We start from the raw sequence: 114856 nt of genomic DNA on the forward strand, positions 1-114856 counted from the left end.
GGGGATGCAGCTGTTCGCTCGCGGCACGGGCGTGCAGGCGGTGGCCGGCGAAGGACCAGTGCTGCTGCAGGCGCAATCCGACACGTTGACGGCGAACGCGCAGAAGGGCGTCAAGATCACGACGAACGAGAACGAGGTGTTCGTGAGCGCGCCGAAGATTCGGCTCGTTGCCGAGGACGGCAGCTACATCGAGATCGGCGGCGGCATCACGCTCGGCACGAACGGCGACATCAAGCTGCTATCGGCGTCGCACCAGTGGGGCGGGCCGTCGACGGCGCAGGCGACGAAGACCGCGTTCAGCAATCAGCCGACGGATCAGCGTTTCAAGCTGCACTACCCGGGCGAGGACGGCGATTTGCCGGCGGCGGCGAACAAGCCATTCCGGATCACGCTGGACGACGGGCGCGTCATCGAGGGCAAGACCGATGCGAGCGGCCTGACGGATCTGGTCAAGGACGACGCGATGCGTATCGCGAAGATCGACTATCTGAAGCCGAAGCTTTGAACCCGAGCGAACGATGAACGGTATCAACGATCAGTGTTTCACCGCCGCCCACGGGGCGGGCGTTACGATGGCGAATCGGCCGGGCGATCGGCCCGTTCAGGTTCCGGCCGATCTTCCGGGCGTGGTGATCTTCATTCATGGCGTCAACGATCCGGGTGCGGCCTATGCGACCGTTGAGCGCGGGCTCTGCCAAGGGCTCAATGAGCGCCTGTCGCGAAGCGATCTGCGGCCGGGTGAATACGGTCAGCGGTATGCGAGTGCGTCGGCGGCGCAACAGAAAGGGGAAAAGCTAAAGTACGCAAAAATACTGCGTGATCCGGACATGTACCTTTACGAACGCTCAGAAACTAGCGGCACCCACAGCATGTTTCTCCCGTTTTACTGGGGCTATCGGGCGGCGGACAACGAGATCGCGAAGGTGAACAGGCCGGGCGAGGTCAAGAGCCGCGTGGCGGACAGCGACGGCAATCTGCTGACGCGCGGCCAGTATCAGGACATCCACGCGAACCGGCTCGATGCCCATTTCGGCAAGGGGGGCGGGTTCTTCGCCAACGCGACCAACAACATCCCTCAGATGTACAGCCGCGGCTTCGAACCGGACAAGCTCGAGCGCGTGGTGATGCAAAATGCGCTTGCCGGCAACACGATATTCGCCGGCAACTCGCCTGACCGCCGTTACTTCGTGCTTGCCGCGGCTCGCCTGGCGAACCTCATCAAGACAATGCGCGCCATCCAGCCCTCCGCGCTCGCGCTGGAGCACGGAATCGATCCGAAGCACGAAACGATCACGGTGATGGGGCACAGCCAAGGCACGATCATCACGCTGCTCGCGCAGGCGATGCTCAAGCAGCAAGGACAACGCTGCGTCGACTGCATCGTCATGGTCGACACGCCGTACAGCCTGCAGTTCACGAAGGACGGCAGCCAGCAAACCGGGCACGCGAAACTCAAGACGCTGGTCGACATCGTCAACGCGGTGACGAGCGAGCCGCATACGCTTCCGGACTTGGCTGACCTGATGATCGATTCGGTTTGCTCGGGCGGACGAGCTGGACGGAACTGGAGCCAGACGCAGGGAAAGCGCCTGGACAAGCGTGGCAAGAACTGGATCACGTTCGACGAGCGCGATAACCGGGGCAAGGTCTATCTTTACTTCTGCCCCGAAGACACCGTGGTCGGCCTCGATAAGGTACGCGGGATCGGGACGTTCGGCGTGCCCGACGACGTTCCGGCCGATGGCGCGGCAGCCAAGCAGGGCAAAACGATGCCGGCAATGACGACGCTCGCGCCGAAACGCTTTTTCCAGCGCATGTGGACGCGACTGGAACGCGACCAGGACGGCAGAGGGAAGCGGTCGAAGGTCGCTGTCGGTACGCCCCCCGCGCGCGTACCGGTCCGGGACCAGGTTCAGCGATTGACCCCGGGGCCCGACACGGACGGCACGATGTTGGGCTCAGTGGTCGAGTCCAGCAAGAACATGGCGCTACAGGCGTCGTTCAAGCGCAACGACATTCGCTTCATCAACGGCGAGCAACTAAACCCGCCGTACGAGCCTGACCTGTACGGTGGCGAGGTCAAGAAAGGCGGGCAGCGACCCGGGCACGCCGATGTCGCCGGGCTGATGCGCCCGGATGACGTGACGAAAAACGTCGCGCTCGGCAACCAGTACGCGAAGTTCCAATGGAAGGACGTCGCGACGACGGATGACCCGGGCGCCAGCATCGAGCCGCACAGGCAGACGTTCAATCGAGGCCGTCCGATCGACGAGCAGTCGCATAACTGGCGCATCGTGCCGAGTCAGTCGCTCGGCTCGATTCTCTCGGCGGCCGCCACGGGCGGACGGTATCAGACGTACGTGATCCAACGCGAGGAAACGCCGGACGAAGTCCGCAAGCGGATGGGCACGGATGCCGATCAATTGGAAGCGAACAACTATCATTCGGGGGTTCTGCTCAGCTCCGAGAACCATCGCTGGGTCACGGCGATGGATGTCGCGATCGGCCAGGCAGTGACGTTGGATGATCCGGACTGGCGGCAGTTGTTGCTTTTAATGGCGGATTGGAAGATGACGTCGAGCGCACAGAAGCAGATCACAGATTGCAAATGCTTTTCACGGCTAGACGGTCATACGCGGGACTTTATTGACGCCTGCGCAAAGTACTATCAGAAGGGCTTATTCCCGTCTGAGAAGTTTGTGTTGCTCACTCTACCGCCGCTGGTCGCTAGCGAAGTGAAATTTGAGAAGAAAACGTGAGATTGACGAAGAGGTGTTATGAAACCTCGTATCTGGCCGTACATACTTGGGTTTATCTTGATCGCGCTGGGTTGGACAATCATCGTGATGACGCGGCATTATCACTATTGGCAAGCAACGGGACAGGAGATGCCAGGCATGGTGGGTAGCATTCGAAACGGTGTATTGGTTGCACTCGGTGTCGTTGCGGCGATCTTCGCCGTGAGCTACGTCTGGCTGCATATTGGCTCCGCTGAACCCGCATCGGCGGTCACAAGCACGGCATCGACTGCGCCGACAATGTCGGCTATGGTCCTACCTGGGAACAACGGTGCCCCGGAACTGCTCGCTCAGTCAGGCGGAAAATTCGTGTTGGAAGTGCGTGGCCTGGGGCTCGTCACGGGAAATGAGACAAATGAAGAGATTTGGAAGGCTATTGAAGCCAAGGCAGACAATCACTCCACATACATGTCGCAAAATTCCGCCGACTATCCTGCCAATGAAGATGAGCGTATGACTGATCTAGGCGTCGGGACAGGCCTGAGCTTCCAACTGGCGGCCCATCATTCCGTTGACTATTGGCCGGTCCCGGTGTTCATTTGGGAGCCGCCGAAAGCACCGCACGTTAGTCGGCCAGCTAATGAGCTTTCTGGTATTCGACAGGAGGCAAGCCTAGGCGTCACGCTCTTGCTGTGGCAAGAAGACGCGAACACGGACGACGGTGCAACCATCATCGAGAAGCTGTTCGCATTCTTCGACGCACATCCGGACGTGCCCGAGGCGGTTATCGTCACGTTTGATGGAGCGGCGACCCGCAAACTCAATCAGACACCCGGCTACGTGGACACGTTCAAGCAGTCCAACCTTCCTACGATGCCGGACAGCATGGTCGCGATGCTCGTGTCCCGCTCGGATCGCGTCGACCAACTGATTCGTCCCTACGCCGTCGAGCAGACGGAAAACGTCGACAAGAACACGACCGAATACGATATTACCAAGCTGTGGAATTTCTTCTGGGAGAGGAACAACGGAGAAGGGCCGGGCAGCTTTGAAGCGTACTATCAAGAGCAGCAGAAGGCGGCGGGCATCCATCCGCGCGCTTTTCTCGGCTTCATGTCGGCGCAATGGTGGCAGACACAACTCCCCGATTTCTGGAAAACGATCAGCAACAAAGGCCCGGGCGAGTTCAATCCGACGCCGTACATCCCGGTGCGCTGGACGACTTGGCAGGTGAAGCAATTCGACAACGCGCCGCTGCTCGGCTACCTGCATCGGCCCATCGACGTGAAGCTCGCCGATGCGCACGGCAAGCCGCTGAAGACCGCGCAGCAGGCGCAAGCGCTCAAGGCGGGGTGGCAGCAAGCCGTCGATACGCTGCCCACCGGCGAAACGCCGAAGCGGATCTTCTATGATACGACGGGCGATCGCGCGTGGGTCGCGCCGATCAACCAGGCGCTCGCGCAAAGCGGGCCGTCCGCGCCGAGTCTCGATGACGTGAAGGAAGGCTACGACATCGGCCGCCGGATCGGGAACACGGGCATTAGCTCGCCGTTGGTGCAGATCGGACTCGGCCTGATCGCCGGTTACAACGAAGGCGGAGCCAGCGCCACGATCAATCGGCGGCCGAACGGTACGGCGACGATCGTGATGGTGAGCCCGCCGACGCAGAAGCAACCGGACGTGAATCCTTTCCGATAAGGAGCCGGTATGCGCGGCGTGATTCGCATCGGTGATTCGACCTCGCACGGCGGTCGCGTCGAAACGGGCCGCGAAGGCTCGACAGTGATGGGGCGGGCGGTGGCCTGCGTCGGCGACCGCTGTATCTGCCCGATGGAAGGTGCCGATCATTGCGTGATCATCGAAGGGGACGAGAGCGTTCGCATCGATGGTCGCGCCGTTGCATGCGACGGGCACAAAACATCGTGCGGAGCCGCGCTCATCTCGTCGATTTCAACATCGGGGCGCGTGTGATGGAACGTGTCGGCTGGGATGGGGTAATTGTCCGATTCGTGCAAAATCTGCGACTACATTCGTGGCGCAGCTGTGCGTACAGTCGGAGCTGATCGCAACGCGGTTCGCGACTGCATTGGTGTGGAGTTCCGACAATCGCTGTTTGTCGCCAATCTTTTCCGCGAGTGGGCCGCATGGCGTCGAGCGTCACTGCGAGATGGTCTCAACCGTCCAACAGTCCCGTGCTTGCCGCACCCATTGCCTGAGCGAAGGGCCAGCGGCGCGCGATCATGCAGTCGGTCGTCAGCAGCAACGAGGCGATGGAGATCGCATTCTGCAGCGCCGAGCGCGCAACTTTGACAGGATCGACGATGCCGGCCGCAATCATGTCGCCATATACGGCATTGGCGGCGTCATAGCCGAACGCCCCGGACGCTGCGTCTACCGTATGCACGACAGCCTGCGCATCGGCGCCGGCGTTCTCGGCGATTTGGCGCAGCGGCGAAGCAAGGGCATCGTGGACGATGCGAGCGCCCGTGCGCTGCGCGTCCGTGAAGCCAGCACCGCCTTGCTCGAGCGTGCGGCGTGCGCGTAGCAATGCGACGCCGCCGCCCGGCACGATGCCTTCCTCCATCGCGGCGCGTGTCGCATGCAGCGCGTCCTCGAAGCGATTCTTGCGTTCACGCAGCGCGGTTTCCGTCGCAGCTCCAACCCGAATCACCGCGACGCCGCCCGCGAGCTTAGTCAGGCGGCGGGCCACCGCGTCGCGTTCGTAGCCCGGCGGCATCGCATCGAGCCGAGTACGCAGCACGCGAATTCTATCGTCGATGTGCTTGCGCTCACCCCGTCCGGCGATGATCGTCGTCGTATCACGGGAGATTTCGACACGGCGTGCGGCACCGAGCTCGTCGAGCGTCGTGCGCTCGAGCGTGCGTCCTGTCTGAGGGGAAATGACTGTCGCGCCCGTGAGCGCCGCGAGATCGGCTAACTGCTCGGTGCGCGCCTCGCCGAATCCGGGGGAGCGAATCGCGCAGGATTTCAGAGTGCCGCGGAGATGATTGACGACGAGGGTGGCCAGCGCTTCGCCTTCCACTTCGTTCGCGACGACGAGTAGCGGCTTGCCGGTGCTACTGAGGGCGTCGAGCAGCGGCAACAACTGCCCGATCCCGCTGACGTTCATGTCGCAAAGTAGAATGCGTGGTTCTTCGAGCACGACGTGGTGGCTGTCCGGTTCGACGAACAGCGGCGACAGATAGCCGCGTTCGACTAGCGAGCCATCCACGGTTTCGAGTTCGTCATCGAGCGTCGTGCCGTCTTCTATGCTGATCGCGCCCTCCTTCCCAACGCGCTCCACGGCTTGCGCGACGATGGCACCGATCGTGATGTCACCACTCGCGGATATCGTCGCTATCTGGCGCATTTCGTCGGCGCTCGCGCACGGACGGGCGATGCGGTGCAATTCGGCGATCACATTTTTCCCGGCCGCCTCGATCGCACGCTTGAGCGCCATGGGATCGTGCCCGGCCGTCACGCATTTGATGCCCTCGACCACGATCGCCTGGGCGAGCGTCGTAGCTGTGGTCGTTCCGTCTCCCGCCACTTCGCTTGTGCGTGTCGCGACTTCGCGCAGCAAGCGCGCGCCCATTGCTTCGAACGGATCGGGCAAATCAATGGAAGTCGCGACGACGGCACCTGAATTGGCGACGAGCGGCGGCGCTGTGCCGGGCAGCTCGACGATCACATTGCGCCCGCCCGGTCCGAGCGTAACCCTGACTGCTTCGGCCATGGCGTTAACGCCCTTTAGCAGCCGCTGACGCGCAGCCTGATGAAAAACCAGTGATTTGGCAAGCACGATACGCCTCCCATTCGAAGATGCGGGAAACAACGGGGTCGGGATTTCGGCTGCGTCGAAGTGCGGACGGGAAGACGACCGACCACGGATGCTGATATTTGATCGAACGGCTGCTCATGTGAGTTGACCTGAATCAACGGGCGCAAAGTGCATCGGGCGACCGATATCGCGCAACATTGCAGTTGCGCGGAAATTCATGCTGATCCTGTCGACGGCGCATCAGATTGAAGCGTCGCGCGACGAGTCGGCGCCCGGCCATCCTCGATCTCCACGCCCGATTCGCGGCGATTATTCGATGAAAGCCGAGTGATGCGGCAGCCGAGTGGCGCGGCTTTCACGAAAGTGAGATAGGGCGGACGTGTCCGCAAGCAACACGCCTTTCTCAAGCAAGTCGGCATGACCGTACCGGGGTGACCGGTCGTCGATTCGACCGCGCGACTGTATGCGTACTCGGCCGGGCAACGGGCGGGCTGGTTGCCGACGCGCCCGCGCCGGTACGCCGCCTCTGCGACGGATCGCATTCGATGCGGGGAGAGGTTAACTCGCACCGTTGCGCCCGCGAGAGCCGCGTACGACGAAGAAACCGGTACCAGCAAGTCCTCGCAGATATGGACATGGATCGCCGCGATCGGTTGGGCGGGGTACCTTGACCGGCAGACGGCTGCGGCAAGGAATGCCGGCCAGGGTCGGCAAATCAACCGGCTCCTATGCCAGGGCGCTTCCGGACGCTAATTGCCGCGTCTCGCAGAGCGCCAGGTAGTTGGGCAGATAGGTCTTGAGCACAAATGGGCGGGTGCCGTTAGGGCGATTCCGGCTGTCACGTCGTGTGCTCGCCTATGCGTCGGGGCAAGCGGCGATTGCGATACGCCCGCGACCGGGCTGGCGGACGCCCGCTGGCGCGCATGCACCTGTCGTTCCGGCGTGCGCGGAGCCGTGCGCGGGCGGTTCCCATTGCGAATCTAGGACCGTGGCCGCGACGATGCGTTGACGGACATCAATTCCGCGCGGAAGGGGCACGCAGCATGGCGGCTCGGTCCGGCTAGCAGTCGGCGAAAACGATACCGACGCACGAGACCGACGGCGTGCTTGACGCACGTCAAGCGCCACGGCCCGGCGCTCCGCGAAGATGAATCGCCGTAACCGGCAGGAGACGCGGCGTGGAGCATCATGCGGAAGTGTTGCGGGGCGGGCGATGGACGCTGTCGGCGCCAGGCTGGCGGGATGTCGTCGCGACGCTGCTCGTGTTCGGCTTCCTGATGCTGCTCGGCGCGGCCGCGCGCCAGATGACCGGCCCGCTGACGATCGAGCACCAGCCTGCGATCTCGCTGTCGCCCGCAGCGCTGCCCGGCTATACGCTGCGCACCGTGGCGCGGATGTTCGCGGCGCTCGTCGCGTCGTTCGCGTTCACGTTCACCTACGCGACGGCCGCAGCCAAGAGCCGCCGTGCGGAAATGGTGCTGATCCCGTTGCTCGACGTGCTGCAATCGGTGCCGATCCTCGGCTACCTGTCGTTTACCGTCGTGTTCTTCCTGTCGCTGTTTCCGGGCAACATGCTCGGCGCGGAATGCGCGGCGATCTTCGCGATTTTCACGAGCCAGGCGTGGAACATGGCGTTCAGCTTCTACCAGGCGCTGCGCACGGTCCCGCTTGACCTGGACGAGGCGAGCCGCAGCTTCCGGCTGTCCGCATGGCAGCGCTTTTGGCGACTCGAGGTGCCGTTCGCGATGCCCGGGCTCATCTGGAACACGATGATGTCGATGTCGGGCGGATGGTTCTTCGTGGTCGCGTCTGAAGCGATCGCGGTCGGCAGCTTGCAGGTGAACCTACCGGGGGTGGGCTCCTATGTCGCGCAATCGATCGCGCATCGCGACCTGGTCGCGGTGGGTTGGGCGATCGTCGCGATGAGCGTCGCGATTGTGCTGTACGATCAATTGCTGTTCCGGCCAATGGTGGCTTGGGCGGACAGGTTCCGCTACGGCGACACGGCCGTCCAGGTCGCGCCCCGTAGTTGGGTGCTCGAACTGTTCCAGCGTTCGCCGTGGGTCGGGCGCGTGCGTGCGCCGATCGGCGCCGTGCTGCACCGGGCGGCGCGCGCGCGGCTGACGCCCGGCGGGTTCCCATGGCGGCCCCGCATCGCGATGCCGCGGCGCGCGGGCGACTTGCTTCGGCTCGCGCTATGCGGCGCGGCAATGGCCTATGCGGCGATCTCGCTCGTCCGGTTCGGCCGCGCGACGCTGTCATGGACGGACCTGGCCGTCGTCGCGCACGCAGGATTGCTCACGCTGGCACGCGTGACGGTGCTGATCGTGCTGGCGTCGCTGATCTGGGTGCCGATCGGCATCGCGGTCGGCCTGCGCCCGACGCTGACCGAGCGCGTGCAGCCCGTCACGCAGTTCCTGGCTGCGTTCCCGGCTAACCTGCTGTTTCCGGTCGCGGTGTTCTGCATCGTGCGCTTCGGGCTCGATCCGCGTATTTGGCTGTGTCCGCTGATGATTCTCGGCACGCAGTGGTACATCCTGTTCAACGTGATTGCCGGCGCGAGTGTGTTTCCGGCCGACATGCGCGAAGCGGCGGAAAGCTTCCGGGTCCGGCCGCGCGCATGGTGGCGTCAGGTGATGCTGCCTGGCGTCTTTCCGTATTTCGTGACGGGTGCGATCACGGCGTCCGGCGGCGCATGGAACGCGAGCATCGTCGCGGAGGCGGTCAGTTGGGGGGGCACGCGCCTCACTGCCGGCGGCCTCGGCGCGTACATCGCGCGGATGACCGATGCCGGTGACTATCCGCGCATCGCGCTCGGCGTCGCGGTCATGTCGATGCTCGTGATCGCGATGAACCGGCTGGTGTGGCGCCCGATGTATGCGTTCGCGGAACGCCGCACGCGGCTGGATTGACGACCGACTACCGGAGGCATTCATGTCGAACCTTGCCGGGCATGAAGCATCGACCGAGGCCGCGCCCGCCGTGGACGTGGGCGCGACCGTGCTCGAACTGGAGGCCGTGTGCAAATCCTTCGCGAAGCCGTCCGGAGAGCCGCTGCGCGTGCTTGCGGACATCGACCTGACGCTGCGCGAGGGCGAGATTCTCGGCCTGCTCGGCCGCTCGGGGTCAGGCAAGTCCACGTTGCTGCGCATCGCCGCAGGCCTCGTCAAGCCGACGTCGGGTACGGTGCGGTATCGGGGCCGGCCGCTCGCCGGCCCGACGGACGGCATCGCCGTCGTCTTCCAGACGTTTGCGCTGTACCCGTGGCTCACCGTGCTCGAGAACGTCGAGCTCGGCCTCGATGCGTTGAGCGTCGCGCCGGACACGGCGCGTGAGCGCGCGATCGCCGCGATCGAGCTGATCGGCCTCGACGGTTTCGAGTCGGCGTTTCCGCGCGAGCTGTCGGGCGGCATGCGCCAGCGGGTCGGCTTCGCGCGCGCGCTCGTCAGCGAACCGACGCTGCTGCTGATGGACGAGCCGTTTTCGGCGCTCGACGTGCTGACGGCGGAGACGCTGCGCACCGATTTCCTCGATCTGTGGGGCGCGCGCCAGCTGCCGATCAAGGCTGTGATGATGGTCACGCACAACATCGAGGAAGCCGTCCTGATGTGCGACCGCATCCAGGTGCTGGGCACCGGTCCGGGGCATGTCGAGGCGACGCTGCGGGTCGGCCTGCCGCATCCGCGCAACCGGCGCGACCCGGCCTTTCAGGCGATCGTCGGTGACATCTACGCGGCGCTGACCGCGCGCATCGCCGACGCGCACGACGGCCAGGGCGCAACCCGCGGCGGCCTGGCGATGCACCTTCCCGACGTGTCGAGCCACCATCTCGTGGGCTTCATCGAAGCGCTTGCCGCCGGGCCGCACGACGGTCACGCGGAACTCGGCAAACTGGCGTCGACGCTCGCGCTGCGGATCGACGCGCTGTTTCCGCTTGCGGCGGCGCTGCACATCCTGGAATTCGCCGAATGGCGCGAGCGCACGATCCGGCTGACTGCAGCGGGCCACGTGTTCGCGCGCAGCGGCGACGACGAACGCCGGCGTCTGTTTCGCGAGCATCTCGTCCAGTTCGTGCCGCTTGCCGCGCATGTCGGCGAAGTGCTGGACGAGCGCGAGGGCCACCGCGCGCCGCGCGAGCGCTTCGAGCTGGAACTGGAGGACCATCTCGATCAGCGCAACGCGGACCAGGCGCTGCGCGTCGTGATCGACTGGGGACGCTATGCGGGGCTGTTCGACTACGACGACCACACGCGGACCTTCGGCCGCTGACCGCAGTGAGGCAAGGACATGACCTCACATACGCATCGCACGCATCGCTCGGGATGGTTGAGGGCGGCCGTGCTCGGCGCGAACGACGGCCTGCTGTCGATGTCGAGCCTGATGGTCGGCGTCGCCGCGGCCCGATCGCATCCGCGCGAGATCGTCACCGCAGGCGTGGCCGGGCTCGTGGCCGGCGCGTTGTCGATGGGTGCCGGCGAATACGTGTCGGTGAGCGCGCAGGCGGACATCGAGCGTGCCGACATCGATGTCGAACGTCGCGCGCTGCGGGAAGACTATGAAGAAGAGCTCGCCGAACTCGCGCGTATCTACGCGCAGCGCGGGCTGGAACCCGCGCTCGCCCGGCAGGTGGCTCGGCAGTTGATGGATCACGATGCGCTCGCCGCGCATCTGCGCGATGACGTCGGCATTTCGGACGCGTTGTCCGCGCGCCCCGTCAGGGCGGCGCTGACGTCATGCGCGAGCTTTGCGGCGGGCGCGGCCGGCCCGCTCGCCGCCGGCTTTGTCGCGCCGCAGCCGCGAGTCATCGAGAGCGTTGCGGGCGTCGCGCTGATCGCGCTCGCGGTGGTCGGCGCCGTGTCCGCCAGACTGGGCGGTGCGCCGGCGTGGCGCGGTGCGCTGCGCGTCGTCGCGTGGGGCGTGCTCGCGATGGCGGGCACGGGCCTGGTCGGCGCGCTCTTCGGGGCCGTTGTGTGACCACGGCGCCGCGCGCCTCGGGATCGAATGATCTGACTCAACGCGCGTCCGGCGCACTCTGCAAGGATGATCAAGTAGTATTGCGTGAGGTGCATCGTGACCGTCCGGTCGATCGTCTGCCAGTTCCTGCTATCGTTTGTGCCGTCGCCTGTGCTCGGCGGTGACGTCACGCCGCTGCCGCGGCGCGTGCTGATCCTCGTTTATCACCGGTTCGCGAGCGAACGGGCAGATTCGATGACGGTGCGTACGAGCACGTTCCGCGATCAGCTGCAAGCAATCGACGCGGCCGGCTACCGCATCGCGCTGCTCGCCGACGTCGTGCGCTGGCATGCGGGCGAAGCTGGCGCGGTTCCGGCACGCGCTGCCGCGATCACGGTCGACGACGGCCATCGCTCCGTCCATGACGTGCTGCGCCCGAACCTCGCGCGACATCCGGTGTCCGTCACGCACTTCATCTATCCGACGGCGATTTCCAACGCAAGCTGCGCGATGGCGTGGGCTCGACTGCGCAAGCTCGCCGGATCGGGCGAATTCGACATCGAGTCCCATACGTACCGGCATCCGAATCTTGCGACCGAGCGCGCTCGGTGCATGCCGGACGATTTCCGGCGCTTCGTGTCCTGGCAATTGAGCTGCTCCCGCGATCGGCTCGAGACCGAAACCGGCAAGCCGGTCCGGCTGCTGGCCTGGCCGTTCGGCATCCACGACGTGGAAACGGAGCAGCTTGCCGCTCGCGAAGGCTGCGCCGCCGCGTTCATGGTCGATGCGTGGCCGGTGCGCGAGACCAACCCGCCGATGGCGTTGCCGCGCGTCCTGATGACCGATGCATGGGGCGCGCGTTGCATGGACGGCCTGCTGCGCACCGCCGGAGGCGCGCATGGCTAATCGCGCGATCGTGTGGCTCGTGCTGCTTTTCGCTGGGCTGACCGGGCTGACCGGGCTCGCCGCGCATGCGGCGACGGTGACGATCACGGTCGTCGACGCCGCGAGCGGCCGCCCGCTGGCCGGCGCGATCGGCTACGCGGCGGGCGAGGGCCGGATCGCCGACGCCGCCGGCAAGTTCACGGTGTCGGCGGACGGCAGCGGGGCGAACGTCAGCGTGCGGACGCCGGGCTACGCGCGCGCGGAGATCACGCTGGACGGACACGACGTCGCGCGCACGGTCCGCATGACGGCGCTGCGCCCGAAGGCCGTCTATCTGTCTGCTTACGGCGTAAACGACCGCGCGCTGCGCGATGCGGCGCTGGCGCTGCGGGGCAAGACGGCCATCAACGCGCTCGTGATCGACGTGAAGGACGACAGCGGGATGACGCCTTACCGCAGCCTCGCGCGTCAAATCGCCGGCGCGGCCGACCCGGTTCCCGGCGGCGAGCGGCGCCCGGCAGCCGACCTGCCGGCATTGCTCAAGACCTTTCATGCGCGCGGCCTCTACCTGATCGCGCGCATCGTCGTGTTCAAGGACGACTCGCTCGCTCGCGCGCATCCCCAATGGGCCGTGCACGATGCCGCCGGCGAGGTCTGGCGCGACCGCGAACAGCAGCGCTGGATCAATCCGACCGAGCGCGCCGCATGGGAACACATCTACGACGTCGCGGAAGAGGCCGCCCGAATGGGTTTCGACGAGATCCAGTTCGACTACCTGCGGTTTCCGGACGCCAACGGCCTGCGGTTCGGCGAGGCCAACACCGAAGCCAACCGCGTGGCGGCAATCACGGGTTTCCTGGCGGGGGCGCGCGAGCGCCTGCAGCCCTACAACCTCTACGTGTCGGCGGACATCTTCGGCTACGTCTGCTGGAATTTCAACGACACCGCGATCGGGCAGCGGCTCCAGACGTTCGGGCAGGTCGTCGACTACATTTCGCCGATGCTGTATCCGTCCGGGTTCACGTGGGGATTGCCGGGCTGCCGAAAGCCCACCGACCATCCCGGCGAGATCATTTCTCGGTCGCTGGAGGAGGCGAAGCGTCGCACTGGCCCCGATGGCGTGCGTTTTCGGCCATGGCTGCAGGCGTTTCGCGACTATGCGTTCGATCATCGGGTGTTCGATGCCGACGAAATCCGTGCGCAAGCGGATGCGGCCGACGCCGCGGGCACAGACGGGTGGATGCTATGGAATCCGCGCAATCGCTACGAGCCGGACGCGCTGCCGCGCTGACCGGAATGCTGCTGGCGCTCGTGCTGGCGTCGCCGGCCGCCGATGCCGGTGCGGCCGAACACGCGGCGGCGCTTCGCGACGCGGACCGGCAGGCGGCGGTCACGGTCGCCGCCGCGATGGCGTCGGAGATCGCGGATCGCCATGTCGCCGGCGTGGTGGTCCTCGTCGGCGACGCCGAAGGCGTCCGCTATCGGCTCGTAAGCGGCATGCGTACGACAGCGCCCGTGCCGGAAGCGATGACGGCCGACACGATCTTCGATCTCGCGTCGCTGACGAAGGCCGTCGCCACCGCGACGGCGATCCTTCAGCTCGCCGAGCGCGGCAGGCTGGCGCTCGACGCGCCTGCCGCCCGCTACTGGCCGGCATTCGCCGCGCACGGCAAGGACGGCATCACGGTCCGGCAGCTGCTCGCGCATACGTCGGGCCTGCCGGCCGGCGTGTCGTCGGCGCGGGCGCTGCGCTCCCGCGCGGCGGTCCTGGCCGACGTCGAGGCGATGTCGCCGATCACGCCGCCGGGCGCGCGCGTGGTCTACAGCGACATCAATTACGTCGCGCTCGGCGAAATCGTCGCGCGCACAAGCGGCGAGCCGCTGGACGCATGGTGCATGGCCCACGTCTTCGCACCGCTCGACATGCACGATACGCGGTTCAGGCCCGGTATCCTTGCACGCCCGCGCATCGCGCCCACGAGCGCGCGGCAGGAGGGTAGCGCGCACGCGCGCGTGAACGACCCGATCGCGGCGGCAATGGGCGGCGTGTCGGGCAACGCGGGGCTGTTCTCCACCGCGGACGATCTCGCGCGCTTCGCGCGCATGCTGCTGCATGACGGCGCACTCGACGGCCGGCGCATCCTACGGCGCGACAGCGTCTCCGTGCTGCAAACGCCGGCGACGCTCGATGCCGAAGGCGACGCGCGCACCGCGGGCTGGGCGCTGCAGCCGCCGCTCGTCGCCAACCGCTACCGGTTGCCAGCGGCGGGCGCGATCGCTCATCTCGGCTATACGGGCACCGGTCTGTGGATCGACTTCGTCACCCGCCGCTTCGTCATCGTGCTGACGAGCCGCCTGTATCCGGACGCGACGGGCGATGCGCAGCCGTTGCGCGCACAGGTGCTGGGCATCGTGTCGAGCCGCACACCGCCGGTATCGGGCGCGCAGATCGCCATGCGCGTGCCCGCGATGGCGGCGGCCGTCGCGCAGGCGGCGCGCCTGCCGGCGTCGACGGGCAAGGTGCTGGTCGGCATCGACGTGCTCGCGGCGACCGGATTCGCGGCCGTGGCCGGCAAACGCATCGGCGTCGTCACGAACCGCAGCGGCTTCGATCGCGAAGGCCGACGGACGATCGACCTGCTTGCGCAGGCGCCCGGGGCACGGCTCACGGCGATCTTCGCGCCGGAGCACGGCATCGATACCGATGTCGACACGACGTTCGGCGATACCGTTGACGCGCGCACGAACGTGGCGGTCCGCAGTCTTTACGGCGAACGCCGGAGGATTGCGCCGGCGGCGTTGAAGGACGTGGACGTGCTCGTCTTCGACCTCCAGGATGCCGGCGTGCGATTCTTTACCTACATCGCGACACTCGGCTACGCCCTCGAAGCCGCCGCGGCCGCGCACATCCCGGTCGTGGTGCTTGACCGACCGAATCCGCTTGGCGCGGACCTTGCCGGCGGACCGGTATCGGACCCCGATGCCGAAACCTTCACGAACTATTATTCGCTGCCGCTGGTGCACGGCATGACAGTCGGCGAACTGGCGCAACTGTTCAATGAGCGGCGCCGGATCGGCGCGAAACTCGTCGTCGTGCCTATGCAGAACTACCGGCGCGCGATGCGCTTCGACGACACCGGGCTCGGTTGGGTGCCGCCATCGCCGAACCTGCGCGATCTTGACGCGCTGTCGCTGTATCCGGACGTCGGCCTAGTCGAAGGCGCGGACGTCAGCGTCGGGCGCGGCACCGCGACCCCGTTCGGCGTGGTCGGCGCGCCTTGGATCGACGGCCGCGCGCTTGCCGATGACCTCAGCACGATGCACTTGAATGCGACTTTCGCGCCGGCCCGGTTCGTGCCGACGGAGGTCCCCCATCGCGGCGCGCTGTGCGAGGGTGTTCGGATCGCGCGAACGCCGGGGCGCTCGCAGCCAGGGGCGCTTGGGCTCGCGCTGGCGTTCGCGCTGCATCGACGCTATCCGGACCACTTCCGGATCGACGCGATTCGCGCGTCGGTCGGTTCGCGCGTCATCGCCGAGATGCTGAACGACGGGCATCCGCTCGAGGAGATCGAGAAGGCCGTGGGTACGCAGAACGCCGCATTCGCGCGCGAGCGTGCAACGTATCTGCGGTATTGATGCATCGCGGATGCCATCGTCGCCCCTTGCCGCAACGCATGCGCATGCAGCCGCCAGGCCAGGCCATCGCTTGGGCGGCCGTACGGCCGCCCGGAATCCATCGAACGTCGCTAGGTCAGATCGAAGCTGCGGAGGGCGTGCTTTCATGTGATCCGCATCCGACTTTTGCGGATCGCGTCGCGACGAGAAACTTCCCGGTCAGCATGTATGCGGCCAGCATCACGCTCACAGCCGCCGCGTGGGCGGATTGTGCAAACAAGCCTCGACCCGTTCGCTTCTTCCCGCCCACCCATGATTGATCTTCATCAATTCGCCGCAGTATGGCGATGTCACGCTTGCCTTCATCGAGGACTATCCGTGCCGCACGATGAACGCGCTGCTTCAGCGTGCGGTGCAACGCCCTCGTCGTGAGACAGTTCGACAGGGGATTGGCCATGAACTGGCGGCCTGAATTTGCGCAATGCACGCGTCCCCTATCGCTCTCGCGTCGGGCGTGTCCATCGTTCGTGCTCGGCCCGGAAGGCCCAATCGCCATGTCGGCCTATTGGCCGCCATCTCCGGGTGTCAGCGCGATCTACACGCCAGCCGAACGAATCACGCGCGGCGAGCGAACCGGTGACTTGCCGGCCCGCTCCGACACGGCAGGCCCGCTCGAGACGCACACTGGCGGGCCTGGGGTGAGCGGCGAGGCTGCGGCGTTTTTCCGTGGAATCGCGAGCTACGCACCGTCGTCCTTCAATCCCGATTTCCTCGTGGCGATTGGCGGCGATATACCTCTCCTGCCGGTGTCTTCGCCGCACGGCGTGCCTGGGTTTTCGGCCCGCGTACCTGAAGCTGCCGAAAGATCCGGCCGCTGGGGACCGCATGGCCTACCGTGGGTATTCCAAGTCCATCTCAGCATTTAACGCCGCGTAGCCGTTTCCATTTCCGTCAACGCGCCAGGGAGAAGCGTGATGACTGACGAGATCAAGCATATTGTCTGGTTCGATGACCTGCGGCGTGGGGACGTCCCGCGTGTCGGCGGCAAGAACGCGTCCTTGGGCGAGATGGTCGGCAACCTGTCCGCGCAAGGCGTGAGGGTGCCACCCGGATTCGCGACGACGGCCGATGCGTATCGGCGCTTCATCGACGCGAACGGATTGCTGCAGATCATTCGGGGTGCACTCGACGAATTCGACGCGCACAAGGTATCTCTGGCGGAAGCGGGCGCGTCCATCCGTCGTGCAATCCTGCGCGGCGAATGGCCGGCGGACATCGCCGACGCGATTCGAAGCGCGTATGGCGCACTGTGCCGGCTTGCCGCGCAAGAGAACGTGGATGTAGCCGTACGCTCGAGCGCCACGGCCGAGGATCTCGCGGATGCCAGCTTCGCGGGCCAGCAGGAAACCTATCTCAACGTGCGCGGCGAGCGCGCGTTGCTCGATGCCTGTCGTCGTTGCTACGCGTCGCTCTTTACCGACCGGGCAATCAGCTATCGGGCGGAGAAGGGCTTCGATCATCTGCAAGTCGCGCTGTCGATCGGCGTGCAGCGCATGGTGCGATCCGATCTCGGCGGCGCGGGCGTGATGTTTTCGCTGGACACCGAGACCGGCTTCGACAAGGTGGTGCTGATCAGTGCGGCGTGGGGCCTTGGTGAGAATGTCGTGCAAGGCACAGTCGACTCCGACGAGTACGAGGTGTTCAAGCCGCTGCTCGGCGAGCCGTCGTTGACACCGATCATCGGCAAGACCCTCGGCGAGAAGGCGTACAAGATGATCTATGCACGCGATGGCGACGCGCCGACCCGTAACGTACCGACGTCGAAGGCCGAGCGCGTCGCCTTCGTGCTGTCGGACCCCGAGATTCTGACGCTCGCGCGCTGGGCCTGCGTGATCGAGGCGCACTACGGCCAGCCGATGGATATCGAGTGGGCAAAGGACGGCGCGAGCGGCGAGCTGTTCGTCGTGCAGGCGCGCCCCGAGACGGTACAGTCGCGGCGTGAGGCGAGCGCCGTGAAGACCTATCGCATCGGCAAGACCGGCCGCAGGCTGCTGTCGGGCACGAGCGTCGGCGAGGCCGTCGCGACCGGCAGCGTGTGCGTGATCGACAGTGCGCGCGACATCGCGCGTTTCGTCGACGGCGCGATTCTCGTCACGCAGACGACCGACCCCGACTGGGTGCCGATCATGCGTCGCGCCGCGGCCATCATCACCGATCACGGCGGCCGTACTTCGCATGCGGCGATCGTGAGCCGCGAGCTCGGGTTGCCGGCCATCGTGGGCACAGGAAACGCGAGTCACGTGCTTCACGACCAGCAGGAGGTGACGGTGTCGTGTGCGGAAGGCGGGGAGGGATTCGTCTACGAAGGTATCGCGGAATACGAAATCGAGGAGATCGATTTCAACGGCATTCCCGCCACGCGCACTCAGGTGATGCTGAATCTGGCGAACCCCGCTGCGGCATTCCGCTGGTGGCGAATTCCCGCTGACGGCATCGGGCTGGCGCGGATGGAATTCGTCATCAGCAACCACATCAAGGTCCACCCGATGGCGCTCGCGCGCTATGAAGGACTGAAGGACGAGGAAGCCAGGCAGGCGATCGCGGCGTTGACGGCAGGCTACGAAGACAAGACCGCGTACTTCGTCGACCGGCTCGCGCGCGGCTTGGCGCGCATCGCGGCGGCGTGTCATCCCGATCCGGTCATCGTGCGCATGAGCGACTTCAAGACCAGTGAGTATGCGCACCTGATCGGCGGCGCCCAGTTCGAGCCGCAAGAGGAAAACCCGATGCTTGGGTTCCGGGGCGCGTCGCGCTATTACTCGCCGCGCTACCGGGACGGTTTCGCGCTCGAATGCCGCGCGATCGTGCGTCTGCGCAACGAAATGGGTTTCGGGAACGTGATCGTGATGATTCCGTTTTGCCGCTCCACTAAGGAGGCCGATCGCGTGCTGGAGGCGTTGAGCGAGAACGGACTGAAACGCGGCGACGCAGGTCTGGAGGTTTACGTGATGTGCGAGATCCCGTCGAACGTGATTCTCGCGAAGGCATTCGCGAAGCGCTTCGATGGGTTTTCGATCGGCAGCAACGACCTGACGCAGCTCACGCTCGGCGTCGATCGCGATTCGGCGGAGCTTGCGGAGCTCTTCGACGAGCAGGATGACGCCGTGAAATGGATGATCGCCAGTGTGATCGAGGCGGCACACGAGGCGGGCGCCAAAGTCGGCCTGTGCGGACAGGCGCCGAGCGATCATCCCGAGTTCGCGGCGTTTCTCGTTGCATGCGGGATCGACTCGATCTCGGTGAGCCCCGACAGCTTCATCGCGGTCAAGCGGCGTGTGGCTGCCGCGGAACGAGACGTAGAGGACGAACAGGCTGGGCACGCGCCCGAAGCCGGCGCGGCCCGTGTCGGTCCCGCGCGAACCGGTAAATAGGCCGGGCCGCGGCGCTTGTCGGCGGCGGCGCGCCCTGAATCGCGAGGCGAGTCTTGAGCCGAGCGACGTTGTCCTCATGCACGACGTCCGGGCACGTGACGGGGAGCCGGGTTTCGCATTCGATATCGACGATCGCGTCGCGCCCGAGTTTTTCTCCACGCGGATGGTCGAGCGCCAACTTTCCCTGTGCCTTCGGCGTGTCGCGTCACGCGAGATCGATGCCGCTGGCGTCCGCCAGCGTGCCGGCCGAATCGGCCGCGCCGACGACGGTCGCTCCTCTCCGTGCGAGGAAGCGCGCCGCGTGGCGGCCTACTGCGCCGTATCCATGGATCGCGACGCGGGCGCCGGCGAACTCGAACCCGCAGTGCGGCGCAGCGCTTTCCGCCACATGCGCGATGTCCCGGCCGGCGGCGCCGATCCGGGACGGTGGGATATCGATTCGACGCCATGACGAGTACGGTTGCTTGTCAAATGCCGGGAATACACGATAGAGCCGCCCGGATCTCGCAGGGTTGCGGTAGAGAAACGAAAAGCGCGCGATGGCGTCCGGCGCGTTGAGAACGGATGCAGGCTCGGGGCCGGGAACCGCGTTTGTCGGTTTTTCATGCCGGGATCAACCTTGCGGGCTTCCTCAATGAGGGAAGTACCCCGGCCGTACATCGTCGGAAAGTCGACCTGCATCCGACCGGGAGCGACCGGCCGCACCATGCGTGCCAGCCATCCCGACGGGGTCTGGCGAGGTGAGGCCGGCCGGATTCCGTCCCGGTTTCGGTTGGGAAATCGCGATGGTCGACGAGGCTGGCCTGCTCCACGTGGAGTGGTTGATGCAGGTCAAAAAGTTCAGGCACTTTCTACTTAGCCTTGATACGAGAAAGGTGTTCGGCACCTTCTTGTTGGAACTCGCGAGTTCAAGGATGAAGGCCACTCCCGGCAGATGGCTGGAACCGGGTGCCGCCGCGAGCCACTCGGTTACCCGCACCGCTTCATTCTCGGCGTGCCACAATGAAAGCGCATTCGTCTACGCAAGTGCATCCGGTTGCGGTCGACCGGGCAGGGGTTCAGACGCTGATTGACGTGCTCGCCGGAACCGGCTACCGGATAATGGGGCCGACCGTTCGTGACGGGGCGATCATTTATGACGACGTGGCTTCCGTCGACGATTTTCCCGTTGGCTGGACCGACCGACAGGATGCGGGGCACTATCGCATCGAGCGGCGCGATGACGAAGCCCTGTTCGGATTCGCGGTCGGGCCGCATTCGTGGAAGCGCTTTCTGCATCCTCCGATCGAGCGCCTGTTTGCGGCCGTCGATACCGATATCGGCGTCAGCATCGTGCCCGGCGCGGACGAATCGCGCAAGCTCGCGTTCATCGGCGTACGAGCGTGCGAATTGCACGCCATCGCCATTCAGGATCGCGTTTTTTGTGAAGGCCGCTACATCGATCGGCGCTACGCTCAGCGCCGGCGTGATGTGTTCATCGTCGCGGTCAACTGCAGCCAGGCGGGCGGGACGTGCTTTTGCGCGTCCATGGGAACCGGACCGGCGGTCGATTCCGGTTTTGACCTGGCGTTGACGGAGTTGCCGCCCGCCGCCGGCGAGGACTTTGTCGTCGAGGTCGGCAGCGACGCGGGGGCAGCGCTTGTCGAGGGCATTCCGCACCGCCCCGCGACCGCCGCGCACCTCGACGCGGCGCGGGCGGTGGTCGAGCAAGCGTCCGGCCAGATGGGACGCGCGATGCAAACCGACGGTATCAAGTCGCTTCTTCAGGACAACCCGAATCATCCGCGTTGGGATGACGTCGCGGATCGATGCCTGAGCTGCGGCAATTGCACGATGGTATGCCCGACCTGCTTCTGCACGACCGTCGAGGACCATGGCGATCTCGCGGGAACGCAGGCCGAGCGCGTGCGCAAATGGGACTCGTGCTTCACGCTGGATTTCTCTCATCTGCACGGCGGCAGCGTGCGTCACACGGCGGCGGCCCGCTACCGCCAATGGCTGACGCACAAGCTTGCGAGCTGGATCGACCAGTTCGGCACGTCGGGTTGTGTCGGTTGCGGACGTTGCATCACCTGGTGTCCGGTCGGTATCGATATCACGGAAGAGGTTGCGGCAATCCGGGGCTCATCCAGGGCCGCGCGGGAGGAGCCGGATGGAAGGGCTTGAGCACATTCTTGCAGAGCATCCGTTCTTTGCCGGCTTCGACGCGCGGCATCTTGAAATCGTTCAGGGCTGCGCGCGCAATCGCCGTTTCGAAGCAGGCCAGTATGTCTTTCGCGAGGGCGAGCCCGCGGACGAGTTCTTCCTGATCCGTCACGGCCGCATTGCACTGGAGATTTCCTCTCCCGGACGCAAGCCTGTCATAGTCGAGACCATCGGCGTAGGCGAGATCGTGGGCGCCTCCTGGCTCATTCCTCCCTATCGATGGATGTTCGATGCGCGGGCATTGGACTTGACCCGGTTGATCGGCATCGACGCCGCATGCCTGCGCGAAAAGTGCGAGCGCGATCACGATTTCGGCTATCAGATGATGAAGCGCTTCTTGCCGATCCTCGCGCAGCGATTACATGCCACCCGTATGCAGATCCTGGACGTCTATGGAAAGCACTGATGCAGCCGGCGCGCCGCCCGACGATCCGCTCGTGCCAAGTATTTACCGTGTCGCGCGGCGGCATCGGGAGCTTCGGGATACCGCCACGCTCGAGATCGTGCCGTTGTCGGGCACGCGGGCGCCGATCGCATCCGGGCAGTTCAACATGCTGTACGTGTTCGGAATTGGCGAGGTGCCGATCAGCACGAGTGGCGACCCGGCGAACGATGCAACGTTCATGCACACGATCCGCGAGGTCGGCGCGGTCAGCCGCGCACTCGCCGGGCTCTCGCCGGGCGCAACCCTCGGCGTGCGCGGGCCGTTCGGCGTCGGCTGGCCGATCGACGCCGCAGCCGGCACGGACGTCGTGATCGTGGCGGGCGGGCTCGGACTCGCCCCGCTGCGGCCGGCGATTTACGAAATCATGGCGAGCCGCAGGCGGTTCGGCCGGGTCGCGATTCTGTTCGGTTGCCGCCATCCTCGCGAAATCCTCTATCGTCGCGAGCTCGAACGATGGAGCCGGTATCTGGACATCGAAGTCGACGTGACCGTGGATCATGCGGATGCCGGCTGGCGCGGCAACGTCGGCGTCGTGCCCGCCTTGATCGCGCGCGCGGCGTTCGATCCGCGCGAGGCAACGGCATTGGTCTGCGGACCGGAGGTGATGATGCGCTTTGCAGTCGCCGCGCTGAAGGAAAGAGGCGTGTCCGACGATCGCATCTACCTGTCGATGGAGCGCAACATGAAGTGCGCGGTCGGCCACTGCGGCCACTGCCAGTTCGGCCCGACGTTCGTCTGCAAGGATGGCCCGGTCATGCGGTACGACGCGATTGCCCGCATCTTCGCGGTTCGGGAGATCTGACGTGGGTGAGCGACGTCGTCCGCGGCTTGCTGTCTGGAAATTCGCGTCATGCGACGGCTGTCAGCTGTCGCTGCTCGACTGCGAGGACGAGCTTCTGGCTCTGGCTGATTCCGTCGATATCGCGAGCTTCCTCGAGGCATCGAGTACCGTTGCCGGCGGCCCCTATGACCTTTCGCTCGTCGAGGGTTCGATCACGACCGCGCACGACGCGAAACGCATTCGGCAGGTGCGTCGGCAATCGAGGTATCTCGTCACGATCGGCGCGTGCGCCACGGCGGGCGGGATTCAGGCTTTGCGCAATTTCGCCGACGTGAACGAGTTCGTCTCCATGGTCTATGCGTCGCCGCAATACATCGAGACGCTGGCGACATCCACGCCGATTTCCGAACACGTTCCGGTTGATTACGAACTGCAAGGCTGCCCGATCGACAAGGGACAACTTCTCGACGTGATTGCCGCGTTCATCGTGGGCCGCAAGCCCGCGATCCCCGCTCACAGCGTCTGCATCGAATGCAAGACGCGCGGCGCCGTCTGCGTTCTGGTGCAGGGCACCCCTTGCCTCGGCCCCGTCACGCACGCCGGCTGCGGCGCGCTTTGTCCGTCGTTCCGGCGGGGCTGCTATGGCTGCTACGGCCCGATGGAGACGCCCAACACGCCCGCGCTGGCGAACGAATGGCAGGCGCGCGGCGCTGCGCCGCGCGACATTCGCCGGGCGTTTCGAACATTCTATGCGGCGGTGGAGCCGTTCACGAGCGAGAGCGAGCGTCATGCCGAATAAGACGCGGACGATACACGTCGATTATCTCGCGCGCGTCGAAGGGGAAGGCGCGCTCGACCTGCGCATTCGCGGCGATCGCGTCACGTCAGCCCGGTTGCGAATCTTCGAGCCGCCCCGTCTGTTCGAGGCGCTGCTCAGAGGGCGCGGCTATGCCGAAGTGCCCGATATCGTCGCGCGAATTTGCGGAATCTGTCCGATTGCGTATCAGATGAGCGCCGTTCACGCGATCGAGCGCGCATTCGGCGTCGAGGTCGGCGGGCAGTTGCGCGCGCTGCGACGGCTGATCTATTGCGGCGAGTGGATCGAGAGCCATGCACTGCATGTCGTCATGCTGCACGCGCCGGATTTTCTCGGCTTCCCGGACGCGATTACGATGGCCCGCGCACACGGCGACGCGGTGCGGCGCGGCCTCGCGTTGAAAAAGGCCGGCAATGCAATGTTGCGCGTGCTGGGCGGCCGCGAGATTCATCCCGTCAACGTCAGGGTCGGCGGTTTTCACTGGGTGCCCGGGCGCTCCGACCTCGCGCCGCTCGCGGCGACCCTCGAGGAGGCACGCGAAACGGCCGTCGAGCTCGTTCGGTGGGTCGCGACGTTCCCGTTCCCCGATTTCGAGCGCGACTACGAGTTTGTCGCGCTGCGCCACCCGGACGAATACCCGCTCAATGAAGGCCGTCTGATGTCGAGCCGCGACATCGACATCGACGCCAGCGCGTTCGAAACCGAATTCGAGGAACGGCACGTCGCCCATTCGACGGCACTGCACGCGCACGTCAAGCGACGCGGCGCATATCTGGTCGGGCCGCTCGCGCGCTACGCGCTGAACTTCAACCGTCTGCCCGATTGGGTGCGCGAGCTCGCGCGCGACGCCGGGCTCGGCCCGGTGTGTCGCAATCCATTCCGCAGCATCGTCGTGCGGGCGCTCGAAATCGTCTTTGCGTGCGAGGAGGCGCTCAGGCTGATCGCCGCATACGAGCCGCCCGAGCAAGCCGCGCTGCCTGTCGGGCCGGTCGCAGGCGTCGGTTGCGGGTGCACCGAGGCGCCACGCGGCATCTGCTGGCACCGGTATGCGTTCGACGCTGACGGCACGATTCGCGAAGCACGCATCGTCCCGCCGACGTCGCAAAACCAGCCTAGCATCGAAGCGGATCTCGCCGCGCTGGCGGCGCCGCTCGTCGACGCGCCCGACGACGTCATCCGCGATCGGTGCGAGCGCGGGATTCGAAATCACGATCCGTGCATCTCGTGTTCCGCCCATTTCCTCAACTTCACGGTGAAGCGAACATGACGGGCACGATCGAACGGCAGGTCGGGCGACCCGCGATCCGCAGCGTGCGGGTCATCGGGGTTGGCAATCCGGACCGCGGCGACGACGGCATCGGTTGTCTCGTCGTGAAGCGGCTCGCCGGCCGCTTGCCGGCCGACGTCTCGCTGCTGACGCGCGGCGGCGACGTGATGGATATCGGCGACGACATGGCCGATATCGACGCATTGGTCTGCATCGACGCTGCCGCGCCGGCGGGCTCGCCAGGCCGGGTCAGCCGGATCGATCTGGCAGAGCAGGCGCTCGAGCAGGACGCGTCGTTCTCGTCCAGTCACGGGCTTGGCCTTGCGGAGGCGATCGCGCTGGCCGAAGCGTTGGGTACCGCGTCGCGGGACATCGTGATCTATGCGATCGAAGGTGCATCGTTCGTGCACGGCGCGGCAATCACGCCTGAAGTCGCCGCCGCTGCGGACGATGTGGCTGATCGGGTCGTCGCAGAGGTGGACAGGCTCAGGCGACGCATGAAGGAGGGCTCGAGCGATGCATGAAACAGGATTGGTTCGCGATCTCGTGCGAAGAATCGCCCACGCGGCCCACGAAGCGGGCGCGGACGGCGTGAGCGACGTCCATGTGTGGATAGGCGCACTGGTGCCGTTTTCCCAGGAGCATTTCCGCGAGCATTTCGAAGAGGAAGTACGCGGGACGCCCGTCGAGGGTGCCGCGCTCCATATCGAATCGTCCGATGATGTCGGAGACGCGAATGCTCAGCACGTGATGCTGAAGCGGGTCGGTCTGCGCGTACCGTCTGACGGACAAGACGCGCCATGATGGCGGACTTCCTGCGCGCGGCCGGTGAGGCCGGCGTTCCCCGGCGTTTGCGCATAATGGCCACCGGTGAGGTGCAGGGCGTCGGATTCCGGCCGTTTGTCTATCGGCTCGCAACAGGCGAAGGGCTCGCGGGCTTCGTGCGCAATACCTGCGACGGCGTGTTGCTCGAGGTCGAAGGCTCGCGGCCCGCGCTCGCGCGCTTCGTCGAGCGACTCGATTCGGAAGCCGCGGCCCCCATGCACATTCGCGACCGGCAGATCCGCGAGATTGCATCGCAAGGCGGAGACGTCTTCGAAATCGCACCCAGTACGCGAGAGGCCGGACGTCTGCCGGTCATCCTGCCTGACCTTGCCGTCTGCGCGGATTGTCTTGCCGAGATGGCCAATCCGGACGACCGTCGTTACCGCTATGCGTTCACGACCTGCATGCACTGCGGCCCGCGCTTTTCGATCATCGAAGGGGTTCCGTACGATCGGGGACGCACCACGATGCGGCAATACGCGATGTGCGACGCGTGCCGGGCCGAGTACGACGATCCCCGCTCGCGGCGCTTTCATGCCGAGACCAATGCGTGCCCGCGATGCGGTCCCGGGCTGACGCTGTGGGACGCCGACGGGCGGCAGAGGGCGACCGGGCAACAGGCGCTGCACGAAGCGGCAAACGCGCTGCGTAAAGGTGAAATCGTCGCGATGAAAGGCCTCGGTGGCTTTCAGTTGCTTGTCGACGCGCGCGGCGAACCGGCGGTGCGCCGTCTGCGCATGCGCAAAAACCGGCCGACGAAGCCGTTCGCGATCATGGCGCCGTCGTGCGACGCAGTCATGGCACTCGCCGACATGGACGCCGTGGAGCAACGGTTGCTGTCCTGCGCCGCTGCTCCGATCGTTCTGCTGCGCTCGCATGCGCACGCCGGACTGGTCGCGCCAAGCGTCGCGCCCGGCAACGCGTGGCTCGGCGTCATGCTGCCTTACACACCTTTGCATCATCTTCTGATGGGCGAACTGGGCTTTCCGATCGTTGCGACGAGCGGCAACCGCGGCGGCGAACCGATCGTCGCTGGCGAGCACGAAGCACTCGAACGCCTCGGCGGCCTGGCTGACTGCTTTCTCGTGCATGACCGGCCGATCGCGCACCCCGTGGACGATTCGGTCGTCCGCGTGATCGCAGGCGAGCCGGTTGTGTTGCGGCATGCACGAGGCTATGCGCCGCTCGACCTTGCATCGGGCGATCCGGAAGGAAGCGACGCCGCCGCTTGCATCGCGCTCGGCGGACACGGGAAGAGTGCCGTCGCTGTCTCGTCGGCGGGCCAGGTCGCGCTCGGCCCTTACATCGGCGACCTCGCCGCAAGCGCTGCGCGCGCGGCCTTCGCGCGATCGCTTGACGCAATGGCGGCGCTGTACGGCGTCGCGCCTATGATCGCCGCTTGCGACACGCATCCCGACTACCACAGTACGCGCTTCGCCGAGCGTGGTCCGACTCGAGTGCTGCACGTTCCCCATCACGTTGCGCACGTGCTCGCCGGAATGGTCGATAACGGTCTTGACGAGCCCGTGCTCGGCGTAGCGTGGGACGGCAGTGGAGACGGCGGCGACGGGACCGTCTGGGGCGGCGAATTTCTCGTGATCGACCATTGCCGATATCGTCGCGTGGCACATTTGCAACCGTTTCGCTTGCCAGGCGGTGACGCTGCCGCACGGGAGCCGAACCGGTCTGCACTCGGCGCGTTGCACGCGATATATGGCGGAGCGGCGTTGTCGATGACAAACGTTCGCCCGGTTGCCGCTTTTGCGGCCCGCGAACGCCGGTTGTTCGCGGCCATGCTCGGACAAGGCATCCATTCGCCCTGGACATCGAGCGCCGGGCGACTGTTCGATGCCGCCGCAGCCATCATCGGGCTATGCGCGCATTCGAGCTTTGAAGGAGAGGCCGCCATCGCACTGGAAGGGGCCGCGATACGCGCGGCGGGTACGCACCCGCTCGACGCGCCCTTGCTGCGCGAGGAGGAGGGCGCATGGATCGCGGACTGGCGTCCGATGCTTGCGGCGCTCACGGACGCCGTCGGGGAACGTGTTCCCGCGGAAGCGCTCGCGCGCGCATTCCACGATGCCCTCGCATGCGTTGTCGTCGCTGTCGCGCACCGGATCGGTATTCGTTGCGTATTGCTGACCGGCGGGTGCTTCCAGAATGCGGTGCTCGCGGGCAGCACCCTTTCGCGGCTTCGGGCCGCCGGATTCGACGCAAGGTGTCATCGCCGCGTGCCGCCCAATGATGGCGGATTGGCCGTTGGACAGGCGGCGTTCGCAGCGCGGCGCATGATCGAGGAGAAATGCTGATGTGTCTTGCCGTTCCGGGAGAACTTCTCGGCATCGACAATGCCGATGCGCTGACGCGTCACGGACGTGTTGCGTTCGGCGGCATTGTCAAGCAGGTGAACCTTGCCTACGTTCCGGACGCTCGCCCGGGAGACTATGTGCTAGTTCACGCAGGTTTCGCGATCGCCGTGATCGATGAAAACGAGGCATCAAGGATGCTTGACGCGCTCGGCGCCCTCGATTCCGAGGAGCCGCGCCCGTGAAGCACATCGACGAATGGCGCAGCGCCCCCGCGGCACGCCGCTGGGCGGCGGCAATCGCGCGAATCGCGACACGTCCATGGACCATCATGGAGATCTGCGGCGGCCAGACACACGCGATCGTGCGCTACGGAATCGACCGCATGCTTCCCGATGGCGTATCGCTGTTGCACGGACCGGGATGCCCCGTCTGCGTCACGCCGGCGAGCGTCATCGATGCCGCCATCGTCATCGCGAGCCGGCCCGGCGTCACGTTGTGCTCGTTCGGCGACATGGTGCGCGTGCCGGGCGGGCGTGGCAGCCTGCAGAGCGCCCGTGCACTCGGCGCGGACGTCAGGATCGTCTATTCGCCGCTGGATGCGCTGAACGTTGCGCGAAGGGAGCCTGAGCGCGACGTGGTGTTCTTCGCGATCGGATTCGAGACAACGGCACCTGCTACCGCGATGGCCGTGCTGCAGGCCGAGCGAGAAGACATCGGAAATTTCTTCTTGCTGACGTCGCACGTCCTCGTGCCGCCGGCGATCGAAGCGATTCTCGGCGACCCGGCGAACGGCGTGCAGGGCTTTCTCGCGGCCGGGCATGTTTGTACCGTCATGGGATATACGGAATACGAGTCCATTGCGCGACGTCATCACGTCCCGATCGTCGTAACCGGCTTCGAGCCCGTCGATCTGCTGCAGGGCCTTTACCTGTGCATTCGCCAGCTCGAAGCCGGCAGGGCCGAGGTCGAGAACCAATACAGCCGCGCGGTGCGCCGCGACGGCAATCGCGTGGCCCGCGACGCCATCTCGACGGTGTTCGTGCCGCAGTCGCAATGCTGGCGCGGCATGGGCAGCATCCCCGCGAGCGGACTTGGGCTTGCACCTGCGTATCGGCGCTACGACGCGCTCGAGCGATTCGGCGACGGCGCGCCGCTTCCAGAGCGCAACGGGGAATGCATTTCGGCCGAACTCCTGCGCGGCCGCAAGAAGCCGGGAGAGTGTCCCGCGTTCGGCACGCGCTGTACGCCGGAACATCCGCTTGGCGCAACCATGGTGTCGTCGGAAGGGGTCTGTGCCGCCTATTATCGCTACCGGTGCGCAGCGCCGACGCCTGTCGCAGGCACGATCGGCGATATGCATCGTGACGAGAGGAAATCGACATGAACGAGCCCTCCGGTTTCTCGCCGGCCTGCCCGGCGCCCGTCGGTGCCCGTGACATCGTCGAGATCGGACATGGCGGCGGCGGGCGGCTCATGCATCGCCTCATCGACGACGTGTTTCGCCCAGCGTTTGCCTCGGGCCCGCTCGACTTCACGCACGACGGCGCGACGCTAGAGTTCGGGCGCAACGTCGGGCATTTGGCGTTCACGACTGATTCGTACGTCGTGCGTCCTCTGTTCTTCCCCGGCGGCGATATTGGATCACTGGCTGTCAACGGGACGGTCAATGATCTGGCGATGTGCGGTGCCGAGCCATGCTATCTGAGTGCGGGATTCGTCATCGAAGAAGGTTTCGGCATGGACGAGCTGCGCAGAATCGTCGAATCGATGCGCAATGCAGCGGCGAGGGCAGGGGTGCGAATCGTGACGGGGGACACGAAGGTCGTCGAGCGCGGCAAGGGCGATGGACTTTACATCAACACATCGGGCGTGGGTGTGATTCGTTCCCGCACCCCGATTGCACCGCGGCATGTCCAGCCTGGGGACGCGGTGATCGTGTGCGGCGATATAGGACGGCATGGCATCGCAGTCCTCGCAGTGCGAGAAGGGCTGGAGTTCGAGACGGCAATCACGAGCGATTGCGCGCCGCTTGCGGACTCCGTGCGCTCATTGATCGCGGCGGGGATCGAGATTCATTGCATGCGCGACCTGACACGAGGCGGGCTCGCGACCGCCCTGATCGAGATTGCGGAGGCCGCGAATCTCCTGATCGAACTCGACGAGACCGCGATCCCCATTAGCGACGCGGTACGGGGAGCCTGTGAAATTCTCGGGCTGGATCCTCTGTACGTGGCAAACGAGGGCCGATTCGTTGCACTCGTGCCGGCCGCGCACACAGAATCAGCGCTGGCGTGCCTCAGGTGCTTCAGTCGCGACGCCGCCGTCATCGGGCGTGTCGAGCGCGCCCGACAGCCTGATGTGCGTCTGCACACGATAGGCGGAGCGCGCAATCTGGACATGCTAAGCGGGGAACAGTTACCGCGAATTTGCTGACCGGGCTACAAGCAGTTTGATCGAAAAGAAGCGACTGCTTCGGCTGAAACCTGAAATCGGACATTCGAATTCGCGTGCCTGGACGCATGACCAGTTGGGCAAAAGCGGATCGCTAGGCAGCGAAAATTCCACGCCCGGCTCACGACTCATCATCATGCCGCGCCGCGCGACGATCCGATCGTGGAGGTCGACATTGGTCTGGCGCGCGTCGGCGAAGGTTCTTGAAACAGCTTCTGCTGGGCAGTTTGTTGGAGCGTTGCGTCGGATTCATGTAGATCCCTCCGCTTATGCCGTGACTGCTGCAGATTTGTCGCCGCCGCCATGCCATGTTTGAGGCGGCTTTGTGTACCACGTGAACAGGTCGACGCGGATCGCGTGTCCGATCCGGTGGACGGGGTAGTCGCTTTTCTCGAGCTTTTGCGCGTCACCGGGCGCGTTGCAGACTCGATTGACGTGCGTCAAGCGCGTGGAATCCACGACTGCAAAAATTCGTATCAAACGTCGTACTGTCTTCCTTTCGTGCTGCGGCTCCCTTTCAGGATCGGTGCTTGCATGAACAAAGCGTCACTCAAGCCGGTCGTTGCGACTGACCGTCTCACCCGCCGTTTCGGCGAGCTCTGCGCTGTCGACGAAATGACCTTGTCCCTGAATCCCGGGGAGGCGTTAGGCTTGCTCGGACGCAACGGCGCCGGCAAGACGACGGTGATCAAGATGCTGACGACGCTGCTTCCGCCGACATCTGGTCGCGCGACCGTCGCCGGTTTTGATATCGTCGAGGCGGCGAGCTCGGTGCGACGCGAGATCGGGTACGTGCCGCAGGCATTGTCAGCGGACGGCGATCTGACTGGCTACGAGAACCTGCTTGTGTTTGCGAAGCTGTATGACATTCCGCGCGCGGAACGCGCCGCCCGAATTCGCAGCGCTCTGGCTTTCATGGAACTCGCCGAATTCGGCGACAAGCTCGTCAAGACCTACTCGGGCGGGATGATTCGGCGCCTCGAGATCGCGCAATCGACCCTGCATCGTCCGAAGGTGCTGTTTCTGGACGAGCCAACCGTAGGACTCGATCCAATCGCGCGAACAACTGTCTGGGAGCAGGTCGAACGACTCAAGGCGGAGTACCGCAGTGCAATCTTGCTGACGACGCACTACCTCGAGGAAGCCGAACGGCTGTGCGACCGCGTCGCGATCATGAGTCGCGGTCGTGTCACCTCGATCGGTGCGCCGCGAGAGCTCACCGCACAAATCGGGCCTGGTGCGACGTTCGAAGATTCCTTCGCGTACTTCACGCGTGACGAAGCAGGCACGCAGGGATCGTATGATGAAACGTCACAGACGCGCCGCACCTCCGAGCGACTCAGCTGACGTGCCGCTGCCCGGGATGGCTCGGCGCTTCGCGCAGTTTGTTGCGAAGACGCTGGCGATTGCCGACATGGAGATCCGCAAGCTGCGGCACGACCCAACCGAACTCGCGACTCGCGCGATCCAACCGGCGCTTTGGCTGCTGATCTTCGGGCAGGTGATGAGCCGGGCACGCGTAATTGAGACCGTAGACATGGGCTACCTCGATTTCCTGACGCCGGGGATCCTCGCGCAAAGCGTGCTGTTCATCGCTATCTTCAACGGCATCTCGATCATCTGGGAGCGCGACCTCGGCATCGTTCACAAGTTTCTGGCGAGCCCGACGCCGCGTGCGGCGCTGGTGCTGGGCAAGGCGCTCGGCGGTGGAGCGCGCGCGCTGGTCCAGGCCATGGTGGTCATTGCGTTGGGCGCGATGCTCGGTGTGCACATGCGCTTCGATCCGCTCGCGCTCGCAGGGCTCGTGCTGTTCGTGGTGCTCGGCGCTGCTGTGTTCTCGAGCTTCTCGCTGATCATCGCGTGCCTCGTGAAGACGAGGGAGCGCTTCATGGGCGTCGGGCAACTGCTGACAATGCCGCTCTTTTTCGCGAGCAACGCGATCTATCCGACAGCGATGATGCCGCGCGCGCTGCAGGTCGTCGCCCACCTGAATCCGCTCAGCTACCAGGTCGATGCGCTGCGCTTGCTTCTGTTGCCAGGCTATGACGCGGTCCCGCATCTGGGACTCGCGCACGATCTTGTCGTGCTGACTGTTTTTCTCGTGATGATGGTGATCGTAAGCGCACGGCTCTATCCACATATCGCCCGCTGATGCGGGGCAGCGATGTGGATCACTCCCCGCCGCCAGCGTGACGGCGGTCGAGGGGGCGGCCAGCATCCGAGGTCGGTTCCCGGTGCCCCGCATCGCGGTCCGCCCACGCATGCGCGTCGCCGCCCATCGCGACGTAAAGCTGGGCCGTATCAACATACCGTAGCCCTTTCGCTTTCGCGTAGCCGACGCGTGCCTGCGCGTAAAGTCGCTGCGCCTGCAGCACGTCGACCAGGCTCGCGGTGCCGACGCGATAGCTCTCCTGCTCGAGGTCGAGCGACGCTTTCGCTGTGTCCAGCGCCTCGCGTTGCGCGGCGAGCGCGTCGGCATCATGCTCGAGCGCGCGCAGCGTATCGGCGACTTGGCCGAACGCGGTCAGCACTGTTTGTCGGTAGGAGCCGAGCTGGGCGTCGAACGCATCGATCGCCTCGCGCTGCTGCGCCTTAAGCGTGCCGCCATGAAAGAGCGGCACCGTCAGCGCGGCCGCGACCGACCATAGCCGGCTTGCCGGTTCGAAAAGCGGCCCCATTGCGCTCGCGGCTTGCGTCCACGACGCGCTCAAAGTCACGTCCGGATAGAGCTGCGCCGTCGCGACGCCGATCGCGGCGCTTGCCGCATGCAGCTGTGCCTGCGCCGCGCGAATGTCGGGCCGCGCCTTCAGCCATGCCGACGGAAGGCTCACCGGAACTTCGAGCGGCAGCGCGATCATGCCGAAATCGAAACGCGGCGCTTGCCATCTTGCGGGCGTTTTGCCGACGAGAATCGCGAGCGCATCCTCGGCCGCGCTCAGTTGCTGCGCGAGTGGTGGTGCCAGCGCGAGGTCGGATGCAAGCTGGCTGCGTGCAGCGAGCACGTCGCTGTCCGACGCCTTGCCCACCACTCGCTCGATTTCGACGAGTTCGACATTGTGCCGGTCCACCGCGACGATGTCGTCGACGGCAGCAATCTGCTCGCGCGCGCTCGCAGCCGTCAGCGCCTGCGTCACAGTGTTGCCTGTCAATGCAAGATAGGCAGCGGCGAGCGCGTCGCGCTGGTACTCGGCCAGCGCGGTCTGCTGTTCGACTTGCCGTCGCACGCGGCCTGACAGGTCGAGGTCGTAGCTGACGGTCGGGCCGACGGCGAGCAGGTTGCCAATCGTATGTACCGACTCGTCGGCACCGATGCTCGTGCGGGCATGCTTGCCACTGGCCGCGACATCCACTTGCGGAAACAACCCGCCGCGTGCCGCCAGGATGGCCTGTTGCGCCTGCTCAAGAGTCGCGCGCGCGGTGTCGAGCGTTGGGCTGTCCGCGATCGCTTCCGAGACCGTGTCGTCGAGTTGAGGCGAAGCGAACGCGGTCCACCAGCGTTCGGGCACGGCCGCGCCTGCTTGTGCGTGCTGGGTGCCGTCGTCGCCTCCCGCCGGCGGGAAGGCAGCGGGGGACGGCAGGAAGCGGGGGTCGAGTGGCGGCGCGGGCGACACGTAGTCGGGCCCCGCCGCGCACCCAGCGAGCGTCGCGATCGCGCCCAGCAGCACTGCCGGCGACAGGCACCGCTGCCATCCGCGGCACGCCGCGGCGCTGTGGCGGGAGACGCCGAAGCCGTCACTCATAGCGCAGCGCCTCGATTGGATTGAGCCGGGATGCCTTCCTCGCAGGGTAATAGCCGAAGAAGATGCCGACGACGGTCGAGAAAGCAAAGCCGCCCGCGACGGCAGCCGGCGACACCAGGACAGGCCAGTGCGCGATGGCCGTGATCAGTTCCGATGCGGCGATTCCGAATACGATACCGCCGACACCGCCCATCGCGCTGAGGAACACGGCCTCGACGAGAAACTGCAGCAGTACGTGGAGACGGCGAGCGCCGATCGCCATTCGCAGCCCGATCTCGCGCGTGCGCTCGGTGACCGACACGAGCAGGATGTTCATGATGCCGATGCCGCCGACGAGCAACGAAATCGACGCGACCGTCGCGAGCAGGAGCGCCATGATGCGACTGCTGCCCTGCGCGGTTTCCGCAATCTGGCTCAAGTCGCGCACCGCGAAATCGCTGTTTTCAGACGCGCGCAGATGATGCCGTCGCCGCAGCGTGTCTGTCACCTGGTCGATGGCGGTCTGCACTAGCGTCGGGCTCGCGGCCTGCACATAGATCTGGTTGACGTAGCCGGTGAGCCGCGGAAAGCTTCCGTAAGGATTCGCGACGGGTGGAAAATATGGATCGGCTGACGTCTGGGCCTGGTTCGGCACCGCGACGCCGAGCACTTTCTGTTCGGCCGCGCTGAACGGCATGAGCAGCACGTCGTCCTGGTCCTGCCCGTACGCCGTTTGCCCTTTTGCCGCGAGCAGGCCGACAACGCGCAGCGGCGCGCCCTTCACGAGGATCTTGGCGCCGACGGGGTTTTCGCCCCGCGCGAACAACTGCTGATAGACGGTTTGCCCAATAAGCGCGACCATCGCGGCATCCCGCTCGTCGCTTTCGTCTAGCGCGCGCCCGACTGCGATGTGCCAGCCCGTGGTGTTCAGATAACCGGGGGCGATCCCTTGGATGTTCGTTGACCAGTTCTGGCCGCTGTACTCGACCTGGCCTATCTGGCGGATCAGGTAACTGACGGAACTGACGGCCGTGTCGTCGCGCCGCAGCGCGCGCGTCGTCGACGGTCAGCGTCGACGCGCTGCCGGAGCCGGCACGTACGCCGGTGGCCGTCGTCGCGCCGGGCAGGACAACGAGGAGGTTAGTGCCAAGGCTTTCGATTTGCTTGCGCACCGCTTCGTTGGCGCCCTTCCCGACGGCGACCATCGCGATCAACGCGGCGACGCCGATGAAGACGCCGAGCACGGTGAGTGCCGAGCGCATCTTGTTGCGCCAGAGTGCGACTGCGGCGGCAGACAGTGTCATCGTCGCAAAGCCCGACCGCAGCCGGCCGTAAGACGCGGTTTGCGGGCCCGACGCGCCAGCGGGTGGAGCCTGGGCCGTCTTGCCCGCGTATACGCCCGAACGCGTGTCTCGGCGTTCGTCGGACACGATTTTGCCATCGCGCATCGTCACGACGCGGTCCATATACGCCGCGATATCCTGCTCGTGGGTGACGACCACGATCGTCATGCCGTGTTCGCGATTGAGCGCGAGCAGCATCGACATGATGTCGTGCGACGTGCGCGTATCGAGATTGCCGGTCGGCTCGTCGGCAAGCAGCATGCTCGGGTTGCCGATGAGCGCCCGTGCGATCGCTACGCGCTGCTGCTGCCCGCCGGAGAGCTGGCTGCTGGTATTGCGCTCGCGATCGGCTAGACCGACGAAGCGCAACGCCTGCCGTGCGCGCGCGACGCGCTCCGCGCGGCTTGCCGGCCCCGTTGTCGCGTAGAAGAGAGGAAGTGCGACATTCTCGAGTGCGCTCGTCCGCGCGAGGAGGTTGAAGCTCTGGAACACGAAGCCGATCCGGCTGCTGCGGATGCGTGCGAGATCTGGCTCGGAGAGCCCGGCGGTGTCGACCGCCTCCAGCACGTAGCGGCCGCCGCTCGGGCGATCGAGACAGCCGAGCACGTTCATCAGCGTCGATTTGCCGGAGCCCGACGATCCCATGACTGCGATGAATTCGCCGCGTTCGATCGAGAGGTTGACGCAGTCGAGCGCGCGCATTTCCACGCCGCCCGTCGCATAGACCTTCGTCACATCCCGAAGCTCGACCACAATCTCGCCCATCGCGCGCCTCGCGTCGTCACCTGCGCAACAGCGGCGTGGCGATCGTACCGGCTCCGGCGTGTGCGATCGTTTCGGCGACGATGACTCGATCGCCCTCCCTGAGCGCGCCGCGCGTCACCTCGGAATACGTATCGTCGTCTAGCTCAGTCGCGACATCGATCGCGAAAGGACGGCCGTCGCGAAGCACCCAGACCCGAGCGGCGGACTGCGGACGGCCATCGGGCTGCAGCTCCGCCGGGTTCACGCCCGCCCCGGACGGCGTGTAGCGCAACGCCTGATCCGGCACGCGCAGCGCGTGATCATGCCGGTCGATGACGATGTGTGTCGTCGCCGTCATCCCAGGCTTCAGGCTCAGGTCGTCGTTCGCGACGCTGACCACGACGTCGTACGTCACGACGTTCTGCACGGTCTGCGGGGCCTGCCTCACTTGCAAAACATGCCCTTCGAACTGCCGTTTCGGGAAAGCTTCGACGGTGAAGGTCGCGGCATTGCCTTCATGCAGGTCACCGACATCGCTCTCGTTGACGTTCGTGTCCACCTGCATGTGCGTCAGGTCGGTCGCGATCAGGAAGAGTGTCGGCGTCTGGAAGCTCGCGGCAACGGTTTGGCCGATGGTGATGTTGCGTGAGACGACGGTGCCGTCGACAGGCGACACGATGTCCGTGTAGCCTAGATTGACGAGCGCCGTGTCGAGGGCTGCGGCCTTCTCGTCGATCGCCGCGGCGTCGACGGCGACCTGGGCCTTCGCTTGTTCGTGCACGCTGCGCGCATTGTCAGCGGTGTCCTGGGAGACGATGCCGTGGTTGAGCAGTTTCGCGTCGCGTTCGTCGTTCCGCCGCGCATAGTCGAGCTGGGCGCGATCCTTGACGATCTGCGCGCGTGCGTTCGCCAGGTCAGCGCGCGCCTGGTTGACCACGGCCTGATACGGGCGCGGATCGATCTTCGCGCAGAGCTGGCCTTTATGGACGCGTGTGTTGAAGTCACAATACTGGCTCTGGATCACACCCGACACATAGCTGCCGACGATGATCGTCAGCACGGGGTTCAAGGTGCCTGTCGCCGTAACCGTGCGCACGATCGACCCGCGCGTGACGGGGCTCGTGACATAATGCACGGGCTCGCTGCGGTTCGCGACGAGCCACCACGCCAGCAATGCGGCTCCGAGCAGCAGCAGGCTGGTGATTGCCATCCAAGTCCGCGCCGTAAATCGCCGGCGTGGACGACCGGTGACGCTATTGCGAGGCGCGACCGCGCCGCCGCCTAGATGGCGGGCATCCACCGCATCGACACGGTCGGCGAAATCGGTCACGCGGTTCTCGATCGGGAAACGGCGAAGCGTCAGCCCGCCTTGATCTCGATTTTCTTCTCGGCATTGGATGCTTCCGGCGTCTTTGGCAGCGTGACCTTCAGCACGCCCTTGTCGAACGTTGCTTCGATCTTGTCGCAGTCCACGCCGTCCGGCATCCTGAAGTATCGCTCGAACGCACCGAAACGGCGCTCGTGAACGTAATAGTCCTTGCGCTTTTCTTCCTTCTCTTCCTGCTTTTCGCCGCGGATCGACAGGCCGCCGTTCGAGAGCTTGACCTCGATGTCCTTCTCGCTCAAGCCCGGCAATTCCGCCGTGATTTCGTAGGACTTGTTGGTTTCGATGAAGTCGACTGCGGGCTCGGCCGACCATTCTCGTCCGCGGCGCCAGAACGGTTCGATGTCGAAGATTGATCGACGCATCGACGACACGCGCACGCCGTGATCGAAATCGTCGAGCAGGCGATCGATCTCGCGCCGCAGTGTCTCGATAGGGTGCCAGAAAGGCGCGGTCAACGACGATTCTTCCGTATTGGCCTGCGCCTTCTTGACCGGCAGCTTGGTGGTTGGCTCGCTCATGTCGCACTCCTTTTCGTCAATGGAGAGCCCATTTTCGGCTGGTACCGGTCGCGTTCGTTGACGAAGATCAACGGCCAAAATGGGGACGCGAGGGGGCTTTGCACTCGCCGGGGCGACGCACGATCCAGATGTCGAGAACGCCGGCGTCAATACAGCAGAAACGCCGCCCGCTCGCGTGCGAGCACCGCGTTCTGCGCATCGGCGAACCGCTCGATTTCGCGGCGTACACCCGTCGGCCGACAGGTCCGCCATCACGGGCGAGCCAACCAACGCGCGAATCGCGTCGATTCGGAAGCGGTCCCGGCAGCGCGTAGGCAGCACGGGCGCAACCGCCAGCCCGTTGCCGCCCGGCCGCATGGTTCCCGGCAGCGGTCCAGTCTACAGACCCTCGCGGTGCGCGGCGCCGTGCGTCCCTTGTGTCGCCACGAACCAGGTCGGCACGAACGTGGCGTTCAGTTACATCGCGCTGAGGTCATCCGCGAGCGCGCAGCCGTCGATCCACGGCGCACCGATCACACGGAACGGCGTCGCCATCTTCCATCCGACGCTAAGCTCCACACCTTCGACGAGGCCGATATTCGGATACAGCGGCAGCGCCGCGTTGCCGCGTTCGGCAGGAGACAGGCGTCTCTTCGAGATGACGCGTGACGAGATCGATCTGGACGCCAGTGCGGTTCCGAGGCGGTGGCGGTCGAACGCGCAATCGCGAAACGCTCGTGCCCACGGCCGAAAGCGCGCGTCGTCGAGCCCGGTGCGGCGACAGGTTGCCGTCAGCGAGTGGCCGACGATCTCGCAGAGGCAGTCGGTCTCTTGATGCCCGACAATCCCCGCATGAAGCTGGACGGATTCAGCATCGGTGAAATGCACTCGACCGATCGTCCGAGCATCCCAGTCTGCTGGCCGTGTCGTTCGAATGCAAGCCATGGTCGCCTCCGGTGGTACGCGGTCGGGCAAGAAACAACTCGGTTCGTCCCGTCGTCGAACACGCTCGCACCGCCGTAAATCGGTAATCAGCGGAAATTGATTTGTCGTGCCGCGTTCCGGCTGCCGGACATCTTTGCTGAGCATCGTTCGCGGCACGCGCGCGCGACGCAGGAAAGGGACAAGAGAGACTCTCACGAGCGCTTCGCCTTGCGTTTTCCAGTCAGTTTCGTCGTCGGGCTTCCGCGCGCACTGAGGCAATCCACACAACCGACGCGGGCCGGCAGTGCAACCAACGTGATTCGTGGACGGCTTCGCCCTCGCGCGTGGCGGCCGTCGACGCGCGGATGCGGCGATGCGATACGAGCACATCCGGCAACAAGGGCGCGAAACCTTTGGCTCTGTTGCTGCGCTCGCGCTCGTCTCGTGCGGATCGGGCCGACGCATTGACGCACTGCGCCAATGCTACGCCCTCGACATCGCGCCGAATCGCCCTTGACGCATGTCAACTGTGCGTCGGCATTCGCTATCTAGAGTGAAAGCTCGAGGTCGACCGGATCATGTTTGTATGAACGCGCCTGCGGTAATCGCCAAAACGCCCGCCGACCTGCGGGTCACCCCGAATCTGCTCGACTACGACGACGAACGACGCCGATTCTCGTGGGCCGCCGCCGCACGGGAACTCGCTGTCGAGCCGGGCGGCGGCCTGAATATCGCGTGGCAGGCCGTCGATCGCCATTGCACTGGCCCCGGCAGAGACAAGACCGCGCTGCGCTTTCTCGCACGCGATGCGGCGCCCCGAGCCGTCAGCTACGGCGAACTCGCGGCGCTGAGCAACCGCTTCTGCAACGTGCTGCGCAGCTTGGGAGTCGGCAAGGGCGACCGTCTCTTCATCGTCGCCGGTCGCATCCTCGAGCTCTACATCGCGGTGCTCGGCAGCCTGAAAAACGGTACGGTCGTCTCGCCGCTGTTCTCCGCGTTCGGGCCGGAGCCCATCGCCACGCGAATCAACCTGGGCGCGGGAACGGTGCTCGTCACGACCGACGCGCTCTTCGAGCGTAAGATCGCGCGATGGCGCGATCGCATGCCGGGACTGAAGCACGTCCTGCTCATCGCCGAAGAGTCCGGCGCAACACTGATCCCCAGCACGCAGGACCTCGCCGCACTGATGGCGAGCGCATCCGATTCTTGCCGCTACGAAGCGACCTCCGCGCAAGACATGGCACTGCTGCATTTCACGAGCGGCACCACGGGCACGCCGAAGGGCGCGGTGCACGTGCATGACGCGGCGATCACGCATTGGGCCACCGGCCGATACGCGCTCGACCTGCACGCCGACGATACCTACTGGTGTACCGCCGATCCCGGATGGGTCACGGGCACCTCGTACGGGATCATTGCGCCGCTGCTGCATGGCGTGACGTCCGTTGTCGATCGCGAGGAATTCGACGCCGAACGGTGGTACGGCATCCTGGAGGACGAGCGCGTGTCCGTCTGGTACACCGCGCCGACTGCCGTGCGCATGCTCATGCGAGCCGGCGCCGAAGTCGCGAAGCGCCATGCGTTCCCATGCCTGCGCTTCATCGCGAGCGTCGGCGAGCCGTTGAATCCGGAAGCCGTCTGGTGGGGAAAGGAAGTGTTGGGGCTGCCGATCCACGACAACTGGTGGCAGACGGAAACGGGCGGGATCATGATCGCGAACACTCCCGCCTTCGACATCAAGCCCGGTTCGATGGGCAGGCCGCTGCCCGGCGTCGATGCGGCGATCTTGCGCCGCGACGCGGCAGGCGGCGTGCAGCTCGTCGACGAGCCAGGCGTCGAGGGCGAGCTGGCGCTCAGGCAAGGATGGCCCTCAATGTTTCGCGGCTACCTGAATGAAGACGCGCGCTACGGGAAGTGTTTCGCGGGCGGCTGGTATCTGACGGGCGATCTGGCGCAGCGCGACGCGGACGGTTACTACTGGTTCGTCGGGCGCGCCGACGACGTGATCAAATCGGCGGGGCATCTGATCGGCCCGTTCGAAGTGGAAAGCGCGCTGATGGCGCATCCGGCCGTCGCCGAAGCCGCGGTGATCGGTAAGCCCGATCCGGTGGTCGGCGAGGCGGTCAAGGCGTTCGTCTCGCTGAATGCGGGCCACCAGCCCGACGAGGCGCTCCGCATGGAATTGCTCGCTCACGCCAGAATGCGTCTAGGGGCGGCAGTCGCTCCGAAGGAAATCGCGTTTGTCGAGCAACTACCGCATACGCGCAGCGGCAAGATTATGCGCCGCCTGCTGAAAGCCCGTGAGCTGGGGCTGGCCGAAGGGGACATCTCGACACTGGAGGCAGGCGCATGACGACCGTCGAGCACCCCGCTCCGCCGCCGCCGTCGGGCCCCGTGCCCTACGGCAAGGACCTTGCGCTCGTCCTGCTGCGCGACATGCTGCGCGTGCGCCGTCTCGAAGAGAAATGCGCCGAGCTGTACGGCGCGGGCAAGATACGGGGCTTCCTCCATCTGTACATCGGCGAGGAGGCCACCGGCATTGGCGCGTTGCACGCCCTCGATCCCGACGACAACGTCGTCGCGACCTACCGGGAACACGCTCACGCACTGGTGCGCGGCATGGACATGGGCGTCCTGATGGCGGAAATGTACGGCAAGCGCGAGGGTTGCGCACGCGGTCGTGGCGGCTCGATGCATCTGTTCGACCGGCGCATCCGACTATTCGGCGGGAACGCTATCGTGGGCGGCGGCTTGCCGCTCGCGGCCGGGCTCGCACTCGCCGAGAAGATGCAGTCCGGCAAGCGCGTCACCGCGTGTTTTTTCGGCGACGGCGCAGTCGCCGAGGGCGTGTTCCACGAATCGATGAATCTCGCGGCGCTCTGGAAGCTGCCGGTATTGTTCTGCTGCGAGAACAACCTGTACGCGATGGGCACGGCCGTCGAGCGCAGCGAGTCCCAGACGGACCTCTGCGTGAAAGCCGCATCGTACGACATGCGTGTGTCGTCGGCCGACGGAATGGACGTCGTCGCCGCGCACGAGGCGGCCATGGACGCCGTCGAATACGTGAGAGGTGGCGAGGGGCCGATGTTCCTGGAACTTCGCACTTACCGCTTCCGCGCGCATTCGATGTACGACGCCGAACTCTATCGCCAGAAGGCGGAAGTCGACGAATGGAAGACGCGCGGGCCGATCCACACGTTCACCGCTCGGCTCAAGGCCGAAGGCAAGCTGACGGAGGACGAATTCGTCGCGCTCGACGCCGACGCGAACGCTGAAGTAGCGCGCGCCGTCGCGTTTGCCGAGGCCGGCGAGTGGGAGTGCGTCGAAGACCTCGCGAAAGACGTGTACACGATAACGGGAGGCCCATCGTGACCAAGCGGCTCACCTACCGCGAAGCGCTGCGCGACGCGTTGCGCGACGCGCTGTCGAACGACCCGCGCGTGTTTCTGATGGGCGAGGACGTGGGCCGATACGGCGGCACCTATGCCGTGTCGGCCGGATTGCTGGATGCGTTTGGTCCCGAACGCATCCGCGACACACCACTGTCGGAACTCGCCTTCACCGGCGCGGGCATCGGCGCGGCACTGGGCGGCATGCGCCCGATCGTCGAGGTCATGACGGTCAACTTCAGCCTGCTGGCGCTCGATCAGATCGTCAACACCGCCGCGCTTTATCACCACATGTCCGGCGGGCAATTCTCCGTGCCGCTCGTCGTCCGAATGGCCACGGGCGCCGGCCGACAGGTTGCGGCGCAGCATTCGCACAGCTTCGAAGGCTGGTATGCCGGCATTCCGGGAATCAAGGTCCTCGCGCCCGCGACCATCGAAGACGCGCGCCACATGCTGGCGCCGGCGCTGGCCGATCCGGACCCCGTGCTGATCTTCGAGCATGCCGGCCTCTACAACATGGAGGGCGATTTGCCCGATGCCGATGCCGTCGACATCCGGTCGGCGAAGGTGAGGCGCGACGGTCGGGACGTCGCGATCATTGCGTATGGCGGCTCATTGCCGAAAGCGCTCCAGGCGGCCGATGCGCTCGCAAACGACGGCATTTCGGCCGAAGTGCTCGATCTGCGCGTGCTGCGCCCGCTCGACGACGCGACGATCATGGCTTCGGTGATCAAGTGTCGGCGGGCGGTAATCGTCGACGAATGCTGGCGCAGCGCGAGCGTCGCCGCAGAAATCATCGCGCGCATCGTCGAACAGGCTTTCTACGAACTCGATGCGCCGCTCGCGCGCGTGTGCGCCGAGGACGTACCGATTCCGTATGCCCGGCACATGGAAGAGGCGGCCTTGCCGCAAGTCGACAAGATTGTCGCCGCGGTGAAACAATTGCTTTCGTGAATGCTCACGCGCTCCGGGAGGAGGAAGCATGATCGAATTCACATTACCTTCGATGGGCGCCGACATGGACGAGGGCACGCTGCTCGAATGGAAGGTGAAGCCCGGTGACGTCGTGAAAAAAGGCCAGGTGATCGCAATCGTCGACACGAGCAAGGCCGCCGTCGATATCGAAAGCTGGCAGGAAGGCACGGTCGACGAACTGATCGCCGAGCCGGGCGAGAAGATTCCGGTCGGCACGCCGATCGCGACGCTGCTCGAGCCCGGCGAAACGCCGCCAGCCGTCAGGCTTGCGCGCCGGCAGGTGCGGCTGCCCGCGACCGTCCGCGCCGGCGTGCGACGCAAGATCTCGCCCGCCGCCCGACAACTTGCGCAACGACATGGCGTCGATCTCGACGCCGCGCCCGGCACCGGTCCCGGCGGCTCGGTGACGCTGGCGGATGTCGAGCGGACCGTCGCCGCCGTCGCGGCTCCGACCGCGGCCGCCGCGACAGGCGAGCGCCTTCAAGAAATGAGGCGCGTGATCGCCGCCGCGATGGAGCGCTCGAAGCGCGAGATCCCGCACTACTACGTGTCCGAAACGATCCCGTTGGGCAAGGCGCTCGCGTGGCTTGCCGCGGAGAACGCGAAACGTTCCGTCGTAGACCGGCTGCTTCCGGCAGCGCTGCTGCTCAAGGCCGTGGCCGTGACGCTTAGCCGGTTCCCCGAACTCAACGGCTTTTACCGTCAAGGCGTTTTTCAGGCTGCCGGCGAGGTGCACCTCGGCGTGGCGATCTCGCTGCGCCAGGGCGGCCTGATTGCACCTGCACTGCTCGATGCACACTCGAAGCCGCTGATCCAATTGATGCGCGAGCTGCTGGACATGACACAACGCTGCCGGGCCGGCTCGTTGCGGAGCTCCGAGTTGTCGCAATCGACGATCACCGTGACGAATCTCGGCGAGCGGGGCGCTGCGGAAGTGTTCGGTGTCATCTATCCGCCGCAGGTCGCGCTCGTGGGGTTCGGGCGGGTCGTCGAGCGGCCGTGGGCCGAAGGCGGCGGACTCAGGATCATGCCGGTCGTGACCGCCAGTCTATCCGCTGATCATCGCGTATCCGACGGCCATCGCGGCGCGCTGTTCCTCGTCGAGCTGAGCGACGCATTGCAGGACCCCGAGGAGTTGAGCCGATGAACGATACCGACGTACGCGCCGCCGTATTGGCGACGCTCAAGGCGATCGCACCGGAAGTCGACACGTCGACGCTGCGCACCGATCGCCCGTTGCGCAGCCATGTCGACCTTGACTCGATGGATTGGCTCAATTTCCTGGCGGGGCTCCACACAAGGCTCAAGGTCGATATTCCCGAGTCCGACTACGGCCGGCTGCGCACGCTCGACGACGTAGTCAGATACGTGGTCGACAAGCGCAGGTCCTAATTTTCAGACGGTGCGTCGCCCTGCTGATCCGGCGTTGTCGTCTGGGGCAAGCTGACGTATTTTCCACCGTCGGCGACAATCCTCAGCGCCTCGACAAAATCCGATCTGCGGCCGAATCCGCCGACGAATCCGGAAACGCCGGCGGAAAAGGCATAGGCCGCCTGTTCTTCGCTGGCGGTGGCGCTGACGACCAGAATGCTCAATTCGGGGTACTGTTGCTTGACTAGGCTGACGAATTGGGAGTGCAGCCTGCTGAATCCGATCGTGCTGACGACAAGTACCTGTGAGTCAGCCGCACCCGGATCGGAAAGTAATGTCGCTTCGTTGTCCGATTCCCAGGCGATCTCAATGTCGCTGTCGCCTTCGAACTGATGGCGAACGGATGCGAGACCGTCGGGAGTGGCATCAAAAATGGCAACCCCGATCACGATCAGAACCAATTCACGGATGATCGAGGCAGGGGCTAACAGTTATCGTGACCGCTCGGGGACCATCGTCAGATTAACGGCTAAACAACTCGCGCTGGCAAACGGGGACGCGCGGGCACCGATCCGCCGCTCGCACGCTTCGATGGCGATCCTTTGCTTTGCCGCGCTGTTTCTGGCCGAAACGGGAGTCAACCTCGCCCAGCTGCTGGCCATGATCAGCTCGAGCCTGCGGGATGCGTCGGTTGCACGTCAGACGTTTCGTGAGGTCAAGTACCGGGCAGGCGGGCGGGACGTTACATTCACCGTCTCGCTGGGCTTCATGCCGAAGCTCAAGGCTTATCTGGCGTTGCGTGAGTATCTGGTGCAGGACGCAGACTGCGACGCGCTGTTCATGACAGTCGGGCGTTCTGCGCAGCGAGGACAGCTAGTGTGTCTCCCACCTGAGTTTCTGGTTCAGCTTTACGATCGACTCGACACGCTCGGGATCGTGCTGCCGCGCATTACCGCGGGCCAATGGCGTGTGGCGAAGCAGGATTGGGCGGTGAGCAAACACGGTCCTGGCGTCGCAGCCAGACTGATGGGGCACTCGGTAGAAACGGCGCTGCGCTCGTACTCGAACGGCACGGACGCCGCGCACAAGGCTGAGATGGGCGCATTCCTCGCGTCGGTCGAGAAGACCGTTTTAAAGATCGGTGAAGACCCGACTGGCAGCATCAGGAGCGCAGTGGGCGTCTGCATCGATTTCCGCAAACCTGGGCCGATCGCCGCATCAGTTACCGTGAAGCCGGATTGCCGCTCGACCGAAGGATGTCTCTTCTGCGATCAATATCGCGTGCACGCTGACGCTGCCGACATCCATAAGCTGCTGAGCTGTCGTCATTGCGTCAGGCTCGTGAGCGGACGCGCCGATTCGATCGAGCAGTACAGCAGTTCGTTTGGCGCTGTACTGCAGCGCATTGACTTCCTGCTGGATGAACTGCGCAGGCGCGACGCCGCGCTGGTCGATCAGATTGAGCATGACGTTGATGTCGAAGGGAATCTGGACGCTTTCTGGTCGGCCAGGCTCGACCAGCTTTACGAATTGGGAGTGGCATGAATAACACGCTGATCGCGCCGATCGCTGAGCGGCCCGACTGGTATCGTGTCGAGGATGATACGGTTGTCACGCGGGATACAGATGGGAACGCTGTTTTGCTGTTCGGTCAAGACGCCTGGGATATCCAGGCATATACGTTCGGACTGCATCGCACCCACATCCATTTCAGGGGGCACCTGCCTGACGGTGCGAGTCGAACCCTTTCAGAGGCGACTACACGTCAGTGGAAGCAGGCGATGTATTTTCTGATGCATGAAGCGACCGATACGACACCGGCAACTGGGACGCTAAAAATCCTTTCAACGCACCTGAGGGCGTTCACGCTCTTTACCTCGGCACGTCAGCTTACGCTCTATGAGGGCCTGTCCACTGCCGCGGTTGTTCTGGATTATGCGGCGCAAGCCGGGATGGAGACGAAGGCGCAGCCTCTTTACTCGATTCTGGTAAAGCTTCACCGTCTGGGCGTTGACGCCACAGGGGTGCGCGTACCGCTGGCCCAACTGGACATACCTCTACGTGAACGCATCGCGCAACGCGCTATATATTCACAACACCCGGTCATCCCGACGCGGATCTATCAGCACTTTCTGTCGGTCTGTGAGCAGGACCTCAGTATCGCAGAGGGCGCCGCCGACATGCTCTCGAGCCACCTCGCTCGCAGATACGCTGGAGAGAGGCCGGGCGTCTCTGCAGCGCTGAAAGCGACTGCTGCGCACTTCCAGTGCGACGATTCGCCTGGCGTCGTGTCGTCGCTCGTGTCATCGATTAGTGCACTCGTCATCCCGACGTTCACCGGCATGCGCGCGACGGAAGCAGAGACCCTCCCATACGACTGCCTGAGCGAGACACGGCTGGATGGCGTGACGCACTACACCATCGAGGGCATCACGACCAAACTGGCTGGGGGTCGACCCAGGCGCGCATGCTGGGTGACCAGTCCGCTCGCTGCCCGCGCCATCAGGCTCGCACAACGGCTATCGGGCGAGGCACACCGTGCGCACGGCGCGCGAGGCTACGCTGAGTCGACGGACGGGTCACACCTGCTGTTCTGCCAGATGGGCCTGCGTTATCGATACGTGGCAAATCGGGCAGGTAACATACAGGAAGCTATCGAAGCCTTTCGTAAGCGCGTCTTTCCGACTATCACGGTCGAGGATATCGCTGAACTGAAGCGTATCGACATGCACCGCTCGTGGGAGGAGGAGTCGAAGTACGCACTCGGGCAGCAGTGGCCGTTTACGCGCCATCAGCTTCGCCGGACGCTGGCGCTGTACGCCCATCGGAGCGGAGTCGTGACGTTGCCAACGCTCAAGCGTCAGTTGCAGCACATCACGCAGGAGATGAGAATGTACTACGCCCGCGGCTCGGCGTTTGCGAAGGGCTTCATCGACACCTCCAGGACCCACTTTGCGAAGGAATGGGCCGAGGCGCAACACCTGTCCGCGTACCTTGCATACGCCGAGCAGGTGCTGTTCTCTGACGAGCGGCTGTTCGGTGGGCACGCAGCGTGGACGCAGAGCCGTGCCGTGCAGGCCTCACCCGTGTCAGTTTACTCACGCGAGCAGACGGTGAGGATGTTCGGGAAGGGCGAGCTGGCGTACCGCGAGACTGTGCTGGGCGGCTGCGTCAGCGTCGAGCCGTGCAAGTCGACGCCACTCGACTGGATGCGCCTGGATTGCCTTGAATCCAACTGCAGTAATCTCGTCATAGCGATATTTGTCTACCGATTTGATGGGGACTGTAGACCAATTCCTCGTCTTCGGCACCGCTTCATACTGGTAACGACCGAGTCAGTTCATGATGCGTTCGCGGTACCGACGTTCAATGGTCTCGTTGATACGAGGTTGAATGTTGGAAATGGCTCTTTCCATCTCGGGCATGATCAAGCCTCGACCTTTGCGGAGCCATGCTTGTCCCGCCGGGCTCATGTAGAAATCGTTGATGCCGCGCAGCTCGCTGATCGTGAAGTTCCTTGCGCAGCTCTCCAGCAGCTGTCTGAGTATGGGATCCTTGGCATCATTAAGTGTTTCGCCGAGCACTTCGCTGTAGACATTGGCATCCGTCGAACTTCTCATTCCTGGTCTGCGTTGAATAGCATCATACGAGTTTATGACAATTTCGCGGATGCGTTGGTCCATATCATCTTCTACACCTGCCAATTTAATTGATTGGCGGCACAAGGCTCGCCTGTCGCCGGATCGATTCCAGTCGTCGAATCCGCGAAACTGGGCGTAGGCCGGGGAGCAAAACAAGCATGATGCGACGAGCGCAGTCATCATAAGGATGACGATATTTTTCATTTGAGATTGGAAAATCAAGAAAAACGTTGATTGAATGCGATGAAGTGAAGTGAGGTTTCCTTGCGCGGAAGTCGTTTTGTAAAACCGGGCCTGGTGTGCGCCAGTCTTGTAACTGGCGCCCAGCGGTTTCGCCCGGTTCGACAGAACTTGCCGCAGAAAGCCTTTCTCAAGGACTGGTCAATCGATTACGGCGGCGCAGGCATCCGTTGGTGCCGCCGCGGCGTGTCCAACCACCGGAATGACCTTGAGGCCCGCGGATGCGACACGACACGGTGCTGCGACCGCCCCGCATCCGGAAAGCACCGCGATCAGCGGAATAAGGGTAAGCAGTTTTTTCATGTCATCACCTGTTGACGAACGTTGCGTTGCTTTACGGTTTCGTGCGGCTCGCCCGACGTAGGGCCGCATCCGAACCATGCCGGATGGAATTCATGACTTCAGCGCACACACGGCCATCGCGATATCGGCGGCGGCCTGGGTGACGATCTGCTGGTAGGCGAGTACCAGGCTTCCCAGTTCGCCGGGAGCCGGCCGCTCCGCCTGCGTGCGGCCGGCCGTCAACTTACCGTCGGATACGCGTTGCACGGTCCAGTTGATGACCGCGCCAGCGCGTATACCGAGTTCGGCATCCATGCTGACCACCGCGGCCGTGACGCGGTATTGCGGTTTCACTCCGGAGGGGGGCCGCTGGTAGATATCGACGGCGCCGAGACTCGACTGCAGCCGTTGCGACAACGCATCGCGCAACTCGTCGGGCAGCGGCGCCAGCCAGCGATCCTGTTCCAGCAGCTTGAAGGTGCCGTTGCGCTGATTCAGAATCAGATTGGCCCGATTGAGGCGTTCGGGCACGGCTACGGGGACCACCTCGATCCATCGCGAGCCGGTGGCCGGCGCGGCGGCGCACTGCTCGACTGCCGCACGGCCCGCCGATACCTGCTCCAACGTGTAATAGCGCGGCTCGGGGAACGCGCAGCCGGTCAATATGGAGGCGCCGAGCGTCCAGCCGAGGGCCGTCGACACGAGGCTGGAGTGTCCGATCATGGTTGCTCCGAGTTCGTTTTGCCGCGCACGATTGCTTCCGGGTGGCGTTCCAGATAGTCGGTCAACGCGCGCAGCGAGGTGGCCGTGCGCGTCAGCTCCTGCATCATGCGGCGCGCGTCCTGCTGCGTCGGGGAATCCGTCGCGAGCGTGGCGTCGGCGGACTGGAGCGTCTTCCGTGCGTCCCGCAGCGCGGCGTCGACCTGAGGCATGACGTCGCCGTTGAGTTGCGTCACCAGCTTGTCCGCGTTGTTCATCACTTTGTTCAACGACGCCATTGAATTGCGCAAATCCCCCGCAATCTGATCGAACGGCACTTTGTCGACCTTGCTGACGATGTTGCCAAGTTTCGCCTGAAGTTCGTCGATGGTGCTGGGCGTGGTGGCCAGTTCGGGCAGTGGGCTGTCTATGTCGACTTTTACGGGCGGCGCATGCGGAAAGAAATCGAACGCCACGTACAGTTGGCCCGTGAGCAGGCTCGCGGTACGTAATTGAGCGCGCAGACCGCGTTTGGCCATGGTCTCGGCGATGCTCCGCGCGTTCTGCTTGTTGGCGAGATCGGCCCGGCTGAAACCCATGCGAGACGGGTAGAGTTCAATGACCACCGGCATGCGGAAGGTTTTGGCGTCGCGCTGGTATTCGATACCGATCGAGCGCACCTGGCCAACCACGATGCCGCGAAAATCGACCGGCGCGCCCGGGGTCAATCCGCGTAGCGACTGGTCGAAATTGAGCACCACCAGAGCGGGACTCGATTCGTCGGCGGGTTTCAGCGCCTCGGCCTGGTCGCTGGCGAGCGCGAACTGGGTGTCTTCGGCGGCGGCTACGCGACTCGCGGGATTGTCCGGCGTCTGGAAGGCGATGCCGCCTGACAGGATGGTAGCGAGCGATTGCGTGTTCACCTTGAGACCGCCGCCGTCGAGCTTGACGTCGACGCCGCTGGCGTGCCAGAACAGCGTGTCGGCGGTGACCAGCTTGTCGTACGGTTTGTTGATGAACACCCGGAGAGACAGATCGCGTCCGTCGGGGGACAACTGGTAGGCCACCACCTGGCCGACGCGGACGCGCCGATAGTAGACCGGCGAGCCGATGTCGAGCGAGCCGAGGTCGGCGGCGTGCAACACGAACTGCTTGCCGGAGGTGTCGGAGGTCACCGCCGGCGGCACTTCCAGTCCGGTGAAGGAGCGGGTGCGCGCCTGTGATTTGCCCGCGTCGACGCCGATGTATGCGCCGGAAAGCAGGGTATCCAGGCCCGAAACGCCGGAGATGGCAAACCGGGGGCGCACGACCCAGAAGCGGGTGCCCATGGTCGCGAAATTCCCGGCATCGCCTGTCAGGGCGATGGTGGCGACGACATGAGAGTGATCCGGCGCAAGGTGCACGGCCGTGACCAGGCCGATGTCGACGGATTTGTAGCGCACCGGGGTTTTGCCTGGAACCAGACCTTCGGCGGAACGGAAGGTCACGGTTACCTCGGGGCCGCGCTCGACGAGGACATGGATCAGCAATGACAGCCCGATCACGGCGGCGACGATTGGAACCAGCCAGACAAGCGAGGGCAGCCAGCGTATTCGCCGGCGAATGTCGGGGAGCGTCGGGGAATGGGGCAAAGCGGGTTCAGTCATTATTTGTGTCCAGCGAATCCCACAGCAGGCGGGGATCGAAGCTGTGAGAGGCCAGCATGGTCAGCACGACTACACATGAAAAAGCCACGAGCCCCGCTCCGGGCGTAACGGTGGCTAGTGCGCCGGCGCGGATCAGCGAACTGAGCAGGGCGACGACAAAGACGTCGAGCATCGACCATCGACCGATTGTTTCGATGAGGCGGTACAGCCGGGTTTGTTGCCGGATGCGCCAAGTGGTGCGGAAACGCACCGAGAGCAGCAGCAACGTCAAGGCCATCATCTTGAGCAGCGGCACCACCATGCTGGGAATCAGCACCAGGATGGCGAGCCCTTTCGAGCCGGAGACCCAGAAATAAACCACGCCGGAGAAAATGGTGGCGTTCGATGTGCCGTCGATGGATTGCGTAACCATGATGGGCAGCAGGTTGGCTGGGACATGGAGAATCATGGCGGCGATCAGGAAAGCCCACGCGCGCGCCTGGCTGTCCTGTTTGCGGCTGTGCAGAGCAGCGCCGCAACGCGGACAACGTAGGCCTTCGAACGACTGTGGACTGAGTGCGCCACAGGCGTGGCAACACACGAGACGCATCGATGTGGTGGTGGGCACGGCGGGCAGCGGTGCATTCTCGTCGTCGAGCGGTTGGCGCGTCACGTTGTCCGACAGCTGCGAGGGACCGCCCCCGTCGGATGAGGCGGGCATGAGCATGCTCATTGCTGTGGCGCCTCGTCCGCATACAGCCACAGACTGCGCGGATCGAATGCAAGAATGGTCGTCAGTACGCACACGAGCGCGCCGAATGACCAAAGCGCAAGGCCCGGCAGTAGATGGGCCGTGCTGGAGATCTTGGCCAGCGTCACCAGCACGCCGAGCATAAAGACTTCGATCATGCCCCACAGTCGTGCCTGTCTGATGCCGCGCACCACGTGCGCGAAACCCGGCGGCACACAGCGTAGAGACATCGGCAGCAACAGGTAGAGCATCATCAGCATCTCGGCCAGGGGAAACAGGACCGTTGTTGCCAACACCACAACGGACATCATCGGCATGTCATCCGAGAAGAGCGCCTCTACCGTGCCCCAAAGCGTCGCCTGCATGCGCATGCCTCTGATATCCAGTTCGACGATCGGAAAGGCAACGGAGACCACAAACAAGATCAGCGCGGTCAGCACGAGGGGCAATAGCCGGAGATAGGCGAGCGTGCTCTCTCGGTACAGCAACCCGCCACAACGCAGGCAGCGAGCACAAGCACCTTCCACAAGCTGCACACGCAGATAGACAGCCGAGCAGTATTCGCAGGCAATCAGGCTCGAAAGACAAGCGGACGCGTGGCCGGCAGCGTGGTATTTCGGGTCGTGCTTCGTCATGGTGTCAATCTCGAAGACAATTCACCGCGGCTTCGGGCGACCACGGAATCACAAGTTCCCACTAACAATGTCGCGCACGCCTTTTGCAATCCGGAATACTCGCTTGCTGGCGCCGCTTACATATCGCAAGAGGTGTTCGATCTGACGCGGCGCAGTTGCATGCGTCCCGTCCGGACGGGACGTGCCATCGTGCTTTGACACATACGGTCGGGGAGTCTCGGTCTGACCGACATCTTGCGAGGACGTTAGGCGCGGAAAACGTGTCATGCGTCAACCTTTCGAGCTGGCTGGCTATTACGGAAAGGCATCAAGCATTCCGGGTGACGCTCAAAATAAGCGTGATGTATGCAAGTGCAGCGAACACGCCGGCCAGCGTTCCAAAGACGTCCCTGGACTCAGCGCCGCGCCAGCAGTGGACCGGAATTCCTACCAGTAGGTACGCAAGCACAAAGACAAGGGAAACGATCAAAGGGGGCGGGCCGAGCGTGACAACCGTGTCTAAAAATTGGTCCATTCGTACTCCCCCCAAAGATGTTCTCGAGCATCGTCGTTACATGTGCGCATCTTCCGTTGCCCATGATTTATTGATATGGACAACTGAAAATGAACGCCCAGATTGAAACATCATCCGAGCAACGGATCGTCAGCGCAGCCGCTCCACCAGGGCGTCTGCTCCCTTGTCGAGGCCGGTCTTCGCGGCACTCAGCGAACCGAAGGCCGCGGGCAAGTTCATCGCATTCGGATATTGCTTCGAGACGTATGCTTCCAGGAGGCGGCCGGTGCTGCCGTCATGGATTTCCACCGCATAAGAGACCGAGCCGCTGAATGCGCCCTGGCCCCCACGCACCGCCTGCACGCCGTTATAGAGGTTGCCCGCGATGTCGAAGTGCATGAACTGTCCGACGACCGGCTTGGTCTTTTCGGCGCCGGTGAGCGTCAGGTTGATACGCAGGGTGTTGGGGCCTGCCTGTCGCGTAACGTTGAATCGCTTCGACAGTTTTTCCGAGAACGTCTTGCTCATGTAGTCGGCGAGCGCTGCCTTGTCTGCGTCCTTCATGTCGCCAAACTGGTTATCGCTGCCCCGATAAACGGTGACCGGGTCCAGTACGACCTTGGAGTATTGGGACCAGGCCACCGGTGTGTCATACCTGTAGGGCACCTTGGCCGAGTCGTCATTCCGGTTCTGTTTCAATTGCGACGAGGACGCAAGGCCCGAGTACGGAAGGGGCTGCACACTCGTGCATGCCGCCATGGTGAGCATTGCGGCACCGGCCACGAGAAGCGAGGCGCTGTTGCGAACGGACATTTCGTATTCCTTAAAAGATGGGTTGATTTGGGGACGGAGCGACGTACTCGCAGTGCCATGAGCCGACGGACCGGATGGTAGCGCACGGCGAAATAAATGTAAACCGTCTATCCGGTCTGTGAAAATTCGGAAGAGGCCAGTACAATGTCGACTCCGTTCGTGGACGCCATGCTTCTCAGTCATGCAGGTTGCTGCACCGCTCGGCAGGTGGTGCGCGATCGGCGCCCCGACCATGGCGCCGGCCCGGCGTCACAATGTCATCAGCATCGAAAATGGATAACCGGACTCGTTCAGAGATTTCTCGCCGGAAGGCGATTGAGGCAGCGCTCGTCATCCTCCAGAGGGATGGCATTGGCGGACTTACGTTCGATTCGTTGTCGCGTGAAAGCGGTATCAGCAAGGGCGGGTTGCTGCATCAATTCCGCAACAGGCATGGCGTGCTCCAGGCCCTGCTGGAACATCAGGAGCGGCAGTTCGAGCAGATAGCGACCGACTACTTGGCGAAAGAGGGCCAATCGAAGAAGGAACCCAACCTGGCCGCCGAGATTGCCATCTATCGGAAAGCCATCGATCAGCCGAATTCCGTGGCGAGGGCCGCTCTTGCGGCGCTTGTCGATAGTCCGAGCCTGCTTGAAAACCGGACGTCGACTGCCTCGGCGAGAATGCAGGCGCTGAGCGACGAGGCGGCCGATCTCGATTTATCTCTGTTGCGGTATTTTGCTGCGAGCGGTATTGCGTTCCACTCTCTGTTGGGGCTTACACCGTTGGATGAAAAGATGCGGAACAGACTCTTCGATCGTCTTCAAGACGAGCAAAGCTGGCGAGGTATTCAGTCAGAGCCGGCATCGAAGCGGAGCTATCGAAAGTGATCTGTTCCGAAGCACTGTGATACGGGGTATTCGTACCTTTCGTGCGAATTCTGGCGCTTTGATTCGGAAATGCCTTTCTGATCAACCGTTTGCAGAATCGGGTTTTGAAAAGATGTCGCAGGGGCGCGGAGCCCCGCGAGATAAGGGGCTGCAGCGACTGACCGCCAGGATTTGCAAGAAAGGTACGAATATCCCCAGTACGGTCCTGGCCTCGCAACATGCTCAAGCAAGTCGAGCACTCGCGGCACGATCGTATGCGCCAGGATTGCGACAGAATCTGTACGTCCGGGTAAATTAATCAGCGTTGCCTGATCGTAGCTGGTCAGAGCTTTCATACCGTCCGGCGTGCCATCGGGTCGCGTAAGTTGAGCGCTGGCGCTAGTGAGGTTATGAGCGACCGGCGAGGGCGCGCGGGTCGTGTCACACACAGCGCGTCCGGGAGGGGCCGATGGCAAGCAAGAAATACCGCGACAAGACCTGTTGTGTATTGCGGGCGAAACCGAGCGTCGAGCACGGGCGATCACGTCGTTGCGCGCGAGTTCTGTCCGGGCACCGCGCGCGACAACCTGGCCAAGGTGCCGGCATGCGTGGCCTGCAACAACACCAAGTCGAAGCTTGAGCACTACGTGCTGGCGGTGTTGGCCGAAAACCCGATTGGGCCGTTTTCCCCGGCGCTTGACACGTCCAAAAGACGTGCTACCCTGCCGCCATACGACTTTTAGTCGAGTTCACGGAGATCGCTATGCAGCAAGACACGACCGGGGTGCTGTATGTGTACCGGTGCCCCGCGTGCGGCCATCGCGGCGAGGTGCGCCGGCCCGATGACCTGCACGACAGCGCGGCGGCCACCTGCGCGAAGTGCTATGGCCCGGTCGCACTGGAGTGGGACGGAGGCGTGACGCTGCTGGCTGGCCCCCGCGGCGCACCGGATGAGCCGGCGCCGACGCCAGAAGAATTCAAGGCTCTGCGCGAGCGCGGCCGGCGCACCCAAGTGGCGGCCGCCGCGCTGCTCGGCGTACAGTCGCGCCAGGTGCAGCGGTGGGAGGCCGGCGAAGCCGAGATCCCGATGAGCGCGTGGAAGTTGTTGCGCCGGACCTGGGGCTATCGGTATCCGAGCGATTTCGAGCGTTATGAGGACTTCGAGCGTGGTTGGAATCCGGAACGCGACGCGAAGCGCAAGACGATCGAACGCGGCGACGTGGTCGAGCTGCAGCCGCTCGACGGCCCGCTGCTGCGCGCGACCGTGTGCCTGGATCGCGTGCACGACGGCCTGGTCGACGAGGACAGCTACGGCGCGCTCGTCACCGAGTTCGTCGGTGCCGTCGGCGCAGGTCAAGCCTATCGCGGCTTCGTGATCGGCGAGCGCGTGACCTTCGCACGCGCGAACGTGATCCACCTCGAGCAGCGCGTACCGCACGCAGTCGCTCGGTCGACCGGAGCGTGAAATCGTGAGCAAAACCCTGAGCTACACGCAGCTGACGGCCCATGCCGAGCAGCTCATCCGCGACCACCTGGCCGAGGCGGCGAAATATCGGGAGGCAGGAGATGCGTCCTTCGAGATCCGCGCCATTGCCGCCGCGCGAGCTGTGCACGCTATGTGGGAATCACTGACGATCGCGCATCTCGATGCGTACACCCGGTCGGCGTTTATGGCCGACTTCACGCGGCTGGAAGGGCTGGTGTTCCCCGACGACTCGCTGCCGAGCGAGCGCGACACGGGGGCCGCTGACGGGCGCGTGACGCTGCACGCCGCGATTGCCGAAGTGCTCACGCTTGCCGGGCACGGCTTGCCCGCATCAGCGATCGCCGACGCCTAGGCCCGCCCATAGAAACCGACGTGCAAAGGCCGTACGCACAAAAAAGCCGCGGAGCGCGGCTGTGCGCATTGACTGATCGGGTCGCCAAACCCGGCGCCTGCTGTATCAGGCGCACGTCCAGTATACCGGCGGGCCGCCGCGTTTACAATGGCCTCAAGCAAATTTCATATGTGAACATATGTCTTGACATATGTTCACATATGCCTAGAATGAAGGGATGTTCTCTTCACCAGGAGCTGGCCATGCGCACCGTTTCCATTTTCAAGAACGCCAGCAATCAGGCGATTCGCATCCCGAAGGATATGGCCTTCGAAGGGGTCACGGAGCTCGAGATCCGTCGGGAGGGCGACACGTTGTTGCTCCGCCCGGTCCGTCCGACGTGGACGTCGTTCGCCGCCGAGTCGCGCGCGGACGACGACTTTCTGAGCGAGCGTCCGGAAATCGTTGAGCCCGGCCGATTCGATCTGACGGGCGCCGATGACGAACCGCCGGAGTCGAGCCGTTGAAGCAACTCTACATGCTCGATACGAACATCTGCTCGTTCATCATGCGCGAACGACCGCCCGAGGTACTCGCGCGCCTTGAGGCCTGCGTCGAAGCGCAGCATCGCATTATGGTCTCCGCGATCACGTACGCGGAAATGCGCTTCGGGTCGATCGGTAAAAAGGCGTCCCCGAAGCACGCCAAGCTCGTGACCGCTTTCGTGTCCCGACTCGACGGCGTGCTGCCGTGGGATGCGGCTGCCGTCGACGAGACGACCCGGATCCGCGCGGCGCTCGCCGAGCGCGGTACACCGATCGGCCCGAACGACTCGTCGATCGCCGGCCATGCGATCGCGGTGGGCGCCGTGCTCGTGACGAACAACACCCGCGAATTCAGCCGAGTGGACGGGCTGCGGCTCGAGGACTGGGCGACGCACGCCTTACGATAATGGGAACCACGATGCGCCACGAATACGAGTTGCATTCCGACGTCCTCGAGACGATTGTCGCCACCACACCCGTCACGAAAGGGCATGCGGCGCTGCTGAGCGCGTTTGCCACGCGCACCGAGTTTCGCGGCGCGCGCTACGTGATGACGCGCGACACCTTTGGCGAGCAGCCGGCGCGCGTCATCGACGTCAACGGCAACGAAATTGCCGCGGTTTATCGCGCATGGGCCAACGCGCAATTGGCCGAGCACGGTGGGTCCGTGGCAGCGGTACTAGCGGCGCATCGGGCGAGCGGCTATCTACTGACGAAGATCCAACCGGTGCTGCACTACTTCGTGCACGACCGCGGTGGCGATCAGGCGAATTTCATTCAGATCGAGGTGTGGGAGGAGCGAGAGTTCGTCGAACACGCGCTGCTTCGGGACGACGCGGGTTGGGGCGTGCCGAGTGCGGACGAGTTTACGTGCGGCTGGGACAGTGCATTGCTTCGCGTCGATCGCCGCGAGCTCAGCGGTCCCCGCTATCGGCTCAATACTGCACTCGACATGCAGCGCTTCGCCGCGTTAGCCGAGCAGGTCTTCGATGACCGCCGCCGGATAGACGGCGATCGTCAATTGATTACGACGAACGCCGAGACGGGCGAGCGCCGCGTCATCACGGTGCGCGAGCTCACGCCCGGCTACGATCGGCAACGCTGGCCCGGCCGCCGATTCTTCGACGACTGGAGCGAGTCGAGCGCGGGGCGCGCCGGCGAGCGGGTCTGCACGCGCTGGACGTTCGCGACATCGGATTACACTGATCCGCAGCGCGTCCGTGAGCTCCGCGTGATCCCGCAATGGGCGCACACAAAGAAGATCGCGCAACTGAAGAACACGCACCGGCTCGACGTCCATAGCCTCTATGGCAAGCTCCTCCAGCTGGACAAGCGAGTCGGCATGCCGTTCGCGTGGTACTTCTACGGCCTACACGGCGACCTCGTGACGAGCGGCCAGATGCAGCGCGTGCTCGAGGCAGCAGAGCAGGGGTTGATCGTGCTCCAGGAGCGCGACTATCGTGTCCTCAAGCGCTGGTACGACGATCAATACGGCTTCTGATCTGAGAGAGGCGCGCATCCCCGTGATGCTTGAACTCGAGGCTTTTGCGTTGTCGTTAATCTTTTCACCCGCGCAGTTGAAGGTGGAAAGGACCCGCGACCCGATTTCAAAGATTGAATAGATTTAATCGAGGAAATTGATGCAGTCAGATACTTTGTTCCGTATCGGTATGCTTTTCTTTGCGACCGGTATCCCCGGTTTGCTTTTCACGGAGAGCGATCTGCTTCGGCGGTTTTGTGGTGTACTGGCAAGTAGCGCGCTTACTTTCGTATGGGCTGGAGTCTCACCTGACTCATTCAACGTGTGGGGATGGATTCCGTGCGTGATGTTGCCTTGGATTGTTGTTTGGTTTTGAGAGGTGGCCTCGCTCGTTTGGACAGTTTTCTGAGATTTTTAAGTGGAACGTCCGGGGCAATCATGCTGCCGATTTGATTGCAGGCAGCGTCGCGAAGTATGCCTCATCCGGCGTCTGATCCGCCAGGCTCGAATGGGGCCGTTTCCGGTTGTACAGCTCGATGTAGTCGCCGATGGAGCGCCGGGCATGGCTGACCGACTCGTACGCTTTCAGGTAGACCTCCTCGTACTTGATGCTGCGCCAAACCCGCTCGACGAACACGTTGTCGCGCCAGCTTCCCTTGCCGTCCATCGACAGCCGGATGCGCCGGCCCAGCACGGCCTCGGTGAACGCGCCCGCCGTGAACTGGCTGCCCTGAACGGTGTTCACGATGTCCGGCAGCCCGTAGCGGGCGAACGCTTCTTGCAGCGCTTCGACAGCGTGCACGGCTTCCAGCGTGATGGCGACCCGGTGCGCGAGTACCTTGCGACTCGCCCAGTCCACCACCGCCGTCAGATACACGAATCCGCGCGCCATCGGAATGTACGTCGTGTCGAGTGCCCACGCCTGGTTGGCCCGCTCGATCTTCAGGCCACGCAGCAGATACGGCCAGATTTTGTGCTGTGCGTTGCGGCGGCTCGTGTTCGGCTTGCAGTACAGCGCCTCGACGCCCATGCGCTTCATCAGCGTGCGCACGCGACGACGACCCACTTCATGGCCTTCCCGGCGCAACAGGCGCGCCAGCATCCGTGCTCCGGCAAATGGAAACTCCATGTGCAGTTCGTCGATTCGTCGCATCAGCAACTGATCGGCCTCGCTGACCGGCTGCGGTCGGTAATACGCGCTCGATCTCGCGATGCCAACCAGCCGCGTCTGTTTCGAAACCGGCAGCGCATGCGTACGGTCGGTCATCGCTTTGCGCTCAGCAATCCCGACTTGGTGAGCGCGCCGCTTAAAAAATCATTCTCCAGCGTTAACTGGCCGATCTTCGCGTGCAGCGTTTTTACATCCACCGGCGGCTCGCTCGACGGCACGCCTGTCGCGCCAAACACGTCTGCCGCGCGCTCCTGCAACTGCCGCTTCCATTCCGTGATCTGGTTCGGATGCACATCGAACTGCTGCGCCAGTTCGGCCAGCGTCCGCTCGCCTTTGACCGCGGCCAGCGCCACCTTCGCTTTGAACGCCGCTGAGTGCGTCCGTCGGGTTCTCTTCGTCATCTTTCGGGTTCCTTTGCCAGCATTATCGCTGGCTCAGGCCCCGGCCAAACCACTTATCCGAATGTCCGATTTTGCGCGGCCTCCTCTCAGGTATTTGCCCGATGCGCGTGGCCCAATTTGATGGGAGCATTAGAGACGGTTTCAAAAAGGGCCCCTGGGGCTGTTAACTTTCGCGGCGAGCTGTTAACCTCAGGCATCGGAACAACCGAGACCGAGGAGATGGCCAAGCCGATCATCGACGACGAATTGTGGACACTGATCGAACCGCTGCTGCCGCGACCCAAGCCGCGGCGCGAGAAGAACCCAGGGCGCCTGCCGGTTTCGAATCGCGCTGCGTTGACTGGCATCCTGTTTGTCCTCAAGACCGGACTGCGCTGGCGCGACCTGCCTGCCGAGATGGGTTGCGGCTCGGGCGTGACATGTTGGCGACGGTTACGCGACTGGCAGGCCGCCGGCGTATGGGATCGCTTGCACGAGCTGCTTCTTGCGAAGCTGCGAGCAGCAGACCAGATCGACTTCTCTCGAGCTGCGATCGATTCATCCTCGATCCGTGCCGTTGGGGCGGGCCAAAAACTGGGCCAAACCCTACCGATCGTGCGCGACCCGGTTCCAAGCACCACATCGTCACCGACGCCAACGGCACCCCGCTCGCCGCGATCCTGACCGGCGCGAACGTCAACGACGTCACGCAGTTGCTGCCGCTGATCGACGCGATTCCGCCGATTCGCGGATTGCGTGGCCACCCATTGCAGAGACCGCGTGTGGTCTACGCCGATCGCGGTTACGACTCCGAGCGACATCGACGCGCGTTGCGCGATCGCGGTATCGAGCCCGTGATCGCCAAGCGCCGTACCGAACATGGCAGCGGCCTTGGCAAATATCGCTGGGTCGTCGAGCGCACGCATGCCTGGCTGCATCACTTCCGTCGCCTCCGTATTCGTCTCGAGCGCCGTGCTGACATTCACGGCGCGTTCCTCAAACTCGGTTGCTGCCTGATCTGCTGGAATACCCTCCGGCGCGCCCAGCAGCCTTTATGAAACCGTCTCTTAAGGAAATTCTGCACAACTCGCCTTCGCGTGTGCTTGCCATGAATCGTCGAGGCAGCGAGCATGTAGCCCATGAAACAAACTGACCTTGGACTGAACTGGTCGACGAAGCGCACGCGCAAGCGGGAATTCCTGGACGAGATGAACCGAGTGGTGCCGTGGGCCGACTTGGTGATGCTGATCGCGCCGTACGCGCCGGAAGGCAAGCGCGGTCGTCCGCCGTTCGCGGTCGAGGCGATGCTTCGCATCCACTTCCTGCAGCAATGGTTCGGCCTGTCGAACCCGGCGATGGAAGAAGCGCTGCACGACGTGCCGCTGTACCGGGAGTTCGCCGGTCTGGACAACTGGACGGTGCGGCTGCCCGACGAGAGCACCATCCTGCGATTCCGTCATCTGCTGGAGAAGCACAAGTTGGCCGCGCAGATCCTCGCGTTGGTCAACGATATTCTGCGCGACAAGGGATTGATGCTGCGCGCAGGCACGGTGGTGGACGCGACGCTGATCAGCGCGCCGAGTTCGACCAAGAACGCGTCGGGCGAACGCGACCCGGAGATGCATCAGAGCAAGAAAGGCAACCAGTGGTATTTCGGCATGAAAGCGCATATTGGTGTCGATGCCGAAAGCGGCTTGGTGCACACGGTGCGGGGCACGTCGGGCAACGTCAGCGACGTGCTCGAAGCCAACAGCCTGCTGCATGGCGACGAAACCGAGGCGTTTGGCGATGCGGGCTATCAGGGTGTGCACAAGCGTCCGGACGTCCGGGCCGGTGTGAACTGGCACGTGGCGATGAAGCCAGGCAAACGTCGCGTCCTGGACAAAAGCAAGCCGCTTGACGCGCTCATCGATCAGGTCGAGCGAATCAAGGCGGGCATCCGGGCCAAGGTCGAGCATCCGTTCCGGGTAATCAAGCGGCAGTTCGGCTACACCAAGGTTCGGTCTCGGGGGCTGAGAAAGAACACCGCGCAACTCATGACCTTGTTCGCGCTGTCCAACTTGTGGATGGCGCGCGGCAAGCTGCTGGCTGCTGGGGCATGAGCGCGTTTCTGGCTCACGCCGATACCCCACGCAGCACGCGAAGGCTGCTCGGCGCGTGCCGGCCAGCTTCGTTCCGGGCTGATAGGTTGGCGTCGTGGCGCATTCAGCTTCCTGTCAAACGACCAAGCACACTCGATTCGCGTTTGTGCAGAGCATCCTTAACTGCCCAGGGGGTGCGCGCACGTTCAGACGTAATCGCACCTCTTGATGGGCGGTGAAAATAGCGGGAGACTCGTAACCATGCCAATTAATAATAATCGGCGGCCTTCAAATGAGATTCCATATCCAATACCTCGACAAAGAACCAAGTTTCTGTCGAAAACATCAGATACGGATAGCGTCAACATTGATCTGATCGATGGCCACGATACCTTAAAGCGATTTGACTGGGCTTTCCAGCACGGTGATGCCAAGGGGGGGGCTGCTTGGGGGCAAGTTATCCTTGAAAAGTGGAACTTGGGCAAGCTTGGTTGCAAAGATGGGGTGAGTCCGGTTGTGACCGGATTTACCAGTATCCTTATGCGCCTCGATATGGCTGTGGAGCGTGGTAATCGCGAAGTAGTGGTGGCCGCTGCCAAGCTTATCGGCCAAGCATGGAGCAAGGGTGCGCTGCACGAGCCGGATGGCTGTGTCTGGAACGTCGCGCTCAAGCGTCGACCTGGTCGAGTTTCCCTTGATTGGCGGCGGTGCGGAGCGGTCATCCTCCAATGAGGTCGCCGCTTAGAAGGAGCCAGATTCTAATTGATTCAGTAGCGGCATCTTCGGGGTCGCACGCCCCCTGCCCTGAAGTACGGTTCTCGAAGTCTTAGGTCGCCACTTTGTTGGCTGTCAGTCAGTTGGCTTTCGGTCAGCAGTAGTTTTTATTCAATCTTCGCTACGTCTGCAACTTAGGTTGCAGGCGGCTCTTTTATTCGCCGATGCAACTACGTCGGCGATGTCGCTGGAATGAACGTATCCCAACTCGAAACGCCTGCGTCGGGCGACCCAGGTCTTGTGGCGCTCGTCGTAATTGCCCAATTTCACGGTATCGCAGCGAGTGCCGACCAACTGAGTCACGCCGCTGGCGCACGATCTGGTCCGCTCAGCGCCAAAGATATCGAACTGGCCGCACGCTCGCTCGGCCTCAAGACTCGCCGCGTTCGGGTGACCCGTGAGCGGCTGCCGAAAACGCCGATGCCCCTGCTTGTGCTCGACGAGAACGGACAGCATTTTATTTTGGCTGGTTGCGAAGGAGACAAAGCGCTGATTCTCGAGGCGGACGCCAGCAGCCCGAGCATCTGTACGTCGATGGAGGTCATTGCTCGCTCCGGCGGCCATGTAGTGCTTTTCGCATCACGCGCATCGCTCGCGGGCGAATTCGCGCGCTTCGACTTCTCGTGGTTCATCCCGGCCGTCGTCAAATACCGCCGGCTGCTGCTCGAAGTCTTACTGGTCTCGGCAATACTGCAGGTATTCGGACTTGTCTCTCCGCTAATGTTCCAGGTCGTGATGGACAAGGTGCTGGTCAATCGTGCGTTCAATACCTTGAACGTCGTCTGCATCGCATTGCTGGTAAGCGCTGTATTCGAGGTCTTGCTCACCGGTGTGCGTAACTATGTGCTATCGCATACTGCCAGTCGCATCGATGTCGAACTTGGTGCGCGATTGTTCCGGCATCTGCTGGCGCTGCCGCGCTCCTATTTCGGGGTGCGGCGCGTCGGCGATACTACCGCTCGCGTACGCGAGCTTGAGAATATTCGCAATTTCCTGACGAGCCAAGCGATCACCGCGGTGATCGACCTCCTGTTCTCGATTGTTTTCATCGCTGTAATGTGTATGTATAGCGTCTGGTTGACGCTTGTCGTCGTGGCCTCACTATTTGTATATGCGGCGATCTCGATCGGAATCACACCGACGTTGCGCGCTCGCCTCGATGAGAAATTCGCGCGCGGTGCGGACAATCAGTCGTTCTTGGTCGAAACTGTGTCAGGCGTCGAGACTGTCAAATCGATGGCCGTCGAGCCGCAGTTCACCCGTCGTTGGGACAATCAGCTTGCTGGCTATGTAGCAGCGAGCTTTCGCGTCAGCACACTCGGCAGCATCGGTCAGCAACTGATTCAACTGGTTAGCAAGTTCGTCACACTTGGCACGCTTTTTCTTGGCGCCAAGTTTGTAATCGATGGCAAGCTGTCGGTTGGCCAACTGATTGCGTTTAATATGATGTCGCAGCATGTCGCGGCGCCGGTGTTGCGTCTCGCGCAGCTCTGGCAGGATTTCCAGCAGGTCGGTATTTCGATGAGCCGACTCGGCGACATCCTCAACACCCGTTCCGAATTGCCGCAAAGCCGCCAAGCGTTGCCGGCGATCCGTGGCGAAATCAGCTTTCAGCATATTCGTTTCCGCTACCGGCCGGACGGCCCGACCATTCTTGACGACGTGTCACTGGAGATCGCGGCGGGAGAAGTGATTGGCATCGTCGGCCGATCCGGTTCCGGGAAGAGCACGTTGACGAAACTGCTTCAGCGTCTTTACTTACCGGAGCAGGGGCGCGTGCGTATCGACGGCATTGATCTAGCGCTTGTCGATCCCGCATGGCTGCGCCGGCAGATCGGTGTCGTGCTCCAGGAAAATATCCTCTTCAATCGATCGATCCGCGAAAACATTGCAGTGACCGATCCAGGGCTCTCGTTGGATGCCGTGATGCACGCCGCGCGTCTGGCTGGCGCGCACGACTTCATTTCCGAGTTGCCAGAAGGTTACGACACGGTCGTCGGTGAACAAGGTTCGAGTCTGTCGGGCGGGCAGCGGCAGCGGATCGCGATTGCACGGGCGCTTGTGACCAATCCGCGCATCCTGATCTTTGATGAGGCGACAAGCGCACTTGATTTCGAAACCGAGCATCTCATTCAGCGCAATATGCGGGCGATGTGTGAAGGCCGCACCGTTATTATCATCGCGCATCGACTCAGTTCGGTGCGTCACGCGAACCATATTGTCGCGATGGATAAGGGGCGTATCGTCGAATTCGGTACGCACGACGCACTGCTCGAGAAACACGGTTATTACGCACATTTGCTGTCGCTGCAGAACGCATGATCGCGTAGACCTCTCCTGATTCTTACTATGAAGTTCATTCATCATCTGCAAGCGATCGGCGATTTGCTGAGTCGGTATGCGGCGGTTATCCGTGAATCCTGGGCGATCCGCCACGAGCTTGATGGCGAGACGCGCCTCGCGCATGAGCTAGCGTTTTTGCCGGCCAATCTGGAGCTTGTGGAGACGCCGGTTCATCCGCTGCCGTTGTGGACCATGCGTGTGATCGTCGCGCTCGGGATACTCGTGGTGCTAGTCGCTTGCTTTGGCCGACTCGATATCGTTGCCACGGCGCCGGGCAAGCTGATTCCGCGCGAGCAGGTCAAGACGATCCAGCCGGCGATTACCGGCGTGGTGCGCCGCATCCTCGTTCGTGACGGGCAACGGGTCGCGGCGGGCCAGTTGCTGATGGAATTGGACGCTACGCAGGCCGCCGCAGATTCTGATAAGGCACGATTGAGTAAGATCGAAGCCGCATTGGCCGCAGCGCGCGCGCGCACGTTACTCGATGCACAGCAGCACGCCCGGGCACCCGTCGTTGCCCAGGTCGACGGCGCGACTGAAGCGCAACAACACGAAGCCCAGCATCTTACAGACGGCTTCTATCACGAGTATCGCGACAAATTGAGCAGTGCGCAGGCTGAGTTGATGAAGCGCGAAGCGGGGCTCGGCACAACCGCGCAGCAAATTGCCAAGCTGACGGCGACGGCCCCGCTCGCACGGCGTCAAGCGGACGATTACCGCTCACTCGCCGGCGATAGATACGTCGCAACGAGTGATTATCTCGACAAGGAGCAGACAGCGCTTGGCCAGGAACATGAACTCGCTGCACAGCGAAGTCATGCCCGTGAAATGGCGGCTGCCGTCGCGCAGCAGCGCGCGGAGATCGCGTCGATTACATCGCAGTTCCGGCGCCAGCAGTTGGACTCGCTCGACAAGGCGACCCAGCAACTTGCGCAGAGTCGCCACGATGAGACCAAGGCTGATACCCGGCAGAAGTTGCTTAACCTGACTGCGCCCGTGGCGGGCACCGTTCAGCAGTTGCGTGTCCATACATTGGGCGGCGTTGCGACGGCGGCGAGTCCCGTGATGAACATAGTTCCGGACGACGTGATCGAGGTGGAGGCGAATCTGGAGAACAAAGACGTCGGCTTCGTGAAAGCCGGTCAGCCGGCGATCGTCAAGATCGAGGCGTTTCCGTATACGCGCTACGGATTTCTGACGGGAACGGTCGAGTCGGTGTCGAACGACGCAGTCCAGGACCGCAAGCGCGGCCTGACTTTCGTGACGCGAATCCGATTGCCGACCAACCGGATTCGGACGAACGATACGTGGGTCAATCTGACGCCGGGGATGGCGGTGACGGCCGAAATTAAGACCGGCACGCGCAATGTTGCACGTTATTTTCTGGATTCGGTGATGCAGACGGGGCAGGAGAGCTTACGTGAGCGATAAGAAGGTGATTTCCCGGCATTTCAATTTACATGCGGTCTGGTGCGTTTGTTTGCTCGGTGCGCTTAGTCTGTCGGCTAGTTCGATATTTGCGATGGATCCGTTGTTCACTAGCCAGCCTGTTTCAGCCACGCCCGCGGCGACCGCAGTTGGCGATGGCCATGCTGGCGTATGCACGTTCGACGCGTTGCCGAGCCCGTTGCGGCTGCAGGATGCGATCGAGCGAGCGCTGTGCAATCACCCTAAAACGCGGCAAGCATGGGCGAACGTCAAGATCCAGGCGGCCGCAGTGGGCGCCGGCCGCGCCGGGTTCTTACCGACGCTTACAGGAAACTGGCAAGGGACAAGGGACAATACGACCAGCCAGATCGCCGGTTATCCGCAATACAACTCGAACTACCGAACGAATTTGCAGAACGCTAGTGTATCGCTCAGCTGGGTGCTGTATGACTTCGGCGGCCGGTTGGCCGCACTGCGCAACGCGTCGGCATTATTGGCCGCCGCGCAGGCCAATCAGCAGGCGACGCTGGAAGCAGTTTTCGCGACGGTCGCGAAAAATTATTATGCCGCGCAAGCTGCCCAAGGCGCGTTTTCTACTGCGCGAGAAGTCGAGCAAACGGCTCGTGACAGTTTACGGGCCGCTTCAGCGCGAGTCGATAAGGGTGTGGCGGCGATCAGCGACCAATTGCAGGCACAGACGTCCTATGCCGAGGCGGTGGTCAATCGCACAAAGGCCGAAGGCGAATGGCAAAGCGCGCTGGGCTTGCTTGCGTCGGATATGAAACTGTCGCCGAATGCGGCGATCACGTTACCGGATGTGGGGGACGGCGTTGCACCGGATAACGAATTCGGTGAATCCGTGGCCGAACTGATCGCGCAAGCAGAGCGTACGCACCCGAGCGTCGCGGCGGCTCAGGCGCAAATCGATGTCGCACGTGCGAAAGCCGATCAGACCCGCGCGGAGGGACTGCCTCGGCTGAGTTTAGTTGCGCAATTCAACTACAACAACCAGCCCACCAGCCTGCAACTTGGTTACCCGGTGTTGCCTGCCAGCCGTCGCGAATGGTACCTGGGCTTCCAGCTGACGATTCCAATTTTCGAAGGCTTTGCGCGCACCTATCAGGTGCGCCAGGCAAATGCGCAAATCGAATGGCAGCGCGGGGCGTTCGACGAGGCACGTCAGCAGATCGGACTCGATGTCTGGATCGGCTATCAGGCATTACAGAGCGCGACGAAGAACCTGGAACACAGTGCGACGCTACGAGAAATCGCCCTGCGTTCATACGACGCGGCGCAGCAGCGCTATCAGATGGGCGTGGGTAATATCCTGGAACTGCTGAATACGCAATCGTCGCTGGCCGAGGCGAAACTGCAGCGGATTCAGGCACTGACCGATTGGCGCTCAGCCCGGCTGCAACTGGCTGCGAAACTCGGAAAGCTCGGAATGTGGCGATTGACGAGCAGTGAGCAATCGCGAGGGCAGGGCGTTTGATTGGCATGTTAGGGCTATCCAAGATGCATGCGCCACGATGCGATTGTTAGCTAGCCGTAGCGATGTGTCCGAAGCGGCGTTGCGACTATTCGAACGTGAGCCAGGCGACGATCGACGACATGATCGCGGTTCGATCCGTCTGAACATCTACGGCCGCAGCATTAATACTCAGTTTTGATGGAATATCAAATAAATTAATATATTTGTTTTTCTATAATTTGCCATTTTTAAAGCGAACATTTAAATATTAAGGAAATAATACTTATGCGAGGCGAAAGTACAAATAACACAATCTTTTATGACAAATTCATAAATGATAAATGCCGCGAGATCCATGAGCTCCGCTGTCAATTTTTGCGTTCAGAAGGAGAAGACAATCTTTCATACCTTCGAAGATTGCTATGGGGTGGCCACCTGCCCATATTCGACGCCTGCATGGTGGCTGGGATTTCAGAGACGGAGTTTCACAAAGCGAGGAGGTGGGCAATGCTGGTCCGTGACGAGTACATTGACAGAGAAGTCCTCTCGAGTGGTGTTGGTTTGCGTCCAATGAATCCCGCAACTGATACGAAGCAGGAATCTGCCCCGCCCCTCCCGCCTAAGAGAAGACAGGCAGGCCTGAATTCGGCGGACCCCGCTATGGGGAGCGGAAACGAATCTCACTTGCCGCCTTCTGGAAATAAGGCGATAAGTAAAAAACATGTGCGATTTAATGACGTTGTCAGTGTAGCGGAGGCGTGCATTGATACGCGAGAGTGCATAATGCCATCTCGGGACGTGCGGAAGTATCGCGGCTCCGTCGACCGGTCGGCAAAGGCCAAAGGTTATGATTGGGCTGAGGGGTATGATGATCCAGCAGATGGTCCCTTCGTAGCTCCGTCCGTAGCTCGTAAGGGAAATCTACTCGTTCACGCTTCCGCTGTTCATAAAGACGTACGTCCTGCACCATCTCATTTTTTGTCTTCTGCGGAACGAGAAGTTTCACTGATTTTGACTGCCAGCCAGTAGTAGCCTGAGCCCGCCGACTGGGCCCTCGGCCGCGCCATTGGCAATAGCCGCTGCCGGATACTACCTGGGCCGGCAAAGCCGGCTGACGCTGTAGCGGTCGCGATGCTGATCGTAAGCGATCGTTCATCGACGCCCTGTTCTAGCGTAAGCGCCCAGCGAAGTCACCCCTCTGCGTAAATTGCCGTCAATCAAGGGGCGACGGGAGCCCAACGATGCGGCAGAAGCGCGGCGATGTCGTCGGCGCGATGAGTGGGTAGTCGCTCGAGCACGTCTTTCAGATAGGCGTAGGGATCGTGGCCATTGAGTTGCGCCGATCGAATCAGGCTCATGATCGCGGCGGCCCGTTTCCCGGTGCGCAGAGAACCGGCGAACAACCCATTCGCGCGCCCCGTCGCAAGCTCGCGTTCATTCTGCCCATATCGGGCAAGAAGTTGAAGTCCATTATCGTTGGCATCCGCTGTATGGTCGCCGCGTCAAGGTTCGAGACGTAGAGAATCGCAGCGGCGGCCGCGTGGTGCATGTCGACGCCGGCCCTGGCGTAGTCAAGGTGGTGGCAGCTTGGATGCTCGATCGGGCCGTGTGTTCAGTCATGGAGCTCGGCGAGCCGAAGGTTACCGTGGCGGTGCTATGCGTACTGCATCGGCTGCTTGTTGATCGGCGCTTGCGAGCAAACTCGCCGGACGGTGTCACGGATCGGCGTAAAGGAGCCGGGGATGATCGGCGTAATGGCGCCAGTGGAACTGGGGGTAAAGCGCGGGTTCGAACGGTTTCAAGGTTGCGGTTTTTTGCCGTTTTTGGCAACTGTATTTTGGGGCGGATCAGGCATGGGTTTCGGTGCGCGCCGGCTGTCGCCTTCGAGCACGAGCCGGTAGGCGCCGTGGCGTAATCGATCCAGGGTCGCCGTGCCGAGGATGCGGTTGTCGGGGAACGCCGCGCCCCATTCGTCGAAGTGCAGATTCGACGTGAGGATCGTCGCCGCGCGCTCGTAACGGGCATCCACGAGATCGTGGAAGTCCTCGTCTTGTGGGGTATGCAGGGGTTTGAGCGCGAAGTCATCGACGATCAGCAGCGGCACGCGGGCGTACTGCTGGAACCGGCGTTCGTAGGTACCGGTCGCGCGCGCGGCGTTCAGCCGCTTGAACAGCTCAGTCTGCGAGATGAACAGTACGTCCCGGCCCTGTCGGGCGGCGCAGTGGCCCAGCGCCTGCGCCAGATGGCTCTTGCCCGTGCCCGTCTGCCCGGCGATCAGGATCGCGACCTTCTCGTCAAGGTAGCGGCCGGCTGCGAGATCGAAGACGTAGGCTCGGTTCAGGGCGGGCAGCAGGTCGAAGTCGAAGGACTCGAGTGTCTTGCCGATGGCGAAGCCGGCACGCGAGAGGCGGATGGCGAGCTTGCGGTTCTCGCGACGAGCAACCTCGTCGTGCAACAGCATCGCGAGGAACTCGGTGTAGGCAAGCTGCCCGTCGATAGCTTCGCGGTTGCGCGCCTCGAGCGAGTCGAGGATGCCGGACAGGCGAAGCTGCTTGAGGATGGTATTCAGTTCGGGACTCGGATTCATGGACTCAGTGGATCAGAAGGGATTGGAGGTCACGGCCGAAGCGGCCGCCGTCCTGGTAGGTGCCGCCTGGCGTCGCAGCAGGACGCGTCGTGGCCTGACCGTCCAGGCCCTTGTCGAGGATGCCCTTGACGGTGCGGTACTTCGGGCTGCTGAAGGCGAGCGCGCGTTCGCAGGCCGCTTCCAGTCGGGCATCGCCGACCTGCTCGCGCAGCCGGATGAGGCCCTGTGCGCCGCGCAGGTTGACGAGCACCGTGTCGTTGAACAACGCGAGGATCACACCGTGGCACGATGGCCCGATCTCCTTCGCGCGCGCCAGGCACCACTGTGGATCGTGTTCGAGCCATGCCTGGGCTTCGGGAGGGTGGTGGTCTCGTACCGTGTGGCGGCCACCGGCCCGTTGCCGTGGATGAGTCGCGACGAGCTGGTGCTGGTGGTACAACTGGATGACGGTGTCGGTCGCCTTCAGCCAGAGGGCCTTGCCGACCAGTGCATACGGCACCGAGTAGAGGGTCGGCCGGGATTCATGAAATTTTCGCCAAAATCACCTTAAGTCAATGATTTTAAATATGAATTTCAAATTCTGACCAGGGCCATGGGACGCGAAGTTTTTCAGATCCGTATGTGCACGGTCGTAGCCCGAGTCGAGGAAACTCCAGTACCGTCGTGAGGCTTGGTTGGCAGCGGCGCGGATATGTGGTGGCGTCGTCACCGTTGAGGCTGTAGTTTGCGTCACCGACAGGTTATTGCCGCGACGCTTCCCTGGCGTCGCAGAAAAAGCTCAGGGTATCGTCGTCTTTGATTTTGACGTGCCAATGGCCAACACAGTACTTGGCGTCGGTGAATTCCTCCCGCCAGCGATTCGAAAGCCTCTCGATCCATGCACGCCCTTCCGAGGGCATCTGCGGCGAAGCGGCCAACTGCTGCAACATCTGTAGATAACTGGAGTCACCCCAGTGGGAGGTGGCCGCAACGTGCGCGTTCCAGACGAGCACAACCAGCTTGTATATCTCACGCACCACGGCGATCGGCGTCTCTTCGGTAATGGCCTCGGATAACAGTGGCTCGCCAAAGTACAGGATCGTCTCCGATATCTTTTCGGTTTTGCCCGCGCTTGCTTTATTCATCGTTTCGTTCCGCTTGATTGATGCGCGCCCCCGAAGTTTGCGCCGGCCATACGACCATTCGAGGTCGTCGGCGAGCGCACGAATTCGTCATCCCGTATTGAGATCCAATCGGCGAGGCTTTGTGATTTTCAGGCAAGCGTGAGCTGAAGTTCCTGTCCAGGCATGCACATCTGGTACCCGAAGGAGTTCCTCGGAGACTACGCGGGCACGCTGATGACGGACGGCTGGCCTGCGTGGCGGACGGTCAAATCGGCCACGCACCTCGGATGCCTTGCGCATGGACGCCGGATGTTCACGGATGCGCTCAAGGGGCAGAAGAACAAACCGAGCCCCCGCATCACGAAGGCGCTCGAATTCTTCCAGGCGCTGTACCAGGTCGAGACGCTCGCCAAACAGACGTTGCCCGAAGGCGAGACGCTGGCCGATTACCGGTACCGCTTGCGCCAACAGCACAGCGTGCCGTTGCTAAACGCCTTCAAGAGTTGGCTCGACGAGCTCGCGCCGAAGGTTCTGCCCAAGAGCCTGCTAGGCGAGGCGATCGGCTACTGTCTCCGGCAATGGCCTTACCTGAGTCGCTATGTGGACGATGGCCGGTTTGCAATAGACAACAACGTCATCGAACGCGACATCAGGCCGTTTGCCACGGCGAGAAAGTCGTGGCTCTTCAGCGATACGGTCGACGGCGCGAAAGCGAGCGCGATGGTCTACAGCCTGATGCTCACGTGTCGAGCCTGTGGCGTCGATCCCCATGCCTATCTGCTGCACGTGCTGACCGAATTGCCGCAGCGCGCACCGGATGCCGATATTGGCGACCTGCTACCGTTCAACTTCGCTCGACAGCAAGCCGTTACCGGGTAACTCCGATCGCTACCGCGCTGGGCCGAAGTATTGGTCCCACTGTTCCGAATCGGGATCGAGTCGGCGCACAATCGCGTCGTCTGCCCGCGCGATCAACCGTTCCAGCATCTGGCGCTTCGTTACCGAGTAACGGCGAGCTAACCGCGTCAGAGCAAGATACGCTTCCGTGCTCACCCACATATCCAGACGTCGATCACCGTTGCCGTCCTTGCCTGCCGTCTCGCGCCTTGCCCGATAAGCCGCCTGCCGCTGCGCCGTCGTTTGCGTCATCTCGCATCTCCTTCGTTACCCGGTAACTATCGATTCGAAACATGTTACCCGGTAACACGTCACCTAACGACGTGTGGCGGATTTAGCGCTTACGGATGAAGTGTAGGCGCGAGCGGTCCGGATGGTTTTTGAGCACCAGCACGAGTACGGCACGCAAGGGTCGGTGATCCGCTCGATCGCCGCGAAGATGGGGATGTCGCGCGAGACGCTGCGCAAGTGGGTCAATCAGGCCGAGTGCGACCGCGGCGAGCGGCCACGCCGTAATACGCGGCCATCTCGCCGTAAGTGCGATTCAGAATCGGATCGTAGAAGTCGGGCTTGTGCACGCCGGACTTCAGGTTGTCCGGCACGACAATCTCCACGCAGCCGCCAAGGAACGTGAAGGCCCGGACGTGCGAGCCGATCCAGTCCTCGAGCTGCTGGCTCCACGTCGCTTCCGCGTACGTGTAGTTCGATGCGCCGAGCGTCGCGACGAACAGCTCGGCTTCGCGGATCTCGCCGGTGTGCGGATCAACGATGCCGAGCTTGTTGCCCGAGTAATCGACGAACAGCTTCTCGCCGGGCGCATGGGTCTGACGCAGCGTCACCGGCAGAGTCGCCGCCCAACGCTCGTAATGCTCGCAGAACCAGCTGTAGCCGTAGCCATCGGGCTCCTGGGCCTTGTACTCGTTCCACAACAGATCGAGCGTGACACCCTTCTTGCCCAACTCGCGATGCACCGTCGGCCAATCGGGCTTCGGGCGCTCGCGGTTCGACGGCGGCGCCGGCGGGAACAGCAGTGCCTCGAGCGCCGCGTCGTCCATCGCCGTCGCCCGTTCGTAGCTCACTTGCGCCCGTCTGGCCCGATCCAGGTACTCCCAGACCGTCGCCTTGGACGCGCCAATCGTGCGCGCGATTTCGCTTTGGCTGCGCTCGCAGACAAACCGCAGGCGCAGCACCTCTTTGATCTGACGCATGGATAACCTTGTTCTTGGCATTCGTGGCACCCTGGACCAAATCGTCCAGCGTGCCATGGTTATCCCGCATCGCCGCCGTCCTTCCTACCGTTCGCTTACGCGTGGAAAGTGCGTTCGGTTTGCCGTGGAATCAGCGTTCGGTTTGTCGTGGAAACTGCGTTCGGTTTGCTCTGGAATCCGCGTTCGCTTTGGCCTGGAATACGCACAGCACTTCGGTGAGGAGCGCCCCGCACTGCAGGCGTTGCCGGCCGGCACCTTCAACGGCGTGATCCGGCTCGAGCGGCGCGTGAGCCACGAAGGCCTCGTCTCGGTCGGTGGCAATTACTACAGCGTGCCCGATCGTACGCGCAAGCGCGTGCTCGACGTCCACAGTCTGGCTCACGAGATCCGTATGTCACGGATCGGCGTAATGGCGCCAGAAGAAACGGGGGTAAAACGCGGAGACAGAGAAACAAGACCTTCGAAGCAGACTAGTGGTTGGCCGGAAACGAAATGGCCGACGCGAATTTGATGAGGCGGCACGGCAGGAGCTGGTCGAGCTATGCCTGAAGCCGGGTGTGTCCATTGTCCGTGCGGCCATGGACCACGATGTCAACCCGAACCACGACGAAGCGAAAAGCGGACAGCTGAACTTAACCGTCATGCAGCTATTTATGTCGATAATTTACCTTATGTCAAATCACTGAAGCTAGCTGAAACTGGCATTTCTTTTGGGTACGTCGCTTGACTGTCAGTTTTGTCTTACAAATAGTTACAGAATCTAACGCGGTCCTCCCCAATGAATGCCGCCGCTTCCCGTCACGGCGCGCTGCCTGATTTCCTCGCGCTAACTGACGGCCTCACCATCCGCCAAATTGCCGAAAAGCTCCGGTGTTGCACGCGGAGCGTTCGCAATTACATTGCCGGTCGCTCGCCGATCCCGTGGCATCGGGTCGAATTGTTGCGACTGCGTAAAGTCGAGGCAAACGCTTCGCAAGCGGCAAATCAAGCTCTTGCTGACGAAATCCCTGTCGAATCGACGATCGAGCCCGATCCGTCCACACCTGACGTGACGCCCGCCGAAATTCTCGCGTGGGTCGGCGTGCACGCGCCGCAGTATCTGTCGAGCCAAAGAAGCTTTCGCATGTACGTCCGCGGCTGGAACGTCGCTGACAAGATCCGGTTTTCAAAGGCGCAAGGCACATTTGCCGCCATTCTGACGAAATGGCGCTTCCTTGTCGTCGATTTGCCGCGGTCATGGAAGTCATGGTGATCCGGTGGCGTCTTCGCCGACATGGACTCGCCAGCATACCGCTGGCGCGGCAACGATCCATGGCCTCGTTCGCGAACTTCATCTGCGACAGGATCGGCGCGGCCATCTGCGCGTGATGCTCGTCGGCGAAGATCGTCATCGAGTCGCGCATCATGGTCAGATTGTCGGTGTAGCTCGAACCATGCACCTTCATGCCACGGGCGAACTTCTCCGCGTCCCGCGTCGACTGCTCGCCCAGGCCGAGAGCCTGAATGCGCGCAATTTCGTTCTGCGCTTTCTTGGCTTCGTCCAACGTGCCGCCCAAGCCGCCGAGGACGCCGGCGCCGGCGGACTTGGCCGCGTAACCGCCGATCGCCATGCCGCCGGCGACGCCCTGTAGCGCCTGCATCTTGCCGCGCGCCGCGCCGAGCTTCTTCTCACGCTCGGCCATGACTTCGAGCTGGCGCGTCTGCGTCTGCATCGCCGCGGTCGTCTGCACGATGTTCGCGCGCAACGTGCGTTCGTGCTCGGCAAGATGGCGCGTGCTGATGCCCGCCGCCGTCAATCCGGCGCGTGCATCTCGCAAAGATCGAAGCTTTTCAACGTGAGCCTGTCGCAGCTTGTCGGATGCACGCGTCGCTGCATCATATTGCTGCCGTAATGCTCGCAGTTGGTTCGCATTGATCGGCGTCTGGCTGGCGAGCTTCTTCTGCTCGGCTTCGAGTCGCTTGATTTCCTGCCGTGCCTTGAGCTGCTCTGCAACGAGCTGCCGATATTCAGCGGCCAGAACAGACGCCCCGGACTTGTTGCCCGTGAGTCGGTTCATGGTTTGCATGACTTTGGCGGTTCGGTCGAATTCGGCACGTGCCGCCTTCAACTGGCTCGCATTCTCAAATTTCCGGCGGGCGGGCCCCTCCAACGCGTCCAACTGCAATCGCAATTGCCGAGCCCGATCGCCTGCATGTTGCATTTCGACACTGCTAGCCTTGATGCCACGCTTCAGGTCCCGGAATCCGTCGAGCTTCTTCTGCTCACGATTGAGCGCCGCGAGTTGCTCGCGGCTTTCTTTGATGGCAGTTGACATCCCCTTGCTGCCGGCCAACATGTTCTTGAGGGGCTTCGTCATGTTGTCGATCATGTCGAACATGACGCGCAGTTTCAGGCGTTGTCCATCGTCACTCGTTTCCGCTACGTATCCGGGCGCGCTCGCGCCAGTCCATCAATTCGGCCAGAGCAAAGCCGTTCATATCGCGCGGCGTCCAGCCAAACACCGTCGCGATATCGGCCATGGCATCCTCTACGCGTTCGGGAATTCCATGCTCGCTTTCAGCGCCTTCGGCATCAAAAAACCCGCGAAGATGCCCCCCAATGCAACGTAAGCGCGAATTTAACCCCACCTAGAATCGAAAGCTGAACGAGCGCAGGCTTGCGTCCGCAACTACAACTTGCGGACGCAACCGATGACACAGAACGAAGTTGATTTCCTGCCACTGCGGGTGACCGGCGTGACCGCGACGGGCAAGCGCAGGTTTGACGCCGAGGGTAAGCGCAAGCTGATTGAAGCCTGCCTGCAGCCGGGCGCGTCAATTGCCGGACTGGCGTTGAAGGCGGGTGTGAACGCGAACCAGCTGCATAAGTGGATTCAATTGCGCGAACGCGCGAATGCTGCTGTGACGGCGTGCGTCGAGCCCTTGCCATCGGCATTCGTGCCGGTCGTTCCGATCAACGAGGTGGCACCGGTGCGCACGAACCCCGAGCCGGTGAACGTACGGCGAACGTCACACAGGTACGAAGCGGCGAAGGCAATGACGCCGGCGCGACTATCAGCGCAGTTGCCCAACGGCGTAACGCTACAGCTCGAATGCGCCGCACACGATGGCGCTCTCGTGAAGGCGATGATCGTAAGCGCTAAATCCGCCACACGTCGTTAGGTGACGTGTTACCGGGTAACATGTTTCGAATCGATAGTTACCGGGTAACGAAGGAGATGCGAGATGACGCAAACGACGGCGCAGCGGCAGGCGGCTTATCGGGCAAGGCGCGAGACGGCAGGCAAGGACGGCAACGGTGATCGACGTCTGGATATGTGGGTGAGCACGGAAGCGTATCTTGCTCTGACGCGGTTAGCTCGCCGTTACTCGGTAACGAAGCGCCAGATGCTGGAACGGTTGATCGCGCGGGCAGACGACGCGATTGTGCGCCGACTCGATCCCGATTCGGAACAGTGGGACCAATACTTCGGCCCAGCGCGGTAGCGATCGGAGTTACCCGGTAACGGCTTGCTGTCGAGCGAAGTTGAACGGTAGCAGGTCGCCAATATCGGCATCCGGTGCGCGCTGCGGCAATTCGGTCAGCACGTGCAGCAGATAGGCATGGGGATCGACGCCACAGGCTCGACACGTGAGCATCAGGCTGTAGACCATCGCGCTCGCTTTCGCGCCGTCGACCGTATCGCTGAAGAGCCACGACTTTCTCGCCGTGGCAAACGGCCTGATGTCGCGTTCGATGACGTTGTTGTCTATTGCAAACCGGCCATCGTCCACATAGCGACTCAGGTAAGGCCATTGCCGGAGACAGTAGCCGATCGCCTCGCCTAGCAGGCTCTTGGGCAGAACCTTCGGCGCGAGCTCGTCGAGCCAACTCTTGAAGGCGTTTAGCAACGGCACGCTGTGCTGTTGGCGCAAGCGGTACCGGTAATCGGCCAGCGTCTCGCCTTCGGGCAACGTCTGTTTGGCGAGCGTCTCGACCTGGTACAGCGCCTGGAAGAATTCGAGCGCCTTCGTGATGCGGGGGCTCGGTTTGTTCTTCTGCCCCTTGAGCGCATCCGTGAACATCCGGCGTCCATGCGCAAGGCATCCGAGGTGCGTGGCCGATTTGACCGTCCGCCACGCAGGCCAGCCGTCCGTCATCAGCGTGCCCGCGTAGTCTCCGAGGAACTCCTTCGGGTACTGCTGGCCACGCCCCGGCTGGTACTCAAACAGCACCACCGGCTGCTCGCTATCCTCCGCGCTTCGGTAGACCCACATGTATGACTTGTCCTGCGCGTTTCGGCCGTTCTCCTTCAGGACCTGGACGGTGGTCTCGTCGCCGTGAATCAGCCACTGGCTGAGCAGAATCTTCTTGAGCGCCTTGAACAGGCGCGTGTAGTGAAGCTCGGCGGGGCGGATGATCCAGTTCGCCAGCGTACCGCGGCTGACTGCGATATTCGAGCGTGCGAGCACGTCTTCCATCCGGTACAGCGGCGTGCCGTCGACATACTTGCCGGCCGTGACGGCGGCGATCATCGATGCACTGGCGTGACTACCCGGCAAGGGCTGCGCCGGCATCGGCGCGACCACGATCGGTGTGTGCGTGCCGTGACGCTCGCAGTGCCGACACGCGTACTTGAAACGCGCGTGCTGCAGCACCGAGACCTTGACCTGCATGTGCAACTGTTCGCTGATTTCCTCGCCCATCCGATGCATTGCCTTGCTGCAGCACGGGCAGATCTTCTGGTCTTCGGGCAGGTCGTACTCGATTCGCTCGCGCGGCAGGTCCGCGGGCAGCGGTTTGCGGCCACGCTTGCGCGGTTCAGGCTGGCCGGGTTCCGGCAACCCGGTATCGGGCAACGTCAGCGGCTCGCCGTCGTCCTCCTCGGCCGGCTCAGCGTGGGCTGCCTCTTCGGCCTCGTTGAACACGCGGTCGCGGCGCTTCTCGCTCTTCGGCGCGTACTGTCGGGCCAACGCGAGACGATATTGCTCTTCCAGCGCATCCAGGCGCTTGGTCAATTCGTCGATCCTGGCGTCACGCTCGGCAATGACCTGAGCATCGGCCGCCACCCGCTCCTCCAGCTTGTGGATATAGGCCTTGGCGGTGCGCGGAAGTCGGGGGAGATTGGGAGGGGACATGCGCTCAACGATAGCGAAACGCAGAGCCAAATAGGTTTACGCGAATTTGTAACAGCTAAAGCCGCCGTTGTTTACTGGCAACAGCGGCGATACCCTGCTTCAGTTCGTGTGGCAGTACTGCCGCGCTGGGTGGCGGCGCACGGCGTCGATATCGACGCCGTCGAGCAGCAGGTGAAGCTGCTCGGCCGTCAGTTCGATCACGGCTTGCTGACGGCGGGGCCAAACGAAACGGTCGGCCTCGAGGCGTTTCAATAGGAGCCAGAATCCGGCCCGGTCATACAGCAGAAGCTTCACGCGATCGCGTTTGCGGTTGTGGAACGCGAAGACGGCTCGCGCAAGCGGATCGAGCAGCATCGACTGCTCGACCAGCGCGACGAGGCTGTTGATGCCGGCGCGGAAGTCGATGGGCTCGCGGTGCAGGTAGATCTGCAGGTCCGCGTCGAAGCGGAACATCAGCGTGCCCCCAACGCTTCGATCATCGCCTTCACGAGAGCGCCATCGTGTGCGGCGCATTCGAGCTGTAGCGTTACGCCGTTGGGCAACTGCGCTGATAGTCGCGCCGGCGTCATTGCCTTCGCCGCTTCGTACCTGTGTGACGTTCGCCGTACGTTCACCGGCTCGGGGTTCGTGCGCACCGGTGCCACCTCGTTGATCGGAACGACCGGCACGAATGCCGATGGCAAGGGCTCGACGCACGCCGTCACAGCAGCATTCGCGCGTTCGCGCAATTGAATCCACTTATGCAGCTGGTTCGCGTTCACACCCGCCTTCAACGCCAGTCCGGCAATTGACGCGCCCGGCTGCAGGCAGGCTTCAATCAGCTTGCGCTTACCCTCGGCGTCAAACCTGCGCTTGCCCGTCGCGGTCACGCCGGTCACCCGCAGTGGCAGGAAATCAACTTCGTTCTGTGTCATCGGTTGCGTCCGCAAGTTGTAGTTGCGGACGCAAGCCTGCGCTCGTTCAGCTTTCGATTCTAGGTGGGGTTAAATTCGCGCTTACAATGCAACGAGGTCGGCCGGGTCCATGCTGGCCACGTCGAACTCGGAGAGCGTCGGCGTGCTGATGCGCGGCAGCACCTTACGCAGCGCGTCGACATCGAGGTTCACGAGCGCGGCGAGCGACGTGCCGCGCAGCGCGCCCGACGTCGGCTTGCGCAGCGTGACCTGCGTAATGGTTTGCCCTTCGCGCTCGATCGGCGTGTCGAGCGTGTGCGTGTTCTCGTCGAGCGTGGCGCGGCCCGTCGTTTCGATGTTGGCGGTATCGATGGTCGTCATGGTGTTTCCTGGTTGGATGTGAAATTGAACGGATGGCCCGCGGTCGCCGCGGGCGTGTGGTTACAGACCCATCGCGTGGCGAACCATCCGGGTTCCTCTGTGCGGCGACGCGCGACTGCTGGGCACGGCGCAGATCGCGGCCGAGCTCGCGCAGCAATTGACGGCGGGCGGCCGGCGACAGCTTTGCGAGCAGCCCGCCAGCCCATTTTTCGAGTGATTCAAGACTATTCGTTGGATTTGGCCGACGCCTGTCGCTGCTGTCCGGGTTGATTGCTTTCATCGTTGCCTGGACGTCACAGCGTGCTTTTACTTATCGATTGTTGACGGATACGCGGATCATTGTTGCCAGGCGGCGACATCGGAGAACGGACTGCCGGAGTCAATGGCGTAAATCGAATCGATATCCAATTCAATATCCCTCTGATCAAATGCGCTTCGCAGTTTAATCAGCCTGTTAGGTTGGTCGCTTTCCAGTAGCCGCCCCTGCTCAATTGAATAAATCATTGGATCATAAAAATCTCCGTATAGCGTTACATATTCTCTAGCAGGTATGGCCTTCAATTTCTCTTCGATTGTTTCGCTGGGGTAATTTTCGCTCCACATGCATGCATCGTGCTTGATGGCGTACATGTACATTGCAATCTGTCGAATGATTCCGTCGCCCTCGCTCTGCAAGGCGGCTTGAAGCGTTCTGACTGCGCCTCTCCAACAATCCATCTTAATTTTGTTCTCCTGAGACGTTCTGCCCCAGCGAAATCGGAAGCTAAGCGGCGTCACTGCGCGCTGCCATGAAGAAAGGAACTCATTTTTTACCCTTTCTATTAATTTTTCGCCGGACAAAGAATCGATTTCAACCCTGAATCTCTCTATGCCAGACGGCTGATGCTTGATAAAAATGGCCACTATCTTGGAGAATTCAATATCCGCGTGCCTGTAATTGTCCCGCTTGATCGTTGCAATTTCTGCCTCTTGATTGACGGCGCATGCAATTCCGACAATATTATCTCCGGAAACGGTTATCACGCTAATGATGCATCCCCTTTCAATGAGGGAGATGCACTTATTCCGGTCCATGGCTTCTCCTCGTAGTCGCAGAACCTATAAATGCTAGCGCACGTGGCCAGAAGACGGGAAACGTTGGGCCAAACTTTCACGTTCGTTTTGACATCCGAATCAGAAGTCAGGATTGAATTAAGATTCGATTTTAAAAAGCCAATTCGGCTCAAGGGGCCAACGAATCGAACCTTGGTTTAGTCTGCGAGCCACGGCTCGCTCGCGTCGTCGATATGCTCGACCGTTCGGTTGCCGGCTTCGTCCGTTCCGACCACGATGCTTTCCGACAGCTTCACTTTTAGCCCGAGGTCGACGGCGTTGTTCGACAGGATGTCCGCGACAAACGTGATGCCGTCGCGGCGCTCGTCGCGGTTCGTCACGAGGTCCGGCTGATTCGAGCGCGCCCATTCGACGACGGCAATCATCACGTCGTCCGCGCTGCCGACGAAATCGCGAATGATGATCTCGCACTCGTATTCGTAGTCGAACGACGCGGTTCGCGTGCCCGTCGCCTCGATCCGGCCCTCGTTGACGAACACGAGCAGTTGATCTGGCGACGCGCTGAGCTGCGGCAACGCGGCGACGAGCGCCGCACGCAGGCTGTTCGGCTTATTCATGGCCGCCCGCCTGCCGCACGCGCGCCTGACACGTCGTGATCATGTCGACTTCGGACGCGCAGCGCGCCCACGCCGCGCGCGCGACGTGCAGCGCGTCGCTCAGTTCACCGTTGGTTCGTGGCGCCATCGCCGGCATCGTGCAGGGCGTCACCGCCACGCACTCGTTGAGCGAAATCGTCGGCGCCATTGAGGGCGGGGCTTGCGTGCAGGCGCACAACGTCGTCAGGCAGAGCGCCAGCAGCCCAGGTGCGCACGGCGGCGTTTTCATCGATCAGTCTCCGCAGTTCGTTTCGATAGGTCGCGAGCGTCGCGTCGACGCCGGCCCGCCCGCGGTCGAGCTGCTCGCGTTGCGCGTCCTTCGCCTTGGCGTCGGCCAACAGACGCTCGATGACGGCGGCGCTCGCTTGCGCGTCGTGATTCGCACGGCGTGCGTCGTCGGTCGCCCGGTCGAGCTGCGCGCGCAGCGCGCGGCCGTGCTGGCAGCTCGCGACCAACGCAATCAGCGCGAGCAGCGCCAGCCACGGTGTCAGGCGCGAGAAATTCATGCGGCCGCCTTGCCGGTGCCGGCGTACTTCACGTACGCGCGGTCGAGCTTCACGTCATACAGGTTGATCGCGAAATCCGAGCCGTTGTAGCCTTCCGCAAACGCCGCCCACTTCCGGGCCCGGAGCGCGGCCAGCAGCTTCTTGTCGGCCGCGACGTACCGCACGAACGCGTCGAGGTGCTCGGCTTCGCCCAGCTCCATGCGGGACACGAATTCGTCGACGCTCGCGTAGCTAAGGCGCTTCCAGTGATACGCCATGATCTGGAATGCGCCCCAGCTCGCCGACTCGTAAGCGGACGCCGCGTCGATGCGCGCCGCGGTGTCGAGCCGCACGTATTCGGCGGCGCCGCCCTGGTAGCCGCCGCGCTTCGGATTGACGACGCCCGGCCAACGTGCGGCGGCCGCATCCGCCGCGTCCTTGCCGAGATTCACGCCGAGCCGCTGATACATGACATGCCGCTCGAACAGGATTTTGGGCCGACCATCGTCCAGAAAGCCCACGCCGCGCGACTCGACTTCGTTGACGGCGCGCACGCACGCGAGGGATACGCCGAGCGTCGCGGCCGCGCGCGTGAGGTCGCCGTCCGTCAGGTGCTTCGGGTCGCGCTGCCCGCTGGCGAGCACGCGGTACGTCTTCGGGCCGGCGATGCCGTCAACGACGAGGCCCGCGGTCGCTTGCAACGTCTGAACGGCACGCTCGGTCTGTTCGTCGTAGAGATGCGACACATCGAGCGAGTAGCCGGCGCGCACGAGGCGCTGCTGCAGTAGCCCGACTTCCGCGCCGTGATCGTTGAATCGCAGGATGTTCACGCTTCGTCACTCCGTAGAAGGCGCGCGACGTTGCCGCGCGCGAGGTACACCAACGCGGCGAACAGAACCGCGAGCGCCGCGTGAAAGAAGCCGGTCGGCTTCGGATGAAACAGCAGCTCGATGGCTGAGCCGCCCGAAATCGCGACCATCACCCAGGCCGCCCACGCGACGTGGAAGCGATGCCGCGCGCCGTTCTTGCGGTAGGTCAGCACGCGCACGATGACGGCGAGGTGCGCGGCGAGCGCGACGAGTGCGGACGAGACATGCACGTCAATCTCCCTTCCTGAACAGCGCGAACAGGTCCACGCCCTTCACGCGCTCGATCAGCGTCAGCGTGACCGCGATCACGAGCGCGGCCGCGAAGAACACGGCGACGCTCGTCGAGCGGATCGGCACCGCGTGGATGATCTCGGGCGCGGCGAGATAGCCCATCACGAGCGAGATGAGCATGTACGCGGCGCGCTTCGCGAGGCTGAGGTCTTTCGACGTGACGACGACGAGCGCCGCGCCCGCGAACGCGCCGATCAGCGCGTCGCCGTCCACGCCCGGCGCGATGCCGGCGAGGCCGACCGCGGCGAACAGCGCCGCGGCCGAGGTGGTGTTCGGTTCAGCCATTCAATCGGCTCCAGGTCAGTCAAACAGTTGCAGCAGCGGCTTCGTCGGCTCGATCGCGCTGCGCTCCGGCATCTCCACGACGGTTCCCATCGGCAGCACGACGCCGAGCTAGGCGAGGCCGGGGTTCGCGTCGAGCACGGCTTCGACCGTGCCCGCCGTGCTGCCGTAGTGCCGCCAGCACAGCGCGTCGAGCGTTTCGCCTTGTAGTGCCGCTACCTTCATTTCCCGAGCGCCTGCCCGTCGCGATCGAACTGGCTGAGCACGCGCGGCTTGATTCGAGCTCGCCGGCGCGCGATCACGTCGGTCCGTATGGCCGCCTCAGCGCCGACGCGATCCAAGCAACAGGCGATCTCGCACCAGAACAGGGCGGCGCCGCGCCGCTGCACTTGGAATGCGCTGACGAATAACAGCGCTTCGCCGCGCGGGCGGGCCCGCGTAATCTGCCGAATGCGATACATGGGGCGGCCCATCAGATCAGCTCCACGGTCGAGCGCGCGATGCCGAGGATGTCGCTGATCGCCCACCGCGCATTGCGGCGCGCGTCGTCGACCGTCGCCGCCAGATCGGCCGCGACCTGCCCGCCGCTCTTCGTCGTGTCGTAGCCGCGGTATTTCTCCGTCACGTCCGCGTGCGTCAGGTGGTACACCGCGCGCCGATAGCGGGCAACGTGCGCGGATTCGCCATCGATATGCGGCGCCGGTACGTCGGCGAGCGTCGCCGCGCCCGCCGCGCGCTGCCGTGCGCGCCACGCGGCAAGCTCATCGTTCACGGTCAGCATCGCGTCGCGCGCGGCGTGCCGCAAGGAATCGGACCTGAACCCGAAGATTGCGTCGCGCACCGCCGGCCCGAAACGCCGCGCGCCGCGCAACGAAATCAGCAAGGAACAGCACGAGCGCATCATCGAAGCGTTCCGCGATTCGCTGTTCGACTATCAGAAGGTTTGGTATCGGAACGGGGATCAGCGCACGCGCAACATTCTGAAATCGCGGCAGATCGGCGCAACGTGGTACTTCGCGCGCGAAGCGCTCGTCGACGCGCTTGACACCGACCGCAATCAGATCTTCCTATCGGCCAGCAAGGCGCAGGCGCACGTCTTCAAGCAATACATCACGCAGTTCGCGCGCGATGCCGCCGACGTCGAGCTCACGGGCGACCCGATCATCTTGCCGAGCGGCGCGACGCTGTACTCCCTGGGGACGAACGCACGCACCGCGCAGTCGTACCACGGCAACTTCTATTTCGATGAATACTTTTGGGTGCCGAAGTTCCGCGAGTTGAACAAGGTTGCGTCGGGCATGGCGATGCACAAGCGCTGGCGCAAGACCTACTTCAGCACGCCGTCGAGTGTCAGGCACGAGGCGTTCGCGTTTTGGAGCGGCGCGCACGCGAATCGCGGCCGCGCCGCGGGCGAGCGCATCCAGATCGACACGAGCCACGAGGCGCTCGTGCGCGGCATGTTGTGCGAGGACGCGCAGTGGCGGCAGATTGTGACCGTGCTCGACGCGATCGCGGGCGGCTGCGACCTGTTTGACATCGACGAACTGCGCCGCGAATACAGCGCCGAGGAATTCGCGAACCTGCTGATGTGCCACTTCAGCGCTGTTCTTCAAGGCGAACGTGCTCGCGTCGACGTTCCGCCCGCACCGCTGGCTGTCGCGGCACGCATTCGAGCGGTGGGCGCTCGATTTCCTGACGTTCGGCAACGGCTACCTGGAGCGCCGCCGCAGCATGGTCGGCGGCACGTTGCGATTCGAGCCCGCGCTCGCGAAGTACGTGCGACGCAAGGCCGATTTCAGCGGCTTCGTGTACGTGAACGGCTGGCAGGATCGGCACGAGTTCGAGCCCGGCAGCGTGTTCCAGCTCGTGCGGCCGGACATCAATCAGGAGGTCTACGGCCTGCCGGAGTACCTGAGCTCGCTGCACTCGGCCTGGCTGAACGAATCGTCGACGCTGTTCCGGCGAAAGTACTACGAGAACGGCAGCCACGCCGGCTTCATCCTGTACATGACCGACGCCGCGCAAAAGCAGGACGACGTCGACAACATGCGCGACGCGTTGAAGAACGCGAAGGGGCCGGGCAACTTCCGCAACGTGTTCATGTACGCGCCGGGCGGGAAGAAAGACGGCATCCAGCTTATCCCCGTGTCCGAGGTCGCCGCGAAGGACGAATTCTTCAACATCAAGAACGTGACGCGCGACGATCTGCTCGCCGCGCACCGCGTGCCGCGTGCCGCCTCAGCTGCTCGGCATCGTGCCGAGCAACTCGGGCGGGTTCGGCACGCCGGACACCGCCGCGCGCGTGTTCGGGCGCAACGAAATCAGGCCGCTACAGGCCCGCTTCGCCGAGCTGAACGACTGGCTGGGCGAGGAGGTCGTGAGGTTCGACGATTACGAGATTCCGCTGGCGCCGGTCGCGGCATCATAGGTGGCAGGCGTCACGCATGCGCGGCACGATCGAGCACTTCTCGGGCCGCGCGCCTTAACACCTCTTCCGACCACTGATTGACACTCTCCCCCGACACAGCCGCCGCGATGCCGACAACCGCATGCACTTCCGGGTTGATACGCAACATCAACTTACCCGATGCGGGCTTCTGAGGCGTCCGGTTCGTGTGCTTGCAGTCTTCCAGATAGTGATCAATGGCTGCGTGGAAATCCGCAGTCAGCTCGTCGACGGTTTCGCCGTGAAAACTGATTTTGTCGTCCACGCCGAGCACGTGACCGACAAAAATCTTGTCGCGCCCGTCGAAATCTACGCGGGCGAAATATCCCTTGTAATTCATTGCGTTGGTCATGGTTTGATCCCCAATTCGATGAACCAGTCGCGCAAATCTTCCACCTGATACCGCTTTGCCTCTTTACCCGGATGAGGGCGATGTAGGTAGCGGCGCGTCCCGTTCAATTCGAAGGCGATGCGCGACCCTGCGCCCTCATTGATGTCGCCGCCCAACGCGACAACCAGCGATTCGATGTCAGCGAATACGATGCCGCCCAAGGTCGGCTTCGTAAAGATCGCCGCGAGCGTTCGGGCGTGTTTCGTTTTCATGTTGGAATGATAGCGCAAAGTGCTATCTCGGTGCTAGCGAAAAATGATATCTGCAATCTGTCCTGAGCATGCTGGGTGCGATCCTTGTGCGTCTGGCGACGGCGCGAATAGTGGGCCTACAACGGCTTTGCATTCGCGAGGCACCCCAACCCTGGACCGTACGCCACGAGCGGCACAACGAGGCCGTGGCGCGTCCGGGAGCGGGGTGTTTGGGGTCAGGCTCTTCCGCGCGCAGCCAGGCCCCAAGGTGGCCTTTGCGCGGTCCCCCTCCTCGCCTGCACGCTTTCTTGATGGGGCAGTTTTCATGCATCGGTCGCCTGCCGCGCGAGCGCCCACTGGCGCGGGTTTCGGGCGATTTTGCATCGTGGAAAATTCGTGCGTCTTCGTGCACTTTGATGCGAAATTTGGCACCGCTATTGCGGCTCGCGCAATGGCACCAATGCATCAGGGCGACGGTGGTAGCCCAACAGGAAAAAACAAAATGAACCGCTTGTTTAACCAGCCGCGTATCGATGCAGCAAAGCTACTCAAATGCCCTGAGGCGATGACCGAGCGCTTGAGCCAAATCCGCGCGCCGCTCATCGCTCCGCTCACGACCGGCTCGCCTTGATTGGTGGAAACCGAATGCCGCGCAGAACAACCCAGGACGACGAGCGGGACGCCTTCGAGTCGTTCCGGCGACATTTCTCAATCCCGGACGGAGAGGTTAAGTTCGGGGACAGGCCTGATGTCATAATTGACGGTTCGCGCAAGATTGGCATTGAGATCACCGATGAACCGCACCGGATTTGGTGGAGGCTCCAACTCTTGAGAGAATGGAGCCATGAACAAGTCGAACAAGTTTTCTGCTGAAGTCCGAGAACGTGCAGTCCGCAGGTGCGCGAGCATCGCGACGAGTATCCGTCACAGTGGGCGGCGATTGAATCCATCGCCCCCAAGATCGGCTGCACGAGCCAGACATTGTTGGGGTGGGTCAAACGAGAAGAAGTCGATTGCGGCGAGCGTGAGGGGGTCACCACGTCGGAACGTGAACGCCTCAAGGCACTGGAGCGTGAGAACAAGGAACTGCGCCGTGCCAATGAGATTCTGAAGCTAGCGAGCGCATTTTTCGCCCAGGCGGAGCTCGACCGCCGCCTGAAGTCCTGAAGGCCTTTATCGATCAGCATCGCGACACCTTCGGGGTCGAGCCGATCTGCAAGGTCTTGCGGACCGGCGCGAACGTCAACGACGTCACGCAGTTGCTGCCGCTGATCGACGCGATTCCGCCGATTCGCGGATTGCGTGGCCACCCATTGCAGAGACCGCGTGTGGTCTACGCCGATCGCGGTTACGACTCCGAGCGACATCGACGCGCGTTGCGCGATCGCGGTATCGAGCCCGTGATCGCCAAGCGCCGTACCGAACATGGCAACGGCCTTGGCAAATATCGCTGGGTCGTCGAGCGCACGCATGCCTGGCTGCATCACTTCCGTCGCCTCCGTATTCGTTTCGAGCGCCGTGCTGACATTCACGGCGCGTTCCTCAAACTCGGTTGCCGCCTGATCTGCTGGAATACCCTCCGGCGCGCCCAGCAGCCTTTTTGAAACCGTCTCTTAGTAGTAACCGATTCGCTATGCGGCTTGATTCAGGCTCATCCGGTTCTCGCCAAGAATATGCGAGGCCCTTGTAAATATCGCAACATCATTCCGCCAAAAAATGGCCGTCGCGTAGGGATCTCCGGATTATTCAAGGCGGACCTGGCGCAAAAAATTCAATCACTTGCACGATAATCTCTTGAACTCGGGAACCCCATTTTCACGCGTGTACCCGCGTAGGTCCCGCGAGTAGACGCGAGAATCGGTTGGGGACGTCTGCGGGCGTGCCCATGCCTTGCTTGTGCGCGCAGAATGGAGAATATTTTTCTACTCGGCTCTCTTTGAGGCTCGTCAACATCGGGGGCGATTCCAGGTTGATGATGTTTTCATGTTGTCGCGGTGTTTCGTTGCCCACAAAGCCTCTGTCGCGACTTATCGTTATTGGTGTCGGAGTCAATTTGATATTTGGCAAAATAATTTCGACTAAATTGGTCAATTTCAGAGTAGAAAAATATTCTGCAAATGATATTTTTTGTCGCACTATTTTGGATGTTAATTCTATGCCCTATTGAATATAATATAATTCACAATTAATTAGGGCAACCAGATAAAAAGGTGGCGAAATGGACTCGAAATCAATGATCAGCTGGCTGCAAAGGGAAGTAACGCCGGCCCTTGGATGTACCGAACCGGTCGCGATTGCATTTGCTGCGGCGCTGGCCATGCGATACCTGAAGGAGCCGATAGTAGAGATCAGCGGAGTTGTCTCCGAAAATCTCTACAAAAACGCGATGGGTGTGACCATTCCCGGCGCGGGTGTTTCGGGCGTACAGTTTGCCGCGGCACTGGGCGCATTTGGGGGCGACGCAGCGCAAGGACTTCAGGTATTCAAGAATATTACTTCCAAACAGGTTGCCCAGGCACGCCGGCTGATTGAGGAAGGTAGGGTTTCGATTCTGGCAAAGGCAACGCCTGATTTTATTCATGTCGACCTCACGTTGCGTAGCGAAGTTAGTAAATGCCGGGTGATTTCGAATGGTGGCCATACCAACGTCACATATCTTGCCGTTAATGATGTAGTACAGATTTCCTGTAATGATGCGCCGCACCGAAACAGTGAATTATTTGAGAATTTCACATTGCGGGAGGCTTTTGAGTTTGTGCAATTCGAAGACTTTGAGCATATCGCGTTCATGCTCGATGCGGCCAAAGTAAATGAAGAATTGTCCGCAGAAGGGAAAAGGCAAAAATATGGCATGAGCGTCGGCAGAACGTTCTCCGAGGCCATCTCGCAGGGAATGCTACAGGATGATCTGCTCAGTCGGATTGTGGTCGACGCGACCTGTGCATCCGATGCGCGCATGGGCGGCGCAGCGCTGCCGGCCATGACCAACTTCGGCTCTGGCAACCAGGGCATTGTCGCCACCATGCCGATGGTGACCGTTGCGCGATACCTGAAGGCCAGTCTGGACGATTTGGCCCGGGCACTGACGCTTTCGCATCTGGTCGCAATCTCGATTCATGCCCGGTACACCCGGCTATCGGCTCTGTGCGCAGCGTCAACCGCGGCGATGGGTGCCGCTGCCGGCATGAGCTGGCTCTTCACGCGTGACTTCGGGACAATTGGGCGCGCGATTTCGAACATGGTCAGCGACGTTAGCGGAATCATCTGCGACGGCGCTTCCAACAGCTGCGCAATGAAGGTGTCAACCGCCGTCACGAGTGCATTCAAGGCCGTTCTCTTGGCAAGGAACGGTATCCGGGCTAGCACGAGTGACGGCATCGTCTGCGACGACGTTGAAGAAACGATCAATAACCTGTGCCTGCTTGTGACGCGTCCGATGACGCATACCGACAAGGCCATCATCCGGATCATGTCCGCAAAGCGGTAGCGCGCCGCAGTCTTTGAAAAGGAGATTCCCCATGAAAGTCCATCCTTTCGTTAGCGGCGCGAAGGCAATCTTCCCGCTGTGCGTCGGCAATTTTCCATTTTCCTTTATCGTCGGGGCGTTGAGCGTCACCGCTGGCATGAGCGTATGGCAAAGCACGGCCTGGGCCGGCATTGTCATCGCCGGTTCTTCCCAGATGCTCGCGCTGAACATGCTCAAGATTGGTGGCTCACTCGGTGTTGTGATCCTGACGACGGCTGTTATCAATCTCAGGCATGTCCTTTACAGCGCGTCTATGTCCGAAAAGGTCAAAGAGTATTCCTTTCTCACCAAATGCATGATGGCCTACGCATTGACCGACGAAGTTTACGCCACGACCATCAAGCGCATGGACGGTGACGGTCAACAAAAGCCGGGGTTTTATCTGTCGGTTATGTTCATCTTCTGGCTGTCGTGGATCGGGGCCGATCTGCTGGGTGCTATGGCTGGCTCGTCGTTTCCCGACATCCAGCGCTATGGTCTCGACTTTGCGATGGTTGCAGCCTTCATCGCAATCGTAATGCCTCAGATCCGCAGCCGTGCCTGTATTATTGCAGCGGCCGTTGCGTCCGTCTCGGGCGTACTGCTGGTAATCCTGCCTTATTCGCTTGGGATCGTGGCTGCGTCGCTGCTGGGAATCAGTGCCGGGCTTTACGTGGACTTTGCGGAGGAGAAGAAAGCGGCCATCAGCGCGGTGGCACTGGCGGGCTTGCCCGATGGAGCACAAAAATGGACAGCGTGACCTTTATCCTGTTGATGGCCGGTATGGCCGCAGTGACCTTCCTGATCCGGTTTTCGTTTATCGGATTGTCCGGGAGGATACATATGTCCGAACGTGTGAAAAAGACGCTTCGATTCGTGCCCGTAACGGTATTGCCGGCCATCATCGCCGTACAGATCCTCGACGTGAATTCACACATGGAATTCAACCTGCACAACCCGAAGGTAGTAGCCGCCATCATCTGTGCGCTTGTCAGCCTGCGCTTCGGGATGATCTGGGTCGTGGTGAGCGGCGTCGGTTCCCTGATCCTGTTGACCCGTTTCCTGTAGGGGGATTCGAGGAGATGGCTACTACTAAGATTTCCGAAAGAAATGTCACATAGCCGCGTATTGGTATTCGGGTTGGCGAAAGAAGGATTTCACCAGCGCGGGCTGGGCGCGGAGCGCCGATGGCGAGCCGTTTCATCTCGTCCTTGGTCTGCACGAGGCGTTTGGAGGCGCTGCGCATCACTTGCGCCCAAACCTGTTCGTCGAGGTTCAGGTGCGGCGAGTACTGCGGCAGATAGATCAGTTTCAGGGTAAGTCAGTATGACTTTCCGTGGGGCATTGGCTGGCTTGGCGTGGGGAATCCAACGCGGGTTAGCATCGCCGCCAGAGCCGCACGGTGTGGACAGGCCACACCCGGCAACTTCCACCACGGAGGCCAGCATGGGAAACAATAGCACGGTGTACGTTGGGCTGGATGTGCATAAGAGACGGTTTCAAAAAGGGCCCCTGGGGCTGTTAACTTTCGCGGCGAGCTGTTAACCTCAGGCATCGGAACAACCGAGACCGAGGAGATGGCCAAGCCGATCATCGACGACGAATTGTGGACACTGATCGAACCGCTGCTGCGGCGACCCAAGCCGCGGCGCGAGAAGAACCCAGGGCGCCTGCCGGTTTCGAATCGCGCTGCGTTGACTGGCATCCTGTTTGTCCTCAAGACCGGACTGCGCTGGCGCGACCTGCCTGCCGAGATGGGTTGCGGCTCGGGCGTGACATGTTGGCGACGGTTACGCGACTGGCAGGCCGCAGACGTATGGGATCGCTTGCACGAGCTGCTTCTTGCGAAGCTGCGAGCAGCAGACCAGATCGACTTCTCTCGAGCTGCGATCGATTCATCCTCGATCCGTGCCGTTGGGGCGGGCCAAAAACTGGGCCAAACCCTACCGATCGTGCGCGACCCGGTTCCAAGCACCACATCGTCACCGACGCCAACGGCACCCCGCTCGCCGCGATCCTGACCGGCGCGAACGTCAACGACGTCACGCAGTTGCTGCCGCTGATCGACGCGATTCCGCCGATTCGCGGATTGCGTGGCCACCCATTGCAGAGACCGCGTGTGGTCTACGCCGATCGCGGTTACGACTCCGAGCGACATCGACGCGCGTTGCGCGATCGCGGTATCGAGCCCGTGATCGCCAAGCGCCGTACCGAACATGGCAGCGGCCTTGGCAAATATCGCTGGGTCGTCGAGCGCACGCATGCCTGGCTGCATCACTTCCGTCGCCTCCGTATTCGTTTCGAGCGCCGTGCTGACATTCACGGCGCGTTCCTCAAACTCGGTTGCTGCCTGATCTGCTGGAATACCCTCCGGCGCGCCCAGCAGCCTTTATGAAACCGTCTCTAAGGAATCGATCACGATCGCCTATGCAATCGACGCAGGCGAAGTCGAGTTGCAGGGCAAGACCGGCACGACGCCAACGGAAATCGATCGCTTGTGCAAGCGATTGCAATCGAAAGCCCGACATGTACGTGTCGCCTTTGAGGCTGGTCCCTGCGGCTACGGTCTGTACCGACGTCTGGTCAAGCAAGGCTTCGACTGTATGGTATGCGCACCGTCGCTGATTCCAAGGAAGCCCGGGGAACGGGTGAAGACGGACCGGCGCGACGCGATTAAGTTGACGCGCTCCCTTCGCGCAGGAGATCTGTCGGCCGTGTATGTGCCGAGCGTCGAAGACGAAGCCTTCAGGGATCTCGCGCGGAGCTGGGCGTCTGCCAGGGACGACTTGCGGCACGCACGGCAGCGGCTGAAGTCCTTTCTGCTATCGCACGGTGTGCACTACATCGGGCGAGCGGACTGGGGTGCTGCACATCGACGCTGGCTGAGCAAATATTCATTCGAGAGTGCATGGCGGCAACTCGCGTTTGACGAACATCGCCGCACGATCGAGGATCGTCTGGCGCAATGCGACCGGCTGGTAGACGGCGTTACGCGAAGCCGTGGTCGAGTGGAGTTTCTATCCGGCGGTGCTGGCGTTGCCGGCGATGCGCGGCATCCAGTTCATCACGGCGGTGGGCATGCTGTCCGAGCTCGGTGATCTGTCGCGCTTCGAGCATCCACGCCAGTTGATGGCCTGGCTTGGCATCACGCCCTCGGAGCATTCGTCCGGAGGCACGCGACGCCAGGGTGGTATCACCACGGCCGGCAACAGTTATGCGAGAAAGCTGCTGGTTGAAGCCGCTTGGAGTTATCGGCATCCGGCACGCGTAGGCAAAACACTACAGCCTCGACACGAAGGTATTCCGAAGGAAATCATCGATCGTGCGTGGGACGCGCAGGTAAGGCTATGCAAGAAGTATCGCAAGCTCGCTACACGAGGCAAGAACGTCAACGTTGCCGTGGTGGCTGTCGCGCGGGAACTGGCGGGCTTCGTCTGGGATATCGGTCGCCTGGCGATGTCTCTGCGTGTTTGCAGATGCCAAGATGACGACCGCGCTGCTCGACCGTCTTACGTAAGCCCCCGGTGAAGTCATCTTGTCCAGTCGCTTCGTGACCGCGAGGATCGTGTCCACCAGATTTTTAAGTGGACACGTGTACACCATGGAAGGCAACGAGGTTGAAGGGCTGGAACTGATAGAGCCGACGCGACGGCGTCGGCATAGCCGCGAGTTTAAGGAGAAGGTCGTGCGCGCGGCGATGCAGCCGAACGTATCCATCGCGGCGGTCGCGTTGCATTACCGGCTGAACGCCAACCTTGTGCGTCGCTGGGTCGTTGCACGGCAGAAGCCGGACGTGATCGAACCGGCGGCCGTAGAAGCACTCGCAGCACCGCAGGCGGCATTCGTGCCGCTCCAGTTGGAAGCGTCGTCCGCGTCGGCGGGGCTGTCGGAGATCCGGATCGAGGTTCGTCGGGGCGCCGCCATAGTCACGGTGCATTGGCCGGCGTCGGCGGCCGTCGAGTGCGCGGCGTGGCTGCGGGACTGGCTGAGATGATCCGCATCGATGCGATCTGGCTCGCGACGGAGCCGGTCGACATGCGCTCCGGTGCGGATACGTTGCTGGCCCGGGTGGTGAAGGTGTTCGGCGCAGTGCGGCCGCATCACGCGTATCTGTTTGCCAATCGGCATTCCACACGGATGAAGGTGCTGGTCTACGATGGGCTGGGCATCTGGCTGGCCGCGCGTCGGCTGAACAAGGGCCGCTTCATCTGGAGCGATGGTGAACAGTCGGTTTCCTTGCCGTTGAATGCCGAGCAACTGCGCGCGCTGGTCACGGGTCTGCCGTGGCGGACGCTAACGCCCGATCACGCGATTACCGTGATATGAGGCGCACCGGGACGTAAACAGTTTCGCTTCCGTGCCGGAGTGGCCTCTGGCAGACTGGCCTGCATGGACTTGCCCACCGACCTCGACGCCCTGAGCCCGGAACAGTTGCGTGCGTTGGCCGCGCACCTGATCGTGCAGGTCACCGAGCAAGAGCGGGAGGCTGGCGAGCGAGAGCGGGAGCTGCAGTATCGGCAAACGCGTATCGATCAACTGACGCACGAACTCTCCGTGCTCAAGCGCCTGCAATTCGGCAAGCGCAGCGAGCGGCTCGATGCCGAACAGATGAGCCTGCTCGACGAGGCGATCGACGCAGACCTGGCGGCACTGGAAGCCGAACTCGAACAGCTTCAACCGGCCACGACTGCCGCTGAGCCTCGGCAACAGCCGAAGCGTGTGCCCTTGCCATCGAAACTGCCGCGTACGGACATCCATCACGAACCGGAAGACACCACGTGCCAGTGCGGTTGCCAGCGGGAGCGCGTGGGCGAAGACATCAGCGAGAAGCTGGACTATGCGCCAGGCGTGTTCACGGTCGAGCGGCATATCCGCGGCAAGTGGGCCTGTCGGCACTGCGGGACCCTGATCCAGGCACCGATCCCGCCTCACGTCATCGACAAGGGTATCCCGACCACCGGGCTGTTGGCGCAGGTGCTGGTTGCCAAATACGGCGACCACCTGCCGCTGTATCGGCAGGAACGCATCTTTGCCCGCGCGGGCCTGGCGGTCCCGCAATCGACGCTCGGCGCGTGGGTCGGCATCTGCGGTGTACGGTTGCAACCACTGGTCGATGCGCTTCGCGAAGAGCTCCTGCAGCGCGACGTGCTGCACGCCGACGAGACGCCGGTGCAGATGCTGTCGCCCGGCAAGGGCAAGACGCATCGGGCTTACCTGTGGGCGTACAGCACGACGCCATTCGCCGATCTGAAGGCCGTGGTCTACGACTTCGCCGGCAGCCGTGCCGGCGAACATGCCCGAAAGTTCATGGGAGCGTGGTGCGGCAAGCTCATGTGCGATGACTATAGCGGCTACAAGGCCGGATTCGAACTGGGCATCACGGAAATCGGATGCGTCGCTCACGCCCGCCGGAAATTCTACGAGCTGCACGTCAACCACAAGAGCCAGATCGCCGAGCAGGCGCTGAAATACTTCGGCGCACTCTACGACGTCGAGCGTGACGTCGCCGAACTGAAGCCCGATCGAAGACAGGCCATCCGCCAGCAGCGATCCAGACCCGTTGCCGATGCGTTGCACGCCTGGATGGTGACCCAGCGCAAGCTCGTTGCCGAAGGATCGGCAATCGCAAAGGCGCTCGACTACAGCCTGAAGCGTTGGGAAGCGCTCACGCGCTATCTCGATGACGGGCACGTGCCCATCGACAATAACTGGCTGGAGAACCAGATTCGACCATGGGCGATGGGGCGTTCATTGTGCACCTCCTTCCGAAACCTCGGTAAACATTGGGAGTTGCCCTTCAACGTCGTTGCGACACGGGCGATGTTTGCGCGTCAGCGCCGCCGTAACAGCTTCACTGCGCAGATCGCTCGCGCGAATCTGCCACGGGGCATCGGGCATTACCTGCTCGGCAGGCAGAACCTTATCGTTGATTAGACGCCGGATCATATAGTGGGTAACGCCAAGCGCTTTCGCCGCCTCGGACATCGTCAACCAGTCACCATCCTTCTCTGCCGACTTGTACGCATAGATGTTGCGCACTCGCCGTACGGAGCTGACGCGATGCGCAGTCCAGGTCTTGCCTTGGCCCGTACGTATCCCCATCCGGTTTAGTGATGCGGCAATATCCTGATCAGACCATCGGGTTGCCATGCTGCGCATGACTGCGAGCGCTTCGTCGGACGTGCTGCATCCGTGCTCGCCGGTCTTGGGTTTGCGGATCCGCACCTGCGAGTGCTGACCACCTTGCCAGTGAATCGTGAGAATGACTTCACGCGTTGACTCGTTCACGTCTGCGACTATATCGACGATCAGCACCCGAACCAGCTGCTGGCGCATGCGCATGGTGACGCCTGGAGCATTCCAGGCGGCATCGAGGTCCTCGGCGAGCTTCGTAAAGTCAGGAGCAGCGATTGGTGCCGCCGATGTGCGCGTTGTCTCCAGGCGCGCTTGGCAGGCCTGTACACGACGCAACGCTGCCTCCCAATTCTTCTCCAACTGCGCGGCGATCAGACGGTTATCGGGATCGCAGGCGGCGTAGCGTCGCTCTGCCAGCGTGGCTTCGTACTGAGCCTGCTGCAGTTCAAGTTCGATGATTCGCCGCTGCTCGCTCAGGGTATCCATAAGCATCTGCTCGGCCTGCAAGGCCGCCTCTATCGCCACTGGCTCCACGACACGCATCAGTTCTCTCGCGATCGCGGCGTCTATGCGAGAGCCACCGAAGCTCATGCACTTCGGTGGCAGGTCAAAGCGATAGCATCGGTAGACCGGTCGCGGTGTGCGTCCAGTATAGGCCACCGACAGACGGCGTCCGCAGCGCGCGCATCCAAGTAGTCCTGCCAGCAGGGCTCGCCCACCACGCCCCGATTTTACGTCGCCTGCCTTGCCATAGGCGTTTGCGGCGAGCAGCTTCTGATTGCGCTCGAATTCTGCCCAGTCGATGTAGCCTTCGTGGTGCTCTTTGAGCAGAACCTCCCACTCCTCGAACGGCTTGCGGTGCTTGTAGGTCTTATGTGCACGGCCATCGACGATGGTCGTCTGCTTCCCACTCTTGCCATATGCGTAGGCCCCGGCATAGAACGGATTCCTGAGCACCGAGATCACGTTACGGTAACGTATCAGCGTCCAGTCGAAATGCGTCAGGGTCCTGCCATCGGTCGGACGCGGAAAGTGGATTTGTTCGGCCTGTAACGACAGGAAAGCCTGCCGTGCGCTACCCAGTTCGCGAAAGCGAGTGAAGATCATGCGTATCACTTCCTGCAGCCGTTGGTTGGGATCAAGACCCAGGCCGACATCACGATGCCAGAGATAGCCAATCGGCACGCTGATGCGCAATTCACCGCGCTGAGCCTTGGAACGCGCGGCATCCAGCATGCGCGTTCGAAGCACGTTGAGCTCGAATTCGCTAATGCTGCCCTTCATGCCGAGCAGCAGCCGGTCGTTCGGTCGGCAGGGATCGTACACGCCATCAAGGTCGATGACCCGCGCCTCGACGAGACCACACAGTTCGAGCAGATGGTGCCAGTCGCGCCCGTTACGGGCAAGACGTGATGCATCCAGGCAAAGGACAGCTCCGACTTCACCGGCACAGAGCAATGCCACCAGGCGCTCAAAGCCGGGCCGGGCCACCGTTCCGCTCGCCGATCGACCCAGATCATCGTCGATGACCTCGATATCGCGAAACCCGCGGCGCTTTGCTTCTCCCACGAGTTCGTACTGGCGACGCTGGCTCTCGAGATTCATCTGGACCTGGGCCTGCGTCGACTGACGGACATAAACTACTGCCTTGCGCTGGAGAAGGGGCGCCGGCAAACGATCAGCGTTCGTCATCGTCACGCTCCTTCCCGGTGGTTGCGCCGGCGGCTTGGATCAGCAGGCTTGCAAGATGCGTGATTACCTTTGCGCGTTGCGCCGTGTTCATTCCCTGAAGCTCGACGTTGTCGAACACCATGTTCATCTGGCGCGGCGTCACCGCCGGCGATTGCGGTCGTGCTGGAACACCCCTTGGCAGCTGGCCCATTGCGTTTCTCCCGGACGATGGTGGAACTGTCCGGCGAGTTTGCTCGCAAGCGCCGATCAACAAGCAGCCGATGCAGGGCGCATAGCACCGCCACGGTAACCCTCGGCTCGCCGAGCTCCATGGCGGAACACACTGCGCGATCCAGCATCCACGCTGCCACCACCTTGACTATTCCAGGGCCCGCGTCGACATGCACCACGCGGCCGCCGCTGCGATTCTCTACGTCTCGAACCTTGACGCGGCGACCATACAGCGGATGCCAACGATAATGGACTTCAACTTCTTGCCCGATATGGGCAGAATGAATGCGAGCTTGCGACTGGCCGCTCGAACTGGCTGTTCGCTGGCTCACTGCGCGCAGGACAACGTGCAGCCGCGATCATGAGCCTGATCCGGTCGGCGCAGCTTAACGGGCATGATCCGTACGCCTACCTGAAAGACGTGCTCACCCGACCGCCCACGCATCGTGCCAACGACATCGCGTCGCTGCTTCCGCATCGCTGGACGCTCGCCGCGGCTTGATCAGCGGCACCTCCCGAGCCTCGGTGCCTTTACCGGGTGCTTACCGTCTTACGCATCACTGTCACAGTGTAGAAACAGGCAACGATAGCTATCGTTTCAGAAACAGTACAACGCAACCAAAAAAGGAGATAAAGAAAGCAAGGATACCCACCGAATAACCCCAAAGCTGGTCCAACGGGTGGGTCAGAATTCAATGCAAACCGTGGGTCAGGATTCCGTGCAAATCAACATTTAGGGGGCAAAATCACGAAAACAACCGGCACTCTTTCATTTAAATTACGCTTAGCCGTGACGGCTGGATATCCGTCGTCTTATGTCAACTCCGTGAAAATTATCGAGGTTGCCTTCATATCGACGATCCTTTACCTGACTATGTGTGCCGGCATCACACGGAAGTGAGAGGTGGCATCGTCGGCGCTCAAATACAAGGCGATCAATTCTCTCATTCTCTAGATAAAGCAATCAATTTTCCAAAATTGTCAATCGGTAGATTCCCAACCCCTATATTATGTCATCTGCATTTCGCAATTCTTTCATTTTGCATTGCGATAAGATAATTGCTTTATTCCCAACAAAGACTTTTCGATTCACAAACAATTCCCCTCATTTTAATGCATATGTAATGCTTATTTTGCGAATTCCGCAAGGCTCCCGCGGACAATTTCCCAATATGTAGGATGACGAAATAGATAGACTAATAGCATGTTTGGAAGTGCAAATTCTCGCCCCTTCAGCCTCCCCGATGAAGAGTACCGTTCCAAAAAAAGCCGTCGCCAAGGCACGCAAGCGCGGTCCAGATGGGCTGGAATTCGCCATTTCATCAATTTTCACACGGGCTCTAAGCAGACCAGTTGATGCGCTCAAGAGAGCGATGGAGGGAGATCATCCAGATTCTTTTCGTAGATTGACAACAATCTGTCCAAGACACCATATTGTTTACAAAGTTATGTGTATATACTTGTACCCGCACTAGTAGATGATCGGCGTCCGCCATTACCTTAGTAGCTTAACGAATTGCGGTCGATCACTTGTGCATGGATGGTGAGCACGTTGTCGTTCAAGGCGCGAGCGCCTGTTATGGCTCGCAGAGTCAGACCCTCACGTGATGAGTGACGCCATGCCGGAAGCCTCGCCGTCGACTGCCCCGGACTCCGAACCCAAGGAAGTCCAACCCGCCGCCCCCCTTCGCTGGGGACTCTTCGCCGCCATCGGTGTCCTGATCGTCGTCCTTGCATTGCCGCTGCCTGGCGACCTGCCCATCGCCGGCCAGCGGATGCTCGCAATCCTTGCCTTTGCGATCGTCGTATGGATTACCGAGGCCGTTTCGTATGAAGCCAGTGCGATCATGATCACGTCGCTCATGGCCGCGCTCATCGGACATGCACCAAAGATCACCGATCCGTCAACGCTCTACGGCACCTCTACCGCGCTTGGCATGGCGCTCGCGGGCTTTGCAAACACCGCACTAGCACTCGTCGCCGCCGCTCTCTTTATCTCGGCGGCAATGACGGTAACCGGGCTCGATCGACGAATCGCACTCGTCACGTTGTCCGTGATCGGTACAAGCACCCAGCGCATCCTTATCGGCAGCATCGCCGTGACGATTGCGCTGTCGCTTGTCGTACCGAGCGCGACAGCCCGCAGTGCCTGTGTGGTTCCCATCATGATGGGCATCATCACCGCGTTCGGGGTCGACAAGAAATCGAACATCGCGGCCGGCATCATGATTACCGTCGCGCAGGCAACGAGTATCTGGAATGTCGGTATCCAGACGGCCGCGGCACAAAACCTGCTGACGGTGGGGTTCATGGGTAAGCTGCTCGGCGAACGCGTCACTTGGCTCCAGTGGCTGATTGCCGGCGCACCGTGGGCGATTGTTATGTCGGTCGTGCTCTTCTTCCTCGTGCGCTTCATGCTGCCTTCCGAGACCGAAACGATCCCGGGTGGCAAGGAAGCAGTCCAGCGCGAACTGACGGCACTCGGACCAATGACGGGTGCGCAGAAGCGGCTCGCCGCAGTTTCGATCGGCTTGCTGCTCTTCTGGGCAACGGAAGGCAAGCTGCATCAGGTCGACACAGCGAGCATCACGTTCGTCGGCCTCGTGATCCTGATGCTGCCCAAGCTGGGCGTGATGGACTGGAAGACTATGCAGCAGCGCACCCCGTGGGGCACGCTCATCGTGTTCGGCGTCGGCATCAGCCTCGGCACCGCGCTGCTGACCACACAGGCGGGCCAATGGCTAGGCAAGTTCGTCGTCACGCATTCGGGGCTTGCCGACCAAGGCGCGCTCGCGATTTTCGCAATCCTGAGCGCGTTCCTGATCGTGATTCACCTGGGCTTTGCGAGCGCAACGGCATTGACGGCCGCGTTGCTACCCATTCTGATATCGGTCCTACAAACGTTACCTGGTAACGTGAATCGCGTCGGTATCACGATGCTGCTCGGCTTCACGGTCAGCTTCGGCTTCATCCTTCCGATCAATGCGCCGCAGAACATGGTCTGTCTTGGCACCGATACGTTCAACGGCCGTCAATTCGGGCGCATCGGCATCCCGGTGACGATCATCGGCTACGCGCTAATGCTTGTCTTCGCGGAAACCTACTGGCGCTGGCTCGACTGGCTGTAGACAGAGGCATCCGATGAAACTTCTGATCGAATCCGCGCACCAATTTGCGTTCGACATCCTGACCCGGCTCGACGTGCCAGATGACATCGCCAACGATGTCGCCGAACATCTCGTCGAATCGGACCGCTGTGGCTACGCCAGTCACGGCATCTCTATCCTGCCGAACTACCGCCGGGCAATCGAGACGGCGAACGTTGATCCGACAGGCCGCGCCGAATGCGTACTCGACCGCGATACGCTGATGGTGTTTAATGGCCACCGCGGGTTCGGTCAGCATGTCGGCAAAACCGTGATGCGGGCAGCCATCGAACGTGTGCGCGATCACGGCCACTGTATAGTGACGCTACGCCATTCACACCATCTGGGACGCATGGGGCACTACGGAGAGATGGTCGCCGGCAACGGTTTCGTGCTTCTCAGCTTTACGAACGTCACGAACCGCCCGCCCGTCGTCGCGCCATACGGCGGCCGCATCGCAAGGCTGACGACAAATCCCCTCTGCTTTGCCGGCCCGATGCCGAACGGGCGCCCGCCGATGGTCGTCGATATCGCGACGAGCGCAATCGCAATCAACAAGGCGCGTGTGCTCGCCGAGCGCGGTGAGCCAGCACCCGAGAATAGCATCATTGACAAGAACGGCAACCCGACGACGGACGCGTCCGTGATGTTCGCGGAGGATCCCGGCGCGCTGTTACCGTTCGGCGCACACAAGGGCTATGCGCTCGGCCTGGTCGCGGAATTGCTGGCAGGGGTCCTGTCGGGTGGCGGCACAATTCAACCGGAGAATCCGCGCGGCGGCGTTGCGACGAACAATCTGTTCGGAATATTGATCAACCCCGAACTCGATCTCGGCCTGAGCTGGCAGGCTGGTGAAATCGAGGCATTTCTGCGGTATCTGCACGATACGCCAACGGCGCCGGGCTTCGATCGGGTTCAGTATCCCGGCGAGTACGAGGCGGCGAATCGCGCTCGCGCGGCGACCCACATCGACATTGCCCCAACGATTTGGTCACATCTGACGAGACTCGGCCAGTCGCTCAAAGTCGAGGTGCCAAGCGTGTAATACCAGGGGACGAAGCAAAAAAAGGAAAACCTGCTGTCGCGGATCGGCGTAGTGGCCCCGGGGATGATCGCCGTAATGACGCCAGCAGAAACGGGGGTAAAACGCGGATTCGATTCGAACGGTTGCGAGAGTGCTATTCGGGCACCCCGACGGGCCAGCGCGAGGCGCTGTAAGCCCTGTCGCAACGCAAGGCATGTCGCTACCTGGGACTGAGTCGCCGGGCGGCGACCTAGATGTAGACCACATTAAAAGTGTCACCGTTACGACAGCAAATGTGTCAATCCGCGAACGTGCGGATCGCTGAAAACGCCAATGCCTTGTTAGATAAGGGTGGCGCTGAATAGCCCGTCCGCGCAGTCACTGTAGCCAACTCATCCCAACGCCTATCGTCTTTCCTTCCGAGCTCAACCCGATCCCTGTCCGGACCTTCAGATTGCTCGAGAGCCATGCTGTGCCTCCAAGCGCCATCGCATGGTAACCTTTGTAGGAACCCACACCAATGCCGATCGACAACGTCTTGTTCCTGTCGACGTCGGGGATCATCGTCAACGCAGTCGCGGCAGCCACGCCCGCGTATGCACTACGTGCGGTAGCATCGATCTGCCGCTGCAATTCGCCGAAGCGGCGTTCCGATTGAACCGTTATTGTCTTTAATGCCGAATTGAGCTGGTTCACATTTACCGCATCTGTTCCTTCTGTACCTGGCGCAACATGCACGATCTGGCGTTCGCCGCCGGCTTGTTCGACCGACACCGTGTTGTCTCGCGTCGCCTGCGAGCCTGCCCCCAGTGCGACTGAGTCGACGCCCGAGGCGGCGGCATCCGCGCCCAGCGCAATCGGCCTTTCGGCTTTCGCGCTCGAGATCCAATCGGGCGCAACCGCATCTTCCCATTCCCCCTCGAACTCATCGCGTCCGCTGCCGAACAATTCGTTGTCTGATTTCCCGGTCGATTCGGGCGAAATATTGCTCGAATAGCCCTCAATTTTGCTCAGATAGCCTTTAGTAACGTCTAGATGCTCCTTAATAGAGCTCTGTTTGATCTCGAGTTCACTCTCAACGTCGTTAACGATTTTCGAATACCACTCAATGATTTTCAAATAATCATCATCTACGAGACTGTCCTTCATTTTCCGTATATTATTCTCAATTTCACCCATAGATATATTATAATTGTCATTTTTCGAAATACCGTGCGAAACAGGCATTGCATATGCGAAACCGACCGACGCGCACAAAGTAGCGCACACACTTGCTGATCGAATTCCGCTCCAGCCATTTTTCCCACTCACGATATCGACGAACCGGATTTCTGGCCAGGATGCACCAGCCCGATCATGCCGCGCGCGATGCACCGCGAACTGTTTCACCCGCTTCCGAAACCACCCCGATGCTTCCATTCAAATCACCTCGCAAAAATTGACTGTCGTACGACGACCGAGCATTCCGCCCCTACAGTCGATCGGAACAATCGGCATACCTATCTCGTGCAAACTTTTGATGTCGACCGTCCAGCTATCCAGTCGGCCCTGAACAATTCACTTTGAACGACGACGGCGTTACGCGCCGCCCGTCATCATCAGGTTCCCGCCAATGACGCGCGCCAGAATCAGAGCGCAAAGAAGCCGCAGCTTCCTGAGGATCATCCGCAGGTTATGGCCGGCGCCGCACAGCACCGCATGAATCGCGTCGCCCAGCGCCCCTTTGAGCCAGTTCCGATCGAGCTTGCCGTCGGCCTTCATGTGGCCGATGGCCGGCTCAATGGCGCTACGGCGCCGGATCATGGCGCGCAGGCCGCGTGTAATGCCGCGCCGCAAACCCGGGTGATAGACCTGCACGCCATCGACGGCGACGCCCTTGTAGCCGCGATCGACCACGGCAATTTCCGGTTGAACGTCGCTCAGGATCGCTGCCTGTTCCAAGGCTTTGGCCAGCGTGTGTCCGTCGTACGGATTGCCCGGCATCGAGTTGCCGCTCGACGTCTCGCATCACACGCCCCACGCGCGAACGCAAAGTCCGCAGCGCCTTCCTCATCCGCTTGTACTGCTTCGCATGCGCGTAGCGGCCAATCTGGCTCGCCAGACGAGGCGCTTCGCGGTTGTAGTTCTGCCGCAGCTTCAGCCCGTGCCGAGCGGCGGCCTTCACCAGATGTTCCCGGCAGCGTTCCAGCAGGCGCGAATCGCTCGGATGGGCAATCGCCTTCTCCATCACCGTTGTGTCAACGATCACTCGCTTCAGGCTCGCGCTCTTGATGACGCTGGCCCGTTTGGCCGCTTCGATCGTCTCGGCCAACAGTTCTTCAACACCGGCCTCACCCAGGCGCTTCCTCCAGCGCGTCAGGCTCGATGGATCGATCGGCGGCTTCGTCTGCAAGTACGTCTCGCCCGTGAACACCTGCCAATACAGGTTCTCCAGCCATTGCCAGACCACGTCTTCGTCTGACAGGTCGAATGCGTGCTGCAAGTACAGCAGCCCCGCAACCAGGCGCGGCGAGGTCGCCGGCCGGCCCCGGTTCGAAACGAAGCTCACGCTCATCATCGCGCTCAACCGATCCCAATCGATCCCAATCGATCAGCTCGGCTAACCGCACCAGCGGATGCTTCAGGTTGATCTGCTCGCGCAGCGGTTGGCGGAAGAAATCTCCCTCCGTCACCGGCGTCTTCGGCCCCATCCAGACCTCGTCAGAATTTGCAGGAAACACGCGTCAATATGACTGCACCTTGCAATTCCCACAACACCGCTTCAGCCCACGAGCCTTGCTGTATAAGCCTTGGCGGATTGTTCAGGGCCGACTATCCAGGCGCAGGACGCTCGCACTTTCACGTTCATTCTCTCCACGAACATGCGCGACCGAATCGGGAAAACACTTGATTTTCCGGGCGAGCGATTACGATTCACACCCCGTATACGCGGCCGGAGCCGGACATTGCACCCGATGCATCGACCTCGATCGTTAGTAGATGCCGTTCATTCCTGTTCCTTTCATTTGAACACGTTTCGACTTCGATCAAAGCGACGCCGCCGAATAGCCAAATATCGGTTGTTTCCCCGACGCCCGGACATCAATTGCCTGAAACAATTGTGCCTCTGAATCGCCTGCTGAATGACCTACTTCTGTCATCGAGGCTGCGCCGCACGCACTCTCCGATACGAACAACAGTCATCCAGGTATCCGAATCACTTCGGATGGTGGCAAAAAGGGACCTACTGCATGAGCAAACAACGTCAAGCGCCACGCAATGGCACCGCTAACGCGGAACGGCGCCATTTCCTTGCGCGCGCTCCGCTATTCGCCGCAGGCACGCTCGCGTTGCCCGCGGTCACTGCATATGCTGCTGGTGAGGACGCACGCAATGCACGTTACGCGATCGACAAGTCAATCTCGTCGCCGAATCAGGACTCGCGCGTACGCACGCTCGTGCTGCATTACACCGCACAATCGCTCGCGCGCTCCGTCGCGCTGCTGACAGATCCGGCGCGGCCGGTGAGCACGCACTATCTCGTGCCCGATGCGGCCGATGACGGCAAGCGCTTCGGTGTCTATGAACTCGTGCCGGAATCTGGCCGCGCGTGGCACGCCGGCGTCAGCTATTGGCAAGGCGAGCGACTGCTGAACGCGAGTTCCATCGGCATCGAGATCGTTAATATCGGATTCCCGGAAGATGATGAACATATCCCGCTGATGAAGCGGCGATGGTCTCCATATCCCAGCGCGCAGATTGTGGTGATCGGAGAACTCGCAGCCGATATCGTAGCGCGCCACCAAATACCTCCCCACCGGGTTGTCGGCCATGCGGACATCACTCCTGGGCGCAAGGTCGATCCGGGGCCGCGATTCCCGTGGAAAGTGCTGTACGAACAATACGGCGTGGGAGCATGGCCTGATGCGGAGGCCGTTGAGTACTACCGCAATCGCCGGCCATTCGACTGGAATTTCAGCGAACTACAGGCCAAGTTACTTGCGTACGGGTACGACACGCCGCAAAGCGGCATTTTCGACGCACAGACGAAGGATGTTGTCACAGCATTCCAGATGCACTTCCGCCCTACGCAATACGACGGTTTTCCTGATACCGAAACCGTCGCGATTCTCGATGCGCTCCTAGAAAAGTACTTCGGCCGCGACAACCCGCGATTGCGCGACACGATGGCGCCCGAGCCCAAATCAGGCGATCACCCCCTCGCGGGGAATTCGCAGGATGCGGGCCCGGCCGCCTAGCGCCTATCCAGCGCGCTGATGCCGCGAACGGGAAGTAGCGCATCGACGATTGCGGCGCGGACGTACCTGCTTCCGCCCGCGTTACGACACGCCACTGAGTAACAATTGTAATCATGCACTTATCCCCGTCGTATTCCGATGTAAATACCAAGCAAAACGCACACAACGTACCGAAAGTCACGTTCTCCGGTTCGTCACCGAAGCTGGATGGACAGGCGCCATCGGCACTCGACCCTCATCCACCTACACGTCAGCCGTCGGTCATGACGAACAAAGTGGACCCGCGGGGTTTCGTGGCGCCTCCAGACATGCCGACGTGGTCCGGCACCGAAGGTATGCATTTCGACTTCAACGACGGCTGCCGCGTGCTGCTGCCGGACGGTGACTGGACGGTCCGCCTGTGCGACATACACACTGATACGCCACTGTTCGACACGCAGATCGGCGCAGGCATCGTGACGAGCACGAGGAAGCACTTCGTACCGTTCCTGATCGAAATCGACTCGGGCGGCAAGCGCGTGTTCAAGCATCAGCTCGACGCGCACGGCAAGCCCGTGCTCATTCAGTTCGAAGCGGGCCGGCTCGGCGAAGCGCTCGGCTGGTTCGGCTATGCCGTGAAATTTCAACGGCAACATCGCTGCAAGCTGACGTGCTCGATGCACGCGTCGCTGATCTCGCTGCTGAAGCCCGGCTATCCGGACATCGAGTTCGTGACGCCCGACCTCGTCAAGCCCGAGTGCTACTACGCGACATACCGACTCGGGCGCTTCGTCGGCGACGAAGCGCGCGCGTACCAGCCGAGCGCACCGCAGCTCGTCGGAATGCACCGCAGCGCCGCATACATGCTAGGCGTCGATCCGCGCGAGGTGCCGCCACGCATCGAGTTGCTCGACGATAGCAGGCCCTTTGCAGGCCGCTATGTCTGCATCGCCGCGCAAAGCGCGCTGCGCTGCGCGCGCTGGGAGCGGCCTGGCGGCTGGCGGGAATTGCAACGGTTCCTGACGGCGACCGGCTACCGGATCGTCTGCGTCGACTCGCCTTCGCCGGATGTCGTCGACGAAAGCAGCGCGCTCGCGGATGTCGCGCATTGCCTGCCGCCCGACGCGCCGTGGACCGAGCGCGCGCGCTGGCTGCGCCACGCGGCCTGCCTGATCGGCGTGCCCGGCGATCTCTCGTGGCTCGCGTGGGCGGTCGGCACGCCAGTCGTGCTGATCAGCGGGTTCACGCATCCGGTCAGCGAGTTCGACACGCCGTACCGCGTGATCAACTTCCATGCATGCAATAGCTGCTGGAACGACGCGAGCGCGCGCTTCGACGATGCCGATGCGTCGTCGTGCCCGCGTCATGCGGGGACGTTGCGGCAGTTCGAATGTGCGCGGCTCGTGAGCGTCGAGCAGATCAAGCATGCGATTCGATCGATTCCTGGTATCGCCGGCTGATTCCGGCAACCGACAATCAGCCTCGCTCATTCCGTACATCCTCACCGTATGAAATATCACCGCCTTCCTCTCGCTCATTCTCGACAAGACGCCGGGCAAGCTGCATCGACTGTCCAATCTCGGCGATTCGCACGTTTGTTGTGCTCGTCCATCGCTCCGCTGGTGCTTGGATTTCCCACGGACGCATTCACCGCCGATGAAGCAGTGACTTCGCCTTTCAATCGAGACACGTCGAATGGTGCACGTGGAAATCTGCTCGATGAGATAAGGAGAGGCGTGCAGCTGAGACATGTTTCAGTCCCCGAACGAAATCCGAATGGCTCGGGCGGCTCGGCAATCGCGGAGATGATGAGGCGAGCGATGAACGCACGCTTCTCGGCATTCGAATTGTCACCGCCCCCCTCCCTATCACCCTCCACGCCATGGTCGGACGACGAGTCTTCCCCACCGACGCCGATCCCGACGCAACCGGTATCGCGCCTCGAGTCTGCGGTGATCACCCCGCATCATCCCTCGTTCCCGAGTTCGCCTCACGTTTCCGTCGAGTCGCCCTCGCCGCAACCGTCAAATGCGTCGTCTCCGCGAACGCCGCCATCTCCGCTCGCGATGTCTTCGCCATCGCGAGAATCGCCGGAGTCCGCGTTCACGCACTGGCCAGAACCGCCGACACCGCTGCACGAAAGCCCGGAACGATCGCCGATTGCGTCGCCGCATGCCGCGTCGCCCGTCATGTACCCTGACCGAACGCAGCGAAGACCGTTCGCGTTGCAAAAGCCCCCGCAGGGGCCATCATGGCGTAAGAGAGCTGTGCCTGGAGCACACCCCGGTCCGCAATTGTCCGCTCAGCCGATACCGGCCCATCTCGCCGCGCCAGCTTCCGAATCCGCGAAATATGTCGCGATCAATTCCGTGTCGGCCGGCGCATCAGCAACAGGCACCAACGCGATTGCGATCGGTGCCGACGCACGAGCGCCAGGCCACGAATCGCTTGCGCACGGTCGGCGCGCGCAAGCTGGCGGCGCCCGTTCAGTCGCGATCGGCGTCGGAGCAATCGCATCCGGTCAAAACACCGTTGCGCTCGGCGCCGATTCCGTGGCGGACCGCGACGATACGGTATCCGTCGGCCAACGCGGCCGCGAACGCCAAATCGTCCACGTCGCGCCCGGCACCGAGCCCACCGACGCCGTCAACGTCACGCAACTCCGTGCGGCGATGTCGGATACGACCGCCTACACGAACCGGCGCATCGGCGACCTTCAGCAGAGCATCACCGACACCGCGCGCGACGCGTATTCCGGCGTCGCGGCCGCGACCGCGCTGACGATGATTCCAGACGTCGACCGCGACAAGACGTTGTCGATCGGCGTCGGCGGCGCAGTCTACAAGGGCCATCGCGCCGTCGCGCTCGGCGGCACCGCGCGCATCAGCGAAAACCTCAAGGTGCGGGCGGGCGTCGCGATGAGCGCGGGCGGCAATACGGTCGGCGTCGGCATGAGCTGGCAATGGTGAGCACCCTCCGGCGCGCACCGCACACATCGTCAAGGAGGCACACGACACGATGAAACTCCCAATCCGTCGTCTCAAAGCCCTCCTGGCGCTCGCGTTGTCGATTGCGAGCCTCAGCGGCTGCAATCGCGACGCCGAATCCATGCCCGCCGCGAATGTCGACGCCGGCGCGTCAGCCTCGCGAGGTTGGCCCATCTACATGGAGGAGTTCAACGAAAGCATCCGATCGATGAGCGGCGAGCACAAGACTGGCGTGTACATCAATCGCGGCTGGGGCGTCTTCAACACGGCCAAGACGGTGCCATCCACCGACTCGGCGCCCGCTCCGCCGACCGACGCAAGCGGCACTCACCTCACGCCCTTGCATGCGCATCGGTCGAATGCGCCGGCCGCCAATTCGCAGCTCCCCTGATCCGGTCGCGCCGTGACGTTCCGCCCGCGAGTAGTCGGGCCCGTCGCGGCGCGCTCTTCGCTCGCCGCTTGCGCAACGCATACCGTACAACGACTACCGCGCTCCCGTCTCGCACGATCGCCGTCCAACCGACACGCGAGCGACCGGAACGGGCTGGCGCCGGCATGCTCCGTGCATGTGCGCACGAGCACTACATCGCGTGTCGTTCCGCACACCTCGTTTCACGTCGACAACCGCATCGCCCGCGCCGCGTCGACGCTCGCGATATCGTCGAGCACCCCCTGCGCGTGCACCGAATCACGATCGCGCCGAATCAGCAGCGCGTATGCAGCCGACAGGCCGTCGAGCGCCAGCCCGGGATCCCACGCGAGCAAGTCGTGCCGGCGGATCGGATCGATCACGCCGCGCGCGAACGCTTCCGGGATCTCGTGCGCCCAATGATCGCGCACGAACTCGCACAATCGGATGCGCGCCTTCAGCCGGCATTCCGCGCTCGGTGCGCGATCGATCGCCTCCTGAATCGCATGCAGCGCGCGATCGAGCTGACCGTTTGCGGTGAGCGCACGTGCACGGTCGACGGCATCGTCGGCACAAGTTTCGTGCGCGTCGCTCCGCGTACGATCCGGTTCCTCTGTCATCGGTGAAGACGACGGCGACGCCGCGTCCGCCGCGCCGATCGGCGCAGAAAGCCCGGCGAGCCACGCACGCGTGGCATCGTCGGCAAACGGCGTGCCGTCCGCGAATTTCAACGCGTCGAGGCCCGGCAGCCGTCCAAGCAGCGCTCGAACTGCCGTCTCCACTTCGCGTTGCGCATCAGCGCAGTCGCTGCCCGCGCGCGCGAGCGCGCACGCAGCGATCCGTTGCAAATCCAGCCAGAGCGGAAACGCCTGGGCGTGCTCTTCGGCGAAGCGAATTGCATCCGCGGGCTCGCCGTGCACGTCGATGCCTTTCGCCACGTCGACGATCTGCGCATTCGGCGCTGGGATCCGCGTCCGCCCGCCGTCCACTTCCGTATCCGGCAACGCGCGCACTTTCGACCAGCAGGCGAAGCGGCGCAGGCGGAAGCTGCGCGCGTCGGTCCAATCGGCTTGCGCGAACGCCATCGCGATGCGATGCAAATGCGCAAGCACATCGTCGAGCGCGCGCTCGCGGCCAGTCGCGTCGTTGAGCAACACCGGTTGCCTGGCGGCGTCCACGTTCGCGCGCCTCCCCGTGCGACCGGCCAACTCTGCCGATACATGCTCGGCAGAGGCATCCGCGATGTTCGCGGACGCTTCGTCCATCGCATCGAGCACGTTCGCTGCATCCGTTTCATCCGGATCGACAGGCAGCCGGTCCGCGAACGCGGTCACCGCGCGCATCGTCGGCGCATCGTCGTCGCGCTCGGCCAGCAGCGCGTCGATCCGCCGCGCGGCTGCACGCAATTGATCGATCAATTCGGTAGGGCAAGCACCGCCGCATGCGACGGTCCCCGCGTCCCGCATCGCGTCGAGGCGATCGAGCAGCCACTGCAGCGCCCCTCGCCTCGCCCGCATCCGTGACAAGGGCGGCGACATCGCATCCCAATGGCGTTCGATGAGATCGCCGACCACCTCGAGGCCGCAGCGCAGCCCGGCTGCGCCGCCGATCTGCAGCAGCGCTCCGGCCAGATAGCAGCCGACGAGCAAATCCTTGCCTCTGTCGCGAAGCAGTTCCGTCGCGACGTTCGCCACCGAGCTCCAGTCAACCCGCCCGCCCGCGCCCGGCGATGCGAGCCTCGCGACCTCCGTCTGCAGCGCGTCGAAGCGCGCGTCGTTGCGCACGTCGCCCCCCGTGGGCGCGTCCGGATCGACGTCCGTGCGCCCCAGCACTAAGAGCGCTTCGAAATCCACGTTCATACACGCGCCCGATGACGCACTCCCGAGCTGACGCCGTGCGCTCACGCCCATACCGTCTCCACGTTTTTTGCTGCGAAGTAGTACCCGACGCCGCGTTCGGTCTGAATCAGTTCGGGACGCTTCGGATCCTTCTCGATCTTTTTGCGCAACCGCCAAATCTGCACGTCGACCGCGCGATCGAACACGTCGTCGAATGCGCGAGTGCATTCGAGCAATTGCGCACGCGTGACGATGCGCGACGGCGAACCGAGAAAGAACGCAAGCAGATTGAATTCGCCGACCGTCAGCGGGACTTCGCGCGCGTCGCATGTCGATAGGCGACGCGTATTCATGTTCAGTGTCCAGCCGTCGAAACGGTATGCGCGCGGATGCCTGCCGCGCCGCACGGGGGCCGTCGACGGCTCGGCTCTACGCCACAGCGCACGCATCCGTGCAAGCACCTCGCGCAGTGAGTACGGCTTCACGACGTAGTCATCCGCGCCGAATTCTAGGCCTATGATGCGATCCGCCTCTTCGTTTCGGCCCGTCACGCAGATGAGCGGGAAGCGCTGCGAATCGCGCCAGCTCAACAGCACGTCGATGCCATCTCCGTCCGGCAGGCCGAGATCGAGCAGCACCATTTCGTATTCGCGCCGACCAACCGATTCGACGGCCGCCGCAGCCGTTCCTACGCCGTCCACGGACATACCGTGGCCCGACAAATAATTGCAAAGCACACGCCGCAACGGCTCGTCGTCCTCGACGACGAGCACCGCTGGCAATTTTGTCGTATTCATCGTCCCATCTCCTGTGCTGCGTCGCACGCGCCGATGTCGGTTTCGCCAGACGCACCTGTCCAGCGCGCCGCCGGCAACGTGAGTCGGAAGCGGCTACCCGCGCCGCGCTCCGTCGCGACGGCGATTTGTCCGCGATGCGCGATCGCTGCCCCCGCGACGATCGCGAGGCCGAGCCCCGTGCCCGGTGCGCCGCGCCGGTTCGAATAGAACGGCTCGAAAATGCGGTCGAGCGGTTCGACGTCGATACCGTCGCCGTCGTCGCTCACCTCGATCCATACGCCGTTCGACATCGACGGCTCGCCGATCGCGACATCGAATTCGTCTGGGGCCAGCGCGTGGCAATCGCTCGCGCCGATGCGCACGACGACCGTCCCACGCGCCGCGCGCACCGCATTACCGACGAGATTGAGGACCGCGCGCGCGATCTGACTGCGATCGGCAAATACGATGTGTCGCGCTTCACCACACAGGGCATCATCACACCTCGCGTCACCGCATGCGTCATCGCCACACCGAACGATCTCGACGCCGCGCACGGCTGCCGCACGAGCCGAGCCAAGCGCCTCGTCAACGACCTCATCGACACTCACCCTCGTCAACACGGGTTCGCCGCGGCGCGCGGCAAGCAGGATCTGCGTCGTCAGATCGCGGCCACGTTCGACCACGCGATGAATTTCGTCTATCGATTCGTCCGCACCCACGCCAGCCGCGAGCCGATCGGAAGCGTATTCGGCATAGCAGTTGATCGTCGTCAGCACGTTATTGAAGTCGTGAACGATTCCGCCCGCGAAAAAACCGAGCGACTCGAAGCGGCGCGACCGCTCGATCTGCCTCGCGAGCCGTCTGCGCTCGCCGGTCGCGATCGCGATGCACATCGACAGGATCGCGACGCCGATCAGATCGACCTGTAGCGCCCATACGCCACGGCCATCGTAATGAAATGCATACGGGCCGCGACCACCAAGCGTCATCGCGATGAGGCTGATCGCCGCGCCCGCATTGAGCTGAGACGCGAGCACGAGCCCGCCTTCGAGCGCCGCCCAGCACAACGACAGCGCGAGCAACGCGCGCGCGACTTCGCCCTGGTCGCTCCAAATCGACGCGAAGCATAGCGAACCGAAAGCCGCGAGCGCGGGCAGCCAGTTGCGGTGCTGCGCCCATATCGTAAGGCAAGCGCGCACTTGCCACGTGATGAGTGCGGGCAACAACGTGAGCAGTGCGAGCGCGTTTGCTGCATAGGCGCGCGACCATTCGTTCAACCACTCGCGATCGTTCATCCACATGGACAGAACCGCCGCGGCGAACGTCGCGTGCATTGCCGCCGCGCCAACCGGCAACAACAGCACGAACATCGCGAAGCCGCGCAGCGTATCCACGCCGCCGTCCGGCATCACGTAGCGCCGCACAAGCCACGCACCCACCACAGCCTCGACGACGTTGACGGCCGCGAACAGCGCGTCGACGCACCACGGCACCCAGTCGAGCGAGCCCGCGATCAGCAGCGTGACGTACAGCGAAGCCGCGCCCAGCCATCGCGTCAGCGGTCGACGGCAATGCAGCAGCAGCGCGATGCCCAGCACCGGTGCGGGCCACACGACGGCCGACAGCGCGTGATTGAGCGATGTGCACGCACCAGGCCGCGACAGCAGATGATTCGCGTAGAACAGCAACAATAA

General features: G+C 62.7%; 100 protein-coding genes, 20 pseudogenes and 1 other annotated feature (2 of these 121 only partly in view). Of the genes and pseudogenes, 67 read left to right on the forward strand and 53 right to left on the reverse strand.

Annotated features, from left to right (window positions below):
- The 4 genes in view from WS78_RS33940 to WS78_RS33955 are tightly spaced (at most 18 nt apart) and all read left to right on the forward strand, a layout consistent with a single transcriptional unit that may run on beyond the window.
- Positions 1-505, forward strand: partial view of a type VI secretion system Vgr family protein gene (locus WS78_RS33940; RefSeq protein WP_198174686.1) — the 3' end only. It extends 2288 nt beyond the left edge of the window; the window shows 505 of its 2793 coding nt (coding positions 2289-2793); the start codon falls outside the window, past its left edge; it ends in the stop codon at positions 503-505.
- 13 nt (positions 506-518) lie between these two features.
- Positions 519-2759 (forward strand): DUF3274 domain-containing protein, encoded by a 2241-nt coding sequence (locus WS78_RS33945; RefSeq protein ID WP_059583905.1) that lies wholly within the window; start codon positions 519-521, stop codon positions 2757-2759.
- An 18-nt stretch (positions 2760-2777) separates the two neighbouring features.
- Positions 2778-4436, forward strand: coding sequence for a type VI lipase adapter Tla3 domain-containing protein (locus tag WS78_RS33950; RefSeq protein ID WP_059583907.1), 1659 nt, complete (start codon positions 2778-2780; stop codon positions 4434-4436).
- Between the two features lie 9 nt (positions 4437-4445).
- A complete protein-coding gene (locus tag WS78_RS33955) occupies positions 4446-4709 on the forward strand; it encodes a PAAR domain-containing protein (protein WP_059583910.1) in 264 nt (87 codons plus the stop codon).
- A gap of 202 nt (positions 4710-4911) precedes the next feature.
- Here WS78_RS33955 and groL read toward each other — a convergent pair whose 3' ends face one another.
- Positions 4912-6540, reverse strand: coding sequence for a chaperonin GroEL (groL, locus tag WS78_RS33960; RefSeq protein ID WP_059583912.1), 1629 nt, complete (start codon positions 6538-6540; stop codon positions 4912-4914).
- 1157 nt (positions 6541-7697) lie between these two features.
- Here groL and WS78_RS33965 point away from each other — a divergent pair.
- From WS78_RS33965 to WS78_RS33990, 6 genes are all read left to right on the forward strand, one after another.
- The gene (locus tag WS78_RS33965) at positions 7698-9431 is read left to right on the forward strand and encodes an ABC transporter permease (protein WP_059583915.1); all 1734 of its coding nucleotides are present in this window, start codon (positions 7698-7700) and stop codon (positions 9429-9431) included.
- Positions 9432-9453: 22 nt separating this feature from the next.
- A complete protein-coding gene (locus tag WS78_RS33970; protein ID WP_059584007.1) occupies positions 9454-10788 on the forward strand; it encodes an ABC transporter ATP-binding protein in 1335 nt (444 codons plus the stop codon).
- A gap of 18 nt (positions 10789-10806) precedes the next feature.
- Positions 10807-11493 carry a VIT1/CCC1 transporter family protein gene (locus WS78_RS33975; protein WP_059583918.1) on the forward strand — a complete coding sequence of 229 codons (687 nt, stop codon included), beginning with the start codon at positions 10807-10809 and terminating at the stop codon, positions 11491-11493.
- 96 nt (positions 11494-11589) lie between these two features.
- Positions 11590-12378: a polysaccharide deacetylase family protein gene (locus tag WS78_RS33980; RefSeq protein WP_059583920.1), complete on the forward strand. Its 789-nt coding sequence runs from the start codon at positions 11590-11592 to the stop codon at positions 12376-12378.
- Positions 12371-13648, forward strand: coding sequence for a putative glycoside hydrolase (locus tag WS78_RS33985; RefSeq protein ID WP_059583922.1), 1278 nt, complete (start codon positions 12371-12373; stop codon positions 13646-13648). The genes WS78_RS33980 and WS78_RS33985 overlap by 8 nt, the downstream gene beginning before the upstream one ends.
- Positions 13603-15993 (forward strand): exo-beta-N-acetylmuramidase NamZ domain-containing protein, encoded by a 2391-nt coding sequence (locus WS78_RS33990; RefSeq protein WP_059583925.1) that lies wholly within the window; start codon positions 13603-13605, stop codon positions 15991-15993. Before WS78_RS33985 ends, WS78_RS33990 begins: the two co-directional genes overlap by 46 nt.
- 115 nt (positions 15994-16108) lie before the next feature.
- Here WS78_RS33990 and WS78_RS36795 read toward each other — a convergent pair whose 3' ends face one another.
- Positions 16109-16429: a hypothetical protein gene (locus tag WS78_RS36795; protein WP_156432452.1), complete on the reverse strand. Its 321-nt coding sequence runs from the start codon at positions 16427-16429 to the stop codon at positions 16109-16111.
- 517 nt (positions 16430-16946) lie between these two features.
- On the opposite strand from WS78_RS36795, the gene ppsA reads away from it, so the two are divergent.
- Complete coding sequence (gene ppsA / locus WS78_RS33995) at positions 16947-19403, forward strand: phosphoenolpyruvate synthase (RefSeq protein WP_059583928.1); 2457 nt, start codon at positions 16947-16949, stop codon at positions 19401-19403.
- Between the two features lie 205 nt (positions 19404-19608).
- On the opposite strand, the gene WS78_RS38450 is transcribed toward ppsA, so the two are convergent.
- Entirely contained in the window at positions 19609-19791 is a 183-nt protein-coding gene (locus WS78_RS38450) for a Rossmann-fold NAD(P)-binding domain-containing protein (protein WP_059608716.1), read from the reverse strand.
- 614 nt (positions 19792-20405) lie between these two features.
- Here WS78_RS38450 and WS78_RS34005 point away from each other — a divergent pair.
- The 13 genes from WS78_RS34005 (at position 20406) to WS78_RS34065 (ending at position 32655) form a co-directional block, all read left to right on the forward strand.
- The gene (locus tag WS78_RS34005; RefSeq protein ID WP_059583934.1) at positions 20406-21569 is read left to right on the forward strand and encodes a 4Fe-4S dicluster domain-containing protein; all 1164 of its coding nucleotides are present in this window, start codon (positions 20406-20408) and stop codon (positions 21567-21569) included.
- Positions 21556-22014, forward strand: coding sequence for a cyclic nucleotide-binding domain-containing protein (locus WS78_RS34010; RefSeq protein ID WP_059583937.1), 459 nt, complete (start codon positions 21556-21558; stop codon positions 22012-22014). Before WS78_RS34005 ends, WS78_RS34010 begins: the two co-directional genes overlap by 14 nt.
- Complete coding sequence (locus WS78_RS34015) at positions 22001-22855, forward strand: FAD/NAD(P)-binding protein (RefSeq protein WP_059583940.1); 855 nt, start codon at positions 22001-22003, stop codon at positions 22853-22855. The genes WS78_RS34010 and WS78_RS34015 overlap by 14 nt, the downstream gene beginning before the upstream one ends.
- A 1-nt stretch (position 22856) precedes the next feature.
- Positions 22857-23633: an NADH-quinone oxidoreductase subunit B family protein gene (locus tag WS78_RS34020; RefSeq protein ID WP_059583942.1), complete on the forward strand. Its 777-nt coding sequence runs from the start codon at positions 22857-22859 to the stop codon at positions 23631-23633.
- A complete protein-coding gene (locus WS78_RS34025) occupies positions 23623-24918 on the forward strand; it encodes a Ni/Fe hydrogenase subunit alpha (protein WP_059583945.1) in 1296 nt (431 codons plus the stop codon). Before WS78_RS34020 ends, WS78_RS34025 begins: the two co-directional genes overlap by 11 nt.
- Positions 24915-25442 carry a hydrogenase maturation protease gene (locus WS78_RS34030; RefSeq protein ID WP_059583948.1) on the forward strand — a complete coding sequence of 176 codons (528 nt, stop codon included), beginning with the start codon at positions 24915-24917 and terminating at the stop codon, positions 25440-25442. Before WS78_RS34025 ends, WS78_RS34030 begins: the two co-directional genes overlap by 4 nt.
- Positions 25435-25722, forward strand: coding sequence for a hydrogenase/urease maturation nickel metallochaperone HypA (locus tag WS78_RS34035; RefSeq protein ID WP_059583950.1), 288 nt, complete (start codon positions 25435-25437; stop codon positions 25720-25722). The genes WS78_RS34030 and WS78_RS34035 overlap by 8 nt, the downstream gene beginning before the upstream one ends.
- Positions 25719-28052, forward strand: coding sequence for a carbamoyltransferase HypF (hypF, locus tag WS78_RS34040; protein ID WP_197419437.1), 2334 nt, complete (start codon positions 25719-25721; stop codon positions 28050-28052). The genes WS78_RS34035 and hypF overlap by 4 nt, the downstream gene beginning before the upstream one ends.
- The gene (locus WS78_RS34045; protein WP_059584010.1) at positions 28052-28294 is read left to right on the forward strand and encodes a HypC/HybG/HupF family hydrogenase formation chaperone; all 243 of its coding nucleotides are present in this window, start codon (positions 28052-28054) and stop codon (positions 28292-28294) included. The genes hypF and WS78_RS34045 overlap by 1 nt, the downstream gene beginning before the upstream one ends.
- Positions 28291-29436 (forward strand): hydrogenase formation protein HypD, encoded by a 1146-nt coding sequence (gene hypD / locus WS78_RS34050; protein ID WP_059583954.1) that lies wholly within the window; start codon positions 28291-28293, stop codon positions 29434-29436. The genes WS78_RS34045 and hypD overlap by 4 nt, the downstream gene beginning before the upstream one ends.
- On the forward strand, positions 29433-30485 hold the full coding sequence (hypE, locus tag WS78_RS34055) for a hydrogenase expression/formation protein HypE (protein ID WP_059583956.1): 1053 nt from the start codon (positions 29433-29435) through the stop codon (positions 30483-30485). Before hypD ends, hypE begins: the two co-directional genes overlap by 4 nt.
- Positions 30486-31037: 552 nt before the next feature.
- The gene (locus WS78_RS34060) at positions 31038-31850 is read left to right on the forward strand and encodes an ATP-binding cassette domain-containing protein (RefSeq protein ID WP_059583957.1); all 813 of its coding nucleotides are present in this window, start codon (positions 31038-31040) and stop codon (positions 31848-31850) included.
- On the forward strand, positions 31807-32655 hold the full coding sequence (locus tag WS78_RS34065; RefSeq protein ID WP_059710775.1) for an ABC transporter permease: 849 nt from the start codon (positions 31807-31809) through the stop codon (positions 32653-32655). The genes WS78_RS34060 and WS78_RS34065 overlap by 44 nt, the downstream gene beginning before the upstream one ends.
- A gap of 19 nt (positions 32656-32674) precedes the next feature.
- On the opposite strand, the gene WS78_RS34070 is transcribed toward WS78_RS34065, so the two are convergent.
- The 6 genes and pseudogenes from WS78_RS34070 to WS78_RS37905 form a co-directional block, all read right to left on the reverse strand.
- The gene (locus tag WS78_RS34070; protein ID WP_198174687.1) at positions 32675-34114 is read right to left on the reverse strand and encodes an efflux transporter outer membrane subunit; all 1440 of its coding nucleotides are present in this window, start codon (positions 34112-34114) and stop codon (positions 32675-32677) included.
- A gap of 121 nt (positions 34115-34235) precedes the next feature.
- Positions 34236-34661, reverse strand: coding sequence for an ABC transporter permease (locus WS78_RS37900; protein WP_226377358.1), 426 nt, complete (start codon positions 34659-34661; stop codon positions 34236-34238).
- A 120-nt stretch (positions 34662-34781) separates the two neighbouring features.
- Positions 34782-36330: pseudogene (locus tag WS78_RS34075) on the reverse strand (ABC transporter ATP-binding protein/permease); the annotation flags it as partial.
- A 16-nt stretch (positions 36331-36346) separates the two neighbouring features.
- Complete coding sequence (locus WS78_RS34080; protein ID WP_226377349.1) at positions 36347-37639, reverse strand: efflux RND transporter periplasmic adaptor subunit; 1293 nt, start codon at positions 37637-37639, stop codon at positions 36347-36349.
- 29 nt (positions 37640-37668) lie between these two features.
- On the reverse strand, positions 37669-38214 hold the full coding sequence (locus WS78_RS34085) for an Hsp20/alpha crystallin family protein (RefSeq protein ID WP_059583965.1): 546 nt from the start codon (positions 38212-38214) through the stop codon (positions 37669-37671).
- 456 nt (positions 38215-38670) lie between these two features.
- Positions 38671-39081: an exo-beta-N-acetylmuramidase NamZ domain-containing protein gene (locus WS78_RS37905; protein WP_059583967.1), complete on the reverse strand. Its 411-nt coding sequence runs from the start codon at positions 39079-39081 to the stop codon at positions 38671-38673.
- Positions 39082-39703: 622 nt separating this feature from the next.
- Here WS78_RS37905 and acsA point away from each other — a divergent pair.
- Genes acsA through WS78_RS34115 form a run of 5 tightly spaced genes read left to right on the forward strand, consistent with a single transcriptional unit; the run spans position 39704 to position 44873 of the window.
- Positions 39704-41470 (forward strand): acetate--CoA ligase, encoded by a 1767-nt coding sequence (acsA, locus tag WS78_RS34095; RefSeq protein ID WP_059583969.1) that lies wholly within the window; start codon positions 39704-39706, stop codon positions 41468-41470.
- The gene (gene pdhA / locus WS78_RS34100; RefSeq protein ID WP_059583971.1) at positions 41467-42489 is read left to right on the forward strand and encodes a pyruvate dehydrogenase (acetyl-transferring) E1 component subunit alpha; all 1023 of its coding nucleotides are present in this window, start codon (positions 41467-41469) and stop codon (positions 42487-42489) included. Before acsA ends, pdhA begins: the two co-directional genes overlap by 4 nt.
- Positions 42486-43460, forward strand: a complete 975-nt coding sequence (locus WS78_RS34105) for an alpha-ketoacid dehydrogenase subunit beta (RefSeq protein WP_059583974.1) — start codon at positions 42486-42488, stop codon at positions 43458-43460. Before pdhA ends, WS78_RS34105 begins: the two co-directional genes overlap by 4 nt.
- A 28-nt stretch (positions 43461-43488) precedes the next feature.
- Positions 43489-44628 carry a dihydrolipoamide acetyltransferase family protein gene (locus WS78_RS34110; protein WP_059583977.1) on the forward strand — a complete coding sequence of 380 codons (1140 nt, stop codon included), beginning with the start codon at positions 43489-43491 and terminating at the stop codon, positions 44626-44628.
- Complete coding sequence (locus WS78_RS34115; protein ID WP_059583979.1) at positions 44625-44873, forward strand: acyl carrier protein; 249 nt, start codon at positions 44625-44627, stop codon at positions 44871-44873. The genes WS78_RS34110 and WS78_RS34115 overlap by 4 nt, the downstream gene beginning before the upstream one ends.
- Here WS78_RS34115 and WS78_RS34120 read toward each other — a convergent pair.
- Positions 44870-45313 (reverse strand): DNA-binding response regulator, encoded by a 444-nt coding sequence (locus tag WS78_RS34120; protein ID WP_226377350.1) that lies wholly within the window; start codon positions 45311-45313, stop codon positions 44870-44872. The two genes, WS78_RS34115 and WS78_RS34120, sit on opposite strands and share 4 nt — an antisense overlap.
- On the opposite strand from WS78_RS34120, the gene WS78_RS34125 reads away from it, so the two are divergent.
- Positions 45285-46397, forward strand: a complete 1113-nt coding sequence (locus WS78_RS34125; RefSeq protein ID WP_226377351.1) for a hypothetical protein — start codon at positions 45285-45287, stop codon at positions 46395-46397. The genes WS78_RS34120 and WS78_RS34125 overlap by 29 nt on opposite strands.
- A 1034-nt stretch (positions 46398-47431) precedes the next feature.
- On the opposite strand, the gene WS78_RS38455 is transcribed toward WS78_RS34125, so the two are convergent.
- From WS78_RS38455 to WS78_RS34165, 8 genes are all read right to left on the reverse strand, one after another.
- Positions 47432-47899, reverse strand: a complete 468-nt coding sequence (locus WS78_RS38455; RefSeq protein WP_226377352.1) for a hypothetical protein — start codon at positions 47897-47899, stop codon at positions 47432-47434.
- Between the two features lie 288 nt (positions 47900-48187).
- Complete coding sequence (locus tag WS78_RS38460) at positions 48188-48697, reverse strand: DUF2059 domain-containing protein (RefSeq protein WP_082717569.1); 510 nt, start codon at positions 48695-48697, stop codon at positions 48188-48190.
- Positions 48698-48874: 177 nt separating this feature from the next.
- A complete protein-coding gene (locus WS78_RS37375) occupies positions 48875-49036 on the reverse strand; it encodes a DUF6726 family protein (RefSeq protein WP_176727247.1) in 162 nt (53 codons plus the stop codon).
- A gap of 90 nt (positions 49037-49126) precedes the next feature.
- The gene (locus WS78_RS34140) at positions 49127-49738 is read right to left on the reverse strand and encodes a PqiC family protein (protein ID WP_059583984.1); all 612 of its coding nucleotides are present in this window, start codon (positions 49736-49738) and stop codon (positions 49127-49129) included.
- Positions 49735-51360, reverse strand: coding sequence for a PqiB family protein (locus WS78_RS34145; RefSeq protein ID WP_059583987.1), 1626 nt, complete (start codon positions 51358-51360; stop codon positions 49735-49737). The genes WS78_RS34140 and WS78_RS34145 overlap by 4 nt, the downstream gene beginning before the upstream one ends.
- Entirely contained in the window at positions 51353-52072 is a 720-nt protein-coding gene (locus WS78_RS34150; RefSeq protein ID WP_059583989.1) for a paraquat-inducible protein A, read from the reverse strand. The genes WS78_RS34145 and WS78_RS34150 overlap by 8 nt, the downstream gene beginning before the upstream one ends.
- Positions 52069-52725: a paraquat-inducible protein A gene (locus tag WS78_RS34155; RefSeq protein WP_059583992.1), complete on the reverse strand. Its 657-nt coding sequence runs from the start codon at positions 52723-52725 to the stop codon at positions 52069-52071. The genes WS78_RS34150 and WS78_RS34155 overlap by 4 nt, the downstream gene beginning before the upstream one ends.
- A 643-nt stretch (positions 52726-53368) precedes the next feature.
- Positions 53369-54031 carry a DUF3313 domain-containing protein gene (locus WS78_RS34165; protein WP_059583997.1) on the reverse strand — a complete coding sequence of 221 codons (663 nt, stop codon included), beginning with the start codon at positions 54029-54031 and terminating at the stop codon, positions 53369-53371.
- A 272-nt stretch (positions 54032-54303) separates the two neighbouring features.
- Here WS78_RS34165 and WS78_RS34170 point away from each other — a divergent pair, with 272 nt between their 5' ends.
- The 6 genes from WS78_RS34170 (at position 54304) to WS78_RS34200 (ending at position 58742) form a co-directional block, all read left to right on the forward strand.
- On the forward strand, positions 54304-54900 hold the full coding sequence (locus tag WS78_RS34170) for a TetR/AcrR family transcriptional regulator (RefSeq protein WP_059583999.1): 597 nt from the start codon (positions 54304-54306) through the stop codon (positions 54898-54900).
- A 742-nt stretch (positions 54901-55642) separates the two neighbouring features.
- Complete coding sequence (locus tag WS78_RS34180; RefSeq protein ID WP_082717564.1) at positions 55643-56344, forward strand: hypothetical protein; 702 nt, start codon at positions 55643-55645, stop codon at positions 56342-56344.
- Between the two features lie 4 nt (positions 56345-56348).
- Entirely contained in the window at positions 56349-56717 is a 369-nt protein-coding gene (locus tag WS78_RS34185; protein ID WP_059584002.1) for a hypothetical protein, read from the forward strand.
- 242 nt (positions 56718-56959) lie between these two features.
- The gene (gene vapB, locus WS78_RS34190; RefSeq protein ID WP_059584004.1) at positions 56960-57223 is read left to right on the forward strand and encodes a type II toxin-antitoxin system VapB family antitoxin; all 264 of its coding nucleotides are present in this window, start codon (positions 56960-56962) and stop codon (positions 57221-57223) included.
- Positions 57220-57648, forward strand: coding sequence for a type II toxin-antitoxin system VapC family toxin (locus WS78_RS34195; RefSeq protein WP_063889481.1), 429 nt, complete (start codon positions 57220-57222; stop codon positions 57646-57648). The genes vapB and WS78_RS34195 overlap by 4 nt, the downstream gene beginning before the upstream one ends.
- 11 nt (positions 57649-57659) lie before the next feature.
- Complete coding sequence (locus WS78_RS34200) at positions 57660-58742, forward strand: hypothetical protein (RefSeq protein WP_059584018.1); 1083 nt, start codon at positions 57660-57662, stop codon at positions 58740-58742.
- A gap of 415 nt (positions 58743-59157) precedes the next feature.
- On the opposite strand, the gene WS78_RS34205 is transcribed toward WS78_RS34200, so the two are convergent.
- Positions 59158-60293, reverse strand: a protein-coding gene (locus WS78_RS34205) for an IS3 family transposase (RefSeq protein ID WP_394335900.1) whose coding sequence is annotated in 2 segments (ribosomal slippage) — positions 59158-60029 and positions 60029-60293 — 1137 coding nt in all. Because the reading frame shifts where the segments join, the coding sequence is not laid out codon by codon here.
- A gap of 219 nt (positions 60294-60512) precedes the next feature.
- Between WS78_RS34205 and WS78_RS34210 the strand changes: the two genes are divergently transcribed.
- The 6 genes from WS78_RS34210 (at position 60513) to WS78_RS34230 (ending at position 68390) form a co-directional block, all read left to right on the forward strand.
- Positions 60513-61330 (forward strand): IS5 family transposase gene (locus tag WS78_RS34210; protein ID WP_157131171.1). Its coding sequence is split into 2 segments (ribosomal slippage): positions 60513-60861 and positions 60861-61330, totalling 819 coding nucleotides; the frame shifts between segments, so codons are not numbered across the junction.
- Between the two features lie 81 nt (positions 61331-61411).
- Positions 61412-62374: an IS5 family transposase gene (locus WS78_RS34215; RefSeq protein ID WP_059579167.1), complete on the forward strand. Its 963-nt coding sequence runs from the start codon at positions 61412-61414 to the stop codon at positions 62372-62374.
- Positions 62375-62614: 240 nt separating this feature from the next.
- Positions 62615-63085 (forward strand): hypothetical protein, encoded by a 471-nt coding sequence (locus tag WS78_RS36805; RefSeq protein ID WP_156432335.1) that lies wholly within the window; start codon positions 62615-62617, stop codon positions 63083-63085.
- Positions 63086-63319: 234 nt separating this feature from the next.
- Positions 63320-65449 (forward strand): type I secretion system permease/ATPase, encoded by a 2130-nt coding sequence (locus WS78_RS34220; protein WP_059579164.1) that lies wholly within the window; start codon positions 63320-63322, stop codon positions 65447-65449.
- 27 nt (positions 65450-65476) lie between these two features.
- A complete protein-coding gene (locus WS78_RS34225; RefSeq protein WP_059579161.1) occupies positions 65477-66901 on the forward strand; it encodes an HlyD family type I secretion periplasmic adaptor subunit in 1425 nt (474 codons plus the stop codon).
- Positions 66891-68390 carry a TolC family protein gene (locus WS78_RS34230; protein ID WP_226377353.1) on the forward strand — a complete coding sequence of 500 codons (1500 nt, stop codon included), beginning with the start codon at positions 66891-66893 and terminating at the stop codon, positions 68388-68390. Before WS78_RS34225 ends, WS78_RS34230 begins: the two co-directional genes overlap by 11 nt.
- Before the next feature lie 1196 nt (positions 68391-69586).
- Here the strand turns inward: WS78_RS34230 and WS78_RS34235 are convergent.
- From WS78_RS34235 to WS78_RS34255, 4 genes and pseudogenes are all read right to left on the reverse strand, one after another.
- A pseudogene (locus WS78_RS34235) lies at positions 69587-69802 on the reverse strand (transposase domain-containing protein); the annotation flags it as partial.
- A gap of 365 nt (positions 69803-70167) precedes the next feature.
- On the reverse strand, positions 70168-70956 hold the full coding sequence (gene istB, locus WS78_RS34245) for an IS21-like element helper ATPase IstB (protein WP_059579158.1): 789 nt from the start codon (positions 70954-70956) through the stop codon (positions 70168-70170).
- 4 nt (positions 70957-70960) lie between these two features.
- The gene (locus WS78_RS34250; RefSeq protein WP_059579155.1) at positions 70961-71455 is read right to left on the reverse strand and encodes a Mu transposase domain-containing protein; all 495 of its coding nucleotides are present in this window, start codon (positions 71453-71455) and stop codon (positions 70961-70963) included.
- 241 nt (positions 71456-71696) lie between these two features.
- Entirely contained in the window at positions 71697-72080 is a 384-nt protein-coding gene (locus WS78_RS34255) for a hypothetical protein (RefSeq protein WP_059579152.1), read from the reverse strand.
- Positions 72081-72236: 156 nt separating this feature from the next.
- Here WS78_RS34255 and tnpC (WS78_RS34260) point away from each other — a divergent pair.
- Positions 72237-72938 (forward strand): annotated as a pseudogene (gene tnpC / locus WS78_RS34260) (IS66 family transposase); the annotation flags it as partial.
- A 9-nt stretch (positions 72939-72947) separates the two neighbouring features.
- Here tnpC (WS78_RS34260) and WS78_RS34265 read toward each other — a convergent pair.
- Positions 72948-73208, reverse strand: a complete 261-nt coding sequence (locus tag WS78_RS34265) for a hypothetical protein (protein ID WP_045598729.1) — start codon at positions 73206-73208, stop codon at positions 72948-72950.
- Between the two features lie 236 nt (positions 73209-73444).
- Positions 73445-74185: pseudogene (istA, locus tag WS78_RS34270) on the reverse strand (IS21 family transposase); the annotation flags it as partial.
- A gap of 181 nt (positions 74186-74366) precedes the next feature.
- Here istA and WS78_RS34275 point away from each other — a divergent pair.
- Positions 74367-74562 (forward strand): annotated as a pseudogene (locus tag WS78_RS34275) (Mu transposase domain-containing protein); the annotation flags it as partial.
- A 912-nt stretch (positions 74563-75474) separates the two neighbouring features.
- Here WS78_RS34275 and WS78_RS34290 read toward each other — a convergent pair.
- From WS78_RS34290 to WS78_RS36810, 3 genes and pseudogenes are all read right to left on the reverse strand, one after another.
- A pseudogene (locus tag WS78_RS34290) lies at positions 75475-75978 on the reverse strand (hypothetical protein); the annotation flags it as partial.
- A 592-nt stretch (positions 75979-76570) separates the two neighbouring features.
- Positions 76571-76684 (reverse strand): GpE family phage tail protein, encoded by a 114-nt coding sequence (locus WS78_RS34295; protein ID WP_063889484.1) that lies wholly within the window; start codon positions 76682-76684, stop codon positions 76571-76573.
- An 8-nt stretch (positions 76685-76692) separates the two neighbouring features.
- Positions 76693-76770: pseudogene (locus WS78_RS36810) on the reverse strand (phage tail assembly protein); the annotation flags it as partial.
- 85 nt (positions 76771-76855) lie between these two features.
- Here WS78_RS36810 and tnpA (WS78_RS34300) point away from each other — a divergent pair.
- Positions 76856-77326 (forward strand): IS66-like element accessory protein TnpA, encoded by a 471-nt coding sequence (gene tnpA / locus WS78_RS34300; RefSeq protein WP_059627739.1) that lies wholly within the window; start codon positions 76856-76858, stop codon positions 77324-77326.
- A gap of 63 nt (positions 77327-77389) precedes the next feature.
- Entirely contained in the window at positions 77390-77650 is a 261-nt protein-coding gene (locus WS78_RS34305) for a hypothetical protein (RefSeq protein ID WP_045598729.1), read from the forward strand.
- Between the two features lie 9 nt (positions 77651-77659).
- Here WS78_RS34305 and tnpC (WS78_RS34310) read toward each other — a convergent pair whose 3' ends face one another.
- From tnpC (WS78_RS34310) to WS78_RS34380, 15 genes and pseudogenes are all read right to left on the reverse strand, one after another.
- Positions 77660-79282, reverse strand: a complete 1623-nt coding sequence (gene tnpC / locus WS78_RS34310) for an IS66 family transposase (protein ID WP_085701527.1) — start codon at positions 79280-79282, stop codon at positions 77660-77662.
- 99 nt (positions 79283-79381) lie between these two features.
- On the reverse strand, positions 79382-79735 hold the full coding sequence (gene tnpB, locus WS78_RS34315) for an IS66 family insertion sequence element accessory protein TnpB (RefSeq protein ID WP_059580646.1): 354 nt from the start codon (positions 79733-79735) through the stop codon (positions 79382-79384).
- Positions 79735-80196, reverse strand: a complete 462-nt coding sequence (tnpA, locus tag WS78_RS34320; protein ID WP_059584105.1) for an IS66-like element accessory protein TnpA — start codon at positions 80194-80196, stop codon at positions 79735-79737. The genes tnpB (WS78_RS34315) and tnpA (WS78_RS34320) overlap by 1 nt, the downstream gene beginning before the upstream one ends.
- Before the next feature lie 81 nt (positions 80197-80277).
- Complete coding sequence (locus tag WS78_RS34325; RefSeq protein ID WP_059583232.1) at positions 80278-80556, reverse strand: phage tail assembly protein; 279 nt, start codon at positions 80554-80556, stop codon at positions 80278-80280.
- Between the two features lie 79 nt (positions 80557-80635).
- A pseudogene (locus WS78_RS34330) lies at positions 80636-80836 on the reverse strand (phage virion morphogenesis protein); the annotation flags it as partial.
- Between the two features lie 56 nt (positions 80837-80892).
- Positions 80893-81630 carry a hypothetical protein gene (locus WS78_RS36815; RefSeq protein WP_156437503.1) on the reverse strand — a complete coding sequence of 246 codons (738 nt, stop codon included), beginning with the start codon at positions 81628-81630 and terminating at the stop codon, positions 80893-80895.
- A gap of 176 nt (positions 81631-81806) precedes the next feature.
- Positions 81807-82226: a phage tail protein gene (locus WS78_RS34340; RefSeq protein ID WP_059583227.1), complete on the reverse strand. Its 420-nt coding sequence runs from the start codon at positions 82224-82226 to the stop codon at positions 81807-81809.
- Complete coding sequence (gene lysC / locus WS78_RS37930; protein WP_226377355.1) at positions 82219-82494, reverse strand: Rz1-like lysis system protein LysC; 276 nt, start codon at positions 82492-82494, stop codon at positions 82219-82221. The genes WS78_RS34340 and lysC overlap by 8 nt, the downstream gene beginning before the upstream one ends.
- A pseudogene (gene lysB / locus WS78_RS34350) lies at positions 82415-82771 on the reverse strand (Rz-like lysis system protein LysB); the annotation flags it as partial. The pseudogene lysB and the gene lysC, both read right to left, overlap by 80 nt.
- Positions 82768-83580 (reverse strand): N-acetylmuramidase domain-containing protein, encoded by an 813-nt coding sequence (locus WS78_RS34355; RefSeq protein WP_059583222.1) that lies wholly within the window; start codon positions 83578-83580, stop codon positions 82768-82770. The gene WS78_RS34355 and the pseudogene lysB, both read right to left, overlap by 4 nt.
- Positions 83577-83849, reverse strand: a complete 273-nt coding sequence (locus WS78_RS34360) for a phage holin family protein (protein ID WP_059583219.1) — start codon at positions 83847-83849, stop codon at positions 83577-83579. Before WS78_RS34360 ends, WS78_RS34355 begins: the two co-directional genes overlap by 4 nt.
- Before the next feature lies 1 nt (position 83850).
- Positions 83851-84195 carry a putative holin gene (locus tag WS78_RS34365; RefSeq protein ID WP_059583217.1) on the reverse strand — a complete coding sequence of 115 codons (345 nt, stop codon included), beginning with the start codon at positions 84193-84195 and terminating at the stop codon, positions 83851-83853.
- A 15-nt stretch (positions 84196-84210) separates the two neighbouring features.
- Positions 84211-84417, reverse strand: a pseudogene (locus tag WS78_RS34370) (tail protein X).
- Positions 84414-84665, reverse strand: coding sequence for a hypothetical protein (locus WS78_RS34375; protein ID WP_059583215.1), 252 nt, complete (start codon positions 84663-84665; stop codon positions 84414-84416). The pseudogene WS78_RS34370 and the gene WS78_RS34375 overlap by 4 nt, the downstream one beginning before the upstream one ends.
- On the reverse strand, positions 84665-84973 hold the full coding sequence (locus WS78_RS34380; protein WP_449374869.1) for a head completion/stabilization protein: 309 nt from the start codon (positions 84971-84973) through the stop codon (positions 84665-84667). The genes WS78_RS34375 and WS78_RS34380 overlap by 1 nt, the downstream gene beginning before the upstream one ends.
- On the opposite strand from WS78_RS34380, the pseudogene WS78_RS34385 reads away from it, so the two are divergent.
- Both WS78_RS34385 and WS78_RS34390 read left to right on the forward strand, forming a co-directional pair.
- Positions 84924-85790 (forward strand): annotated as a pseudogene (locus tag WS78_RS34385) (terminase large subunit domain-containing protein); the annotation flags it as partial. The gene WS78_RS34380 and the pseudogene WS78_RS34385 overlap by 50 nt on opposite strands.
- Positions 85786-86620: pseudogene (locus tag WS78_RS34390) on the forward strand (phage portal protein); the annotation flags it as partial. The pseudogenes WS78_RS34385 and WS78_RS34390, both read left to right, overlap by 5 nt.
- 10 nt (positions 86621-86630) lie before the next feature.
- Here the strand turns inward: WS78_RS34390 and WS78_RS34395 are convergent.
- Together WS78_RS34395 and WS78_RS34400 are read right to left on the reverse strand one after the other, a co-directional pair.
- Positions 86631-86990 carry a type II toxin-antitoxin system HicB family antitoxin gene (locus WS78_RS34395; RefSeq protein WP_059583208.1) on the reverse strand — a complete coding sequence of 120 codons (360 nt, stop codon included), beginning with the start codon at positions 86988-86990 and terminating at the stop codon, positions 86631-86633.
- Positions 86987-87241: a type II toxin-antitoxin system HicA family toxin gene (locus WS78_RS34400; protein WP_059583206.1), complete on the reverse strand. Its 255-nt coding sequence runs from the start codon at positions 87239-87241 to the stop codon at positions 86987-86989. Before WS78_RS34400 ends, WS78_RS34395 begins: the two co-directional genes overlap by 4 nt.
- A 364-nt stretch (positions 87242-87605) precedes the next feature.
- Here WS78_RS34400 and WS78_RS36820 point away from each other — a divergent pair, with 364 nt between their 5' ends.
- The 6 genes and pseudogenes from WS78_RS36820 (at position 87606) to WS78_RS34430 (ending at position 91793) form a co-directional block, all read left to right on the forward strand.
- Positions 87606-87851, forward strand: coding sequence for a hypothetical protein (locus WS78_RS36820; RefSeq protein ID WP_156432331.1), 246 nt, complete (start codon positions 87606-87608; stop codon positions 87849-87851).
- A 213-nt stretch (positions 87852-88064) separates the two neighbouring features.
- Positions 88065-88449: pseudogene (locus WS78_RS37380) on the forward strand (transposase); the annotation flags it as partial.
- Positions 88342-88458, forward strand: a sequence feature (AL1L pseudoknot). Its footprint overlaps the pseudogene before it by 108 nt.
- Positions 88441-88824 (forward strand): annotated as a pseudogene (locus WS78_RS34415) (IS5 family transposase); the annotation flags it as partial. (Overlaps the previous feature by 18 nt.) The pseudogenes WS78_RS37380 and WS78_RS34415, both read left to right, overlap by 9 nt.
- A gap of 629 nt (positions 88825-89453) precedes the next feature.
- Positions 89454-90707: an L-cysteine desulfidase family protein gene (locus WS78_RS34420; protein ID WP_231752005.1), complete on the forward strand. Its 1254-nt coding sequence runs from the start codon at positions 89454-89456 to the stop codon at positions 90705-90707.
- A gap of 31 nt (positions 90708-90738) precedes the next feature.
- Positions 90739-91485 carry an AzlC family ABC transporter permease gene (locus WS78_RS34425; protein WP_059583202.1) on the forward strand — a complete coding sequence of 249 codons (747 nt, stop codon included), beginning with the start codon at positions 90739-90741 and terminating at the stop codon, positions 91483-91485.
- Positions 91473-91793: an AzlD domain-containing protein gene (locus WS78_RS34430; RefSeq protein WP_059583200.1), complete on the forward strand. Its 321-nt coding sequence runs from the start codon at positions 91473-91475 to the stop codon at positions 91791-91793. Before WS78_RS34425 ends, WS78_RS34430 begins: the two co-directional genes overlap by 13 nt.
- 45 nt (positions 91794-91838) lie before the next feature.
- On the opposite strand, the pseudogene WS78_RS36825 reads toward WS78_RS34430, so the two are convergent.
- Positions 91839-92040: pseudogene (locus tag WS78_RS36825) on the reverse strand (transposase); the annotation flags it as partial.
- Positions 92041-92302: 262 nt separating this feature from the next.
- Between WS78_RS36825 and WS78_RS34440 the strand changes: the two are divergent.
- The 5 genes and pseudogenes from WS78_RS34440 to tnpC (WS78_RS34460) all read left to right on the forward strand — a co-directional run.
- Positions 92303-93120, forward strand: a protein-coding gene (locus tag WS78_RS34440; protein WP_157131172.1) for an IS5 family transposase whose coding sequence is annotated in 2 segments (ribosomal slippage) — positions 92303-92651 and positions 92651-93120 — 819 coding nt in all. Because the reading frame shifts where the segments join, the coding sequence is not laid out codon by codon here.
- Positions 93089-94253, forward strand: a pseudogene (locus tag WS78_RS34445) (IS110 family transposase). The gene WS78_RS34440 and the pseudogene WS78_RS34445 overlap by 32 nt, the downstream one beginning before the upstream one ends.
- 73 nt (positions 94254-94326) lie before the next feature.
- Positions 94327-94719 carry a helix-turn-helix domain-containing protein gene (locus WS78_RS34450; RefSeq protein WP_156432332.1) on the forward strand — a complete coding sequence of 131 codons (393 nt, stop codon included), beginning with the start codon at positions 94327-94329 and terminating at the stop codon, positions 94717-94719.
- Positions 94716-95051, forward strand: coding sequence for an IS66 family insertion sequence element accessory protein TnpB (gene tnpB / locus WS78_RS34455; protein ID WP_059584666.1), 336 nt, complete (start codon positions 94716-94718; stop codon positions 95049-95051). Before WS78_RS34450 ends, tnpB (WS78_RS34455) begins: the two co-directional genes overlap by 4 nt.
- Before the next feature lie 63 nt (positions 95052-95114).
- Positions 95115-96476: pseudogene (tnpC, locus tag WS78_RS34460) on the forward strand (IS66 family transposase); the annotation flags it as partial.
- Here the strand turns inward: tnpC (WS78_RS34460) and WS78_RS34465 are convergent.
- Both WS78_RS34465 and WS78_RS34470 read right to left on the reverse strand, forming a co-directional pair.
- The gene (locus WS78_RS34465) at positions 96474-98552 is read right to left on the reverse strand and encodes a recombinase family protein (protein WP_059669918.1); all 2079 of its coding nucleotides are present in this window, start codon (positions 98550-98552) and stop codon (positions 96474-96476) included. The pseudogene tnpC (WS78_RS34460) and the gene WS78_RS34465 sit on opposite strands and share 3 nt — an antisense overlap.
- Positions 98539-98742 (reverse strand): hypothetical protein, encoded by a 204-nt coding sequence (locus WS78_RS34470; protein ID WP_082717267.1) that lies wholly within the window; start codon positions 98740-98742, stop codon positions 98539-98541. The genes WS78_RS34465 and WS78_RS34470 overlap by 14 nt, the downstream gene beginning before the upstream one ends.
- A gap of 315 nt (positions 98743-99057) precedes the next feature.
- Between WS78_RS34470 and WS78_RS34480 the strand changes: the two are divergent.
- The 4 genes and pseudogenes from WS78_RS34480 to WS78_RS34490 form a co-directional block, all read left to right on the forward strand.
- A pseudogene (locus WS78_RS34480) lies at positions 99058-99264 on the forward strand (transposase domain-containing protein); the annotation flags it as partial.
- Between the two features lie 44 nt (positions 99265-99308).
- Positions 99309-99422, forward strand: a pseudogene (locus tag WS78_RS36830) (ATP-binding protein); the annotation flags it as partial.
- Positions 99423-100381: 959 nt separating this feature from the next.
- The gene (locus WS78_RS34485; RefSeq protein ID WP_156432333.1) at positions 100382-101890 is read left to right on the forward strand and encodes a DASS family sodium-coupled anion symporter; all 1509 of its coding nucleotides are present in this window, start codon (positions 100382-100384) and stop codon (positions 101888-101890) included.
- 13 nt (positions 101891-101903) lie between these two features.
- Positions 101904-102953, forward strand: a complete 1050-nt coding sequence (locus WS78_RS34490) for an Ldh family oxidoreductase (protein WP_059584678.1) — start codon at positions 101904-101906, stop codon at positions 102951-102953.
- Between the two features lie 357 nt (positions 102954-103310).
- On the opposite strand, the gene WS78_RS38110 is transcribed toward WS78_RS34490, so the two are convergent.
- Both WS78_RS38110 and WS78_RS34500 read right to left on the reverse strand, forming a co-directional pair.
- A complete protein-coding gene (locus WS78_RS38110; protein WP_269434515.1) occupies positions 103311-104351 on the reverse strand; it encodes a YadA family autotransporter adhesin in 1041 nt (346 codons plus the stop codon).
- 159 nt (positions 104352-104510) lie between these two features.
- Positions 104511-105622: pseudogene (locus WS78_RS34500) on the reverse strand (IS5 family transposase).
- A 540-nt stretch (positions 105623-106162) separates the two neighbouring features.
- On the opposite strand from WS78_RS34500, the gene WS78_RS34505 reads away from it, so the two are divergent.
- The 4 genes from WS78_RS34505 (at position 106163) to WS78_RS34520 (ending at position 110527) form a co-directional block, all read left to right on the forward strand.
- On the forward strand, positions 106163-107170 hold the full coding sequence (locus WS78_RS34505) for an N-acetylmuramoyl-L-alanine amidase (RefSeq protein ID WP_059574913.1): 1008 nt from the start codon (positions 106163-106165) through the stop codon (positions 107168-107170).
- Positions 107171-107433: 263 nt separating this feature from the next.
- Positions 107434-108609: an autotransporter strand-loop-strand O-heptosyltransferase gene (locus WS78_RS34510; protein ID WP_082717446.1), complete on the forward strand. Its 1176-nt coding sequence runs from the start codon at positions 107434-107436 to the stop codon at positions 108607-108609.
- Between the two features lie 138 nt (positions 108610-108747).
- The gene (locus WS78_RS38560) at positions 108748-110118 is read left to right on the forward strand and encodes a YadA-like family protein (RefSeq protein ID WP_082717445.1); all 1371 of its coding nucleotides are present in this window, start codon (positions 108748-108750) and stop codon (positions 110116-110118) included.
- A gap of 49 nt (positions 110119-110167) precedes the next feature.
- A complete protein-coding gene (locus WS78_RS34520) occupies positions 110168-110527 on the forward strand; it encodes a hypothetical protein (protein WP_059574904.1) in 360 nt (119 codons plus the stop codon).
- Positions 110528-110748: 221 nt separating this feature from the next.
- Here the strand turns inward: WS78_RS34520 and tssA are convergent, their stop codons facing one another.
- The 3 genes in view from tssA to WS78_RS34535 are tightly spaced (each overlapping or abutting the next) and all read right to left on the reverse strand, a layout consistent with a single transcriptional unit that may run on beyond the window.
- A complete protein-coding gene (gene tssA, locus WS78_RS34525; RefSeq protein WP_059574903.1) occupies positions 110749-112455 on the reverse strand; it encodes a type VI secretion system protein TssA in 1707 nt (568 codons plus the stop codon).
- The gene (locus tag WS78_RS34530; RefSeq protein ID WP_059574901.1) at positions 112446-113180 is read right to left on the reverse strand and encodes a response regulator transcription factor; all 735 of its coding nucleotides are present in this window, start codon (positions 113178-113180) and stop codon (positions 112446-112448) included. Before WS78_RS34530 ends, tssA begins: the two co-directional genes overlap by 10 nt.
- Positions 113177-114856, reverse strand: partial view of an ATP-binding protein gene (locus WS78_RS34535; protein ID WP_059574899.1) — the 3' portion only. Its footprint extends 123 nt past the window's final position; the window shows 1680 of its 1803 coding nt (coding positions 124-1803); its start codon lies beyond the right edge, outside the window; it ends in the stop codon at positions 113177-113179. Before WS78_RS34535 ends, WS78_RS34530 begins: the two co-directional genes overlap by 4 nt.

It is taken from the genome of Burkholderia savannae (assembly GCF_001524445.2).
Classification (GTDB): domain Bacteria; phylum Pseudomonadota; class Gammaproteobacteria; order Burkholderiales; family Burkholderiaceae; genus Burkholderia; species Burkholderia savannae.

Bases quoted from the DNA above. Each gene is read 5' to 3' on its own strand.
- WS78_RS33945 (WP_059583905.1), top strand. From the start codon at position 519: ATGAACGGTATCAACGATCAGTGTTTCACCGCCGCCCACGGGGCGGGC.
- WS78_RS33950 (WP_059583907.1), top strand. From the start codon at position 2,778: ATGAAACCTCGTATCTGGCCGTACATACTTGGGTTTATCTTGATCGCG.
- WS78_RS33955 (WP_059583910.1), top strand. From the start codon at position 4,446: ATGCGCGGCGTGATTCGCATCGGTGATTCGACCTCGCACGGCGGTCGC.
- WS78_RS33970 (WP_059584007.1), top strand. From the start codon at position 9,454: ATGTCGAACCTTGCCGGGCATGAAGCATCGACCGAGGCCGCGCCCGCC.
- WS78_RS33975 (WP_059583918.1), top strand. From the start codon at position 10,807: ATGACCTCACATACGCATCGCACGCATCGCTCGGGATGGTTGAGGGCG.
- WS78_RS33985 (WP_059583922.1), top strand. From the start codon at position 12,371: ATGGCTAATCGCGCGATCGTGTGGCTCGTGCTGCTTTTCGCTGGGCTG.
- WS78_RS33990 (WP_059583925.1), top strand. From the start codon at position 13,603: ATGGAATCCGCGCAATCGCTACGAGCCGGACGCGCTGCCGCGCTGACC.
- WS78_RS36795 (WP_156432452.1), bottom strand. From the start codon at position 16,429: ATGGCCAATCCCCTGTCGAACTGTCTCACGACGAGGGCGTTGCACCGC.
- ppsA (WP_059583928.1), top strand. From the start codon at position 16,947: ATGACTGACGAGATCAAGCATATTGTCTGGTTCGATGACCTGCGGCGT.
- WS78_RS34005 (WP_059583934.1), top strand. From the start codon at position 20,406: ATGAAAGCGCATTCGTCTACGCAAGTGCATCCGGTTGCGGTCGACCGG.
- WS78_RS34010 (WP_059583937.1), top strand. From the start codon at position 21,556: ATGGAAGGGCTTGAGCACATTCTTGCAGAGCATCCGTTCTTTGCCGGC.
- WS78_RS34015 (WP_059583940.1), top strand. From the start codon at position 22,001: ATGGAAAGCACTGATGCAGCCGGCGCGCCGCCCGACGATCCGCTCGTG.
- WS78_RS34025 (WP_059583945.1), top strand. From the start codon at position 23,623: ATGCCGAATAAGACGCGGACGATACACGTCGATTATCTCGCGCGCGTC.
- WS78_RS34030 (WP_059583948.1), top strand. From the start codon at position 24,915: ATGACGGGCACGATCGAACGGCAGGTCGGGCGACCCGCGATCCGCAGC.
- WS78_RS34035 (WP_059583950.1), top strand. From the start codon at position 25,435: ATGCATGAAACAGGATTGGTTCGCGATCTCGTGCGAAGAATCGCCCAC.
- hypF (WP_197419437.1), top strand. From the start codon at position 25,719: ATGATGGCGGACTTCCTGCGCGCGGCCGGTGAGGCCGGCGTTCCCCGG.
- WS78_RS34045 (WP_059584010.1), top strand. From the start codon at position 28,052: ATGTGTCTTGCCGTTCCGGGAGAACTTCTCGGCATCGACAATGCCGAT.
- hypE (WP_059583956.1), top strand. From the start codon at position 29,433: ATGAACGAGCCCTCCGGTTTCTCGCCGGCCTGCCCGGCGCCCGTCGGT.
- WS78_RS34060 (WP_059583957.1), top strand. From the start codon at position 31,038: ATGAACAAAGCGTCACTCAAGCCGGTCGTTGCGACTGACCGTCTCACC.
- WS78_RS34065 (WP_059710775.1), top strand. From the start codon at position 31,807: ATGAAACGTCACAGACGCGCCGCACCTCCGAGCGACTCAGCTGACGTG.
- WS78_RS34085 (WP_059583965.1), bottom strand. From the start codon at position 38,214: ATGAGCGAGCCAACCACCAAGCTGCCGGTCAAGAAGGCGCAGGCCAAT.
- acsA (WP_059583969.1), top strand. From the start codon at position 39,704: ATGAACGCGCCTGCGGTAATCGCCAAAACGCCCGCCGACCTGCGGGTC.
- pdhA (WP_059583971.1), top strand. From the start codon at position 41,467: ATGACGACCGTCGAGCACCCCGCTCCGCCGCCGCCGTCGGGCCCCGTG.
- WS78_RS34110 (WP_059583977.1), top strand. From the start codon at position 43,489: ATGATCGAATTCACATTACCTTCGATGGGCGCCGACATGGACGAGGGC.
- WS78_RS34115 (WP_059583979.1), top strand. From the start codon at position 44,625: ATGAACGATACCGACGTACGCGCCGCCGTATTGGCGACGCTCAAGGCG.
- WS78_RS34125 (WP_226377351.1), top strand. From the start codon at position 45,285: ATGGCAACCCCGATCACGATCAGAACCAATTCACGGATGATCGAGGCA.
- WS78_RS38460 (WP_082717569.1), bottom strand. From the start codon at position 48,697: ATGAAAAATATCGTCATCCTTATGATGACTGCGCTCGTCGCATCATGC.
- WS78_RS37375 (WP_176727247.1), bottom strand. From the start codon at position 49,036: ATGAAAAAACTGCTTACCCTTATTCCGCTGATCGCGGTGCTTTCCGGA.
- WS78_RS34140 (WP_059583984.1), bottom strand. From the start codon at position 49,738: ATGATCGGACACTCCAGCCTCGTGTCGACGGCCCTCGGCTGGACGCTC.
- WS78_RS34145 (WP_059583987.1), bottom strand. From the start codon at position 51,360: ATGACTGAACCCGCTTTGCCCCATTCCCCGACGCTCCCCGACATTCGC.
- WS78_RS34150 (WP_059583989.1), bottom strand. From the start codon at position 52,072: ATGAGCATGCTCATGCCCGCCTCATCCGACGGGGGCGGTCCCTCGCAG.
- WS78_RS34155 (WP_059583992.1), bottom strand. From the start codon at position 52,725: ATGACGAAGCACGACCCGAAATACCACGCTGCCGGCCACGCGTCCGCT.
- WS78_RS34165 (WP_059583997.1), bottom strand. From the start codon at position 54,031: ATGTCCGTTCGCAACAGCGCCTCGCTTCTCGTGGCCGGTGCCGCAATG.
- WS78_RS34170 (WP_059583999.1), top strand. From the start codon at position 54,304: ATGGATAACCGGACTCGTTCAGAGATTTCTCGCCGGAAGGCGATTGAG.
- WS78_RS34180 (WP_082717564.1), top strand. From the start codon at position 55,643: ATGCAGCAAGACACGACCGGGGTGCTGTATGTGTACCGGTGCCCCGCG.
- vapB (WP_059584004.1), top strand. From the start codon at position 56,960: ATGCGCACCGTTTCCATTTTCAAGAACGCCAGCAATCAGGCGATTCGC.
- WS78_RS34200 (WP_059584018.1), top strand. From the start codon at position 57,660: ATGCGCCACGAATACGAGTTGCATTCCGACGTCCTCGAGACGATTGTC.
- WS78_RS34215 (WP_059579167.1), top strand. From the start codon at position 61,412: ATGAAACAAACTGACCTTGGACTGAACTGGTCGACGAAGCGCACGCGC.
- WS78_RS36805 (WP_156432335.1), top strand. From the start codon at position 62,615: ATGCCAATTAATAATAATCGGCGGCCTTCAAATGAGATTCCATATCCA.
- WS78_RS34220 (WP_059579164.1), top strand. From the start codon at position 63,320: ATGAACGTATCCCAACTCGAAACGCCTGCGTCGGGCGACCCAGGTCTT.
- WS78_RS34225 (WP_059579161.1), top strand. From the start codon at position 65,477: ATGAAGTTCATTCATCATCTGCAAGCGATCGGCGATTTGCTGAGTCGG.
- istB (WP_059579158.1), bottom strand. From the start codon at position 70,956: ATGAATCCGAGTCCCGAACTGAATACCATCCTCAAGCAGCTTCGCCTG.
- WS78_RS34255 (WP_059579152.1), bottom strand. From the start codon at position 72,080: ATGAATAAAGCAAGCGCGGGCAAAACCGAAAAGATATCGGAGACGATC.
- WS78_RS34265 (WP_045598729.1), bottom strand. From the start codon at position 73,208: ATGACGCAAACGACGGCGCAGCGGCAGGCGGCTTATCGGGCAAGGCGC.
- WS78_RS34295 (WP_063889484.1), bottom strand. From the start codon at position 76,684: ATGGCCGATATCGCGACGGTGTTTGGCTGGACGCCGCGCGATATGAAC.
- tnpA (WP_059627739.1), top strand. From the start codon at position 76,856: ATGACACAGAACGAAGTTGATTTCCTGCCACTGCGGGTGACCGGCGTG.
- WS78_RS34305 (WP_045598729.1), top strand. From the start codon at position 77,390: ATGACGCAAACGACGGCGCAGCGGCAGGCGGCTTATCGGGCAAGGCGC.
- tnpC (WP_085701527.1), bottom strand. From the start codon at position 79,282: ATGTCCCCTCCCAATCTCCCCCGACTTCCGCGCACCGCCAAGGCCTAT.
- tnpB (WP_059580646.1), bottom strand. From the start codon at position 79,735: ATGTTCCGCTTCGACGCGGACCTGCAGATCTACCTGCACCGCGAGCCC.
- tnpA (WP_059584105.1), bottom strand. From the start codon at position 80,196: ATGACACAGAACGAAGTTGATTTCCTGCCACTGCGGGTGACCGGCGTG.
- WS78_RS34325 (WP_059583232.1), bottom strand. From the start codon at position 80,556: ATGACGACCATCGATACCGCCAACATCGAAACGACGGGCCGCGCCACG.
- WS78_RS36815 (WP_156437503.1), bottom strand. From the start codon at position 81,630: ATGGACCGGAATAAGTGCATCTCCCTCATTGAAAGGGGATGCATCATT.
- WS78_RS34340 (WP_059583227.1), bottom strand. From the start codon at position 82,226: ATGAATAAGCCGAACAGCCTGCGTGCGGCGCTCGTCGCCGCGTTGCCG.
- lysC (WP_226377355.1), bottom strand. From the start codon at position 82,494: ATGAAAACGCCGCCGTGCGCACCTGGGCTGCTGGCGCTCTGCCTGACG.
- WS78_RS34365 (WP_059583217.1), bottom strand. From the start codon at position 84,195: ATGGCTGAACCGAACACCACCTCGGCCGCGGCGCTGTTCGCCGCGGTC.
- WS78_RS34375 (WP_059583215.1), bottom strand. From the start codon at position 84,665: ATGGGCCGCCCCATGTATCGCATTCGGCAGATTACGCGGGCCCGCCCG.
- WS78_RS34380 (WP_449374869.1), bottom strand. From the start codon at position 84,973: ATGCTGACCGTGAACGATGAGCTTGCCGCGTGGCGCGCACGGCAGCGC.
- WS78_RS34395 (WP_059583208.1), bottom strand. From the start codon at position 86,990: ATGACCAACGCAATGAATTACAAGGGATATTTCGCCCGCGTAGATTTC.
- WS78_RS34400 (WP_059583206.1), bottom strand. From the start codon at position 87,241: ATGAAAACGAAACACGCCCGAACGCTCGCGGCGATCTTTACGAAGCCG.
- WS78_RS34420 (WP_231752005.1), top strand. From the start codon at position 89,454: ATGATCAGCTGGCTGCAAAGGGAAGTAACGCCGGCCCTTGGATGTACC.
- WS78_RS34425 (WP_059583202.1), top strand. From the start codon at position 90,739: ATGAAAGTCCATCCTTTCGTTAGCGGCGCGAAGGCAATCTTCCCGCTG.
- WS78_RS34430 (WP_059583200.1), top strand. From the start codon at position 91,473: ATGGACAGCGTGACCTTTATCCTGTTGATGGCCGGTATGGCCGCAGTG.
- WS78_RS34450 (WP_156432332.1), top strand. From the start codon at position 94,327: ATGGAAGGCAACGAGGTTGAAGGGCTGGAACTGATAGAGCCGACGCGA.
- tnpB (WP_059584666.1), top strand. From the start codon at position 94,716: ATGATCCGCATCGATGCGATCTGGCTCGCGACGGAGCCGGTCGACATG.
- WS78_RS34465 (WP_059669918.1), bottom strand. From the start codon at position 98,552: ATGACGAACGCTGATCGTTTGCCGGCGCCCCTTCTCCAGCGCAAGGCA.
- WS78_RS34470 (WP_082717267.1), bottom strand. From the start codon at position 98,742: ATGGGCCAGCTGCCAAGGGGTGTTCCAGCACGACCGCAATCGCCGGCG.
- WS78_RS34485 (WP_156432333.1), top strand. From the start codon at position 100,382: ATGCCGGAAGCCTCGCCGTCGACTGCCCCGGACTCCGAACCCAAGGAA.
- WS78_RS34490 (WP_059584678.1), top strand. From the start codon at position 101,904: ATGAAACTTCTGATCGAATCCGCGCACCAATTTGCGTTCGACATCCTG.
- WS78_RS38110 (WP_269434515.1), bottom strand. From the start codon at position 104,351: ATGGAAGCATCGGGGTGGTTTCGGAAGCGGGTGAAACAGTTCGCGGTG.
- WS78_RS34505 (WP_059574913.1), top strand. From the start codon at position 106,163: ATGAGCAAACAACGTCAAGCGCCACGCAATGGCACCGCTAACGCGGAA.
- WS78_RS34510 (WP_082717446.1), top strand. From the start codon at position 107,434: ATGACGAACAAAGTGGACCCGCGGGGTTTCGTGGCGCCTCCAGACATG.
- WS78_RS34520 (WP_059574904.1), top strand. From the start codon at position 110,168: ATGAAACTCCCAATCCGTCGTCTCAAAGCCCTCCTGGCGCTCGCGTTG.
- tssA (WP_059574903.1), bottom strand. From the start codon at position 112,455: ATGGGCGTGAGCGCACGGCGTCAGCTCGGGAGTGCGTCATCGGGCGCG.
- WS78_RS34530 (WP_059574901.1), bottom strand. From the start codon at position 113,180: ATGAATACGACAAAATTGCCAGCGGTGCTCGTCGTCGAGGACGACGAG.